This is a genomic window from Micrococcus sp. TCR-5 (assembly GCF_052220525.1).
Classification (GTDB): domain Bacteria; phylum Actinomycetota; class Actinomycetes; order Actinomycetales; family Micrococcaceae; genus Micrococcus; species Micrococcus luteus.
Window position 1 is genome coordinate 1 of record NZ_JBQPDO010000002.1, and the last position, 111451, is coordinate 111451.

115 protein-coding genes, 4 tRNA genes and 3 pseudogenes (1 of these 122 cut by a window edge) are annotated in these 111451 nt (G+C 72.5%); 94 read left to right on the forward strand and 28 right to left on the reverse strand.

Annotation, left to right across the window (positions count from 1 at the left end; genetic code table 11):
* Both ACTSKS_RS01675 and ACTSKS_RS01680 read left to right on the forward strand, forming a co-directional pair.
* A pseudogene (locus ACTSKS_RS01675) lies at nt 1-589 on the forward strand (pyridine nucleotide-disulfide oxidoreductase); the annotation flags it as partial.
* 41 nt (nt 590-630) lie between these two features.
* The gene (locus ACTSKS_RS01680) at nt 631-1926 is read left to right on the forward strand and encodes an MFS transporter (RefSeq protein ID WP_049145128.1); all 1296 of its coding nucleotides are present in this window, start codon (nt 631-633) and stop codon (nt 1924-1926) included.
* Nucleotides 1927-2113: 187 nt separating this feature from the next.
* Here the strand turns inward: ACTSKS_RS01680 and ACTSKS_RS01685 are convergent, their stop codons facing one another.
* Together ACTSKS_RS01685 and ACTSKS_RS01690 are read right to left on the reverse strand one after the other, a co-directional pair.
* A complete protein-coding gene (locus ACTSKS_RS01685; protein WP_036317679.1) occupies nt 2114-2617 on the reverse strand; it encodes a hypothetical protein in 504 nt (167 codons plus the stop codon).
* A 40-nt stretch (nt 2618-2657) separates the two neighbouring features.
* Nucleotides 2658-3146, reverse strand: a complete 489-nt coding sequence (locus tag ACTSKS_RS01690) for a YajQ family cyclic di-GMP-binding protein (protein WP_002856881.1) — start codon at nt 3144-3146, stop codon at nt 2658-2660.
* Between the two features lie 209 nt (nt 3147-3355).
* Here ACTSKS_RS01690 and ACTSKS_RS01695 point away from each other — a divergent pair.
* Nucleotides 3356-3437 (forward strand) — tRNA-Tyr (locus tag ACTSKS_RS01695).
* A 220-nt stretch (nt 3438-3657) separates the two neighbouring features.
* Nucleotides 3658-5418 carry an AMP-binding protein gene (locus tag ACTSKS_RS01700; RefSeq protein ID WP_270618405.1) on the forward strand — a complete coding sequence of 587 codons (1761 nt, stop codon included), beginning with the start codon at nt 3658-3660 and terminating at the stop codon, nt 5416-5418.
* Nucleotides 5419-5433: 15 nt separating this feature from the next.
* Here ACTSKS_RS01700 and ACTSKS_RS01705 read toward each other — a convergent pair whose 3' ends face one another.
* Nucleotides 5434-5898: a hypothetical protein gene (locus tag ACTSKS_RS01705; protein ID WP_144819821.1), complete on the reverse strand. Its 465-nt coding sequence runs from the start codon at nt 5896-5898 to the stop codon at nt 5434-5436.
* A gap of 205 nt (nt 5899-6103) precedes the next feature.
* Nucleotides 6104-7132 carry a DNA-3-methyladenine glycosylase family protein gene (locus ACTSKS_RS01710; RefSeq protein ID WP_270618404.1) on the reverse strand — a complete coding sequence of 343 codons (1029 nt, stop codon included), beginning with the start codon at nt 7130-7132 and terminating at the stop codon, nt 6104-6106.
* Between the two features lie 162 nt (nt 7133-7294).
* Here ACTSKS_RS01710 and ACTSKS_RS01715 point away from each other — a divergent pair, with 162 nt between their 5' ends.
* The 3 genes and pseudogenes from ACTSKS_RS01715 (at nt 7295) to ACTSKS_RS01725 (ending at nt 11508) form a co-directional block, all read left to right on the forward strand.
* Nucleotides 7295-8860: a pyridoxal-phosphate dependent enzyme gene (locus ACTSKS_RS01715; RefSeq protein ID WP_095694884.1), complete on the forward strand. Its 1566-nt coding sequence runs from the start codon at nt 7295-7297 to the stop codon at nt 8858-8860.
* Nucleotides 8861-8921: 61 nt separating this feature from the next.
* Entirely contained in the window at nt 8922-10178 is a 1257-nt protein-coding gene (locus ACTSKS_RS01720; protein ID WP_270618403.1) for a cystathionine gamma-synthase, read from the forward strand.
* 121 nt (nt 10179-10299) lie between these two features.
* Nucleotides 10300-11508, forward strand: a pseudogene (locus ACTSKS_RS01725) (amidohydrolase).
* Nucleotides 11509-11548: 40 nt separating this feature from the next.
* Here ACTSKS_RS01725 and ACTSKS_RS01730 read toward each other — a convergent pair.
* On the reverse strand, nt 11549-12178 hold the full coding sequence (locus ACTSKS_RS01730) for a hypothetical protein (RefSeq protein WP_270618402.1): 630 nt from the start codon (nt 12176-12178) through the stop codon (nt 11549-11551).
* 308 nt (nt 12179-12486) lie between these two features.
* Between ACTSKS_RS01730 and ACTSKS_RS01735 the strand changes: the two genes are divergently transcribed.
* The 7 genes from ACTSKS_RS01735 (at nt 12487) to ACTSKS_RS01765 (ending at nt 17451) form a co-directional block, all read left to right on the forward strand.
* Entirely contained in the window at nt 12487-14598 is a 2112-nt protein-coding gene (locus ACTSKS_RS01735) for a DEAD/DEAH box helicase (protein WP_442927230.1), read from the forward strand.
* Between the two features lie 87 nt (nt 14599-14685).
* A tRNA-Thr gene (locus ACTSKS_RS01740) sits at nt 14686-14757 on the forward strand.
* Between the two features lie 60 nt (nt 14758-14817).
* Nucleotides 14818-14891 (forward strand) — tRNA-Met (locus tag ACTSKS_RS01745).
* A gap of 89 nt (nt 14892-14980) precedes the next feature.
* A complete protein-coding gene (locus tag ACTSKS_RS01750; RefSeq protein WP_041103577.1) occupies nt 14981-15274 on the forward strand; it encodes a hypothetical protein in 294 nt (97 codons plus the stop codon).
* Nucleotides 15275-15314: 40 nt separating this feature from the next.
* The gene (locus tag ACTSKS_RS01755) at nt 15315-15764 is read left to right on the forward strand and encodes an FAS1-like dehydratase domain-containing protein (protein ID WP_357011977.1); all 450 of its coding nucleotides are present in this window, start codon (nt 15315-15317) and stop codon (nt 15762-15764) included.
* Nucleotides 15764-16255 (forward strand): MaoC/PaaZ C-terminal domain-containing protein, encoded by a 492-nt coding sequence (locus ACTSKS_RS01760; RefSeq protein WP_078025942.1) that lies wholly within the window; start codon nt 15764-15766, stop codon nt 16253-16255. The genes ACTSKS_RS01755 and ACTSKS_RS01760 overlap by 1 nt, the downstream gene beginning before the upstream one ends.
* On the forward strand, nt 16252-17451 hold the full coding sequence (locus ACTSKS_RS01765; protein WP_101965855.1) for a UDP-N-acetylmuramate dehydrogenase: 1200 nt from the start codon (nt 16252-16254) through the stop codon (nt 17449-17451). Before ACTSKS_RS01760 ends, ACTSKS_RS01765 begins: the two co-directional genes overlap by 4 nt.
* Nucleotides 17452-17628: 177 nt before the next feature.
* Here the strand turns inward: ACTSKS_RS01765 and asd are convergent, their stop codons facing one another.
* From asd to mshD, 8 genes are all read right to left on the reverse strand, one after another.
* Entirely contained in the window at nt 17629-18801 is a 1173-nt protein-coding gene (gene asd / locus ACTSKS_RS01770; RefSeq protein WP_442927231.1) for an aspartate-semialdehyde dehydrogenase, read from the reverse strand.
* Between the two features lie 10 nt (nt 18802-18811).
* Complete coding sequence (locus ACTSKS_RS01775; protein WP_041103572.1) at nt 18812-19042, reverse strand: NF038396 family protein; 231 nt, start codon at nt 19040-19042, stop codon at nt 18812-18814.
* Nucleotide 19043: 1 nt separating this feature from the next.
* Nucleotides 19044-19604: a dihydrofolate reductase gene (locus ACTSKS_RS01780; protein WP_041103571.1), complete on the reverse strand. Its 561-nt coding sequence runs from the start codon at nt 19602-19604 to the stop codon at nt 19044-19046.
* Nucleotides 19605-19626: 22 nt separating this feature from the next.
* Nucleotides 19627-20457 (reverse strand): thymidylate synthase, encoded by an 831-nt coding sequence (locus ACTSKS_RS01785; protein WP_036317717.1) that lies wholly within the window; start codon nt 20455-20457, stop codon nt 19627-19629.
* Between the two features lies 1 nt (nt 20458).
* Nucleotides 20459-20689, reverse strand: coding sequence for a hypothetical protein (locus ACTSKS_RS01790; protein ID WP_237069078.1), 231 nt, complete (start codon nt 20687-20689; stop codon nt 20459-20461).
* 69 nt (nt 20690-20758) lie between these two features.
* Nucleotides 20759-21115, reverse strand: coding sequence for a GNAT family N-acetyltransferase (locus ACTSKS_RS01795; RefSeq protein ID WP_134416831.1), 357 nt, complete (start codon nt 21113-21115; stop codon nt 20759-20761).
* Nucleotides 21116-21174: 59 nt separating this feature from the next.
* Nucleotides 21175-22185, reverse strand: coding sequence for an NUDIX hydrolase (locus ACTSKS_RS01800; protein ID WP_158184933.1), 1011 nt, complete (start codon nt 22183-22185; stop codon nt 21175-21177).
* A 137-nt stretch (nt 22186-22322) separates the two neighbouring features.
* The gene (mshD, locus tag ACTSKS_RS01805) at nt 22323-23276 is read right to left on the reverse strand and encodes a mycothiol synthase (RefSeq protein WP_442927232.1); all 954 of its coding nucleotides are present in this window, start codon (nt 23274-23276) and stop codon (nt 22323-22325) included.
* Nucleotides 23277-23377: 101 nt separating this feature from the next.
* On the opposite strand from mshD, the gene ACTSKS_RS01810 reads away from it, so the two are divergent.
* The 3 genes from ACTSKS_RS01810 to ygfZ all read left to right on the forward strand — a co-directional run bounded on the left by ACTSKS_RS01810 (nt 23378) and on the right by ygfZ (nt 26233).
* Nucleotides 23378-24184 carry a hypothetical protein gene (locus ACTSKS_RS01810; protein WP_442927274.1) on the forward strand — a complete coding sequence of 269 codons (807 nt, stop codon included), beginning with the start codon at nt 23378-23380 and terminating at the stop codon, nt 24182-24184.
* Nucleotides 24185-24371: 187 nt separating this feature from the next.
* The gene (locus ACTSKS_RS01815) at nt 24372-25040 is read left to right on the forward strand and encodes an FABP family protein (RefSeq protein WP_036337900.1); all 669 of its coding nucleotides are present in this window, start codon (nt 24372-24374) and stop codon (nt 25038-25040) included.
* Nucleotides 25037-26233, forward strand: coding sequence for a CAF17-like 4Fe-4S cluster assembly/insertion protein YgfZ (ygfZ, locus tag ACTSKS_RS01820; RefSeq protein WP_442927233.1), 1197 nt, complete (start codon nt 25037-25039; stop codon nt 26231-26233). The genes ACTSKS_RS01815 and ygfZ overlap by 4 nt, the downstream gene beginning before the upstream one ends.
* A gap of 13 nt (nt 26234-26246) precedes the next feature.
* Here the strand turns inward: ygfZ and ACTSKS_RS01825 are convergent, their stop codons facing one another.
* The 3 genes from ACTSKS_RS01825 to ACTSKS_RS01835 all read right to left on the reverse strand — a co-directional run bounded on the left by ACTSKS_RS01825 (nt 26247) and on the right by ACTSKS_RS01835 (nt 29181).
* Complete coding sequence (locus tag ACTSKS_RS01825; RefSeq protein WP_442927234.1) at nt 26247-26999, reverse strand: GNAT family N-acetyltransferase; 753 nt, start codon at nt 26997-26999, stop codon at nt 26247-26249.
* Nucleotides 26996-28027, reverse strand: a complete 1032-nt coding sequence (locus ACTSKS_RS01830) for a 6-phosphofructokinase (RefSeq protein ID WP_036317733.1) — start codon at nt 28025-28027, stop codon at nt 26996-26998. The genes ACTSKS_RS01825 and ACTSKS_RS01830 overlap by 4 nt, the downstream gene beginning before the upstream one ends.
* Nucleotides 28028-28116: 89 nt before the next feature.
* Complete coding sequence (locus ACTSKS_RS01835; protein ID WP_442927235.1) at nt 28117-29181, reverse strand: PspC domain-containing protein; 1065 nt, start codon at nt 29179-29181, stop codon at nt 28117-28119.
* A 96-nt stretch (nt 29182-29277) separates the two neighbouring features.
* Between ACTSKS_RS01835 and ACTSKS_RS01840 the strand changes: the two genes are divergently transcribed.
* On the forward strand, nt 29278-30537 hold the full coding sequence (locus tag ACTSKS_RS01840; protein ID WP_442927236.1) for an ATP-binding protein: 1260 nt from the start codon (nt 29278-29280) through the stop codon (nt 30535-30537).
* Entirely contained in the window at nt 30534-31232 is a 699-nt protein-coding gene (locus ACTSKS_RS01845; protein ID WP_145951044.1) for a LuxR C-terminal-related transcriptional regulator, read from the forward strand. The genes ACTSKS_RS01840 and ACTSKS_RS01845 overlap by 4 nt, the downstream gene beginning before the upstream one ends.
* A 47-nt stretch (nt 31233-31279) precedes the next feature.
* Here the strand turns inward: ACTSKS_RS01845 and ACTSKS_RS01850 are convergent, their stop codons facing one another.
* Nucleotides 31280-32488, reverse strand: coding sequence for a pyridoxal phosphate-dependent aminotransferase (locus ACTSKS_RS01850; protein WP_049146289.1), 1209 nt, complete (start codon nt 32486-32488; stop codon nt 31280-31282).
* A 173-nt stretch (nt 32489-32661) separates the two neighbouring features.
* Between ACTSKS_RS01850 and ACTSKS_RS01855 the strand changes: the two genes are divergently transcribed.
* The 48 genes and pseudogenes from ACTSKS_RS01855 to ACTSKS_RS02090 all read left to right on the forward strand — a co-directional run bounded on the left by ACTSKS_RS01855 (nt 32662) and on the right by ACTSKS_RS02090 (nt 70163).
* Nucleotides 32662-32734 (forward strand) — tRNA-Trp (locus ACTSKS_RS01855).
* 80 nt (nt 32735-32814) lie between these two features.
* Entirely contained in the window at nt 32815-33066 is a 252-nt protein-coding gene (gene secE / locus ACTSKS_RS01860) for a preprotein translocase subunit SecE (protein WP_002854774.1), read from the forward strand.
* Nucleotides 33067-33170: 104 nt separating this feature from the next.
* The gene (gene nusG, locus ACTSKS_RS01865) at nt 33171-34046 is read left to right on the forward strand and encodes a transcription termination/antitermination protein NusG (protein ID WP_145951043.1); all 876 of its coding nucleotides are present in this window, start codon (nt 33171-33173) and stop codon (nt 34044-34046) included.
* Between the two features lie 132 nt (nt 34047-34178).
* On the forward strand, nt 34179-34610 hold the full coding sequence (gene rplK, locus ACTSKS_RS01870) for a 50S ribosomal protein L11 (RefSeq protein ID WP_010080374.1): 432 nt from the start codon (nt 34179-34181) through the stop codon (nt 34608-34610).
* Nucleotides 34611-34687: 77 nt separating this feature from the next.
* Nucleotides 34688-35395 carry a 50S ribosomal protein L1 gene (gene rplA, locus ACTSKS_RS01875; RefSeq protein WP_036317746.1) on the forward strand — a complete coding sequence of 236 codons (708 nt, stop codon included), beginning with the start codon at nt 34688-34690 and terminating at the stop codon, nt 35393-35395.
* A gap of 343 nt (nt 35396-35738) precedes the next feature.
* Nucleotides 35739-36260 (forward strand): 50S ribosomal protein L10, encoded by a 522-nt coding sequence (gene rplJ / locus ACTSKS_RS01880; RefSeq protein WP_002854782.1) that lies wholly within the window; start codon nt 35739-35741, stop codon nt 36258-36260.
* Nucleotides 36261-36329: 69 nt separating this feature from the next.
* Nucleotides 36330-36719, forward strand: coding sequence for a 50S ribosomal protein L7/L12 (gene rplL, locus ACTSKS_RS01885; RefSeq protein ID WP_010080376.1), 390 nt, complete (start codon nt 36330-36332; stop codon nt 36717-36719).
* A 286-nt stretch (nt 36720-37005) separates the two neighbouring features.
* Nucleotides 37006-40512, forward strand: coding sequence for a DNA-directed RNA polymerase subunit beta (rpoB, locus tag ACTSKS_RS01890; RefSeq protein WP_442927237.1), 3507 nt, complete (start codon nt 37006-37008; stop codon nt 40510-40512).
* Nucleotides 40513-40595: 83 nt separating this feature from the next.
* Entirely contained in the window at nt 40596-44492 is a 3897-nt protein-coding gene (locus ACTSKS_RS01895) for a DNA-directed RNA polymerase subunit beta' (protein ID WP_036381533.1), read from the forward strand.
* Nucleotides 44493-44800: 308 nt separating this feature from the next.
* The gene (rpsL, locus tag ACTSKS_RS01900; protein WP_002854787.1) at nt 44801-45175 is read left to right on the forward strand and encodes a 30S ribosomal protein S12; all 375 of its coding nucleotides are present in this window, start codon (nt 44801-44803) and stop codon (nt 45173-45175) included.
* Nucleotides 45175-45645, forward strand: a complete 471-nt coding sequence (gene rpsG, locus ACTSKS_RS01905) for a 30S ribosomal protein S7 (protein ID WP_010080379.1) — start codon at nt 45175-45177, stop codon at nt 45643-45645. The genes rpsL and rpsG overlap by 1 nt, the downstream gene beginning before the upstream one ends.
* A gap of 117 nt (nt 45646-45762) precedes the next feature.
* Entirely contained in the window at nt 45763-47877 is a 2115-nt protein-coding gene (gene fusA, locus ACTSKS_RS01910) for an elongation factor G (RefSeq protein ID WP_036381535.1), read from the forward strand.
* A gap of 281 nt (nt 47878-48158) precedes the next feature.
* Nucleotides 48159-49349: an elongation factor Tu gene (tuf, locus tag ACTSKS_RS01915; RefSeq protein WP_036317754.1), complete on the forward strand. Its 1191-nt coding sequence runs from the start codon at nt 48159-48161 to the stop codon at nt 49347-49349.
* 140 nt (nt 49350-49489) lie between these two features.
* Nucleotides 49490-49630, forward strand: coding sequence for a hypothetical protein (locus tag ACTSKS_RS01920; RefSeq protein WP_162833779.1), 141 nt, complete (start codon nt 49490-49492; stop codon nt 49628-49630).
* Complete coding sequence (locus ACTSKS_RS01925; protein WP_041103558.1) at nt 49627-50094, forward strand: DUF3817 domain-containing protein; 468 nt, start codon at nt 49627-49629, stop codon at nt 50092-50094. The genes ACTSKS_RS01920 and ACTSKS_RS01925 overlap by 4 nt, the downstream gene beginning before the upstream one ends.
* Nucleotides 50095-50420: 326 nt before the next feature.
* Nucleotides 50421-50729 carry a 30S ribosomal protein S10 gene (gene rpsJ / locus ACTSKS_RS01930; protein WP_002857463.1) on the forward strand — a complete coding sequence of 103 codons (309 nt, stop codon included), beginning with the start codon at nt 50421-50423 and terminating at the stop codon, nt 50727-50729.
* Nucleotides 50730-50749: 20 nt separating this feature from the next.
* On the forward strand, nt 50750-51400 hold the full coding sequence (gene rplC / locus ACTSKS_RS01935) for a 50S ribosomal protein L3 (protein ID WP_036317759.1): 651 nt from the start codon (nt 50750-50752) through the stop codon (nt 51398-51400).
* A 4-nt stretch (nt 51401-51404) separates the two neighbouring features.
* Nucleotides 51405-52040, forward strand: a complete 636-nt coding sequence (gene rplD, locus ACTSKS_RS01940) for a 50S ribosomal protein L4 (protein WP_041103272.1) — start codon at nt 51405-51407, stop codon at nt 52038-52040.
* Nucleotides 52037-52342, forward strand: coding sequence for a 50S ribosomal protein L23 (gene rplW / locus ACTSKS_RS01945; protein WP_002857471.1), 306 nt, complete (start codon nt 52037-52039; stop codon nt 52340-52342). The genes rplD and rplW overlap by 4 nt, the downstream gene beginning before the upstream one ends.
* A 37-nt stretch (nt 52343-52379) precedes the next feature.
* Nucleotides 52380-53219 carry a 50S ribosomal protein L2 gene (gene rplB / locus ACTSKS_RS01950; protein ID WP_442927238.1) on the forward strand — a complete coding sequence of 280 codons (840 nt, stop codon included), beginning with the start codon at nt 52380-52382 and terminating at the stop codon, nt 53217-53219.
* A 15-nt stretch (nt 53220-53234) separates the two neighbouring features.
* Nucleotides 53235-53516: a 30S ribosomal protein S19 gene (rpsS, locus tag ACTSKS_RS01955; protein ID WP_002857475.1), complete on the forward strand. Its 282-nt coding sequence runs from the start codon at nt 53235-53237 to the stop codon at nt 53514-53516.
* Nucleotides 53517-53567: 51 nt separating this feature from the next.
* The gene (rplV, locus tag ACTSKS_RS01960) at nt 53568-53933 is read left to right on the forward strand and encodes a 50S ribosomal protein L22 (RefSeq protein ID WP_017487837.1); all 366 of its coding nucleotides are present in this window, start codon (nt 53568-53570) and stop codon (nt 53931-53933) included.
* A 2-nt stretch (nt 53934-53935) separates the two neighbouring features.
* Entirely contained in the window at nt 53936-54754 is an 819-nt protein-coding gene (gene rpsC / locus ACTSKS_RS01965) for a 30S ribosomal protein S3 (protein ID WP_002857479.1), read from the forward strand.
* Nucleotides 54754-55170 carry a 50S ribosomal protein L16 gene (gene rplP / locus ACTSKS_RS01970; protein WP_036317764.1) on the forward strand — a complete coding sequence of 139 codons (417 nt, stop codon included), beginning with the start codon at nt 54754-54756 and terminating at the stop codon, nt 55168-55170. The genes rpsC and rplP overlap by 1 nt, the downstream gene beginning before the upstream one ends.
* Nucleotides 55171-55174: 4 nt before the next feature.
* Entirely contained in the window at nt 55175-55444 is a 270-nt protein-coding gene (gene rpmC / locus ACTSKS_RS01975; RefSeq protein ID WP_036317766.1) for a 50S ribosomal protein L29, read from the forward strand.
* Nucleotides 55441-55722 (forward strand): 30S ribosomal protein S17, encoded by a 282-nt coding sequence (gene rpsQ / locus ACTSKS_RS01980; RefSeq protein WP_141842839.1) that lies wholly within the window; start codon nt 55441-55443, stop codon nt 55720-55722. The genes rpmC and rpsQ overlap by 4 nt, the downstream gene beginning before the upstream one ends.
* 342 nt (nt 55723-56064) lie before the next feature.
* Nucleotides 56065-56433: a 50S ribosomal protein L14 gene (rplN, locus tag ACTSKS_RS01985; protein WP_002857487.1), complete on the forward strand. Its 369-nt coding sequence runs from the start codon at nt 56065-56067 to the stop codon at nt 56431-56433.
* 4 nt (nt 56434-56437) lie between these two features.
* Nucleotides 56438-56779 (forward strand): 50S ribosomal protein L24, encoded by a 342-nt coding sequence (gene rplX / locus ACTSKS_RS01990; RefSeq protein ID WP_002857489.1) that lies wholly within the window; start codon nt 56438-56440, stop codon nt 56777-56779.
* Nucleotides 56779-57354 (forward strand): 50S ribosomal protein L5, encoded by a 576-nt coding sequence (gene rplE, locus ACTSKS_RS01995; protein WP_036337950.1) that lies wholly within the window; start codon nt 56779-56781, stop codon nt 57352-57354. Before rplX ends, rplE begins: the two co-directional genes overlap by 1 nt.
* 73 nt (nt 57355-57427) lie before the next feature.
* The gene (rpsH, locus tag ACTSKS_RS02000) at nt 57428-57826 is read left to right on the forward strand and encodes a 30S ribosomal protein S8 (protein WP_002857494.1); all 399 of its coding nucleotides are present in this window, start codon (nt 57428-57430) and stop codon (nt 57824-57826) included.
* A 30-nt stretch (nt 57827-57856) separates the two neighbouring features.
* Nucleotides 57857-58390 (forward strand): 50S ribosomal protein L6, encoded by a 534-nt coding sequence (gene rplF / locus ACTSKS_RS02005; protein ID WP_002857496.1) that lies wholly within the window; start codon nt 57857-57859, stop codon nt 58388-58390.
* A complete protein-coding gene (gene rplR / locus ACTSKS_RS02010; RefSeq protein WP_002857498.1) occupies nt 58390-58764 on the forward strand; it encodes a 50S ribosomal protein L18 in 375 nt (124 codons plus the stop codon). The genes rplF and rplR overlap by 1 nt, the downstream gene beginning before the upstream one ends.
* Entirely contained in the window at nt 58761-59510 is a 750-nt protein-coding gene (gene rpsE / locus ACTSKS_RS02015; protein WP_036337953.1) for a 30S ribosomal protein S5, read from the forward strand. The genes rplR and rpsE overlap by 4 nt, the downstream gene beginning before the upstream one ends.
* A 3-nt stretch (nt 59511-59513) precedes the next feature.
* Nucleotides 59514-59738, forward strand: a complete 225-nt coding sequence (rpmD, locus tag ACTSKS_RS02020) for a 50S ribosomal protein L30 (protein WP_002857502.1) — start codon at nt 59514-59516, stop codon at nt 59736-59738.
* Nucleotides 59731-60183 carry a 50S ribosomal protein L15 gene (gene rplO / locus ACTSKS_RS02025; protein WP_036317776.1) on the forward strand — a complete coding sequence of 151 codons (453 nt, stop codon included), beginning with the start codon at nt 59731-59733 and terminating at the stop codon, nt 60181-60183. The genes rpmD and rplO overlap by 8 nt, the downstream gene beginning before the upstream one ends.
* Before the next feature lie 165 nt (nt 60184-60348).
* Nucleotides 60349-61656, forward strand: coding sequence for a preprotein translocase subunit SecY (secY, locus tag ACTSKS_RS02030; RefSeq protein ID WP_036317778.1), 1308 nt, complete (start codon nt 60349-60351; stop codon nt 61654-61656).
* 51 nt (nt 61657-61707) lie between these two features.
* Entirely contained in the window at nt 61708-62325 is a 618-nt protein-coding gene (locus ACTSKS_RS02035; RefSeq protein WP_442927239.1) for an adenylate kinase, read from the forward strand.
* Between the two features lie 4 nt (nt 62326-62329).
* Nucleotides 62330-63172, forward strand: a complete 843-nt coding sequence (gene map, locus ACTSKS_RS02040) for a type I methionyl aminopeptidase (RefSeq protein ID WP_036381552.1) — start codon at nt 62330-62332, stop codon at nt 63170-63172.
* Nucleotides 63173-63376: 204 nt separating this feature from the next.
* Nucleotides 63377-63598, forward strand: a complete 222-nt coding sequence (gene infA / locus ACTSKS_RS02045; protein ID WP_010080397.1) for a translation initiation factor IF-1 — start codon at nt 63377-63379, stop codon at nt 63596-63598.
* A 35-nt stretch (nt 63599-63633) separates the two neighbouring features.
* Nucleotides 63634-63747, forward strand: coding sequence for a 50S ribosomal protein L36 (gene rpmJ / locus ACTSKS_RS02050; protein ID WP_002857509.1), 114 nt, complete (start codon nt 63634-63636; stop codon nt 63745-63747).
* A gap of 274 nt (nt 63748-64021) precedes the next feature.
* Nucleotides 64022-64390, forward strand: a complete 369-nt coding sequence (rpsM, locus tag ACTSKS_RS02055) for a 30S ribosomal protein S13 (protein ID WP_017487821.1) — start codon at nt 64022-64024, stop codon at nt 64388-64390.
* 83 nt (nt 64391-64473) lie between these two features.
* Nucleotides 64474-64878 (forward strand): 30S ribosomal protein S11, encoded by a 405-nt coding sequence (gene rpsK, locus ACTSKS_RS02060; protein WP_002857513.1) that lies wholly within the window; start codon nt 64474-64476, stop codon nt 64876-64878.
* Nucleotides 64879-65010: 132 nt separating this feature from the next.
* Nucleotides 65011-66009, forward strand: a complete 999-nt coding sequence (locus tag ACTSKS_RS02065; protein WP_159833409.1) for a DNA-directed RNA polymerase subunit alpha — start codon at nt 65011-65013, stop codon at nt 66007-66009.
* A gap of 75 nt (nt 66010-66084) precedes the next feature.
* The gene (gene rplQ / locus ACTSKS_RS02070) at nt 66085-66813 is read left to right on the forward strand and encodes a 50S ribosomal protein L17, sunset domain variant (RefSeq protein WP_206451397.1); all 729 of its coding nucleotides are present in this window, start codon (nt 66085-66087) and stop codon (nt 66811-66813) included.
* A 113-nt stretch (nt 66814-66926) separates the two neighbouring features.
* Nucleotides 66927-67820, forward strand: a complete 894-nt coding sequence (locus ACTSKS_RS02075) for a tRNA pseudouridine synthase A (RefSeq protein ID WP_237068998.1) — start codon at nt 66927-66929, stop codon at nt 67818-67820.
* Nucleotides 67821-68096: 276 nt separating this feature from the next.
* Nucleotides 68097-68540 (forward strand): 50S ribosomal protein L13, encoded by a 444-nt coding sequence (gene rplM / locus ACTSKS_RS02080; protein ID WP_002857519.1) that lies wholly within the window; start codon nt 68097-68099, stop codon nt 68538-68540.
* Between the two features lie 41 nt (nt 68541-68581).
* Entirely contained in the window at nt 68582-69070 is a 489-nt protein-coding gene (rpsI, locus tag ACTSKS_RS02085) for a 30S ribosomal protein S9 (protein WP_036381561.1), read from the forward strand.
* Between the two features lie 140 nt (nt 69071-69210).
* Nucleotides 69211-70163, forward strand: a pseudogene (locus ACTSKS_RS02090) (polyphosphate kinase 2).
* Nucleotides 70164-70234: 71 nt separating this feature from the next.
* Here ACTSKS_RS02090 and ACTSKS_RS02095 read toward each other — a convergent pair.
* Entirely contained in the window at nt 70235-71035 is an 801-nt protein-coding gene (locus ACTSKS_RS02095) for a peptidoglycan recognition protein family protein (RefSeq protein ID WP_063190069.1), read from the reverse strand.
* 160 nt (nt 71036-71195) lie between these two features.
* Here ACTSKS_RS02095 and glmM point away from each other — a divergent pair, with 160 nt between their 5' ends.
* The gene (glmM, locus tag ACTSKS_RS02100) at nt 71196-72551 is read left to right on the forward strand and encodes a phosphoglucosamine mutase (protein WP_029248315.1); all 1356 of its coding nucleotides are present in this window, start codon (nt 71196-71198) and stop codon (nt 72549-72551) included.
* A gap of 8 nt (nt 72552-72559) precedes the next feature.
* Nucleotides 72560-72787 (forward strand): hypothetical protein, encoded by a 228-nt coding sequence (locus ACTSKS_RS02105; protein WP_010080407.1) that lies wholly within the window; start codon nt 72560-72562, stop codon nt 72785-72787.
* Nucleotides 72788-72881: 94 nt separating this feature from the next.
* Here ACTSKS_RS02105 and mscL read toward each other — a convergent pair whose 3' ends face one another.
* Genes mscL through coaA form a run of 3 tightly spaced genes read right to left on the reverse strand, consistent with a single transcriptional unit; the run spans nt 72882 to nt 75121 of the window.
* The gene (mscL, locus tag ACTSKS_RS02110; protein WP_063190071.1) at nt 72882-73304 is read right to left on the reverse strand and encodes a large conductance mechanosensitive channel protein MscL; all 423 of its coding nucleotides are present in this window, start codon (nt 73302-73304) and stop codon (nt 72882-72884) included.
* A gap of 59 nt (nt 73305-73363) precedes the next feature.
* A complete protein-coding gene (locus ACTSKS_RS02115; protein ID WP_186313104.1) occupies nt 73364-74107 on the reverse strand; it encodes a M15 family metallopeptidase in 744 nt (247 codons plus the stop codon).
* Nucleotides 74108-74110: 3 nt separating this feature from the next.
* A complete protein-coding gene (coaA, locus tag ACTSKS_RS02120) occupies nt 74111-75121 on the reverse strand; it encodes a type I pantothenate kinase (RefSeq protein WP_036383009.1) in 1011 nt (336 codons plus the stop codon).
* Between the two features lie 74 nt (nt 75122-75195).
* Here coaA and galE point away from each other — a divergent pair, with 74 nt between their 5' ends.
* The 13 genes from galE to ACTSKS_RS02185 all read left to right on the forward strand — a co-directional run bounded on the left by galE (nt 75196) and on the right by ACTSKS_RS02185 (nt 89337).
* Nucleotides 75196-76251 (forward strand): UDP-glucose 4-epimerase GalE, encoded by a 1056-nt coding sequence (gene galE, locus ACTSKS_RS02125; protein WP_144825608.1) that lies wholly within the window; start codon nt 75196-75198, stop codon nt 76249-76251.
* A gap of 50 nt (nt 76252-76301) precedes the next feature.
* On the forward strand, nt 76302-78173 hold the full coding sequence (gene glmS / locus ACTSKS_RS02130) for a glutamine--fructose-6-phosphate transaminase (isomerizing) (RefSeq protein ID WP_063190073.1): 1872 nt from the start codon (nt 76302-76304) through the stop codon (nt 78171-78173).
* 170 nt (nt 78174-78343) lie between these two features.
* Nucleotides 78344-79639 carry a serine hydrolase domain-containing protein gene (locus ACTSKS_RS02135; RefSeq protein ID WP_159228152.1) on the forward strand — a complete coding sequence of 432 codons (1296 nt, stop codon included), beginning with the start codon at nt 78344-78346 and terminating at the stop codon, nt 79637-79639.
* A gap of 98 nt (nt 79640-79737) precedes the next feature.
* Nucleotides 79738-81867: a glycogen debranching protein GlgX gene (gene glgX / locus ACTSKS_RS02140; protein ID WP_159228151.1), complete on the forward strand. Its 2130-nt coding sequence runs from the start codon at nt 79738-79740 to the stop codon at nt 81865-81867.
* Entirely contained in the window at nt 81864-82595 is a 732-nt protein-coding gene (locus ACTSKS_RS02145; RefSeq protein WP_159228150.1) for a hypothetical protein, read from the forward strand. The genes glgX and ACTSKS_RS02145 overlap by 4 nt, the downstream gene beginning before the upstream one ends.
* The gene (locus ACTSKS_RS02150) at nt 82592-82972 is read left to right on the forward strand and encodes a holo-ACP synthase (RefSeq protein WP_442927240.1); all 381 of its coding nucleotides are present in this window, start codon (nt 82592-82594) and stop codon (nt 82970-82972) included. The genes ACTSKS_RS02145 and ACTSKS_RS02150 overlap by 4 nt, the downstream gene beginning before the upstream one ends.
* Nucleotides 82969-84546 (forward strand): NAD(P)H-hydrate dehydratase, encoded by a 1578-nt coding sequence (locus ACTSKS_RS02155; protein ID WP_159228149.1) that lies wholly within the window; start codon nt 82969-82971, stop codon nt 84544-84546. The genes ACTSKS_RS02150 and ACTSKS_RS02155 overlap by 4 nt, the downstream gene beginning before the upstream one ends.
* Nucleotides 84543-85748 carry an alanine racemase gene (alr, locus tag ACTSKS_RS02160; protein WP_159228148.1) on the forward strand — a complete coding sequence of 402 codons (1206 nt, stop codon included), beginning with the start codon at nt 84543-84545 and terminating at the stop codon, nt 85746-85748. The genes ACTSKS_RS02155 and alr overlap by 4 nt, the downstream gene beginning before the upstream one ends.
* A complete protein-coding gene (gene tsaE / locus ACTSKS_RS02165; protein WP_144825604.1) occupies nt 85745-86371 on the forward strand; it encodes a tRNA (adenosine(37)-N6)-threonylcarbamoyltransferase complex ATPase subunit type 1 TsaE in 627 nt (208 codons plus the stop codon). The genes alr and tsaE overlap by 4 nt, the downstream gene beginning before the upstream one ends.
* Before the next feature lie 10 nt (nt 86372-86381).
* A complete protein-coding gene (gene tsaB / locus ACTSKS_RS02170; RefSeq protein WP_144825603.1) occupies nt 86382-87053 on the forward strand; it encodes a tRNA (adenosine(37)-N6)-threonylcarbamoyltransferase complex dimerization subunit type 1 TsaB in 672 nt (223 codons plus the stop codon).
* Nucleotides 87050-87637 carry a GNAT family N-acetyltransferase gene (locus ACTSKS_RS02175; protein WP_159228147.1) on the forward strand — a complete coding sequence of 196 codons (588 nt, stop codon included), beginning with the start codon at nt 87050-87052 and terminating at the stop codon, nt 87635-87637. The genes tsaB and ACTSKS_RS02175 overlap by 4 nt, the downstream gene beginning before the upstream one ends.
* 26 nt (nt 87638-87663) lie before the next feature.
* Nucleotides 87664-88755, forward strand: a complete 1092-nt coding sequence (gene tsaD, locus ACTSKS_RS02180; RefSeq protein WP_159228146.1) for a tRNA (adenosine(37)-N6)-threonylcarbamoyltransferase complex transferase subunit TsaD — start codon at nt 87664-87666, stop codon at nt 88753-88755.
* A gap of 297 nt (nt 88756-89052) precedes the next feature.
* Nucleotides 89053-89337 (forward strand): hypothetical protein, encoded by a 285-nt coding sequence (locus ACTSKS_RS02185; protein WP_236601285.1) that lies wholly within the window; start codon nt 89053-89055, stop codon nt 89335-89337.
* Between the two features lie 8 nt (nt 89338-89345).
* Here ACTSKS_RS02185 and ACTSKS_RS02190 read toward each other — a convergent pair whose 3' ends face one another.
* The 5 genes from ACTSKS_RS02190 to ACTSKS_RS02210 form a co-directional block, all read right to left on the reverse strand.
* Nucleotides 89346-90377 carry a cation diffusion facilitator family transporter gene (locus tag ACTSKS_RS02190; protein ID WP_159228145.1) on the reverse strand — a complete coding sequence of 344 codons (1032 nt, stop codon included), beginning with the start codon at nt 90375-90377 and terminating at the stop codon, nt 89346-89348.
* On the reverse strand, nt 90374-90868 hold the full coding sequence (locus ACTSKS_RS02195; RefSeq protein WP_159228144.1) for an ABC transporter substrate-binding protein: 495 nt from the start codon (nt 90866-90868) through the stop codon (nt 90374-90376). The genes ACTSKS_RS02190 and ACTSKS_RS02195 overlap by 4 nt, the downstream gene beginning before the upstream one ends.
* Nucleotides 90869-90873: 5 nt before the next feature.
* Nucleotides 90874-91905: an NAD-dependent epimerase/dehydratase family protein gene (locus ACTSKS_RS02200; RefSeq protein ID WP_237068997.1), complete on the reverse strand. Its 1032-nt coding sequence runs from the start codon at nt 91903-91905 to the stop codon at nt 90874-90876.
* Nucleotides 91902-93077, reverse strand: coding sequence for an alcohol dehydrogenase catalytic domain-containing protein (locus tag ACTSKS_RS02205; protein ID WP_145015318.1), 1176 nt, complete (start codon nt 93075-93077; stop codon nt 91902-91904). Before ACTSKS_RS02205 ends, ACTSKS_RS02200 begins: the two co-directional genes overlap by 4 nt.
* Nucleotides 93078-93159: 82 nt before the next feature.
* Entirely contained in the window at nt 93160-94359 is a 1200-nt protein-coding gene (locus tag ACTSKS_RS02210; protein WP_136939903.1) for a glutamate--cysteine ligase, read from the reverse strand.
* A 69-nt stretch (nt 94360-94428) separates the two neighbouring features.
* On the opposite strand from ACTSKS_RS02210, the gene ACTSKS_RS02215 reads away from it, so the two are divergent.
* The 5 genes from ACTSKS_RS02215 (at nt 94429) to ACTSKS_RS02235 (ending at nt 99883) form a co-directional block, all read left to right on the forward strand.
* A complete protein-coding gene (locus ACTSKS_RS02215) occupies nt 94429-95760 on the forward strand; it encodes a THUMP-like domain-containing protein (protein ID WP_442927241.1) in 1332 nt (443 codons plus the stop codon).
* Nucleotides 95761-95930: 170 nt separating this feature from the next.
* On the forward strand, nt 95931-96995 hold the full coding sequence (locus ACTSKS_RS02220; RefSeq protein ID WP_200969271.1) for a siderophore ABC transporter substrate-binding protein: 1065 nt from the start codon (nt 95931-95933) through the stop codon (nt 96993-96995).
* The gene (locus ACTSKS_RS02225) at nt 96992-98050 is read left to right on the forward strand and encodes an ABC transporter permease (protein WP_200969270.1); all 1059 of its coding nucleotides are present in this window, start codon (nt 96992-96994) and stop codon (nt 98048-98050) included. The genes ACTSKS_RS02220 and ACTSKS_RS02225 overlap by 4 nt, the downstream gene beginning before the upstream one ends.
* Nucleotides 98043-99131 carry an iron chelate uptake ABC transporter family permease subunit gene (locus ACTSKS_RS02230; RefSeq protein WP_442927242.1) on the forward strand — a complete coding sequence of 363 codons (1089 nt, stop codon included), beginning with the start codon at nt 98043-98045 and terminating at the stop codon, nt 99129-99131. The genes ACTSKS_RS02225 and ACTSKS_RS02230 overlap by 8 nt, the downstream gene beginning before the upstream one ends.
* Nucleotides 99128-99883, forward strand: coding sequence for an iron ABC transporter ATP-binding protein (locus tag ACTSKS_RS02235; protein WP_141844211.1), 756 nt, complete (start codon nt 99128-99130; stop codon nt 99881-99883). Before ACTSKS_RS02230 ends, ACTSKS_RS02235 begins: the two co-directional genes overlap by 4 nt.
* Before the next feature lie 234 nt (nt 99884-100117).
* Here the strand turns inward: ACTSKS_RS02235 and ACTSKS_RS02240 are convergent, their stop codons facing one another.
* Nucleotides 100118-101095 (reverse strand): hypothetical protein, encoded by a 978-nt coding sequence (locus ACTSKS_RS02240; protein WP_206496471.1) that lies wholly within the window; start codon nt 101093-101095, stop codon nt 100118-100120.
* Between the two features lie 678 nt (nt 101096-101773).
* On the opposite strand from ACTSKS_RS02240, the gene groES reads away from it, so the two are divergent.
* The 3 genes from groES to ACTSKS_RS02255 all read left to right on the forward strand — a co-directional run bounded on the left by groES (nt 101774) and on the right by ACTSKS_RS02255 (nt 105863).
* Complete coding sequence (gene groES, locus ACTSKS_RS02245) at nt 101774-102070, forward strand: co-chaperone GroES (protein ID WP_002857590.1); 297 nt, start codon at nt 101774-101776, stop codon at nt 102068-102070.
* Nucleotides 102071-102178: 108 nt separating this feature from the next.
* Nucleotides 102179-103786, forward strand: coding sequence for a chaperonin GroEL (groL, locus tag ACTSKS_RS02250; RefSeq protein ID WP_041104385.1), 1608 nt, complete (start codon nt 102179-102181; stop codon nt 103784-103786).
* Between the two features lie 121 nt (nt 103787-103907).
* On the forward strand, nt 103908-105863 hold the full coding sequence (locus ACTSKS_RS02255; RefSeq protein ID WP_442927243.1) for a BCCT family transporter: 1956 nt from the start codon (nt 103908-103910) through the stop codon (nt 105861-105863).
* A 1-nt stretch (nt 105864) separates the two neighbouring features.
* Here the strand turns inward: ACTSKS_RS02255 and ACTSKS_RS02260 are convergent, their stop codons facing one another.
* A complete protein-coding gene (locus ACTSKS_RS02260; protein ID WP_061867093.1) occupies nt 105865-107298 on the reverse strand; it encodes a dicarboxylate/amino acid:cation symporter in 1434 nt (477 codons plus the stop codon).
* A gap of 185 nt (nt 107299-107483) precedes the next feature.
* Here ACTSKS_RS02260 and guaB point away from each other — a divergent pair, with 185 nt between their 5' ends.
* The 4 genes from guaB to ACTSKS_RS02280 form a co-directional block, all read left to right on the forward strand.
* Nucleotides 107484-109028 (forward strand): IMP dehydrogenase, encoded by a 1545-nt coding sequence (gene guaB, locus ACTSKS_RS02265; RefSeq protein WP_036317607.1) that lies wholly within the window; start codon nt 107484-107486, stop codon nt 109026-109028.
* 92 nt (nt 109029-109120) lie between these two features.
* Nucleotides 109121-110257 (forward strand): GuaB3 family IMP dehydrogenase-related protein, encoded by a 1137-nt coding sequence (locus ACTSKS_RS02270; protein ID WP_044659452.1) that lies wholly within the window; start codon nt 109121-109123, stop codon nt 110255-110257.
* 47 nt (nt 110258-110304) lie between these two features.
* Nucleotides 110305-111270, forward strand: a complete 966-nt coding sequence (locus tag ACTSKS_RS02275; protein WP_044659453.1) for an SURF1 family protein — start codon at nt 110305-110307, stop codon at nt 111268-111270.
* A protein-coding gene (locus ACTSKS_RS02280) for a DUF3817 domain-containing protein (RefSeq protein WP_036340922.1) crosses the window boundary here: on the forward strand, nt 111267-111451 show its 5' end (the start). Its footprint extends 364 nt past the window's final position; the window shows 185 of its 549 coding nt (coding positions 1-185); the start codon lies at nt 111267-111269; its stop codon lies off the right edge, out of view. Before ACTSKS_RS02275 ends, ACTSKS_RS02280 begins: the two co-directional genes overlap by 4 nt.

Here is a 111451-nt window from a genome sequence, read left to right on the forward strand (position 1 = left end):
CCAGGCCCCGGAGGAGTTCCTGGACGAGGACGGCGACGGCCGGGTGGACGGCCTGCGGATGCGCCGGATGGAGTTGGACGGTTCCGGTGGGGTCCGTCCGACGGGGGAGACCGTGGACTACCCGGTGCAGGCGGTGTACCGGGCGGTGGGGTATTTCGGTTCGCCCGTGGAGGGGGTGGAGTTCGATGAGGTGCGCGGTGTGATCCCGAACGCGCAGGGCCGCGTGCTCGACGCGGACGGCGCCCCCGTCCCCGGCCTGTATGCCTCCGGCTGGATCAAGCGCGGCCCCGTGGGGTTGATCGGGCACACCAAGGGTGACTCCCTGGAGACGATCAAGCATCTGATCGAGGACGAGCCGGGGCTGTGGACGGCCCAGGAGCCCTCCGAGGAGTCGGTGATCGAGCTGCTCGAGTCCCGTGAGGTGCCGTACACGACGTGGGCCGGTTGGCATGCTCTGGATGACCATGAGAAGTCCCTGGGTGCGCGGGCCACGGAGGCCGGTCCGGTGGCGCGGGAGCGGGTGAAGGTCGTGGACCGGGAGGAGATGACCCGCATCTCCCGCGACGGGGCCTCCGTCCCGACCGTCTGATCCGGGGCGGGCCCTGGCCGCCCCGGCGCTAGGCTTCCGGGGTGGCCCGCCTCCTCGTCGACATCACCCCGCTGCGGGTCTCACCCGCCTACCGGCGGCTGTGGCTCGGCAACACGCTCGCGTACGTGGGCACGCAGCTCACGCTCGTGGCGGTGTCCCTCGAGGTGTTCGCCCTGACCGGCTCCTCGTTCGCGGTGGGCCTGCTCGGCCTCGCCGCGCTCGTGCCGCTCGTGGTCGCGGGCCTGTACGGCGGCGCGATCGCGGACCGGCACGACCGCCGCCGCGTCGCACTGACCTCGTCGGCCGTCATGTGGCTGACCACGGTCGGCATCGCCGCGCAGGCCTGGGCCGGGCTCGAGTCGGTGCCGGTGCTGTACGCCCTCGTGGCCCTGCACTCCGGCGCGTCCGGCATCAACCAGCCCACCCGCGGCGCGATCATCCCCGCGCTCGTGGGCCTGCCGCTCGTGCCGGCGGCGAACGCGCTGAACATGATGACGTTCTCCGTGGCCCTGATGGTCGGCCCCGTGCTGGGCGGCGTGCTCGTGGCGGCGGTCGGCTACGCGTGGACCTACTCGATCGACGTCGTCACCTTCCTCGCCGCCCTGTACGCCGTGTGGCGGCTGCCGTCCCTGCCGCCGCAGCGGGGCGAGGCCGCGCCCGCCTCGGGGGCGCGCTGGGGCCTGGCCTCGGTGGTCGAGGGCCTGCGCTTCCTCGGCTCGCGACCGAACCTGCGGATGACCTTCCTGGCGGACATCGTGGCCATGACGACGGCGTTCCCGCGCGCCCTGCTGCCCGCCATCGGCGCCGTGGTGCTCGGCGGCGGTGAGGCCGCCGTCGGGGTGCTGCTGGCCGCGATGGCGGCGGGCGCGTTCCTCGCGGGGCTGTTCTCCGCGCCGTTCACACGCCTGCATGCGCAGGGCTGGGGCGTGTACGTCTCGATCCTCGTGTGGGGCGCGGCGGTGGCCGCGTTCGGCGGCGTGGTGTGGTGGGCGCAGTCCCTGCCCGACGGCGATCCCCGCCTCACGCTCGCGTTCGCCCTCGCCGCGCTGTGCATGGCGGTGGGCGGGGCCGCGGACTCGCTCTCCGGCGTCTTCCGCGGCTCGATCCTGCAGTCCGCGACCCCGGACCACCTGCGCGGCCGGCTGCAGGGCGTGTTCGTCGTCGTGGCGGCGGGCGGGCCGCGCCTGGGCGAGCTGCTCACCGGCGGCGCCTCCGTGGGCCTGGGGGAGGGGCCGACCCTGCTGGCCGGCGGTGTGCTGTGCATGCTCGGCGTGACCGCGCTGATGCGGTGGGAGCCCGGCTTCCTGCGCTACGACGCGCGGAACCCCACACCCTGAGCGGGCGCGGGGTTCCGTGGCGGGAGGCTGCGAGCCCGCGACCGCCGAGGAGCGCCGAGCCAGACGTTTCTGCCCGTGAGCCAGATGATTCTGCTGCAGATCGGGCCGCGAAACCGCCGAAACGTCTGGCTCGCGGCAGCCTGAGCCGCCGTCCACGGGAGCCACCACGACGACGGCGGCCGGCGGGTCAGCGGTCGCGGTCGGCCTGGAGCGTGGCCGGCACCGCGCCGCCCAGGCGCGTCCAGTGGCGGACGAGGTCCTCGTCCGGGGCCGCCTGGAGCGTCTCGCGGGCCGCCTCCTCCGCCTTCTTGATGCGGCGCTCCAGATCCTGGTCCGCGCCCTCGTAGGCGGCCGCGTGCCGGTGGGAGCGCAGCGATCCGACGTCCTCCGTGCGACGCTCCACCACCGCGAGCTGCTCGGCGATCGCGTCCTGGTTGGCGCGCTGGGCCTTCAGGTTCGCGGGGGCGAGCACCTGGGCCACGAACCCGTGGTCGAGGAGGAGGCCGCGCGGGGCGGCGATGCCGTGACGCAGCGCGAGGTCCACATGGTCCTCGAAGGTCAGGAGCATGGCGGCCTTGGTGAACTTCAGGTCGTCGACCGGGCGGCCGTCCACGCGGGCCCGGGCCCGCGCCCGGCCGATCGTGGTGTCGGCGGACCACACGGCCCCGCGAGGGTCGATCAGGTACAGCATGGGGACTCCTGGTGGGCTCGGAGGGGAGACGGCGTGCGGATCAGCGGAAGTTCACGAACTGCAGGTCCGCGTCCTCGAAGTCCTTGAGCATCGCGATGACCGACTGCAGGTCGTCGCGGGACTTGGAGGACACGCGCAGCTCGTCCCCCTGGATCTGGGCCTTGACGGACTTGGGGCCCTCGTCGCGGATCAGCTTGGTGATCTTCTTCGCGGTGGGCTGGTCGATGCCCTCCTTCATGGTCGCCTCGATGCGGTACTCCTTGCCGGAGGCGAACGGGGCGCCGGCGTCGAGGGACTTGAGGGAGATGCCGCGCTTGACGAGCTTGGACTCGAACACGTCCTTGACGGCCTTGACGCGCTCCTCGGAGGAGGCCTTCATGAGGATCTTCTCGCCGGAGAAGTCGATCTCGGCGCCGACGCCCTTGAAGTCGTAGCGCTGGGCGATCTCCTTCTGCGCCTGGTTCAGGGCGTTGGACACCTCCTGGCTGTCCACCTTGCTGACGACGTCGAACGTGGAATCGCTGGCCACGGGTGCTCTCCTTCAGGGTCTGCGGACGGGGCGCGCCCGTCGTCGACGGCCACTGCGGGGCCGCGCGGAGCGCTCTGCGGGCCAGCCTACCGGGGACGACGGACGCGGTCCCGGGCCGATTGGCGGCGTGGCGCGGAGATGCTGTACAGTGGACTCTCGCCCGACCGGTGCGGTCGTCCTCGAGACGTCCGGCAGCCGCCGGGTGGCAGGGCAGATTTCCCGAGCGGCCAAAGGGGGCTGACTGTAAATCAGCTGGCACTGCCTTCACTGGTTCGAATCCAGTATCTGCCACCGGAACGAAGACCCCGGGACCGTACGGTCCCGGGGTCTTCTGCCGTCCGGGGCCGTGGCACACCCCGCGTCCCCGCCCCGGGAGGTGGCGGCCTCCCGCCAGGCGACGTAGCCTGCCTGTGGTCCGTGTCACACCCGATGCCCTCCGCGGTCCGGCGGCGGCACGGCCGTGCATCGTGACGCCGTGCGGCGTCGCCCGACCGTCCGCGAGGAGCGCCCGATGACCGAGTCCACCGCCCCCGAGTCCTTCACCCAGGGACCGACCGACGTCGAGCTGCTCGAGCAGACCCTGGCCCAGAACCTCGACGACACCGCCCGCCGGTTCGCCGACCGCGCTGCCCTCCTGGAGTGTGGACCGGACGGGGACCCTGCCACCGGACGCACCTGGACCTACGGGCAGCTGCGGGAGGAGTCCGTGACGGTGGCCAAGGCGCTCATGGCTGCGGGCTACGAGGCGGGGGACCGGATCGGGATGTGGAGCCCCAACGTCGCCGAGTGGGTCTCGCTGCTCTACGGCGCGGCACGCGCCGGCGTCATCCTCGTGAACCTCAACCCGGCGTACCGCGCCCACGAGCTGACGTACGTGGTCGAGCAGTGCGACATGCGCGGGCTGGTGGTGGCCTGCGCGGACGCACGCATGGACCCGCCCGCCACCGCGCGGGCCGTGACCCGTGAGTCGGCGCCGCACCTGCGGCAGCTGATCATGCTGCCGGCCGGGAGCGGCGAGGACGCCTACGCCCACGTGCAGGACGGTGACGTGGCCGGCCGGCACGCCGCCGATCCCGTGGCCGAGGGCACGTGGGCCGCCTTCCTGGCCGGGGCCGCGCGGGTCTCGGACGAGGACCTGGCCGCGCGCGAGGCCGCCACCCGGCCGGCGGACCCCGTGAACCTGCAGTACACCTCGGGCACCACCGGCTTCCCCAAGGGCGTCACGCTGACGCATCGCAACGTGCTGAACAACGGCTTCCACATCGGCGAGCTGCTGGGCTACACGGAGGAGGACACCGTGGTGATCCCGGTGCCGTTCTTCCACTGCTTCGGCATGGTGATCGGCGTGATCGCCACCGTCTCCCATGGCTCGCTCGCCGTCATCCCGGCGCGCAGCTTCGAGCCGGTCTCGGCGCTGCGGGCCGTGGCCGCCACCGGCGCGACGAGCCTGTACGGCGTGCCGGCGATGTTCATCGCCATGCTCGCCCGGCCCGAGGCGGACGAGCTGGACCTGACGACGCTGCGCACCGGCGTGATGGCCGGCTCCACGTGCCCCGTCGAGGTGATGAAGAAGGTCATCGACCGGTTCCACATGTCCGAGGTCGCCATCTGCTACGGCATGACGGAGACCGCGCCCGTGTCCACCATGACCCGCCGCGACGACTCCCTGGAGGTGCGCACCCAGACCGTCGGCCGCACCATGCCCCACGTGGAGACGAAGATCGTGGACCCCGCCACCGGTGAGGTCGTCCCGCGCGGGGCCACGGGCGAGCTGTGCACCCGCGGCTACTCCGTGATGCTCGGCTACTGGGACGCCCCCGAGAAGACCGCCGAGGTGCTGGACGCCGACGGCTGGATGCACTCCGGCGACCTCGCCTCCATGGACGAGGACGGCTCCGTGCGCATCGAGGGCCGCATCAAGGACCTCGTGATCCGCGGCGGCGAGAACATCTCCCCGCGCGAGGTGGAGGAGTTCCTCTACACCCACCCGGACATCCAGGACGTCCAGGTGGTGGGCGTGCCGGACGAGAAGTACGGCGAGCAGCTCATGGCCTGCGTGATCATGAAGGACGGCGTCGAGCCGCTCACCGTGGACGCCGTCCGCGAGTTCGCCACGGGCCGGATCGCGCACTTCAAGATCCCGGCCTACGTCCGCGTGCTCGACGCCTTCCCCATGACCGTCTCCGGCAAGGTCCGCAAGGTCGAGCTGCGCGAAGAGGGCGCGAAGGTCGTCCAGGCCGAGGCCCAGGCCCAGGCCCAGAGCGTGGGCTGACGGCGGCCGTCACCCTCAGGCGGCGGGCAGCGGGAACACGTCCCAGATGGTGCAGACCGCCTCGGGGGCGGCGCCCAGGATGGCGGCACGGTACGTGGTCGACCACGCCCGCGGGTCGGCGTCGCGCAGGCGCCACGTGCCGTCCGTGAGCACCGCGTCCACGAACGCGGAGGTGTCGGCGGGGCTGCCGTCCTCGTGGACCAGGGGGCCGCGACGCAGGGCCTCACCCAGGTCGCCCGCTCGGCCGACGGCGTAGAGCGCGGTCTCGTCCGTGTCCAGCACGAGGCCGCAGTCCTCCTCGAAGGCGGTGATCCAGGCCATCGCGTGCCGCATGGCCTCGTCCGGGTCGGGGTGGCGGGTCACGATGAGCACGGAGCCGCGCTCGCCCGGACGCAGGGAGCCGGGCGTGCCGGGGCCGTGCGGGTCGGGCTCGCGCGGGGCGGCGGCGGTGTGCGGGCGGGGCTCGAAGGCGGTGGTCATGGCGGTCTCCTCCCGGGTGGGGACTCATCAGGGTCCCGGCGGCGCCGCACCGGTCGGGGCGGCATCGCCCACGCTAGGAACCCGGGGCGGGCGGCCGGTCGGGCCCGGCCGGGGCTGGGGAGGACACGCCGGGAGCAGCGGCCTGTGCAGGAGCGGAGGGGTCGCGCGCACGCGCCGGCACGGCCCCGGCCGACCCGGCGTCGCGTCAGTGGGTGCGGTGGTCGGCCGGGGCGAGCTTGGGCCCGAACGCCTGCTTGCGCTCTCCGGAGAGCCCGATCATCCGCACCACCCGCTGCCGGTGCCCGGCCCACGGCGCGAGCAGGCGGAGCATCCCGGCGTCGTCGGTTCGGCGTCCCGTGAGGACCTGCCCCACGTACTGCGCCAGGTGGTAGTCGCCCACGGAGACGAGGTCCGCCGCCCCGTGGCTGCGCTGCAGCGCCTCGGCCGTGGTCCACGGCCCGATCCCGGGCACCGATTCCAGGCGCCGGGCCAGCGCGGCCACCCCGGCCGTGTCCCCGGGGGCGACCGCGTCGCCGAGCCGGTCGATGCTCGCGGCCCGCCGGGCGACCTCCAGCATGGTCCGTGACTGGGAGGGCTGCACCCAGGCCCGCGCATGCCAGTCCCACGAGGGGATCCGCAGGACGGCGGCCGGGGTCGGCGGCGGCAGCATCCCCGGCGGCACCGGGCCGGGGGCGGGCCCGTCTCCGTCGATCCGGGCGGCCAGCCGCACGAGGGTGCGCCAGCCGTGCCGCGCCTGGTCATGGGTGACCTTCTGCTCGAGCACGGCGGTGAGCAGCTGCCGGGACAGCGCGCCCGCCGCCGGCAGCCGCAGCCCGGCCCGCGTCCGCCGCGCCTCGCGCACGTGCCGCGGCAGCGCGGGCGCGCCGGAGTCCGCCCGCAGCAGGGCATCGAAGGCGCCCCAGCCGTCGTCGTGCAGGCCGAGCAGGCGCTCCACGCCGGCGACGGCGGCGCTCGCGCCCGCGCCCCACGCGCGGGCCGTCACGGCGGTGCCACCCCCTGCGGCCTCCCGGACGCCGGAGACCAGCAACGACGTCGGCCGGCCCGGCCCGCCCGACGCCGCGTCCGGGGCGGGGGAGCGCAGAGTGAGCCAGACGCCCTGCGGTGTGGCGCGGACCGTGGGGTCGGCCGCACCGCGCTGCAGGGGGCGCAGGGTGAGCGCGACGTCCACGGGGACGGGCACGCGTACGCGGCGCTCGGCGTCCGGGGCGGTCATGCCCGCACCGTACACCCGGGCCCGGACATGACGACGTCGGCCGTGACGGCGCGCACGCCGGGCGTTGCCCCGCGTGTCCGGAGCCCTCCTTCGGCGTCCGGCCCCTGGCGTAGCGTGGGGTGCGTGACTGAACAGACCCCCGCGCCCACCCCTGCGCAGCCCATGCAGTACGCCGAGAACGTCCTCGAGCTGATCGGGCACACCCCGCTCGTGAAGCTGCACTCCGTGACGGAGGGCATCGAGGCCACCGTCCTGGTGAAGGTCGAGTACCTGAACCCCGGCGGCTCCGTGAAGGACCGCATCGCGCTGAAGATGATCGAGGAGGCCGAGCGCGAGGGCCTGCTCGGCCCGGGCGGCACCGTCGTGGAGCCCACCTCGGGCAACACGGGCGTGGGGCTGGCCCTGGTCTCGCAGCTCAAGGGCTACCGCACCGTGTTCGTCACCCCGGACAAGGTGGGTCAGGAGAAGCGGGACGTGCTCAGCGCGTACGGCGCCGAGCTCGTCGTCACGCCCACCGCCGTGGACCCGACGTCCGAGGAGTCCTACTACGGGGTCGCCGACCGCCTTGTGCGGGAGATCCCCGGGGCCTATCAGCCCAACCAGTTCTTCAACCCCGCCGCCCCGGCCTCCCACTACGAGACTACCGGCCCCGAGATCTGGGAGGACACGGCCGGCCGCGTCACCCACGTCGTGATGGGCGCCGGCACGGGCGGCACCATCACGGGCACCGGCCGCTATCTCAAGGAGGTCTCGGCGGACCGCCCGTCCGGGCCCGTCCGCGTGATCGGTGCGGACCCCAGCGGCTCGGTGTACTCCGGCGGCGCCGGCCGGCCCTACTTCGTCGAGGGTGTCGGCGAGGACATGTGGGTGGACAACTACGACCCCGCGGTCCCGGACGAGGTCATCGCCGTCGAGGACGCCGAGGCCCTGGCCATGACCCGCCGCCTCGCCGCCGAGGAGGGCCTGCTCGTGGGCGGCTCCTCCGGTCTGGCCGTCGTCGCCGGCCTGCGCGCCGCGCGCGAGCTCGGCCCGGAGGACGTCATGGTGATCGTGCTGCCCGACTCGGGCCGCGGCTACCTCGCCAAGATCTTCAACGACCCGTGGATGGACGAGCGCGGCTTCGACTACGACGTCCGCGAGACCGTGCTGCCGGCGTGGGCGCGCGGGCGCACCCGCTCGGCGGTCCCGCAGACGGACGACGACGGCGCCACGGGGGCCGCCGGCGGGGCCGGCACGCCCGTCGAGGTGCTCGAGCACGCCGACGCCGAGCCGGCGACCCGCGCGGGCGCCCCCGCCGAGACCGACCGCTGGTCCGCGACGGCGGGGGAGCTGCTGACCGAGAAGGCCGACCTGTTCCCGGGATCCGTGCCCACCCTCGTCACCGCGGCCCCGACCACCTCGGTGGCGGACGCCGTCGCGACCATGAACCGGTACGGCGTGGACGCGCTGCCCGTGATCCTCGAGCCCCGGCACGACCTGCGGATCGGCGAGGTCCGCGGCACCGTCTCCACCGCCGCGCTCGCGGACGCCCTCGCTGAGGGGCGGGCCACCGCGCAGACCCCCGTGGCCGACGTCATGGGCCCCGTGCTGCCCTGCCTGGGGGCGCGCACCCCGCTGCGCGCCGTGGCCCGGCGCCTCGCCCAGGACCCCGTGCTGCTGGTGCTCGAGGCCGGCCGCGTCCAGGGCGTCGTCACCCTGCACGACGTCCTCGCCCACGTCACCGCCTGAGGCCGGCCGCACCGGCCGCGCCCGCCCCACCCGACCCGATCTCTCCGAGGAGGCTCCCGAGATGACCGAGCAGAACGTCCACGAGGACCCGCACGCCACCAGCCCCGACACCGGCGCCGAAGACGCCGCCCACCCCCGGGGGGGAGGCTTCGGCACGCGCGCCGTGCACGCGGGCCAGCACCTGGATGAGGTGTTCGGCGCCGTCGTCCCGCCGATCCACCTCTCGAGCACGTACGCGCCCACGGCTGTCGGCGAGCTGCGGCGCGGCTACGACTACGGCCGCGGCACCAACCCCACCCGGGACGCGCTGCAGGAGCAGCTGGCCGCGCTCGAGGCCGGCGTCGACGAGTCCGGCGCCCCCCGGGCCACCGGCCTCACGTTCGCCTCCGGCCTGGCCGCGGAGACCGCGCTGATCATGGGCGCGGGCCGGCCGGGCATGACGATCGTGCTCGGCAACGACGTGTACGGCGGCTCCTACCGCCTCATCTCCCGCGTGCTCGCCCCGTGGGGTGTGGAGCACGTCGTCGTGGACATGGGGGACGCCGAGCAGGTCGCCGCCGCCGTCGAGCGCGCCGCCGCCGCGGGGCCGGTCATGGTGTGGCTGGAGACCCCGTCCAACCCGATGATGAAGATCTCCGACGTCGCCGCGGTCGCCGAGGCGGCCCACGCGCACGGCGCCCTGCTCGTGGTGGACAACACCTTCGCGACGCCGTACCTGCAGTCCCCGATCGCCCTGGGCGCGGACGTGGTGGTGCACTCCACCACGAAGTACATCGGCGGCCACTCGGACGTGATCGGCGGGGCGCTCGTGATCCCGGACGCCGCACTCGCCGAGCAGGTGAAGTTCCAGCAGTTCGCGGCGGGCGCCGTGAACGGGCCCCTGGACGCGTACCTGACCACGCGCGGCCTCAAGACGCTCGGCGTGCGCATGGACCGCCACCAGGCCAACGCCCAGGCCGTCGCCGAGTGGCTCACCGGCCGCGCCGAGGTCTCCCAGGTGCTGTACCCGGGGCTGCCGGACCACCCCGGCCACGAGCTCGCGCAGCGGCAGATGCGCGGTTTCGGCGGCATGGTCTCGCTGCGCCTGTCCGGCGGCGCCGCGGCGGCCCGCCGCGTGGCCGAGTCGACCCGCCTGTTCCAGCTCGCCGAGTCCCTGGGCGGCATCGAGTCGCTGATGAACTACCCGGCGGAGATGACCCACGCCTCCGTGGCCGGCACCGAGCTGGCCGTGCCGGACGACCTGCTGCGCCTGTCGGTGGGCATCGAGGACGCCGAGGACCTCGTGGCGGACCTGGAGCGGGCTCTGGGCAGCCTCTGACCCGCCGACGTCCGTGTCAGAGGTTTGGGGGCGGTTTCGGGTGGTATCCGACGCGGATACCGCCCGAAACCGCCCCCAAAGCGCACGGGTGGGGAGCACGGGGCGGCGTAGTGTGACGGGCATGACCCTCACCGCCTTCGTCAACGCCCATGTCGTCCCCGTCGCCGCCGAGCCGTTCGACGGCGCCCTGCTCGTCGAGGACGGCCGGATCACCGCGCTCGGCCCCGACGTCCAGGCACCCGACGGCGCCGACGTCGTGGACTGCGAGGGCCGCTAGCTGCTGCCCGGCTTCGTGGACGCCCACGTCCACCTCGGCATGCACGCCGAGGGCGAGGTCGGGGCGACCGCGGACGTCAACGAGATGACGGACCCAGTGATGGCCGGGGTGCGGGCGATCGACGCCGTCGACCCGAACGAGCCGGGCTGGAAGGACGCCCTGGCCGGCGGGGTGACCACCGTGAACGTCAACCCCGGCTCGGGCAACCCGATCGGCGGCCAGGCGGTGGCGCTGCACACCCACGGACGCACCGTGGACGAGATGGTGCTGCGCAGCCCCTCGGGCGTGAAGTCCGCCCTCGGCGAGAACCCCAAGAACGTCTACAAGGAGAAGGGCCGCACGCCGTCCACGCGGCTGGGCACCGCCCTCGTGATCCGCGAGGCGTTCCTGCGGGCGCAGGGCTACATGGCCCGCCGTGCGGAGGCCGAACGCGAGGACAAGCCCTTCACCCGCGACCCCCACCTCGACGCCCTCGCCCTCGTCCTGGAGCGCACGATCCCCTGGCGCCAGCACTGCCACCGCACCGACGACGTCGCCACCGCCCTGCGCCTGGCCGACGAGTTCGGCTACGACCTCGTCCTGGACCACGGCACCGAGGCGCACCCGCTGGCCGACCAGCTCGCGGCCCGCGGCGTGCCGGTGCTGATCGGCCCGCTGTTCACCACCAAGTCCAAGCCGGAGCTGCGGGGCCGCTCGATGCGCAATCCGGGGCGTCTGGCGCGGGCCGGCGTCGAGATCAGCATCATCACCGACCACCCGGTGGTGCCCATTGACTTCCTCGTCTACAAGGCCGCGCTGTCGGTGAAGGAGGGCCTGGACCGGGAGACCGCCCTGCGCGCCATCACCCTGCATCCCGCGCGCGTGCTCGGGCTGGACGACCGCATCGGCTCCCTCGAGGTGGGCAAGGACGCCGACCTGGTGCTCTGGTCCGGCGATCCACTCGATGTCATGCAGCGGGCCCTGCGCGTGTGGATCGGCGGCCGTCAGGTCATGGAGTACGACGTCGCCACGGCCCGGCCCGTCGTCGCCTCCGCCCGTCCCGTAGAGGACTGAGCGGCGCCGCCGCCCGGCGACGGGGGCCGGACGCGCGGGCTCAGCGCCGCACGCGCGAGCGCACGGGCGGCAGCCAGACGAGCGCGGCGCCCAGGAGCATCACGCCGGCGAGGATGATCAGCAGGCCGTTGGCCCGCAGGAACGCGGGGGCGGCCAGCAGGACGGCGATGAACGTCAGGGTCCCGATCGCCGAACGACGGCGGCGCAGCAGACCGATCCAGCCCCACAGGGACGCCGCGGCCAGGAGGGCGACGGCGGTGCCCATCGTGAACTGCCCCGTCGCGCCGCCCAGCACGCCCACCGACTCCATGCCGGTGAGCGGATCGATGACGGGCTCGCCGCTGTCCTGTGCGCGGGCCCCGTTCCAGATGAACGCGCCCGCGATGCCGACCAGCACCACGGTGACCGCGAGCCAGTAGAGGCGCGCGACCTTCAGGAGCGGGTGGACGAGGCCGGCGTCGGACTCGGCCGCGTCCCGCGCGGCCAGGTCGCGCTCGCGGTCCGCGCGGCGCCGTTCCAGGCGCTCCTCGTCCTCGGCGGTGAGGCGGGCGCGCTCGGCGCGCAGCCGTGCGTCGTCGGCCCGCTGACTCTCCCGGAAGGACTGGGCGGCGCGGCCGGCGGCCCGGCCGAGCCCGCGGGCGAGGGGGCGGTCTTCGCTGTTCTGGGGCACGTGCCGAGCCTATCGTCCCGGCCGGTGAGCGACCGGGGTGTCCGAGGGCACAGCCCACCCCGCAGCCCGGTGGCGTAGACTGATCAGACCGGATCCGGTCTTTCCCCTGTGATGAGTGAGCGTGGACGCGTGTGCCACGCCGGACTGCAGATGTCTGTGCAGATGTGTGTGCGGGCCACGAACGTCGTGGCCCTCGGGGGCTGCCGGGTGGACGGAATCATCTGACCCAGCTGGCCCCTGCGCCCCACGACGTCGACCCGCGACCGACGTCCTCCGGCGTGCGCCCGCGCATCCCCACAGGAGGACCCATGTCCGACATCCTCGATCCCCAGACCACCGCCGAGGCCGCCCCCGAGCTCGTCGAAGCCGAGCAGGAGGCCACCGGGACCGTCTCGCAGGTCGACGCCGCCGAGCCCGAGGCCCCGGCCGAGCCCGCCGGCCCCACCTTCCTGGACCTCGGCCTGGACGCCCGCGTGCTGGCCGCCGTCGAAGACCTGGGCTACACCCGCCCCTCGCCGATCCAGGAGGCGACCATCCCGCTGCTGCTGGACGGCCGCGACGTCGTGGGCCTGGCCCAGACCGGCACCGGCAAGACCGGTGCGTTCGCGCTGCCGGCCCTGTCCCGCCTCGCCGAGACCACGGACGTGACCGGGCGCGCGGACACCCCGCAGGTGCTCGCGCTCGCCCCGACCCGCGAGCTCGCCCTCCAGGTGGCCGACGCCTTCGACAGCTACGCCAAGCACCTCGACGACGTCTCCGTGCTCGCCATCTACGGCGGCTCCCCGTACGGCCCGCAGCTGGCCGGACTGCGTCGGGGTGCGCAGGTCGTCGTCGGCACGCCGGGACGCGTGATCGACCATCTCGAGCGCGGCTCGCTGGACCTCTCCGATCTGCAGACCCTCGTGCTGGACGAGGCGGACGAGATGCTGCGCATGGGCTTCGCGGAGGAGGTGGACCGCATCCTCGCCTCCACGCCGGACACGAAGCAGACCGCGCTGTTCTCCGCCACCATGCCCCCGGCCATCCGCCGCATCTCCGCCCAGTACCTGAACGCCCCGGAGGAGATGGCCGTCGCCCGTCAGTCGACGACGTCCGCCACGATCCGCCAGCGCTACCTGCAGGTGGGTCACCAGTGGAAGTTCGAGGCCCTGAGCCGGATCCTCGAGACCGAGGAGCACGACGGCGTCATCGCCTTCGTGCGCACCCGTGCCGGCACCGAGGAGCTCGCCCAGAAGCTCACGCGCGCCGGGTTCAAGGCCGTGGCCATCTCCGGCGACATCGCCCAGAAGCAGCGCGAGAAGACCGTCGAGGACCTGAAGGCCGGCCGCGTGGACATCCTCGTGGCCACCGACGTCGCCGCCCGCGGCCTGGACGTCGAGCGCATCTCGCACGTGGTCAACTACGACATCCCGCAGGACGCCGAGTCCTACGTGCACCGCATCGGCCGCACCGGCCGCGCCGGCCGACAGGGCGACGCCGTACTCTTCATGACCCCGCGTGAGCGCTTCCTGCTCAAGCAGATCGAGCGGACCACCCGCCAGCAGGTCGAGGAGATGGCCGTGCCCTCCGTCGCCGACGTCAACGCGGCCCGCAAGCGCCGCTTCGCCGACGGCATCACCCGCACCCTCGAGCGCGCCTCGGAGGAGGAGCTGGCGGTGTTCGGCGAGATCGTCGCCGCGTACGTCGACGAGCACGAGGCCGAGCCGGCGCGCGTGGCCGCCGCACTGGGCATGATGGCCCAGGGCGGCCGCCCGCTGCTGGCCCGCGAGCAGGAGATCCCGTCCGGCGGCGCCCGCGGCCGCAAGGACCGCGACGGCGGCCGCGAGGGTGGGCGCGACGGCGGCCGTGAGCGCGGCACGAGTGACGGCCGCGGCTCGCGTGGCCCGGCCCGGGAGCCCGCGGCCGGCAACGCGACGTACTGGATCGCCGTCGGCCACCAGGACCGCGTGCGGCCGGGCAACATCGTGGGCGCGCTGGCGAACGAGGTGGGCCTGCCCGCCTCGGCCATCGGCGCGATCGACCTGCGCGGCAACCACTCGCTCGTCGAGCTGCCGGCGGACCTGACCTCGGCCCAGCTCGAGGCCGCGGCCAACGCGGAGATCAACGGCCGTCGCCTCGGCCTGCGCAAGGACACCGGTCGCCCGACCCGCGCCGAGCGCGACGGCGAGGACCGCGGTGAGCGCCGCGGCGGCTTCCGCAAGGACCGCGGCGAGCGCGGCGGCTTCCGCGGGGACCGCGACGGCGGCCAGCGCGGCGGGTACCGCAAGGACCGGGACGACCGCGGCTCCCGCGAGGATCGTGGCGGCTTCCGCAAGGACCGGGACGACCGCGGCTTCCGTGGCGACCGCGGGGGACGCCCCGGCGGCCGCAAGCCCCGCTGGGGCGCCCAGGAGCGCTCGGATCGGGGCGCCCGCCGCTGATCCGGCCGGGGTGCGGACCCCGCCGGAGGCCGTGCCCGGGGCCGATTTTGCATCGGCCCCGGGGCCCTGGTAGAGTCTCACCTCGTTGCCCCGATAGCTCAGTGGTAGAGCGCCATCTTGGTAAGATGGAGGTCCCGGGATCGATTCCCGGTCGGGGCTCTGACATGAGAGCCCGCCCTCGCGGCGTGAAAACCGTGAGTGCGGGCGTTCTCGTGTCGTGGCGGCGTAGCTCAGCTGGTTAGAGCGCACGACTCATAATCGTGAGGTCGGGGGATCGAGTCCCCCCGCCGCTACGGAATCGGACGGACCCGGTCACCTCCTCGGAGGGGCCGGGTCCTTTCGCGTTCCGGGCCCCGTCCGTCGCCCCGGTAGCCTGGCGGGCATGTCCACGCGTCGCCCCGCCCACCAGCCCACCCGCGGCACCGCCGCGCCCCGCGGCTTCGTCTCCCCGTGGGAGCACGGCTCCCGGCTGTACCGGACCCTCGTGCTGACCGGCTCCGCGCTGTTCCTCGTGGGCATCGTGCTGGCGGTCGTCGGCGGCACCACCGGACGCCTCGCCGTCTCCGGGACCGCCCTGGGCGTGCTCGGCGCGGGCGTCGCCGTGCACCTGTCCGCCCAGCTCGTGCGCTTCCGCCAGGCCGCCCGCCGGCAGGGGGAGCGGCGCCCCGGCCGTTAGGCTGGACGGCAGTCGAGAACCGTCCCGCAGGAGGCCCGAGTTGAGCGTGAACCCCGACGTCGCCGGGCGGAGCTATCCGCCCGCGCCCCCCTTCCAGGTCGGCCGGGAGGCGGTCCGCGCCTTCGCCGAGGCCGTGCAGGCCCAGCATCCCGCGCACCACGACGTCGCGGCCGCCCGGGCCCTGGGGTACGCCGACCTGGTCGCCCCGCCGACCTTCGCCGTCGTCATCGCGCAGCGCGCCGAGGCCGCCGTCGTCGCCGATCCTGAGCTGGGGATCGACTTCTCGCGTGTGGTCCACGCGGACGAGCGCTTCGTCCACCACCGCCCGCTGGTGGCCGGGGACGAGGTCGTGGCGACCGTGCGGGTCGAGGCCGTGAAGTCCCTCGGCGGCAACCGCATGGTCACCACCGTCACCGAGATCGCAGATCTGGACGGCGCGGCCGTCTCCACCGTCACGTCCACCCTGCTGGTCCGGGGAGAGGAGTCCTGATGAGCACCGCCCCCCGCCTGTCCGACCTCGCCCGGGGCGAGGTGGTCGGCACGCGCACCGTCACGTTCACCCGCGCCGACCTCGTCGCCTACGCGGGTGCCTCCGGCGACCGCAACCCGATCCACTGGTCCCCGTCGTTCGCCGAGCACGTCGGCCTGCCCGGCGTCATCGCCCACGGGATGCTCACCATGGGCGCGGCCGTGCAGCTCGTCTCGGACTGGGCGGGCGACCCGGGCGCCGTCGTCGACTACCAGACCCGCTTCACTGGCATGGTGCCCGTCGCGGACACCACGGGGCGCACGGACGACGACGGCGCGCCCGTCCCCGGCGCCACGCTCGAGGTCGTCGGCACGGTCGGCGCCGTGGACGAGGCCGCCGGGACCGTGCGGATCGACCTGAACGTCACCAACCCGGACGCGGCGAAGCCGCGCGTGCTGACCAAGGCGCAGGCCGTGGTCCGTCTGGCCGACCCCGCGGGGGAGAGCGCGTGAGCGAGCGGCTGGCGGACCACACCACCACCCGCGTCGGCGGGCCTGCGCGCGCGTGGGTCACCGCGCGCACCGAGGCCGAGGCGATCGAGGCCGTGCGCGCCGCCGACGCGGCGGGCGAGCCCCTGTTCGTCCTCGGCGGCGGTTCCAACACCCTCATGGCGGACGCCGGCTTCCCCGGCACCGTCGTGCGGCTGGCCTTCGAGGGCATCCACGTGCTGGACGGGCCGCTGCCCGGCGAGGGCGAGACGCCGCCCGCCGGCGACGGGGCCCGGTCCGCGGACCACGAGGGGGAGGCCGTCGTCGTGCGGATCGCGGCGGGCCACCCGTGGGACGACGCCGTCGCATGGACCGTGGCGCACGGGCTCGGCGGGATCGAGGCGCTCTCGGGCATCCCGGGCTCGGCCGGCGCGACGCCCGTGCAGAACGTCGGCGCGTACGGCGCGGACGTCTCGCAGGTGCTCGTCGCCCTGCGCGCGTGGGACCGGGAGGCGGGCGACGTCGTCGAGCTGACGCCCGCGGACCTGCGCTTCGGCTACCGCGACTCCGTGATCAAGCGCTCCATGCTGGAGACCGGCGCGCCGAGTCCCCGGTGGATCGTGCTCTCGATCGACCTGCGGCTGCGTCGCGCCTCCTCCGACGCCGAGCCGACGGTGCCGGTCCGCTACGGGCAGCTGGCGGCCGCGCTCGACGTCGAGGAGGGCGCCCATGCCCCGCTCGCGGTGGTCCGCCGCGAGGTGCTGGCCCTGCGCGCCGCCAAGGGGATGGTGTCCGATCCGGCGGACCCGGACACGTGGTCCACGGGCAGCTACTTCACAAACCCGATCGTGCCCGCGTCCGTGCGGGCCTCCCTGCCCGACGGCGCCCCGGCGTTCGCCGCCGGCCAGGCCGAGGACGGGACGCCGCTCGTGAAGCTCTCGGCGGCCTGGCTGATCGATCGCGCGGGCTTCGCGAAGGGCTTCGGGCTGCCCGAGGTCGCCCCCCGCGAGGGCGGGCCGGACGGCCGCGGAGCCGACGGCACCGGCCTGGCCGGGGGCCGCGCGTCGGTGTCCACGAAGCACACCCTCGCCATGACCAACCGCGGCGACGCGACCACCGAGGACGTCCTGACGGTCGCGCGCACCGTGCGCGACGGCGTGCGCGAACGCTTCGGCGTCGAGCTGCACCCCGAGCCGATGATCATCGGCACCAGCCTCTGACCCCTCACTTTCGTTCGGGAAACGGCTCCCCCAGGAGCGTTTTCGTTCGGGAAACGGCGCCCCGAGGCGGCGCGGGCGCCGTTTCCCGAACGACAACGCCCGAGCACCCGCCGTTTCCCGAACGAAAACGGGGGCCGGAGCGGGGCCGGGTGCGCGCCGCCGCGCCGGCGCCGCGACTCAGAGGTTGCCGGTGGCGATCATCAGCATGCGACGCACGGGCTCGGCCGCACCCCACAGCAGCTGGTCGCCGACGGTGAAGGCCGAGAGGTACTCGGGACCCATGTTGAGCTTGCGCAGCCGGCCGACGGGGATCTGCAGGGTGCCGGTCGCGGCGATCGGGGTCAGGTCGGTGACCGTGGCCTCCTTGGTGTTCGGCACCACCTGCACCCACTCGTTGTCCGCGGCGATGATCTGCTCGACCTCGTCCAGCGGCACGTCCTGGGTGAGCTTGAGGGTGAGGGCCTGCGAGTGGGAGCGCATGGCGCCGATCCGCACGCACAGCGAGTCGAACGGGATCCGGTCCGCCCCGGTCAGCCCGAGCACCTTGTTGGTCTCGTCGTAGGCCTTGCGCTCCTCGCGGGAGACGCCGTCGCCCAGGTCGGAGTCGATCCAGGGGATCAGCGAGCCGCCCAGCGGCACGCCGAACTGCGTCGAGTCCAGGCCGCCGCGCTGCAGCTCGATCACCTTGCGGTCGATCTCGAGGATCGCCGACGCCGGATCGGCCAGCTCGGCCCGCACCGCGCCGCCCAGCTCGGCGTACTGGGTGAGCAGCTCGCGCATGTGCCGGGCGCCGCCGCCGGAGGCCGCCTGGTAGGTCATGGCGGTGCCCCACTCGACCAGGCCCGCCTTGAACAGGCCCCCCAGGCCCATGAGCATGCAGGAGACGGTGCAGTTGCCGCCGATGAAGTCCTTCGTCCCGTTCGCCAGGGCGGCGTCGATGACGCCGCGGTTCACGGGGTCCAGCGCGATCACGGAGGTGTCCGCCATGCGCAGGGTGGAGGCGGCGTCGATCCAGATGCCGTCCCAGCCGGCGGCGCGCAGCTTCGGGTACACGGCCTGCGTGTAGTCCCCGCCCTGCGCGGTGAGGATCACGGGCAGGGCCGTGAGCGCGTCCACGTCGTACGCGTCCTGGAGCACGCCCGGGTCACCGGCCATGCCCTCGAGCACGGGCGCGGGACCGCCGGCGTTGGACGTGGAGAAGAAGACGGGATGGATACGGGCGAAGTCGCCCTCCTCGGCCATGCGCTGCAGGAGGACGGACCCCACCATGCCGCGCCAGCCGACCAGGCCCACGGTGGGCACGGCGGCCGCGTCGGGGGCGTTCACAGATGCGGGGGCAGCGGAAGTCATGCCCTCCAGGCTAGCGGCCCTGCTGCGCGCGCTTCCGCTTGTTCCACGCGATGAGACCGCCCACGGCGAACACCTGGGTCAGCACGAGCAGGAACACCAGCCCGGCGAGGGTCTTGCCCTGCAGCACGAGGATCAGCCCGAACACGGCGCACACGAACGCCAGCACGGGCAGGGCGACGAGCGCGAGGAACGAGACCGCCTGCGGGGAGAGCAGACGCTGGTCGGAGTCGGTCGAGGCCATGTCAGTCGCGTTCCCATCGTTCGAAGCGGTGGCGCGGGCCGGAGGCGGAGTCCAGCCACGCGTCGGGGGCGGGGTCGACGGCGGTGCGCCGCCAGCGGGCGTCGAGCGGCGGGGCGTGCGTGTCGCCGTCGACGTCGGCGTCGATCACGGTCACCTCGGCGCGCGAGGCCACGTCGAGGGCCTGCTCGTAGAGGGTCGCCCCGCCGATCACCCACACGGTGTCACAGCCGTCGGCCTCGGCCGCGGCGGCCAGGGCCGCCCCGAAGCCCGGCACGACGACGGCGCCCGCGGCCCGCAGCTCCGCGCCGGCCTCCTCGGTGGCCGTCAGGGTGCGGGAGACCACGATGTTCGTGCGCCCGGGCAGCGGGCGGAAGCGCGCCGGGAACGACTCCCACGTGCGCCGGCCCATGATCACGGGGTGGCCGTGCGTGTGGGCCCGGAAGTGGGCGAGGTCCTCGGGGACGTGCCACGGCATGGTGCCGTCGCGGCCGATGACGCGCTCGGGGGTCTGGGCCCAGATCATGGCGATCACGGGCTCGGTGGGACGGGTGGCCCGGCTCATGGGGTCGCTGCGCATCCTCGGCTCAGACGGCGATCGGCGCCGTGATGGTGGGGTGGTGACGGTAGTCGAGGACCTCGAAGTCGTCGTAGTCGTAGTCGAAGATCGACGCGGGGGTGCGCCGCAGCCGCAGCCGCGGGTACGGGTACGGCTCGCGGGAGAGCTGCTCGCGCACCTGCTCCTCGTGGTTCGCGTAGATGTGCACGTCCCCGCCGGTCCACACGAACTCGCCGGGCGTCAACCCGGTCTGCTGCGCGACCATCACCGTGAGCAGCGCGTACGAGGCGATGTTGAACGGCACGCCGAGGAACAGGTCCGCCGAGCGCTGGTAGAGCTGGCACGAGAGCCGCCCGGGGGCGCCGTCCTGACCGGGGGAGACGTAGAACTGGAACAGCGCGTGGCACGGCGGCAGCGCCATCTCGTCCACCTCGGCGGGGTTCCACGCGGTGACGATGTGCCGGCGCGAGTCGGGGTTCGTCCGGATCTGCTCCACGACCTTGGCGATCTGGTCGATGTGGCCCCCGTCCGGGGTGGGCCACGAGCGCCACTGCACGCCGTAGACGGGGCCGAGCTCGCCGTCCTCGTCCGCCCACTCGTTCCAGATCCGCACGCCGCGCTCCTGGAGCCACCGCACGTTCGAGTCCCCGCGCAGGAACCACAGCAGCTCGAGCGCGACCGACTTGAAGTGCACGCGCTTGGTGGTGATCAGCGGGAAGGACTCGGCCAGGTCGAAGCGCAGCTGGCGGCCGAACACGCTGCGCGTGCCCGTGCCGGTCCGGTCCGTCTTGACGGCCCCGTGGGCCATCACGTCGGCGAGGAGGTCCTCGTAGGGGGTCGGGATGCTCACCCGGTCCACTCTAGCGATCCGAGCGGACGCGCTGAGCGTCGTCGACGGCCCGGCGGAGGCGGGCTTCATCCCAGCCCGCGGCCCGGGCCAGGGCCACGGCGCGCTCGACGGCGGCGCCCACCGCGGCGTCGTCCGGGGCGGGTGGGGTGTCCGCCACGACGGTGCCCCTGCCGCGCGCCGTGCGCACGACGCCGGCCGCCTCAAGCTCGCGGTAGGCGCGCACCACGGTGTTGGGGGCGATGCCGAGGTCGCCTGCGAGGGCCCGGACGGAGGGGAGGCGGGTGCCGGCAGGGCAGGGCCCCGCCCCCGGTCAGCCGTTGAGCACCATGTCCTGGTACTCGGGGTAGCGGCGCAGGTAGTCCTCCACGTAGGAGCACTCGGGCACGATCCGGTCACCCTCCGCGCGCAGCCGGTCCAGGACCATGGTCACGAGGGCGCGGGCAAAGCCGCGGCGGCCGAACTGCTCGTCGACGATGGTGTGCTGCAGGCGCAGGACCACGGTGTCCTCGCCGTCCGCGCCGCGCACGGTCTCCTGGTCGTAGCCGAGGAACCCGATGAAGGTCCCGTCCTGGCGCAGCTCGAAGCGCTGACGGTCCGGGTCCCGGGTCACCGTGAGGCGCTCGTGGACGATCTTCTCGGGCTGGCTCTGGGCGGCGGTGTTCTCCATGACCCGAGCCTAGGGCCGGGGGCGGGCCCGCTCAACGGTGGCCCGGTCGCGCGGGCGGCTCAGTCGTCCCAGGGGTCGTAGACCTCGACGGCCACCACGTCGCCGTCGAGGTCGAGCGCGCGGTGCGCCACGAGCACAGCGCCGGGCCGCAGCCACGGGTCCTCGGTCGGCAGGGCCCGCAGCACGCGGTCCGCCTGGCCGGCGGCCGCGTCCTCGACCACCTCGAACAGCGTCGGCAGCACCGGCCGGTGCGTGCACACGACCAGGGGCCGGGAGCGGCCCATGAGCTCGGCCATCACCTTGCGGGTCTTCTTGGGCTTCTCCCGGGCCGTGGTCTCCGTGAACGCGCCCTTGGTCTTCAGCGGCAGCCGGCTGGACTTCACGAGCGGGGCCAGCGTCTCCACGCAGCGGCGCCACGGGGAGGAGACCAGCCGCTCCGGTCGCCAGGCCGCCACGAGGCCCTCGACGGCGAGCGCCTGCCGCCGGCCCGTCGCCGCCAGCGGGCGCTCCTGCTCGGCGCGGGACCACGAGGAGCGGGGCTTGGCCTTGGCGTGGCGCAGCACCAGCAGCGGCACGGTCCGCAGGCGCCCCCGGGAGGCGGCACGCAGCAGCAGGTCGAGCGGTTCGCGATCCGAGTCGTTCGTCAGCAGCCGCCGGGCCTCGTCCGGCCCGACCCAGCGGACCTCGTCCACCTCGTCGCCGTCGGGGAGGGCACGCTGGCCGTCGACCTCGGCGGCCCAGTACCAGACCTCCTTGCTCTGACGGGCGCCCCGCTTGCCGGGCACCTCGTACGCGGTCACGCACAGCGGGATGCCCGGCCGCAGCTCGAGGCCGACCTCCTCGCGCAGCTCGCGCACCGCGCACTCCGGCAGCGTCTCACCCGGATCGAGCTTGCCCTTGGGCCACGACCAGTCGTCGTAGCGCGGCCGGTGGATCACCAACACCTCGAGGCCGCCGGGCACGCGGCGCCACGGCAGCATGCCGGCGGCCAGCACCTCGGCGCGGGGGCCTTCCGAGACACGGTCCTCCGTGGACCAGCGGGCGACGCGGTCGGCGTGGGACGAGGGCATGGGGCGGGTTCCTCTCGGGTGCGGCGGCCGCGACGACTGCTGGGGCAGGGCACGGGGCGTGGCCGACCCCGCGGGGGCCGGCCCCACCAGGATACGAGGCCCCCGGGATGTGCCCGGCCGGCCCCCGCCCGAGGGTCTCAGGGGCGGCGGTACTGGGCGTCGGCGGCGAACAGCTCGAAGCCGAGGGACGCGTAGAGCGCGACGGCGGCCGTGTTGTCCGCGTCCACGTACAGGTCCACGACGTCGACCCCCTGCTCCGCCATCCGGTGCAGCCCCGCCAGGGTGAGGGCCCGACCGAGGCCGAGGCCCTGGGCGTCGGGGGAGACGCCCACGGCGTACACCTCCCCGACGCGCGGGCCGTCGGCTCCGGCATCCGGCTCCACCTTCGTCCAGTGGAAGCCGAGCAGCCGCCCGTCCGCCTCGCGGGCGGCGAGCAGGAGGCCGTCGGCGTCGAACCAGTCCTCCGCCATGCGGTCGTCGAGGTCGGCGCGGGTCAGGCTGCCCTGTTCGGGGTGGTCCGCGAAGGCGGCGGCGTTCACGTCCAGCCACGCCTGCTCGTCCTGGCCGGGGACGAAGCCGCGCAGGGTGACCCCGTCGGCGAGCCGCACCTCCGGCAGGGCGGCGAGCGCCGCGTGCGACAGGCGCATCCGGCGCAGCTCGCGGACGGGCTCGAGGCCGTGCCGCCGGGCGAGCCGGACCGCCCCCGGGAGCATGCCGTGGGCCCAGACGCTCGTGGTGTCCTCCCGCGCCAGGTCTCGGACCGCGGCGGCCGCGGCGTCGGCCAGGGCCGTCCCCCGGCCGATGCGGCGTGCCGCCGGGTCGACGACGAGCTCGAGCACGGCCGCCGTGCCCTCGGGCACGAGCACGGCCGCCCCGTCGATCGCCCCGTCCGTGCCCCGGGTGGCCCCCCACCAGAGCTGCCCGCCGCGGGCGAGCAGCACGCGCGTCTGGTCCGAGAGCGGGGGATGACCGTCCGCCGCCCCGGCGCGGTCGGCCAGGTCCAGGACGGCGCTCGCCTCCTCCGGGCGCGGGGTGACGACGCGCGGCGTTTCGTCGGCGTCGGAGGTCGTGGGGGTGGGGTGTTCGGCCATGCTGGCCACCCTACGGAAGGAGGGCGGTGGCCCGCGAGGTGCGCCCCGCCGTCGCCCGCCCAGGGCCCAGCCGGTGCGCACCTGGCAGGATGGGGCAGGTGATGCGCTTGTCCATGGCCCTGAGTGCGGCCGTCGCCGCCCTCGTCCTGGGCGGTGCCGCGTTGCTGGGCCCGGTCCCCGCCGCCCTCGCCGCCGCCGTCGTGATCCTGGTCATCGCCTGGGGCTGGCCGCGGCAGATGGGCGCGCCCGCGCGCCTCTCGCTCAGCCTCACCCTGGCCGTCGCCGGGGGCGCCGCGGTGCTGCTCATGCTGCTGTGGCCGCCGCTCGAGGACGGCCACAGCGGGGCCTGGACGCTCTTCGAGCCGCTCGCCGTCGTCGTCGCCTGGAGCACCATGGCCTCGTTCGTCGTCCAGCTGGTGCGCGGGACCGGCCGGCCGCTGCGCCTCGAGTCCACCGTCGCCACGATGGGCGGGGCGTTCATGGCCGTCGTGACGGCGTGCTGGGTGGCCGTCTCACGCTGGGCCGACACCCCTGCGGTCGCCGGGCTGGTCATCACGCTGGCGGTCACGGTGGCCGCGGTCTCCCTCGTCGGCCTCACCCCGTGGATGCAGGGCCGGCCGGGAGTCCTGGCGCTCGTCGTCATCCCCCTCGGCACGGTGCTCGCCTGGCCCGTCTCGGCGCTGGCCGGCGTGGGCGCCCGGGACCGGCCGGCCGTCACGGCCGCGGCGCTCGCGGTGGCCGTGCTGGTGTCCCTGACCGCCGCCACGGCGCCGTCGTCGCGGCCGCGACCCGAGGACCGGCCGGTGGGCACCACCCTGCGCCCGCGCCGGGCGGGTTACGCCCTCGCGTTGGCGCCCGTGGGCGCGGCCGGCGTGGTGGCGCACGTCATGGTGGGCTTCCTGGCCTGACAGGTCGGGCCCGCTCGGTAGGATGTCCCGCATGGATACCCTTCTTGCGCTCGAGATCTTCTACCTGGCCCTCGTGGTCCTGGCCGGCCTGGGGATGGCCGCCGTCGCCGCGGTCGTCATCAGCGGCCTCTTCAAGGGCCAGCGCTGAGGACGCGCGGCCCGCTGTCGGGCCGCGCCGTGATCTGCCATGGCGACTGAACTCCCGTACGACCTCACCCCCGAGCTCGCGCCCCTGTCCTGGCTCATCGGCAGCTGGGAGGGCCAGGGCCGCCTCGGCGACGGCTCCGCCGGCACCGAGATCTTCTACCAGCGAGTGGACTTCACCGAGCACGGTCTGCCGTTCGTTGAGTACCGCGCGGAGTCGTGGCTGTGCGAGGCGGACGGCACGCTGCTGCGTCCGCTGACCGTGGAGTCCGGCTTCTGGCAGGTGGACCGGGCGCGGCGCGACGGCGACGTCGGCCCCGGCATGCGCCCGGCGGACATCGTCCCCGCGTTCCGCTCCGCCGAGGACGTCGAGCGGCTGCGCGCCGGCGACGAGGGCTTCGGCCTGACCGCCACCATCACGCATCCGGGCTCGCTGTCCGAGCTGTACTACGGCCGCATCAAGGGCCCGCAGCTTCAGCTGGCCACGGACGCGGTCCTGCGCGGCTCCGCCGCCGGCCCGTACCACCGGGCCACCCGCATGGCCGGTCTCGTGAACGGGCAGCTGTTCTGGCGCTGGGACGTCGCGGACGCCGCGGGCGCCGAGCTCGAGGCGCACGCCTCCGCCATCCTGGACCGCATGCCGAGCGCGGCCGAGGGTCGGCTCGCCCCGGGGGCCGAGCGTCCTCGCGGGGCTCGCGGGGAGCAGTCGTGACGGCCTCCCGCAGCCCGCTGCTGGACCTGGCCGTGGCCGAGCCGCAGGGGCCGGCCGGCGGCGCCGTCGAGGGCCGCGGCCCGGACGCCGGCGTCGCCGCGCACTACGGTCGCCCCCTGCCCGAGCAGCGCGCCCTCGCCCGGGGCCGCGCCCTGGTCGACCTCTCCCACCGGGCCGTGCTCTCCGTGTCCGGCCCGGACCGGCTGAGCTGGCTGCACACGCTCGGCACGCAGCACGTCGAGACGCTGCCCCCCGGCACGAGCACCGAGATCCTCTTCCTCGACGTGCAGGGGCGGATCGAGCACGCCGCCCACCTGCTCGAGGACGGCGCCGCGGCCTGGCTCGTCACGGACCGCGAGGACGGCCCGGGCCTGGCCGCGTGGCTCACCTCAATGCGCTTCTCCCACGACGTCACGCTGCGGGACCACACCGGGGCGGTCGCCGTCGTGGGCGCCACCGCGCCCGTGCCCGGCTGGGAGGACCGCACCGTGTGGCTGGACCCGTGGCCGCGCGTCGGGGCGGGCGGCTGGGCCTACACGGCCGATCCGGATCCGGCGACCCACCCGGGTGCGGACTGGTCCTGGCGCGAGTACCTCGTCACCCGGGCCGACCTCGAGGCCACCGTCCGCGCGCTCGGCACGGGCGTGCTCGCGGGCTGGTCCCTGGCGGGCACGACGGCGGCCGAGGCGCTGCGCATCGAGGCCGGCCGCCCCCGCCGGGCCCTCGACGTGGACGACCGCGCGATCCCGCACGAGCTGGACCTGCTGCGCACCGCCGTGCACCTCGAGAAGGGCTGCTACCGCGGTCAGGAGACCGTGGCGCGCGTGCACAACCTGGGCCGCCCGCCCCGCCGCCTCACCCGCCTGCTCCTGGACGGCTCCGTCCACGCGCTCCCCGAGCACGGTGCCCCCGTGATCCTCCGGCCGGCCGAGGACACGCCCGAGGCCCGCGCCGCCGCCCGTCCGGTGGGGACGGTCACCGCCGCGGCCCAGCACCATGAGGCGGGCGCCGTCGCCCTGGCGCTGCTCAAGCGCACCGTGCCCGTGGACGCCGAGCTGCTGGTCCGCGAGGACGCTCCCGGCGAGGACGGTGTTGCCGAGGGCGGCTGGATCGCCGCGAGCCAGGAGCCGCTCGTGTCCCCGGACGCCGGGCAGGTCGTCGGCCGACCGCGTGGCGTGGGCCGCCTGCGCTGACCGACCCGCCCGCTCACTCCAGCGCGAGCACGGTCCGCGTGCCCGCCGCCTCCAGCCCGACGGCGATCGCCACGTGGTGCGCGGCCGTGTGGCCCGCCGGCACCTCGGCGAACGGCAGCAGCCCCTCCAGCGCCGCCCGGTCCATCGCCACGGCCACCGCGTAGCGGCCGAGCCCACGACCGCGCAGTGACGGTGGGGTGAGGGTGCCCAGCGAGGCCAGCACGCCGCCCGTCACGCGATACCCCGCGGCCGCCACCGGGGCCTCGATCGCCCGTCCCGCGCCGTCGTCGGGAACGAGCGCGGCCAAGGACTCCCAGGAGAGGACACCCGCCTCGGCCACGTCGTCCGCGGGGGCCCGCGCGGCCACGGCGTGGACGTGGGCGGGGTCGTGGGACACGGCGACGGTGCGCGAGGGGTCGACCGGCGGCGGTTCCTCGGCCGCGTAGAGCGTGAACTCGCCGCGCGAGCGCACCGCCTCCCCGGCGGCGGCCCGCACCGCCGTCCGCAGCAGGGCCGACTCCACGCCCAGCGCCTCGGCGGGCACGCCGCGGCAGGCACGCGTGAACCACGCCGGCCCCGCCACGACGGTGGCCCAGGGCAGGGCCAGCACCTCCGCCTCGGCCCCATCCGGCCGGACCACCTCGATGCGGCGCGGCTCGGCGCCCGCCGCCGGGGCGTCGCCGGGCAGCAGCGCGGTGTCGGGCAGGCCGAGCCGACGCGCCAGCCCGAGGGCCAGCACGCCGACGGCGGGGTGGTCGGGTCTCACCGGCCGAACAGGATCTTCGCCTCGTCGTAGCGCGAGACCGGCACCTTCTTGAGGCCCTTGAGGGCGGCGCTCATGGGGATGGAGATGATCTCCGTGCCGTTGGCCGCCACCATCTGTCCCCAGCGGCGCTGCGCGACGAGGTCGACGGCGCCCATGCCGAAGCGCGTGGAGAGCACGCGGTCCGTGGCGGTGGGGGCGCCGCCGCGCTGGATGTGGCCCAGGATGGTGCTGCGCGTCTCGATGCCCGTCATCTCCTCGATCTCGCGGGTCACCCACTCGCCGATGCCGCCCAGACGCGGCCGGCCGGACGCCTCGACGCCGGCCTCGGCCAGCGGATCGTCGTGGCCCTCGGGGACGAAGCCCTCCGCCACCACGACCAGCGGGGAGCGACCGCGGTCGTGGACCTGCTGCACCCACTCGGCGACCTGGGACATCGGGGTGCGGACCTCGGGGATGAGGATCGCGTGGGCGCCGGCGGCCATGCCCGAGTGCAGGGCGATCCAGCCGACGTGGCGGCCCATGACCTCGGCGACCATGCAGCGGTGGTGGGACTCGCCCGTGGTGCGCAGCCGGTCCATGGCGTCCGTGGCGATCTGCACGGCCGTGTCGAAGCCGAACGTGTAGTCGGTGCCCTGCAGGTCGTTGTCGATCGTCTTGGGCACGCCCACGATCGGCAGCCCGTCCGCGGCCAGGCGGTTCGCGCCGGCCAGGGTGCCCTCGCCGCCGATGGCGATGACGGCGTCGATGTCCAGCTCGCGCAGGTTGCGGAGCATGTTCTCCGGGCCGCCGCCCTCCGCGTTGTAGGGGTGCGTGCGGGAGGTGCCGAGGATGGTGCCGCCGGTGCGGGCCAGGCCGCGCACGCGGGAGCGGGGCAGGTCCTCGACGTCCTTCTCGATCAGGCCGGACCACCCGTTGCGGATGCCCACCATCTCCATGTCGTACGACTTGATGCCGTGCAGGACGGCGGAGCGGATGACGGCGTTGAGGCCGGGGCAGTCGCCTCCGGAGGTGAGCATTCCGACGCGCATGGGGGTCCTCTCGGGCGTTCTCGTGGGGGTCGGCACCACCCTAGGCGTGCCCGCCGCGTCGCGTCAGGGGACGGGCGACGGGCGGCGGGTCAGCCGAGGGCCACGAGGACGGCGACCTGGAGGGCCGTCGCACCCACGAGGATGCCGCTCGCCGGGCCGAGGGTGCCGGGACGACGGCCGCTGAGCAGAGCGCCCAGCAGGACGGGGGCGATCACCGCGAGCGCGGCGACGAGCATGGGCACCGCCAGCAGCGTGGGGGTCGGACCGACGCCGAGCAGCAGGCTGATCCCGAGGGCGGCGAGCGCGGCGAGGACGGCCCCGGCGTAGGTGGCGGCCTGCGCGATCGGCCCGAGGCGCGGCTTCGCGGCCGTGGCTGCGGACCCCGAGCCGGTCGGGGCGGTGGCCGCCCGGGGGGCCTCCTCGGCCAGGCGCGCCGCGGCTCGCCGCTCGCGGGAGTGGACGTGGTCGCGCCAGGTGCCGGTCGCGGGGTCGATCCATTCGGGGCGGAAGCCGTGCGGGTCGGTGACCTCGGCCGCCCGCTCGCGCGGACCTCCGCCGACGTACCAGGCCGGGCGCGGCACGGCGTGGGCGGGCTGGTCGGCGTCGGGGACCCGGCCCGGGGCCACGCGGGCCTGCGCCCGGCCGTCCCAGCGGGTCACGAGCCACCAGACGAGCACGGCCAGCGCGCCCAGGCCCACGAGGGAGCCGGGGCCGCCCACGGCCGGGGCGATGAGGGTGAACCCGGCGCCGAGCAGCAGGTTGAGGGCGCCGATCGCCCCGATCACGCCGATGGCCATGGTGGCGTCCTGCCACTCCCCGCGGCGCAGGCGGCCGAACTGCACGCGTCCGTCGGCGTCGGGGAGCACGGCCCAGGCGGCCGCGTAGGCCAGCAGGCCCAGACCCGCGGAGATCATGCACACGGCGACGAACACGCCGCGGGCGAGCAGCGGGTCGATGCGGTAGCGCTCGGCCACCCCGCCGAGCACCCCGCCGACCCACGAGGCCGGCGAGCGGCGCACGCCCCAGCTCAGGACGGCGCGGCGCAGCCAGCCCGGCAGAGCGTCCAGTCCGTCGGGGCCGGTCTCGCCCGCGGCGGCTCCGTCGGGGGCGACGTGGGGGCCGGGGCCGGTGAACGGGTCGTGTGTGCTCGTCATGTCTCCATCCTCGTCCGCCTGCGGCCCCCGCCCATCCGGGAACTCCCGGAATCCTCCCCGGATGTGCCGCCCCGTCCGACGCGGCAGGATGGGGGCATGCCCACCCCGTCCGTGCCCGCGCCGGCCCCGCGTCCGCCGTTGATGCGGCACGGGGCCGACCGCCCGGTGTCCGGCGTCGCCGCGGGGCTCGCCCGGCACCTCGGGATGCCCGCCGGCCGCGTCCGCGCGGCCCTGGCGCTGCTGAGCCTGCTGGGCGGCGCGGGCCTGGCCCTGTACGTGTGGCTCTGGCTGCTCATGCCGGAGGAGGGTCCGGACGGCGCCCCCGCCGCCGACGCCCCCACCCTGCGTGGTCGCGCCCCCGAGGTGCTCGAGCGGGTGCGCGAGGGCGGCTGGCCGGTGCTGCTGGCCGCCGTGGTGCTCGGCGTGGGCATGCTGACCGTCGCGGACGGCCTCGGCCTCGCCGTCGACTGGGCGCTCGTGGGCCCGGTGGCCGTCCTCGTGATCGGCCTCGGCCTGGCCTGGATGCAGCTCGACCTGGCGGGCGGGCCCCGGGCCGGGCGGAGCGGACGACTGGTCCGCCTCGTGCTCGGCACGGCCCTCGTGCTGCTGGCGGTGCTGGCCATCGTCCTGGGCGCCGTGCGCTCGGGCGAGCTGTGGCGGGCGCTGCTGGCCGCCGTCGCGATGCTCGCCGGCGCGGCGCTGGTGGCCATGCCCTACGTCCTGGCCTGGCTGCGCCGACGCGACGCGGAGCGGACCGCGTTCGCGGTGCAGGCCCAGCGCGCCGAGATCGCGGCGCACCTGCACGACTCGGTGCTGCAGTCCCTCGCCCTCATCCAGCGGCGCGCCCAGGACGCGGACGCGGTGGCCCGGGTGGCCCGCGCCCAGGAGCGTGAGCTGCGTCAGTTCCTCGCCCTGGACTCCCGTGGCGGCCCGCACTCCCTGGCGGAGGCCCTCGAAGAGCACGCCGCCGCCGTCGAGGACGCGCACGGGTCCCGGGTGGAGGTCGTGGCCGTGGGGCGGGCCGCGGGGGCGTGGCTCGAGCCGCTCGCGGCCGCGGCGCGCGAGGCCATGCAGAACGCGGCCCGGCACGCCGGCGACGCGCAGGTCTTCGCGGAGGCCGGTGAGGACGACCGCGGCCGCACCGTCGCGGAGGTGTTCGTCCGGGACCGCGGCCCCGGCTTCGACCTGCCCACGGCCCCGGCCGACCGGCTCGGCGTGCGGGAGTCGATCCTCGGCCGCATGAAGCGTGCCGGCGGGACCGCCCGCATCCGGTCCGGCCCGGGCGGCACCGAGGTCCACCTGACCCTGACCGAGCCCGAGGGTGCGCGAGCGCGCACCGGACAGGAGCATCCATGACCGACCCCGCCCTGCGCACGGCCGTCATCGTGGACGACCACGCGATCTTCCGCTCCGGCCTGCGCGCCGACCTGGACCCGGACCGACTGGCCATCGTCGGCGAGGCTGGGGACGTGGACGAGGCCGTCCGCACCGTGCTGGACCTGGCGCCGGATGTGGTGCTGCTGGACGTGCACCTGCCCGGCGGGGCCGGCGGCGGGGGAGCGGAGGTGGCCGAGCGTGTCCTCGCGCGCCGACCCGCGCAGCGGTTCCTGGCCCTGTCCGTCTCGGACGCGGCCGAGGACGTCGTCGCCGTGATCCGTGCGGGGGCCTGCGGCTACATCACCAAGACGGCCTCCGGCGCCGAGGTGGCGGACGCGGCGGTCCGCGTGGCCGACGGCGACGCGGTGTTCTCGCCCCGGCTGGCCGGGTTCGTCCTCGACGCCTTCCGCGGCACGGCGCCCGCGTCCCCGCCCGTCCCAGCCGCGGCGACGAGCGGTGCTGCGGCCCCCGACGAGGATCTCGACCGGCTCTCGGCACGGGAGCGGGAGGTCATGCGGCTGATCGCCCGCGGATACACCTACCGCGAGGCCGGGGCGGAGCTGTTCATCTCGGACCGCACGGTCGAGACCCACGTGTCCTCCGTGCTGCGCAAGCTCCAGCTCTCCAACCGCCACGAGCTGACCCGCTGGGCCGCGCGCCGCGGATACGCCTGAGCCCCGTGGCGCGCGGCGTCGCGGGGCTCAGGGACGGGGTGGGCGGCTCAGGCGCTGAGCAGGGCACGGATGCGCTCGACGCCCTCCGCGAGGTCCGCATCGCCCAACGCGTAGGACAGTCGCAGGTAGCCGGACGGGCCGAACGCCTCGCCCGGGACTACGGCGACCTCCGCCTCGTCGAGGATGAAGGCGGCCAGCTCGGCCGACGTCGTGGGGGTGACGCCCCCGCGGTAGGTCTTCCCGAGCGCCTCCCGCACGTCCACGTACGCGTAGAACGCGCCCTGCGGGGTGGGGCAGTGGAAGCCCGGCACGGCGTCCATGGCCTCGACCATGGCCCGGCGCCGGCGGTCGAACGCCGTCTTCATCTCCGCCACGGCGTCCAACGGGCCGGCGACGGCGGCCAGCGCGGCCCGCTGCGACACGTTGGCCACGTTCGAGGTGGCGTGGGACTGCAGGTTCGTGGCGGCCTTGACCACGTCCAGCGGACCGGCCATCCAGCCGACGCGCCAGCCCGTCATGGCGTAGGTCTTGGCGACGCCGTTGAGGATCACGGACTGCTCCGCCAGCTCGGGCACGGCGCGGACGATCGAGGTGAACGGCATGCCGTCGTAGGTCAGGTGCTCGTAGATCTCGTCGGTGACCACCCACAGCCCCCGCTCCCGTGCCCACCGGCCGATCGCCGCCGTCTCCTCGGGGGAGTACACGGCGCCGGTGGGGTTGGAGGGGGAGACGAACAGGAGCACCTTGGTGCGGTCCGTGACGGCCTCGTCGAGCTGGTCCACGGTGACCTTGTAGCCCTGCTCGGGGCCGGCGAACACCTCCACCGGCACGCCGCCGGCCAGGCGGATCGCCTCCGGGTAGGTGGTCCAGTAGGGGGCGGGGACGAGCACCTCGTCCTGCGGGTCCAGCAGGGCGGCGAAGGCGTTGTACACGGCCTGCTTCCCGCCGTTGGTCACGAGCACCTGGGCGGCCTCGAGGGACACGCCGGAGTCGCGCAGCGTCTTGGCCGCGATCGCCTCGCGCAGCTCGGGCAGGCCGGCGGCGGGGGAGTAGCGGTGGTTCTTCGGGTCCCGGGCCGCGGCGACGGCGGCCTCCACGATGTAGTCCGGGGTGGGGAAGTCGGGCTCGCCGGCGCCGAAGCCGATCACCGGGCGCCCGGCGGCCTTGAGCTCCTTGGCGCGGGCGTCGACGGCGAGGGTGGCGGAGGGCGCGATGGCGGACAGACGGGCGGAGACGCGGCGGGCGGGCGCGGCCATGGGGACCTTCTTCGAGCTCGACGGGGAGGGCGGGGCGGAGCGGGGCTCCGTCCTGCCAGGGTACTGACTGCCCGGGGCCCGTTCGACTCCCGCCGCCCGATGGCGTATCCTGGATCTCCGGTACCGCGTTCACGGTCGATCCCGCGAGGGTTCGGCCGGCTCCGTCGGTCCGAAGGGTAGTGGCGCAATTGGTAGCGCAGCGGTCTCCAAAACCGCAGGTTGCAGGTTCGAGTCCTGTCTGCCCTGCTCGATGCCGGGCCTCGTGCTCGGCATCGGACGTGTAGAAAGCGATTCGGCGATCCGACGAGTGAGGCCACGTGACTGAGATGGCGGCGAACGGCGGGGGGCCCACCCCCACGCCGAGCAGGCAGCGTCGCGGGCTGTTCGCGCGGATCGCGCTGTTCCTGCGCCAGGTGGTGGACGAGCTCCGCAAGGTCGTCACCCCCACGAGCGAGGAGCTGCTGCGCACGACCGGAGTGGTGCTCGCCTTCGTGGCGTTCATGATCCTGCTGGTCATGGGGCTGGACTGGGTGTTCGGCACCGTGGCGGGTCTCCTGTTCGGCGCCGGCGGCCTCTGAGCCCGGCGCGGACGGTCCCGACGTCGCAGGACGCGTCCCCCGCACGCCCGTGAGGGCCCTCCCCGACGGCAGGGCCCGCCGTCCGTCAGCAGAAAGCAGGAACCGTGTCCGAGCAGGAACTGGATCGTCAGCCCGCCGAGGAGTCCGTCCCGATGTCGGAGGACGCTGTGGCCGCCGAGACCGCGCAGGACGCCGGGACGCCCGTCGAGGCCGCCCTGGACGAGCCCGTCGGCAGCGGTGACGAGACCGCCGAGGCCACCGTGCAGGAGGCAGACCTGGCCGTCGCCGAGGGCGAGGACGCGCCGACCCCCGTCGAGGAGCAGGCCGACGACGAGCCCGCCGTGGACCCCGCCGAGGAGCTGCGCACCCGCCTGCGCCGCCAGCCCGGCGACTGGTACGTCGTCCACACCTACGCCGGCTACGAGAAGCGCGTGAAGACCAACCTCGAGGCCCGCATCCTGACCCAGGACATGGAGGACTCGATCTACGAGATCGAGGTCCCCATGGAGGAGGTCGTGGAGATCAAGAACACCACGCGCAAGATCGTCTCGCGCGTGCGCATCCCGGGCTACGTGCTCGTCCGCATGGACCTCGACGACGCCTCGTGGGGCGTCGTACGGCACACCCCGGGCGTCACGGGCTTCGTGGGCAACGACGCCCACCACCCGCAGCCGCTCAGCCTGGACGAGGTGTACGACATGCTCGCCCCGTCCGTGATCCAGGAGGCCGCCCGCGCCGCCGAAAAGGCCGGCCTGGCCGTCCCCGCCGCGGCCGAGTCCGGCGCGCCCGCCGCCCCCGCGATCCACGTGGACTTCGAGGTCGGCGAGTCGGTCACCGTCAACGACGGCCCGTTCGAGACCCTCCCGGCCACGATCTCCGAGATCAAGCCGGAGGCCCAGCAGCTCGTGGTGCTCGTCTCGATCTTCGAGCGCGAGACCCCCGTGACGCTGTCCTTCAACCAGGTGACCAAGGCCATCTGAGGACACCCGACGCTTCCGCACCGGGCCGGCCGCCTGCCGGCCCGGACGCGGCACCGGCCGCCGCGCCACGGCGGCCACCGCCCCCGGTGCGCTCCTGCGCCGAGGTTCCCCCAGTGAGAGAAGGATCCACTCATGGCTCCCAAGAAGAAGGTTACCGGTCTGATCAAGCTTCAGATCCAGGCCGGCGCCGCCAACCCGGCCCCGCCCATCGGCCCCGCCCTGGGCCAGCACGGCGTGAACATCATGGAGTTCTGCAAGGCGTACAACGCCGCCACCGAGTCGCAGCGCGGCAACGTGGTCCCGGTCGAGATCACCGTGTACGAGGACCGCTCGTTCACCTTCGTGACCAAGACCCCGCCGGCCGCCGAGCTCATCAAGAAGGCCGCCGGCGTCGCCAAGGGCTCCGCCACCCCGCACACGGCCAAGGTCGGCACGCTGACCCAGGCCCAGTGCGAGGAGATCGCCCAGACCAAGATGGAGGACCTGAACGCCAACGACGTCCAGGCCGCCGCCAAGATCATCGCGGGCACCGCCCGCTCGATGGGCATCACCGTCGAGGGCTGACGCCCACCCCCACCCCCTTCCAGTGGCAGGGCCGAGCGCGGCCCGCAGACCACGACTGCACAAGGAGAAGAACGCAGATGGCACAGCGCAGCAAGGCATACAAGGCGGCCAAGGCCGCGATCGGCGAGGACCTGTACTCGCCGGTGGAGGCGATCCGCCTCGCCAAGGAGACCAACCCCTCCAAGACCGACGCCACCGTGGAGGTGGCCCTCCGCCTCTCGGTCGACCCCCGCAAGGCCGACCAGATGGTCCGCGGCTCCGTGAGCCTGCCCCACGGCACCGGCAAGACCGCCCGCGTCGTCGTGTTCGCCACCGGTGACCGCGCCGAGGCCGCCCGCGCCGCCGGCGCGGACGTCGTGGGCGACGACGACCTGATCGCCCGGATCTCCGAGGGCTGGGTGGACTTCGACGCCGCCGTGGCCTCCCCGGAGCTCATGGGCAAGGTCGGCCGCCTGGGCAAGGTGCTCGGCCCCCGCAACCTGATGCCGAACCCCAAGACCGGCACCGTGACCCCGGACGTGGCCAAGGCCGTGGCCGACATCAAGGGCGGCAAGATCGACTTCCGCGTCGACAAGCACTCCAACCTGCACTTCATCATCGGCAAGACCTCCTTCGAGGCCAAGGCCCTGGTGGAGAACTACGCCGCAGCCCTCGAGGAGGTCCTGCGTCTGAAGCCGTCCTCCTCCAAGGGCCGCTACATCTCCAAGGCCACCGTGGCCACCACCTTCGGCCCGGGCGTGCCCATGGACCCGAACGTGACCTCGGTGGACTCCTCGGAGCTCTGAGCCACGCGGCCCCGGTGATCGGGGCCCACGACGCCGGCCGGTCGTCCCCGCAGCGGGGCGACCGGCCGTCGCCGTCGCGGGTCGATTTTGCGGACCCGTCCCGGACGTGTACGCTGGTGCCTACCGAAGACCGCCGGTCGTGGTGCCCTGCCTCCGGGCAGAGCCCACCGAAGGATCTCCCTGACGGAGACGGCCCGCGCAGGTGAACGTGAGCCACGCTCGCATCCGCACGTCGACCCTCCGGGTCCGGCCGCGTCGATGCTCCTGCTGCGCCCCGTGCATCTGCACGGGGCGTTTTCTCGTCTCGGGGTGGCGGTTCCCACGCATCATCGAGAGGAGTGCCATGGCGACGTCCGCGAAGGAGTCGGCGGTGGCTGAGCTCACGGACCTGTTCCGTGAGTCCAGCGCCGCTGTTCTGACGGAATACCGTGGCCTGACGGTGACGGAGCTCAAGCAGCTGCGTGACTCCATCCGTCAGGACGCGACCTACGCCGTGGCGAAGAACACGCTGGCCGAGATCGCGGCCAAGGACGCCGGTCTGGAGGGCCTCGAGGCTCACCTGTCCGGTCCCACCGCGATCGCGTTCGTGACCGGGGACCCGGTCAACGTCGCCAAGGCCCTGCGTGACTTTGCCAAGGATCACGAGAAGCTCGTGCTCAAGGGCGGCTACATGGATGGCCAGCCCCTGGACGAGGCCGGCATCAAGAAGCTCGCGGACCTCGAGTCCCGCGAGGTGCTGCTGGCCAAGTTCGCCGGCGCGATGAAGGGCAGCATGTCCAAGGCTGCCGCCCTGTTCCAGGCGCCGCTGTCCAAGACCGTCCGCACGGTCGAGGCGCTGCGCGCCGCGCAGGGCGAGGCTGCCTGAGCAGTCCGCCCCGGGCTGCACGGCCCACCACTTCACACGTAGTCAAGACGTACCCGTAAAGGAGCCATCATGGCCAAGCTGACCACCGAAGAGCTGCTCGCCGCGTTCGAGGAGCTGACCCTCATCGAGCTGTCCGAGTTCATCAAGGCGTTCGAGGAGAAGTTCGACGTCACCGCCGCCGCCCCCGTGGCCGTGGCCGCCGCCGGCGGTGCCGCCGGTGGTGCCGAGGCCGCCGCCGCCGAGGAGAAGGACGAGTTCGACGTCATCCTCGAGGCCGCCGGCGACAAGAAGATCGGCGTCATCAAGGAGGTGCGCGCCCTCACCTCCCTCGGCCTGAAGGAGGCCAAGGACCTGGTGGACGGCGCTCCCAAGCCCATCCTCGAGGGCGTCAACAAGGAGACCGCCGAGAAGGCCAAGGAGCAGCTCGAGGGCGCCGGCGCCACCGTCACCCTCAAGTGATGATCGCGGCTTGAGCCGCATCACGCCTCCTCACGAGGCCCCCGGACCCGCACTGCGGACCGGGGGCCTCGTGGCGTCCCAGGTCACGCACCCGCGGCTGGACAGGGGCGACGGGCGCGGATAGGATGGATATTTGCATCTCCCCTGTTCCGTGCCGCCCGCAGGACCTCGCGTCCCGCCGTGGCCCGCACGGTTCCGCACGGCCTTCATATAGCGGTGGGCCGGCGCCGCCGTCTCGCGGCAGGGGAGCGAACGGAACCCCAGAAGGCCTGTGGAAGGATCCTACGTGGTCGCCTCGAGCACCTCCAACGAAACCGCTACCGTCTCCCCGCGATCCGGCGCCTCCGCCGGACGCGTCTCCTTCGCCAAGATCTCCGAGCCGCTGGACGTGCCGGACCTGCTGGCGCTGCAGACCGAGTCGTTCGACCGCCTGATCGGCAATGAGCGGTGGACCGCGCGCGTGGACGCCGCCCTGGCCGCCGACGACCACTCCGTGCCCGTCACCTCGGGACTGACGGACATCTTCGAGGAGATCTCCCCGATCGAGGACTTCCAGGGCACCATGTCCCTGTCCTTCGCCGAGCCCGAGTTCGCCGACGCGAAGATGACGGAGGAGGAGTGCAAGGATCGCGACGCGACCTTCTCCGCCCCGCTGTACGTCAAGGCCGAGTTCATGAACAACACGACCGGCGAGATCAAGCAGCAGACCGTCTTCATGGGCGACTTCCCGCTGATGACCCGCAACGGCACGTTCATCATCAACGGCACCGAGCGCGTCGTCGTCTCCCAGCTGGTCCGCTCCCCGGGCGCCTACTTCGAGCGCACCCCGGACAAGACCTCGGACAAGGAGATCTTCTCCGCGAAGATCATCCCCTCGCGCGGCGCCTGGTTCGAGCTCGAGGTGGACAAGCGTGACCAGGTCGGCGTCCGCCTCGACCGCAAGCGCAAGCAGCCCGTGACGGTGCTGCTCAAGGCCATGGGCTGGACCGAGTCCCGCATCCTGGAGGAGTTCGGCCACTACGACTCCATCCGCGCCACCCTCGAGAAGGACGGCACCGCGGACCAGGACGAGGCCCTGCTCGACATCTACCGCAAGCTGCGCCCGGGCGAGCCGGCCGCCGTCGACGCCGCGCAGACGCTGCTGAACAACCTGTACTTCACCCCGAAGCGCTACGACCTCGCCAAGGTGGGCCGCTACAAGCTCAACCGCAAGCTCGGCGTGGACGTGCACCTCGGCGACCCCAACGCGTCTGTGCTCACCGAGGACGACATCGTCCAGATGGTGCACTTCATCGCCGCGCTGCACGCCGGCGAGACCGTCATCAAGGGCACGCGCGACGGCGAGCCGGTGGATGTGCGCGTGGAGATCGACGACATCGACCACTTCGGCAACCGTCGCATCCGTGCGGTGGGCGAGCTGATCGAGAACCAGATCCGCACCGGCCTGTCCCGCATGGAGCGCGTCGTGCGCGAGCGCATGACCACCCAGGACGTCGAGGCGATCACCCCGCAGACCCTGATCAACATCCGCCCCGTGGTGGCGGCGATCAAGGAGTTCTTCGGCACCTCGCAGCTGTCCCAGTTCATGGACCAGAACAACCCGCTGGCCGGCCTGACGCACAAGCGTCGCCTGTCCGCGCTCGGCCCGGGCGGCCTGTCCCGCGACCGTGCCGGCATGGAGGTCCGTGACGTCCACCCGTCGCACTACGGCCGCATGTGCCCCATCGAGACCCCGGAAGGCCCGAACATCGGCCTCATCGGCTCGCTGGCGACCTTCGGCCGGATCAACTCCTTCGGCTTCATCGAGACCCCGTACCGCCGCGTGGTCGACGGCCGGGTCACGGACACCGTGGACTACCTGACCGCCGACGACGAGCTGGCCTTCCAGATCGCCCAGGCGAACGCCCCGGTGGATGAGGACGGCCGGTTCGAGGAGGAGCTCGTGCTCTGCCGCCAGCGCGGCGGCGACGGCGAGCCCGTGCTCTCGACCGTGGACGAGATCGACTACATGGACGTGTCCCCGCGCCAGATGGTGTCGGCGGCCACCGCCCTGATCCCGTTCCTCGAGCATGACGACGCCAACCGCGCGCTCATGGGCGCGAACATGCAGCGTCAGGCCGTGCCGCTGCTCCGCTCCGAGGCCCCCTACGTGGGCACCGGCATGGAGAAGTACGTGGCCGTGGACGCGGGTGACTCCGTGACGGCCACCCAGGGCGGCGTCGTGACCGAGGTGGCCGCGGACCTGGTGACCGTCATGAACGACGACGGCACCACCACGCACTACCCGATCATGAAGTTCGCGCGCTCGAACCAGGGCAACGCCTACAACCAGCGCGTGCGCGTGTCCGAGGGCGAGCGGGTGGAGCCGCTGAGCATCATCGCCGACGGTCCCGCCACGGACAACGGCGAGCTCGCGCTCGGCAAGAACCTCCTCGTCGCGTTCATGCCCTGGGAGGGCCTGAACTACGAGGACGCGATCATCCTGTCCCAGCGCATGGTCTCGGAGGACGTCCTCACCTCGATCCACATCGAGGAGCACGAGGTCGACGCCCGAGACACCAAGCTGGGCGCCGAGGAGATCACCCGCGACATCCCCAACGTGTCCGAGGAGGTGCTGTCGCAGCTCGACGAGCGCGGCATCATCCACATCGGCGCGGAGGTGGAGGCCGGCGACATCCTGGTCGGCCGCGTGACCCCGAAGGGCGAGACCGAGCTGACCCCGGAGGAGCGCCTGCTGCGCGCGATCTTCGGCGAGAAGTCCCGCGAGGTCCGCGACACCTCCCTGAAGGTGCCGCACGGCGAGTCCGGCACCGTCATCGGCGTGCGCATCTTCGACCGCGACGAGGACGACGACCTGCCCCCGGGCGTGAACCAGCTGGTGCGCGTCTACGTGGCGCAGAAGCGCAAGATCACCGACGGCGACAAGATGGCCGGCCGCCACGGCAACAAGGGCGTCATCTCGAAGATCCTGCCGCTCGAGGACATGCCGTTCCTGGCGGACGGCACCCCGGTGGACATCGTGCTGAACCCGCTCGGCGTCCCCGGCCGCATGAACCTCGGCCAGGTCATGGAGCTGCACCTGGGCTGGGCCGCCTCGCGCGGCTGGGACATCCAGGGCGAGCCGGAGTGGATCAAGGACCTGCCGAACTTCCCGCGGCAGTCCGGTCCGGTCAACGTGGCCACCCCGGTGTTCGACGGCGCCGAGGCGTACGAGATCACGGGCCTGCTCGGCCACGTGAACGTGACCCGCGACGGCGACCGTCTCATGAGCGACAGCGGCAAGGCGCAGCTGTTCGACGGCCGCACCGGCGAGCCGTTCCCGGACCCGGTGTCCGTGGGCTACATGTACATGCTCAAGCTGCACCACCTGGTGGACGACAAGATCCACGCCCGTTCCACGGGCCCGTACTCGATGATCACGCAGCAGCCGCTGGGCGGTAAGGCCCAGTTCGGCGGCCAGCGCTTCGGCGAGATGGAGGTGTGGGCGCTCGAGGCGTACGGCGCGGCGTTCACCCTCCAGGAGCTGCTGACCATCAAGTCCGACGACATCCACGGCCGCGTGAAGGTCTACGAGGCCATCGTCAAGGGCGAGAACATCCCGGAGCCGGGTGTTCCCGAGTCCTTCAAGGTGCTCATCAAGGAGATGCAGTCCCTCTGCCTGAACGTGGAGGTCCTCTCCGCCGACGGCCAGGCCATCGAGATGCGCGACGCGGAGGACGAGGTCTACCGCGCCGCCGAGGAGCTGGGCATCGACCTCTCCCACGCCGAGCCGAGCTCGGTGGAGGAAGTCTGAGCCGGGCCCGATCCCGCATCCACAAGACGTCACCTGAGAACCACTGAACCAAGGGAGTTCACCGGAGCATGAGCGTGAACAGCATGTCCACTGACAACTCTTTCGGCCTGATGCGCATCGGCCTGGCCACGGCGGAGGACATCCGCCGCTGGTCCTACGGCGAGGTCAAGAAGCCGGAGACCATCAACTACCGCACCCTGAAGCCGGAGAAGGACGGACTCTTCTGCGAGAAGATCTTCGGCCCCACCCGTGACTGGGAGTGCGCGTGCGGCAAGTACAAGCGCGTGCGCTTCAAGGGCATCATCTGCGAGCGCTGCGGCGTCGAGGTGACCCGCTCGAAGGTGCGCCGCGACCGCATGGGCCACATCGAGCTGGCTGCGCCGGTCACCCACATCTGGTACTTCAAGGGCGTGCCCTCGCGCCTGGGCTACCTGCTGGACCTGGCGCCGAAGGACCTCGAGAAGGTCATCTACTTCGCGGCGTACATGATCACCTCGGTGGACGAGGAGGCCCGGCACCGCGACCTGGCCAACCTCCAGGCCGAGTACGACCAGGAGACCCGTGTCCTGGCCGACCAGCGTGACTCCGACATCGCCGCGGTGGCCGCCGACCTCGAGAAGGACCTGGCCAAGCTGGAGTCCGAGGGCGCCAAGGCCGCCGAGAAGAAGAAGGCCCGCGACGCCGCGGACAAGACCATGGCGCAGATCCGCAAGCGCGCGGACGCGGAGCTGGACCGCAAGGAGCAGGTCTGGGACCGCTTCAAGAACCTCAAGGTCGCCGACCTCGAGGGTGACGAGGGCCTGTACCGGGCCATGCGGGACAAGTACGGCCAGTACTTCGAGGGCTCGATGGGCGCGGAGGCGATCCAGCGTCGCCTGCAGACCTTCGACCTCGAGGCCGAGTCCGAGATGCTGCGTGAGACCATCAAGACGGGCAAGGGCCAGCGCAAGACCCGTGCCCTGAAGCGCCTGAAGGTCGTCAACGCGTTCATGACCACGGACAACTCGCCCGAGGGCATGGTCCTGGACGCCGTCCCGGTGATCCCGCCGGAGCTGCGTCCGATGGTGCAGCTGGACGGCGGCCGCTTCGCGACCTCCGACCTCAACGACCTGTACCGTCGCGTGATCAACCGTAACAACCGCCTGAAGCGGCTGCTCGACCTCGGCGCGCCCGAGATCATCGTCAACAACGAGAAGCGCATGCTGCAGGAGGCCGTGGACTCGCTGTTCGACAACGGCCGCCGCGGCCGGCCGGTGACCGGCCCGGGCAACCGCCCGCTCAAGTCGCTCTCCGACATGCTCAAGGGCAAGCAGGGCCGGTTCCGTCAGAACCTGCTCGGCAAGCGCGTGGACTACTCGGGCCGCTCGGTCATCGTGGTGGGTCCCCAGCTCAAGCTGCACCAGTGCGGCCTGCCGAAGCAGATGGCGCTGGAGCTGTTCAAGCCGTTCGTGATGAAGCGTCTCGTGGACCTGAACCACGCGCAGAACATCAAGTCCGCCAAGCGCATGGTGGAGCGCTTCCGTCCGCAGGTCTGGGACGTGCTCGAGGAGGTCATCACCGAGCACCCGGTCCTGCTGAACCGCGCCCCCACCCTGCACCGTCTGGGCATCCAGGCCTTCGAGCCGCAGCTCGTGGAAGGCAAGGCCCTGCAGCTGCACCCGCTGGTCTGCTCCGCGTTCAACGCGGACTTCGACGGCGACCAGATGGCGGTCCACCTGCCCCTGTCGCCGGAGGCCCAGGCCGAGGCGCGCCTGCTCATGCTCTCGAGCCACAACATCCTGAAGCCCTCGGACGGCCGCGCGGTCGCCGTGCCGGCCCAGGACATGATCATCGGACTGAACCACCTCACCACGGTGCGTCCGGACGAGGTCGGCGCGGGCAACCTGTACGCGACCGTCGGCGAGGCCATCATGGCGTTCGACGGCGGCGACCTGCATCTGAACGCGCCCGCACGGATCGGCGTCGAGGGCTTCGTGCCGTCGGCGGACGTGCCGGCCCCCGAGGGCTGGTCCGAGGGCGAGATCGCCCTCATCGAGACCACCCTGGGCAAGGTGCTGTTCAACGAGCTGCTGCCGGACGACTACCCGTGGCTGGACAAGCAGGCGACCAAGGGCACCCTCGGTCAGCTGGTCAACGACCTGGCCGAGCGCTACCCGATGGTCGTCACCGCGCAGACGCTGGACAACCTCAAGGACGCCGGCTTCCACTGGGGCACCTGGTCGGGTGTGACCGTGGCGATCTCGGACATCACCTCCGACTTCGACAAGGCCGCCATCATGGAGGGCTACGAGGAGCAGGCCCAGCGCGTGCAGCAGCAGTACGACAAGGGCCTGATCGCGGACGACGAGCGTCGCTCCGAGCTGATCGACATCTGGAACAAGGCCACCGACGAGGTCGCCGCGGCCATGAAGGACGGCCTGCCGGAGCTCAACACCATCAACCGCATGGTGTCCTCCGGTGCGCGAGGCAACTGGCTCCAGGTGCGCCAGATCGCGGGCATCCGCGGCCTCGTGGCCAACCCGAAGGGTGAGATCATCCCGCGTCCGATCAAGTCCTCGTACCGCGAGGGCCTGTCCGTGCTCGAGTACTTCTCCGCCACCCACGGCGCCCGCAAGGGCCTCGCGGACACCGCGCTGAAGACCGCGAACTCGGGCTACCTGACCCGTCGTCTCGTCGATGTGTCCCAGGACGTCATCGTCCGCGAGGACGACTGCGGCACCGAGCGCGGCCTGTCCGTCACGATCGCCGCCCCGAACGCCGACGGCGAGCTGGTGGCCCACGAGCAGGTCGAGAACTCGGCCTTCGCCCGCACGCTGGCCCAGGACGTCACGGGCGAGGACGGCACGGTGCTGGCCTCGGCCGGTGCGGACGTGGGCGACGTGCTGATCGGCGAGCTGGTGGCCGCCGGCGTCACGGAGATCAAGGTCCGCTCGGTCCTGACCTGCGAGTCCGCCGTGGGCACCTGCGCGAAGTGCTACGGCCGCTCCATGGCCACCGGCCAGCTGGTGGACATCGGCGAGGCCGTCGGCATCATCGCGGCCCAGTCGATCGGTGAGCCGGGCACCCAGCTCACCATGCGCACGTTCCACACCGGCGGTGTGGCCTCGGCCGACGACATCACGCAGGGTCTGCCCCGCATCCAGGAGCTCTTCGAGGCCCGCACCCCGAAGGGCGTGGCCCCGATCTCCGAGGTCGCCGGCCGCGTGACCATCGAGGACACCGAGACGTCCGTGCGCCTGCTGCTCACGCCGGACGACGGCTCCGAGGAGATCGCCTACCCGGTGCTGCGCCGTGCGCGCATCCTCGTGGCCGACGGCGAGCACGTGCCGGTGGGCACGCAGCTCGTGGCCGGCGCCGTGGACCCGAAGCAGGTCCTGCGCGTGCTCGGCCCGCGGGCCGCGCAGCGGTTCCTCGTGGACGAGGTGCAGAACGTGTACCAGTCCCAGGGCGTGGGCATCCACGACAAGCACGTGGAGGTCATCGTCCGGCAGATGCTGCGTCGCATCACCGTCATCGAGTCCGGTGACACCGACCTGCTGCCGGGTGAGCTCACGGACCGGTCGCGCTTCGTGGCCGCCAACCGCGCCGCCGTCGCCGAGGGCCGCCAGCCGGCCTCCGGCCGCGACGAGCTGATGGGCATCACGAAGGCCTCGCTGGCCACGGACTCGTGGCTGTCGGCCGCGTCCTTCCAGGAGACGACCCGCGTCCTGACGCAGGCGGCCATGGAGGGCAAGTCCGACCCGCTGCTGGGCCTGAAGGAGAACGTGATCATCGGCAAGCTGATCCCGGCCGGCACGGGCCTGGACCGCTACACGAAGACCGTCGTGGAGCCGACGGAGGAGGCGAAGGCCAACCTGTTCGCCTCGCCGGCCGGCTTCGCGGACTTCGACTACCCGGGCCTGGACCAGTCGCTCGGCGAGAACGACTTCCACGCCGTCTCGCTGGACGACTACGACCGCGGGGGCGACTTCCGCGCCTGATCCGCGTCCCCAGGGGCCCGCCGTTCCGCCGCTCACGCGGGGGAGCGGCGGGCCCTTTGGCGTGCGGGGCCGGCTCGTCGACGGCGCCGGGGCGTGCTATGCTGTCAAGGATTGTTTTTCGTGTGGCAAATTGGACGCTGTCCGGGTCGCGGGGTCATTGCGCGGCAGATGCCACACTTTTGCACGCCTGCGGACGTCTGCTCGTTGCGAGCCCCCACAGGGAGAGGCAGAGCAGAGGAACGAGCAGCCGGCGCCCCGGGCGCCGGTCGATCACGTCAGCGATCACCGAAACACAGGAAGGCTGAAGAGTGCCTACGATTCAGCAGCTGGTCCGCAAGGGCCGCTCACCCAAGGTCGTCAATACGAAGGCCCCTGCCCTGCAGGGGAACCCCATGCGTCGTGGCGTGTGCACCCGTGTGTACACCACCACGCCCAAGAAGCCGAACTCGGCGCTGCGCAAGGTCGCCCGTGTGCGCCTGAACGGCGGCATCGAGGTCACGGCCTACATCCCCGGCGAGGGCCACAACCTGCAGGAGCATTCGATCGTGCTCGTCCGCGGCGGTCGTGTGAAGGACCTGCCCGGCGTGCGCTACAAGATCGTGCGCGGCGCCCTCGACACCCAGGGCGTGAAGAACCGCGGCCAGGCCCGCTCCCGCTACGGCGCCAAGAAGGAGAAGAAGTAATGCCTCGTAAGGGTCCTGCGCCGAAGCGCCCCCTCGTCGTCGATCCCGTCTACGGCTCCCCGCTGGTCACGCAGCTGATCAACAAGGTGCTCGTCGACGGCAAGAAGTCCACCGCCGAGCGCATCGTGTACGGCGCGCTCGAGGGCGCCCGTGCCAAGAACGGCGCCGATCCCGTGGCCACCCTCAAGAAGGCCATGGACAACATCAAGCCGGCCCTCGAGGTGCGCTCCCGCCGCGTCGGCGGCGCCACCTACCAGGTGCCCGTCGAGGTCAAGCCGGGCCGCTCCACGGCCCTGGCCCTGCGCTGGCTGGTCGGCTTCTCCAAGGCCCGCCGTGAGAAGACCATGACCGAGCGTCTGATGAACGAGATCCTGGACGCCTCGAACGGCCTGGGCGGCGCCGTGAAGCGTCGCGAGGACACCCACAAGATGGCCGAGGCCAACAAGGCCTTCGCCCACTACCGCTGGTGATCCGTGTGGCCCGGGGCGCGCGATCCGCGCCTCGGGCCGCAGGTGCGTCCTCTCGGACGGGCCACCCACCGCATCCACCTCACGAGCCCCCCATTCCACCCGACCAAGGGAGACACCGTGGCACAGGACGTGCTGACCGACCTGCACAAGGTCCGCAACATCGGCATCATGGCCCACATCGATGCCGGCAAGACCACCACCACCGAGCGCATCCTGTTCTACACGGGTGTCAACCACAAGCTGGGCGAGACCCACGACGGCGGCGCGACGACGGACTGGATGGAGCAGGAGAAGGAGCGCGGCATCACCATCACCTCCGCCGCGGTGACCTGCTTCTGGAACGACCACCAGATCAACATCATCGACACCCCCGGCCACGTGGACTTCACGGTCGAGGTGGAGCGCTCGCTGCGCGTGCTCGACGGCGCCGTCGCCGTGTTCGACGGCAAGGAGGGCGTGGAGCCCCAGTCGGAGACCGTGTGGCGCCAGGCGGACAAGTACAATGTCCCGCGCATCTGCTTCGTCAACAAGATGGACAAGCTGGGCGCGGACTTCTACTTCACCGTTGACACCATCGTGAAGCGTCTCGGCGCGCGTCCGCTCGTGATGCAGCTGCCGATCGGCGCCGAGAACGACTTCGTGGGCGTCGTCGACCTGCTCTCCATGAAGGCCTTCGTGTGGCCGGGCGACGCCAAGGGCGACGTCACCATGGGCGCCTCCTATGAGACCCGCGAGATCCCCGCCGAGCTCCAGGAGAAGGCCGAGGAGTACCGCAACGAGCTCGTCGAGGCCGTCGCCGAGACCTCCGAGGAGCTCATGGAGAAGTACCTCGAGGGCGAGGAGCTCACCGTCGAGGAGATCCAGGCCGGCGTGCGCCAGCTGACCGTGAACGCCGAGGCCTACCCGGTGTTCTGCGGCTCCGCGTTCAAGAACCGTGGCGTGCAGCCGATGCTGGACGCCGTGGTCGCCTACCTGCCGAACCCGCTGGACGCCGGCTCCGTCAAGGGCCACGCCGTGAACGACGAGGAGGAGGTGCTGGAGCGCGAGGCGTCGAAGGAGGCCCCGTTCTCGGCGCTCGCCTTCAAGATCGCCACGCACCCCTTCTTCGGCACGCTGACCTTCATCCGCGTGTACTCCGGCCGCCTGGAGTCCGGTGCGCAGATCCTCAACGCCACCAAGGGCAAGAAGGAGCGCATCGGCAAGCTGTTCCAGATGCACGCCAACAAGGAGAACCCGGTGGACGAGGTGGTCGCCGGCCACATCTACGCCGTGATCGGCCTCAAGGACACCACCACGGGCGACACCCTGTGCGATCCCGCGAACCCGATCATCCTCGAGTCGATGACCTTCCCGGAGCCCGTGATCTCCGTGGCCATCGAGCCGAAGACCAAGGGTGACCAGGAGAAGCTCTCCACCGCCATCCAGAAGCTCGTCGCCGAGGACCCCACGTTCCGCGTGAACCTCAACGAGGAGACCGGCCAGACCGAGATCGGCGGCATGGGCGAGCTCCACCTGGACGTGTTCGTGGACCGTATGAAGCGCGAGTTCAAGGTCGAGGCCAACGTGGGCAAGCCCCAGGTCGCGTACCGCGAGACCATCAAGCGCAAGGTCGACAAGGTCGACTACACGCACAAGAAGCAGACCGGCGGCTCCGGCCAGTTCGCCAAGGTGCAGCTGTCCTTCGAGCCCCTGGACACCGCCGAGGGCGAGGTCTACGAGTTCGAGAACGCCGTCACCGGCGGTCGCGTGCCCCGCGAGTACATCCCCTCGGTGGACGCGGGCATCCAGGACGCCATGCAGTTCGGCGTGCTGGCCGGCTACCCGATGGTCGGCGTGAAGGCCACCCTGCTCGACGGCGCGTACCACGACGTCGACTCCTCGGAGATGGCGTTCAAGATCGCCGGCTCCCAGGCCTTCAAGGAGGGTGTCCGCAAGGCCAACCCGATCATCCTCGAGCCGCTGATGGCCGTGGAGGTCCGCACCCCCGAGGAGTTCATGGGCGACGTCATCGGCGACCTGAACTCCCGCCGCGGCCAGATCCAGTCCATGGAGGACGCCACCGGCGTGAAGGTGGTCAACGCCCTCGTGCCGCTGTCGGAGATGTTCGGCTACATCGGCGACCTGCGCTCCAAGACGCAGGGCCGCGCGGTGTACTCGATGACCTTCCACTCCTACGCCGAGGTCCCCAAGGCCGTGGCGGACGAGATCATCCAGAAGTCCCAGGGCGAGTGACCGCAGGTCACCTGCTCTGAACGACCTGCCCCGGGTCGGCCGCCGCAGCCGCGGCCGGCCCGGGGCGACCGGACCGCCCTCCCCGGCGCGGCGGTCCGCGATCAGGACGGGTCAGGTCCGGTCCGCTTCCGGCGGTCCCGACGGCCTGGAACCGGACTGGCCCTCGTGAGGCCGGGATTTCCCCAACCCCGCACCATCCGAGTAGACTCAGTCAAGTTGTCAGCACGTCGCAGGCGGCTGAGCAGTCTTCTTGACGATGAACCAGTTCTTAGGAGGAACTAGTGGCAAAGGCAAAGTTCGAGCGGACGAAGCCGCACGTCAACATCGGCACCATCGGCCACGTTGACCACGGCAAGACCACGCTGACCGCCGCCATCTCGAAGGTCCTGTACGACAAGTACCCGGACCTGAACGAGGCCCGTGACTTCGCGACGATCGACTCCGCCCCCGAGGAGCGTCAGCGCGGCATCACCATCAACATCTCCCACGTGGAGTACCAGACCGAGAAGCGTCACTACGCCCACGTGGACGCCCCCGGTCACGCCGACTACATCAAGAACATGATCACCGGCGCCGCTCAGATGGACGGCGCGATCCTCGTGGTCGCCGCCACCGACGGCCCGATGGCCCAGACCCGTGAGCACGTGCTCCTGGCCCGCCAGGTCGGCGTGCCGGCCCTGCTCGTGGCCCTGAACAAGTCGGACATGGTCGAGGACGAGGAGCTCCTCGAGCTCGTCGAGATGGAGGTCCGCGAGCTGCTGTCCTCCCAGGACTTCGACGGCGACGAGGCCCCGGTCATCCGCACCTCCGGTCTGAAGGCCCTCGAGGGCGACCCCCAGTGGGTCAAGTCCGTCGAGGACCTCATGGAGGCCGTGGACGAGTTCATCCCGGACCCGGTCCGCGACAAGGACAAGCCGTTCCTGATGCCGATCGAGGACGTCTTCACCATCACCGGTCGTGGCACCGTGGTGACCGGTCGCGCCGAGCGCGGCACCCTGAAGATCAACTCCGAGGTCGAGATCGTCGGCATCCGCGACGTGCAGAAGACCACCGTCACCGGCATCGAGATGTTCCACAAGCAGCTCGACGAGGCCTGGGCCGGCGAGAACTGCGGTCTGCTGCTGCGCGGCCTGAAGCGCGACGACGTGGAGCGCGGCCAGGTCGTGGTGGAGCCGGGCTCCATCACCCCGCACACCAACTTCGAGGCGAACGTCTACATCCTGTCCAAGGACGAGGGTGGCCGTCACAACCCGTTCTACTCGAACTACCGCCCGCAGTTCTACTTCCGCACCACCGACGTCACCGGCGTCATCACGCTGCCCGAGGGCACCGAGATGGTCATGCCCGGCGACACCACCGAGATGTCGGTCGAGCTCATCCAGCCGATCGCCATGGAGGAGGGCCTCGGCTTCGCCATCCGCGAGGGTGGCCGCACCGTGGGCTCCGGCCGCGTCACCAAGATCACCAAGTGATCTGACGCATCCCGTCTCGTGGCTCCGTTGAGCCGCTGACGCGCGACGCCCCCGTCTCCGGGTCCCCCGTCTCCGGGTCCCCCGGAGGCGGGGGCGTCGCCGTGTCCGACGACGGCGCGGCGGCGGCTAGGCTGGGGAGCATGCCTGAACTGCTCATCCTCATCGTGGTGCTCGCCGTGGCCGTCGTGGCCGTGCGCTGGGCGCTGCGGACCTTCCGTCCCGAGATCGACCGTGCCCGGCGCATCCGGCGCGCGAACCGCGGCGGGGAGCTGGAGCGATGAGCCTGCCCGGCCCGCGCCGCCTCTTCGCCGTCACGGCGATGGCCGAGATGTTCACCTGGGCCGGTCTGCTGATCGCCATGGGCCTCAAGTACGGCGGAGTCACGGAGCGGATGGTGCCGATCGCCGGCGGCGTCCACGGCTTCGTGTTCCTCTGCTACCTCGTGGTGACGGTCGCCGTGTGGATCGATGGGCGGTGGCCCGTGGCCCGCGGACTCCTCGGCCTCGGTTCGACGATCGTCCCGTTCATGACGGTCCCGTTCGAGCGGGCCCAGCGGCGGCGCGGCGAGCCGGCGTCGCGGTGGCAGGTCGTGGACCGCGCGCCGGGGGAGCGGGGGCCCCTCGAACGGCTTCTCGTCGTGGTGCTGCGCCATCCGGTGGTCAGCGCGCTCCTGGCGGTCGCCGTGGTCGCCGTCGTCTTCACCCTGCTGCTCAACGCCGGCCCGCCCACCGAGTGGGGCCGCTGAGCCCGGGGGGCCGTCGGGCCCGGCCCGCCGATTGGCGGACCGGGCCCGGTTCTGTCTATACTGATTCGGTTGCTCAAGCGCCATTGCGCTGTCGTCGTGTGTCTCGCGGCGGCAGCTCGGCCCAGATGTGACGTCACCACTCCGACCCACCGCAGGCGTGTGCCCTCCCAGGAATGCGACACGCCCGACCGCGTGGACCGGAGTCCGGCGGCGGCGAGGAACCCGGTCCGACCGGATTCGCCCCGCGCGGGTGGAGGACAAGAAGGCGGACCCGATCCGCCGCACAGGGACAGGAACAGCACACCCGACGAGAGAGGCGTGACGCCATGGCGGGACAGAAGATCCGCATCCGGCTGAAGTCGTACGACCACGAGGTCATCGACGTCTCGGCCCGCAAGATCGTTGACACGGTCACGCGCGCAGGCGCGACGGTGGTGGGCCCCGTGCCGCTGCCGACGGAGAAGAACGTGTACTGCGTTATCCGTTCTCCCCACAAGTACAAGGACAGCCGCGAGCATTTCGAGATGCGCACCCACAAGCGGCTCATCGACATCATCGACCCGACCCCGAAGGCCGTCGACTCGCTCATGCGACTGGACCTGCCCGCGGACGTCAACATCGAGATCAAGCTCTGAGAGGGAGGTGCTGAGAGACTATGACCAACACCCAGAACATCAAGGGCCTGCTGGGCACGAAGCTCGGCATGACCCAGGTCTGGGATGAGGACAACAAGCTCATCCCCGTGACCGTGGTCAAGGCAGACCCGAACGTCGTCACCCAACTGCGCTCCGAGGAGACCGACGGCTACACCGCCGTGCAGATCGCCTACGGCCAGATCGATCCCCGCCGCGTGACCAAGCCCCTGGCCGGTCACTTCGAGAAGGCCGGCGTGACCCCGCGTCGCCACCTCGTCGAGCTGCGCACCGCCGACGCCGCCGAGTACTCGCTCGGCCAGGACGTGACCGTGGAGGTCTTCGAGGCCGGCCAGAAGGTCGACGTCGTGGGCACCACCAAGGGCAAGGGCTTCGCCGGCGCCATGAAGCGCCACGGCTTCGCCGGTGTGGGCGCCTCGCACGGCCAGCACAAGAACCACCGCAAGCCCGGCTCCGTGGGCGGCGCGTCCACCCCCGGCCGCGTGTTCAAGGGCCAGCGCATGCCCGGTCGCATGGGCGCCGTGCGCCAGACCACCATGAACCTGACCCTCCACGGCATCGACGTGGAGAACAACCTCCTGCTGATCAAGGGCGCGGTGCCCGGCTCCAAGGGCCAGGTCGTGCTCGTCCGCAGCGCCGTGAAGGGAGCCTGAGACCATGGCTGAGAACTCCGTGAAGACCGTCCAGGTCGATCTGCCCGCCGAGCTCTTCGACGTGCAGTCCAACGTGCCGCTCATGCACCAGGTCGTCGTCGCCCAGCTCGCCGCCGCCCGTCAGGGCACGCACAAGACGAAGCGCCGCGGCGAGGTGTCCGGTGCCGGTCGCAAGCCGTTCAAGCAGAAGGGCACCGGCCGCGCACGTCAGGGCTCCATCCGCGCCCCGCACATGACCGGTGGTGGCGTCGTCCACGGCCCGACCCCGCGTGACTACTCGCAGCGCACCCCCAAGAAGATGAAGGCCGCCGCCCTGCGCGGTGCCCTGTCGGACCGCGCCCGCAACGGCCGCGTCCACGTCATCGAGGCCCTCGTGTCCGGGACCACCCCGTCCACCAAGGCCGCCAAGGCGGGCCTCGCGTCCCTGAACACCGGCCGCAAGAACGTGCTGCTGGTGATCGACCGGGCCGACGACGTCGCCGCCCTGTCCGCCCGCAACCTGCCCGCGGTCCACACCCTGTACGCCGACCAGCTGAACACCTACGACGTGCTCGTCTCCGACGACGTCGTGTTCACCCAGGCGGCCTACGAGGCGTACGTGGCCCAGGCTTCCGGCGCCAAGAAGGAGGATGCCCAGTGAGCGGCTCCATCAACAAGGATCCCCGCGACGTGATCATCGCTCCCGTCGTGTCGGAGAAGAGCTACGGTCTGATCGACGAGGGCAAGTACACCTTCCTGGTCGACCCGCGCTCCAACAAGTCCGAGATCAAGCAGGCGGTGGAGCGCATCTTCAACGTCGACGTGGCCTCGGTCAACACCCTGAACCGTTCCGGCAAGCGCCGTCGCACCCGCTTCGGGTGGGGCCAGCGCAAGTCCACCAAGCGTGCCATCGTCACGCTCAAGGACGGGACCATCGACATCTTCGGAGGTCCGCTCGCCTGATCGGCGTGCGGAGACCACTTAATCGAGGAACTGACACATGGCTATCCGTAAGTACAAGCCGACCACCCCGGGCCTGCGTGGCTCGTCCGTGGCCGACTTCGCAGAGATCACCCGGTCCACGCCGGAGAAGTCCCTTCTCCGTCCGCTGCACAAGACCGGCGGCCGCAACAACACCGGTCGCATCACCACCCGTCACAAGGGCGGCGGCCACAAGCGCCAGTACCGCCTGGTCGACTTCCGTCGCCACGACAAGGACGGCGTGCCCGCCACCGTCGCGCACATCGAGTACGACCCGAACCGCACCGCCCGCATCGCGCTGCTGCACTACGCGGACGGCGCGAAGCGCTACATCCTGGCCCCGGCCAAGCTGAAGCAGGGCGACGTGATCGAGGCCGGCCCGAATGCCGACATCAAGCCCGGCAACAACCTGCCGATGCGCAACATCCCCGTGGGCACCACCATCCACGCGGTGGAGCTGCGCCCCGGCGGCGGCGCCAAGATGGCCCGCTCCGCCGGCGCGTCCGTGCAGCTGGTCGCCCGCGAGGGCAAGTACGCCCAGCTGCGCCTGCCCTCCGGCGAGATCCGCAACGTCGACGTGCGCTGCCGCGCCACGATCGGCGAGGTCGGCAACGCCGAGCAGTCGAACATCAACTGGGGCAAGGCCGGCCGCATGCGCTGGAAGGGCGTCCGCCCGACCGTCCGCGGCGTCGTCATGAACCCGGTCGACCACCCGCACGGCGGTGGCGAGGGCAAGACCTCCGGCGGTCGTCACCCCGTCAACCGGAACGGCAAGCCCGAGGGCCGCACGCGTCGTCCGAACAAGGAAAGCGACAAGCTCATCGTGCGTCGCCGTCGTACCGGCAAGAACAAGCGATAAGGGAGCAGGGAAGACATGCCTCGCAGCCTGAAGAAGGGCCCCTTCGTCGATCAGCACCTCTACCTGAAGGTTCTGGCCGAGAACGAGAAGGGCAGCAAGAACGTCATCAAGACCTGGTCCCGCCGGTCGATGATCATCCCGGACATGCTGGGTCACACCATCGCGGTCCACGACGGACGCAAGCACGTCCCGGTGTTCGTCACCGAGTCCATGGTGGGTCACAAGCTGGGCGAGTTCGCCCCGACCCGGACCTACCGCGGCCACGTGAAGGACGACAAGAAGGGCAAGCGCCGCTGAGCCTGAGGGCACAGCACGCTTGACCTTCTCGAGAATCGAAAGAGAGAAGCAATGGAAGCCAAGGCAATTGCGCGCCACCTGCGCGTGACGCCGATGAAGGCCCGGCGCGTCGTCGACCTGGTCCGTGGCAAGCAGGCCACCGAAGCACTGGCCATCCTGAAGTTCGCCCAGCAGGGCGCTTCGGAGCCGGTGTACAAGCTGGTGGCCTCCGCGGTGGCGAACGCCCGCGTCAAGGCGGACCGCGAGGGCCAGGCCTTCGACGAGGACGCCCTCTACATCACCGAGGCCTTCGTGGACGAGGGCCCGACCATGAAGCGGTTCCAGCCCCGTGCTCAGGGCCGCGCGTACCGCATCAACAAGCGCACGAGCCACGTGACCGTGGTCGTCGCGTCCAAGGACGAGAAGGGTGGGAACTGACAATGGGCCAGAAGATCAACCCCAACGGGTTCCGCCTCGGCATCACCACCGACCACGTCTCGCACTGGTTCGCGGACTCCCACAAGGAGGGCCAGCGCTACGCTGACTTCCTCAAGGAGGACGTCAAGATCCGCGAGCTGATGACCACCGGCATGGAGCGCGCCGGCATCTCCAAGGTGGAGATCGAGCGCACCCGTGACCGCGTGCGCGTGGACATCCACACCGCGCGTCCGGGCATCGTGATCGGCCGCCGCGGCGCCGAGGCCGACCGCATCCGCGGTGAGCTCGAGAAGCTCACCGGCAAGCAGATCCAGCTGAACATCCTCGAGGTCAAGAACCCCGAGACCGATGCCCAGCTGGTGGCGCAGGGTGTGGCCGAGCAGCTCGCCTCGCGCGTGGCGTTCCGCCGCGCGATGAAGAAGGCGATCCAGTCCGCCATGCGCGCCGGCGCGCAGGGCATCCGCATCCAGTGCTCCGGCCGCCTCGGCGGCGCCGAGATGAGCCGCTCGGAGTTCTACCGCGAGGGTCGCGTGCCGCTGCACACCCTCCGCGCGAACATCGACTTCGGCAAGTTCGAGGCCAAGACCACCTTCGGCCGCATCGGCGTGAAGGTCTGGATCTACAAGGGCGACCTGACCGCCAAGGAGCTCGCGGCCAAGGAGGCCGCGCAGCCCTCCGGCCGTGGCCGTGGCGGCGAGCGCCGCGGCGGCGGTGAGCGTCGTCGTCGCAACGATCGCGCCGAGCGTGCTCCCCGCCAGGAGAACGCCGGCGCCGGCGCCGAGACCCCGGCCGCCGCTCCCGCTGAAGGAGGCAACGCCTGATGCTGATCCCCCGTCGCGTCAAGCACCGCAAGCAGCACCACCCCAAGCGTTCCGGCGCCGCCAAGGGCGGCACCACCGTGACGTTCGGCGAGTGGGGCATCCAGGCGCTCACGCCGGCCTATGTGACCAACCGTCAGATCGAGGCCGCCCGTATCGCCATGACCCGCTACATCAAGCGTGGCGGCAAGGTCTGGATCAACATCTACCCGGACCGTCCGCTCACCAAGAAGCCCGCCGAGACCCGCATGGGCTCCGGCAAGGGCTCGCCGGAGTGGTGGGTCGCCAACGTCAAGCCCGGACGCGTGCTCTTCGAGCTGTCGGGTGTCACGGAGGACGTCGCCCGCGAGGCGCTCCGCCTGGCCATCCACAAGCTGCCGCTGAAGGCCCGTATCATCCGTCGAGAGGGTGGTGAGTGATCCCATGGCGATCGGCACCAAGGATCTGAACGTCGAGTCCCTGGACGGGATGGACAACGCCCGCCTGCTGGAGGCCCTGAAGTCCTCCAAGGAGGAGCTGTTCAACCTGCGCTTCCAGGCCGCCACCGGTCAGCTGGACAACGCCAGCCGGCTGAAGGCCGTCAAGCGTGACATCGCGCGCATCTACACGATCCTGCGCGAGCGCGAGCTGGGCATCCGCGGCGATGTCGCCGCCGAGGCGCAGGCCGAGAAGAACGAGGAGGCTGCCAAGTGACCGAGCAGACCCCGGCCGTCTCCGAGGAGCGCGGCTACCGCAAGGCCCTCCGTGGCATCGTCGTCTCCGACAAGATGGACAAGACCATCGTCGTCGAGGTCGAGGACCGCAAGAAGCACTCGCTCTACGGCAAGGTGCTGAAGACCTCGAAGCGCGTGAAGGCGCACGACGAGGACAACACCGCCGGCGTGGGCGACCGCGTCCGCATCGCCGAGACCCGCCCGCTGTCCGCCTCCAAGCGGTGGCGCCTGGTGGAGATCGTCGAGCGCGCCAAGTGATCGACCCGGCCCCCTGAGGGCCGGCGACGCAGAAGGCCGCCCCGTGCACTGGCACGGGGCGGCCTTGTGCGTTAGACTCTGATATTCGTGCGCCCTCTCGTTGGCAGGACCATCCATCCTGTGTGCCGAGGGCCGCGCACGCCGATCCCGGATCCGCCTCGGCCCTGCCCTGCGCGCCCCTCCGCTCTCGACCTCCCCGACGCTGTCTGAACACGCGTCGTCGGGGGACGACGGCGGGCGGCCCGCCTCGGGGGAGGGGTAAGCGTCCCGGGATGCCCGTTCAACCGTTCCGCAAGGCTCGCCCATCGTGGGGGAGAACCGGCGCGACGCTAGGAGAGACAAGTGATCCAGCAGGAGTCGCGGCTCAAGGTCGCCGACAACACCGGTGCGAAGGAAATCCTGACCATCCGTGTTCTCGGCGGTTCCGGACGCCGCTACGCAGGCATCGGCGACACCATCGTCGCCACCGTGAAGGACGCCATCCCCGGCGGCAACGTCAAGAAGGGCGACGTCGTCAAGGCCGTGGTGGTCCGCACCCGCAAGCAGTCCCGCCGTCCCGACGGCTCGTACATCAAGTTCGACGAGAACGCGGCGGTCATCCTGAAGACCGACGGCGAGCCCCGTGGCACGCGCATCTTCGGCCCCGTGGGTCGCGAGCTGCGTGACAAGAAGTTCATGAAGATCGTGTCGCTCGCCCCGGAGGTGATCTGATCTCATGGCCAAGATCAAGAAGGACGACCTCGTCCAGGTCATCAGTGGCAAGGACAAGGGCAAGCAGGGCAAGGTCCTGCGCGTGTTCCCGACGGATGAGCGCGTGCTCGTCGAGGGCGTGAACCGCGTGACCAAGCACCTGCGCGCCGGTCAGGACAACAACGGTTCCACCGAGGGCGGCCTGCAGGTCGTCGAGGCCCCGATCCACATCTCGAACGTGGCCGTGGTGGACCCGGAGACCAAGAAGCCGACCCGTGTGGGCTACCGCTTCGAGACCGTCGAGAAGGACGGCGTGAGCAAGACCGTGAAGGTCCGCTTCGCCAAGGCCTCGGGGAAGGAGCTGTGATGACCGAGGTGCAGCAGACCGAGAAGGTCACCCCGCGTCTGAAGACCAAGTACCGCGAGGAGATCCGCGACGCCCTGCAGGAGCAGTTCCAGTACGGGAACGTCATGCAGGTGCCGGGCCTTGTGAAGGTCGTCGTCAACATGGGCGTCGGCGAGGCCGCCAAGGACTCCAAGATCATCGACGGCGCGGTCACCGACCTCACCGCCATCACCGGCCAGAAGCCGATGATCACCAAGGCCCGCAAGTCCATCGCGCAGTTCAAGCTGCGTGAGGGCATGCCCATCGGCACCCACGCCACCCTCCGTGGCGATCGCATGTGGGAGTTCCTGGACCGCCTGGTCACGCTCGCGCTGCCGCGCATCCGTGACTTCCGCGGCCTGTCCGACCGCCAGTTCGACGGCAACGGCAACTACACCTTCGGCCTGTCCGAGCAGACCGTGTTCCACGAGATCGATCAGGACAAGATCGACCGCGTGCGCGGCATGGACATCACCGTGGTGACGACCGCCAAGAACGACGACGAGGGCCGCGCGCTGCTGAAGGCGCTGGGCTTCCCGTTCAAGACCGACCAGTAAGACCTCCACGCCACAGGTCCTCCACCGGTGAACCGGTGGCGGAAACCACGGCGAGAAAGGGCGTGAAGCCCACATGACCATGACCGATCCCGTCGCAGACATGCTGACCCGTCTGCGCAACGCAAACTCGGCCTACCACGACACCGTGTCCATGCCGTCCTCGAAGCTGAAGACTCGCGTCGCCGAGATCCTCAAGGCCGAGGGCTACATCCAGGACTGGCGCGAGGAGGAGGCCGAGGTCGGCAAGAAGCTGACCATCGACCTGAAGTTCGGCCCGCAGCGTGAGCGTGCGATCGCCGGCCTGCGCCGCATCTCCAAGCCGGGCCTGCGCGTGTACGCGAAGTCCACGAACCTGCCCCACGTGCTGGGCGGCCTCGGCATCGCCATCCTGTCCACCTCCTCTGGTCTCCTCACGAACCAGCAGGCCGCCAAGAAGGGCGTGGGCGGAGAAGTCCTCGCCTACGTCTGGTGACGGGCAAGACGGAAGAAAGGCTGAACTGACATGTCTCGAATCGGACGTCTCCCGATCACCATCCCCGCCGGCGTCGATGTGACCATCGACGGCGACCGCGTCTCCGTGAAGGGCCCCAAGGGCCAGCTCGAGCACTCGCTGCCCACGCCCATCACGGCCACCCTCGAGGAGGGGCAGGTCACCGTGGCCCGCCCCGACGACGAGCGTGAGTCCCGCTCCCTGCACGGTCTGACCCGCACCCTCATCAGCAACATGGTCGAGGGCGTGACCAACGGCTTCTCCAAGCAGCTCGAGGTCGTCGGCACCGGCTACCGCGTGCAGGCCAAGGGCCAGGACCTCGAGTTCGCCCTGGGCTACTCCCACCCTGTCCCGGTGAAGGCGCCCCAGGGCATCACCTTCACGGTGGAGGGCAACCGGGTCACCGTCGCCGGTATCGACAAGCAGCAGGTCGGCGAGACCGCCGCCAACATCCGCAAGCTGCGCCGCCCCGACCCGTACAAGGGCAAGGGCGTGCGCTACGCGGGCGAGCAGATCCGCCGCAAGGCCGGAAAGGCAGGTAAGTGATGTCTACTCTGAAGGTGAAGGGCAAGGGCAAGTTCAACGCCCGCACCCGCCGCCACCTCCGGGTGCGCAAGCGGATCTCCGGCACCACCGTCCGTCCCCGCCTCGTCGTCAACCGCTCTGCACGGCACATGTTCGTGCAGGTCGTGGACGACACGCAGAGCCGCACGCTCGCGTACGCCTCCACCATGGAGGCCGACGTGCGTGCGCTCGAGGGTGACAAGACGGCCAAGGCCAAGCGCGTGGGCGAGCTCGTCGCCGAGCGTGCCAAGGCGGCCGGCATCGAGGCCGTGGTCTTCGACCGCGGCGGCAACAAGTACCACGGGCGCGTCGCGGCCGTGGCCGACGGTGCGCGAGAGGGTGGGCTGCAGCTGTGACCGAGAACATCAACCAGAAGGACACTCAGGTGACCGAGAGCACCGAGACCACCGTCTCCGAGACCGGGTCGGGCTCGGCGAGCCAGACCACCGAGCGCGCCGCCGGTGGCCGCGGCGGTCGCGACGGCGGCCGCGGTGGCCGTGACGGCGATCGTCGTGGCGGCCGTCGCGACGACCGCAACCGTCGTGGCGCCCAGGACGACGAGAAGGACCAGTTCCTCGAGCGAGTCGTGGGCATCAACCGCGTCTCCAAGGTCGTCAAGGGCGGCCGCCGATTCTCCTTCACCGCCCTCGTGGTGGTGGGTGACGGCGACGGCACCGTCGGCGTCGGCTACGGCAAGGCGAAGGAGGTCCCCGCTGCGATCCAGAAGGCCGTGGAGGAGGCCAAGAAGTCCTTCTTCCGCGTCCCCCGCGTCGGCTCCACCATCCCGCACCTGGTGCAGGGTGAGGACGCCGCCGGCGTCGTGCTGCTCCGCCCGGCCTCCCCGGGTACCGGCGTGATCGCCGGCGGTCCGGTGCGCGCCGTGCTCGAGTGCGCCGGCATCCACGACGTGCTGTCCAAGTCCATGGGCTCCGTGAACGCGATCAACATCGTGCGCGGCACCGTGGACGCCCTCAAGAAGCTGGAAGAGCCCCAGGCCGTCGCCGCCCGCCGCGGCAAGGCCCTGGACGAGATCGCCCCCCATGCGATGCTGCGCACCATGGAGAACGATCGCGCCCAGAAGAGCGCGAAGGCAGGTGCGTGAGCCGTGTTTGAGCCCACCCGCAAGAACATCCAGCCCTCGGACGCCACCCTGGTCATCACCCAGACCCGCGGCGTCACGGGCTCCAAGCAGAACCATCGGGACACCCTGCGCTCGCTGGGCCTGAAGCGGATCGGCCACCAGGTCACCCGCAAGGCCGACGCGGTGACGGTCGGCATGGTCAACACCGTGCCGCACCTGGTGTCCGTGGAGGAGGTCAACAATGGCTGACAACGACGCCATCAAGGTCCACGACCTGCGTCCGGCCCCCGGTGCCAAGACCGCCAAGACCCGTGTGGGTCGCGGTGAGGCGTCGAAGGGCAAGACCGCCGGTCGCGGCACCAAGGGCACCAAGGCCCGTTACCAGGTCCGTGCGGGCTTCGAGGGCGGCCAGCTGCCCCTGCAGATGCGTCTGCCGAAGCTCCGCGGCTTCAAGAACCCGTTCCGCACGGAGTACCAGGTCGTGAACCTGGACAAGCTCTCCGCGCACTTCCCCGAGGGCGGTGAGGTCACCGTGGACGCGCTCGTGTCCAAGGGCCTCGTCCGTCGCGGTCAGCCCGTGAAGGTGCTGGGCACGGGGGAGATCACCTCGGCCGTGCAGGTGAAGGCGAACGCCTTCTCCTCGTCCGCCGTGGAGAAGATCCAGGCCGCCGGCGGGTCCACCGAGACCCTCTGACACGCCGACCCATCCACCGAGGGCCCTGGCCCGGAGAAGCCGCTCCGGACCAGGGCCCTCGGTCCGTCCGTGTAGACTCGCACAGCGGCCGCCCCGGTGTGGCCGCCGTCTCGTGCCCCGCCCCGCGGCCGGCGCGCGCCCCACAGGACCACCGCAGGAGGACTCGTGCTCAAGGCCATCGCCCGGATCGTCCGGACGCCTGACCTGTTGCGGAAGATCGCCTTCACGCTCGCGCTCATCGCCGTCTACCGGATGGGCGCCTTCGTACCGGCCCCCGGGGTGGACTACCCGGCGGTGCAGCAGTGTCTCGCGGCGGGCAACGCCCAGGGCGGCCTGTACTCCTTCGTGAACATGTTCTCGGGCGGGGCGCTCCTGCAGGTGTCCGTCTTCGCGCTCGGCATCATGCCCTACATCACGGCGTCGATCATCGTGCAGCTGCTGCGCGTGGTGATCCCGCGCTTCGAGCAGCTCCACCAGGAGGGCCCGCAGGGCCAGGCGACGCTGACGCAGTACACCCGCTACCTGACCCTCGCCCTCGCCCTGCTGCAGGCGACCACGATGGCCTCGCTGGCCCGCACCGGGGCCCTGCTCGGATGCAGCCTGCCGCTGCTGCGCGACGGCTCCATCCTCACGGTGCTGCTCGTGGTCATCGCCCTGACCACCGGCTGTCTCATCGTCATGTGGTTCGGCGAGCGGATCACCGAGAACGGCGTGGGCAACGGCATGTCCCTGCTGATCTTCACCTCCATCGCGGCGGGCTTCCCGGCCGGCCTCGGCCAGGTGGTCCAGACGCAGGGCTGGCGCGTGTTCGCGATCGTCATGGGGATCGGCCTGCTCACCATGCTGGCCATCGTCTTCGTGGAGGAGTCGCAGCGCCGGATCCCGGTCCAGTACGCCAAGCGGCAGATCGGCTCGCGGACCGTGGGCGGGTCGAGCACCTACATCCCGGTCAAGGTGAACATGGCCAACGTCATCCCGGTCATCTTCGCCTCCTCCGTGCTGATGCTCCCGAGCATCCTCATCCAGTTCAACACGCCGCAGGACGGCAGTGCGCCGGCCCCGTGGATCACGTGGCTGAGCCGGTACTTCGGCCCCGGCGACCACCCGGTGTACATGGCCCTGTACTTCCTGCTCATCATCGGCTTCACGTACTTCTACGTGTCCATCACGTTCAACCCGGTGGAGATCTCGGACAACATGAAGCGCTACGGCGGCTTCATCCCCGGCGTCCGCGCCGGCCGGCCCACCGAGCGTTACCTGCAGTACGTCATCAGCCGCATCACGCTCGTGGGCGCCCTCTACCTCGGTATCGTGGCCATGATCCCGCTGATCGCCTTCGCGGTGATCGGCACCAGCCAGAACTTCCCGCTCGGCGGCACGTCCATCCTCATCATGGTGGGCGTCGGCCTCCAGACCGTGAAGCAGGTCAGCGCACAGATGGAGCAGCGCCACTACGAGGGCCTGCTGCGCTGAGCCCCGACCCGATCCCGCAACGCCGTCCGTATCGACAGTGAGGAACACACGATGACCCGCATGCTGCTCATGGGCCCTCCCGGTTCCGGCAAGGGCACCCAGGCCACCCGGATCGCCGACAAGATGGGGATCGTCCCGATCTCCACCGGTGACATCTTCCGCCACAACGTGAAGTCGATGACGCCGCTCGGCGTCGAGGCCAAGAAGTACATCGACAACGGCGACTTCGTCCCCGATGAGGTCACGAACCGCATGGTCGCGGACCGCATCGCCCAGGCCGACGCGGAGCACGGCTTCCTGCTGGACGGCTACCCGCGCACGAAGGGCCAGGTCGAGGCGCTGGACGCCATGCTCGCCGAGTCCGGCCAGTCGCTGTCCGCCGTCGTCGAGCTGGAGGTGCCCGACGAGGAGCTCGTGGAGCGTCTGCTCAAGCGTGCCGAGATCGAGGGCCGCGCGGACGACACCCAGGAGGTCATCGAGCACCGCCTGGACCTGTACCACCGCGAGACCGAGTCCGTCATCCAGGAGTACGTGGAGCGCGGCATCGTCGCCCGCGTGGACGGCACCGGGCAGATCGACGACGTCACCGAGCGCCTGCTGCAGGCCGTGTACTCCGTGCGCTCCGCCACGGGCTCCCTGCCCGTGGTCCAGTCGGGCACGGAGTCCTGACCCCGTGATCGGTCGCCGCTCGCTCGAGCTCAAGACCGCCCCCCAGCTGCAGGCCATGCAGCGCGCGGGGGTGGTCCTGTCCGAGGCCCTGGACGCCACGCTGGCCGCGGCCGCGCCGGGCGTCACCACCGCGGAGCTGGACGCCGTGTTCGCGGGTGTGCTGGCCGAACGCGGTGCGACCTCCAACTTCCTGGGCTACTACGACTTCCCGGCCTCGATCTGCACCTCGGTCAACGACGAGGTCGTGCACGGCATCCCCGGGGACCGGGTCCTGCAGACCGGCGACGTGCTGAAGGTCGACGGGGGCGCGATCGTGGACGGCTGGCACGCCGACTCGGCCCGCACGGTGATCCTGGGCTCCTCCGCGGCCGGCACCGCGGACCCGGCTGACGAGCGCCTCTCGGCGATCACGCGGGAGGCACTCTGGGTCGGCATCGCGGCCTTCGCCTCCGCCACCCACGTCGGGGACATCGGGGACGCCATCGACGACTTCGTCTCCGCGCAGCCGGGCGAGGAGCTCGGCATCCTCGAGGAGTACGTGGGGCACGGCATCGGCTCGGCCATGCACCTGCCGCCGGACGTGTTCAACTACCGCACCGGCCACCGGGGGCCCAAGATCCGCCCCGGTCTGGCGCTGGCCATCGAGCCGATGCTGGTGCGCGGCTCCATCGACACGAAGGTGCTCGCGGACGACTGGACCGTGGTGACCCTCGACGGCGCCCGTGCCAGCCAGTGGGAGCACTCGGTCTGCCGGCACGACGGCGGCGTGTGGGTGCTCACCGCGCCCGACGGCGGCGCCTCCGAGCTCGCCCGGTTCGGCGTGGTCCCGGTCCCGCCGGGGGAGTGAGGGGCCCGAGCTGTCGGCCGTCCGTCCCTCCCGTCCGGCGGGCCGGGCGGCCGTCGTCGTCCGTGCTGGTTCTCAGACCGAGAATGCGGTATCATCGAACGTTGTTCGTGTGCGCGCACTCGTGTGCGCCCGCGAGCAGACCCGTTCCCGCCCCGTCATCCGGCCCTTCGCGGCCGTGCCCGGGGCATGACGATTGTGGAGGACATGGCTAAGAAGGAAGGTGTCATCGAGGTCGAGGGCACGGTGTCGGAGGCATTGCCGAACGCGATGTTCCGGGTCCGTCTGCAGAACGAGCACGTCGTGCTCGCCACGATCTCCGGAAAGATGCGTCAGCACTACATCCGCATCCTCCCCGAGGATCGCGTCGTGGTGGAGCTTAGCCCGTACGACCTCAACCGGGGTCGGATCGTGTACCGATACAAGTAAGAACCCCCGTCCAAGCGAGCGCAGGAGGAAGAGCCGTGAAGGTTCAGCCGAGCGTGAAGCGGATTTGTGACAAGTGCCAGGTCGTGCGCCGTAAGGGCCGCGTGCTGGTGATCTGCTCGAACCCGCGCCACAAGCAGCGCCAGGGCTGATCGCCTCCCCGGGAGCCCGGGGAGCGACGCCGTCGCGTTGACCACACCACCCACCGGCCATCGGGCCGAACAGCAGGGACAGCGGTCCACCCCGTGAGGGGAGGGCCCCCACCTCCGGCCGCAGGGGCCGGAGACCGACGACGGCGGACGCCCGCCGCGGAGCACGCCGGATCTTCCCCGGCGCCGCGACGACGGGTCCGCGAGGCCCAGTGCCGCGTCGTACGGGACGTCCCTGGTGCAGACCCCTGCTGCAGAAGAACAGGAGGACGGCCACATGGCTCGTCTTGCAGGCGTTGACATTCCGCGCGAGAAGCGCGTGATCATCGCACTCACGTACATCTACGGTGTGGGCAAGACCCGCGCTGAGGAGACCCTCGCCGCCACGGGCATCGACCCGAACATCCGCGTGAAGGACCTCTCCGACGAGCAGCTGGTGCAGCTGCGCGACCACATCGAGGGCAGCTACAAGGTGGAGGGCGACCTCCGCCGCGAGGTGGCCGCCGACATCCGTCGCAAGGTGGAGATCGGCTCCTACGAGGGCCTGCGCCACCGCCGCGGCCTGCCGGTGCGCGGCCAGCGCACGAAGACCAACGCCCGTACCCGCAAGGGCCCCAAGAAGACGGTCGCCGGCAAGAAGAAGTGATCCTGCACCGGCGGTGACCGCGTCCACGTCCGGACGCCCCGCCCGCAGCATCAGCACCAGCAGCTTTCCCGGAGGAGAATCACATGCCCCCCAAGACTCGCGCATCGGCTGCCCGCAAGCCGCGTCGCAAGGCCAACAAGAACATCACCGTGGGCCAGGCCCACATCAAGAGCACGTTCAACAACACCATCGTGTCCATCACGGACACCACGGGTGCCGTCATCTCCTGGGCCTCGTCCGGCGAGGTCGGCTTCAAGGGGTCGCGCAAGTCGACCCCGTACGCCGCGCAGATGGCCGCCGAGCAGGCCGCCAAGCGTGCGCAGGAGCACGGCATGAAGAAGGTGGACGTCTTCGTGAAGGGTCCGGGCTCGGGCCGCGAGACCGCCATCCGCTCCCTGCAGGCCGCCGGCCTCGAGGTGGGGTCCATCCAGGACGTCACCCCCATGGCCCACAACGGCGCTCGCCCGGCGAAGCGCCGCCGCGTCTGACCTGAGCGCTGTGTCCGCGTCCGTCCCCGCCCGGGGCGGGCGCGGACAGGTCTGCGGACCTGCCCCCACCCCGTCCTCGTTTCCACCCACCGCGTGCGTCATATGGCGGACGCTCGCCGAAAGGAAATGTCCGTGCTCATTGCACAGCGCCCCACGCTGACCGAAGAGGTCGTCTCCGACCATCGTTCCCGGTTCGTCATCGAGCCCCTGGAGCCCGGCTTCGGCTACACCCTCGGCAACTCCCTGCGCCGCACTCTGCTCTCGTCGATCCCCGGTGCTGCCGTGACCAGCATCCGCGTGGACGGCGTGTTGCACGAGTTCAGCACCGTCAACGGAGTCAAGGAGGATGTCACCGAGATCATCCTCAACATCAAGAAGCTCTCCGTCTCCTCGGAGAACGACGAGCCCGTGGTGGCCTACCTGCGCAAGCAGGGGGCCGGCGTCGTCACCGCCGCGGACATCACCGCGCCGGCCGGCGTCGAGATCCACAACCCGGACCTGCACATCGCGACCCTGAACGCGAAGGGCAAGTTCGACATGGAGCTGACCATCGAACGCGGTCGCGGCTACGTGACCGCCGCCCAGAACAAGTCCGCGGATGCGGAGATCGGCCGCATCCCGGTCGACTCCATCTACTCCCCGGTCCTCAAGGTGACCTTCAAGGTCGAGGCCACCCGTGTGGAGCAGCGCACCGACTTCGACCGTCTGATCCTGGACGTGGAGACCAAGGAGAACATGCTGCCGCGTGACGCGGTGGCCTCTGCCGGCTCCACCCTGGTCGAGCTGTTCGGCCTGGCCCGCTCGCTCAACGTCGAGGCCGAGGGCATCGACCTGGGCGACGAGCCCGAGGTCGTCGAGGGCTCCGCCGACCTGGCCCAGCCGATCGAGGACCTCGAGCTCACCGTGCGCTCGTACAACTGCCTCAAGCGCGAGGGTATCCACACCGTGGGCGAGCTCGTGGGCCGGTCCGAGGCCGACCTGATGGACATCCGCAACTTCGGCGCGAAGTCCATCGACGAGGTCAAGGAGAAGCTCCAGGAGCTGGGCCTGTCCCTCAAGGACTCGCCGGCCGGCTACGACCCGCAGGCGCACGCGCGCCAGATGGACGACGACCCGTTCTCGGACTACTGAGCCGATTCCGCACCACCTGACATCTTCGACCCGACGCCGCAGCCGGCTGAAGGGTCCCACCCGAGGAGAAACACCATGCCTACCCCCACCAAGGGTCCGCGTCTGGGCGGCAGCCCGGCCCACGAGCGCATCATGCTGGCGAACATGTCCGCCCAGCTGTTCGAGCACAAGTCGATCACCACGACGCTCACCCGCGCCAAGCGCCTGCGCCCGTACGCCGAGCGCCTGATCACCTTCGCCAAGAAGGGTGATCTGCCGGCCCGCCGCAAGGTGCAGGGTCTCATCGCCGCCAAGAACCGCACCAACAAGGCGGTCGTGCACGAGCTGTTCACCGTGATCGGCCCCGCGATGGCCGAGCGCAACGGCGGCTACACCCGCATCACCAAGATCGGCAACCGCCAGGGCGACAACGCGCCCATGGCCGTGATCGAGCTGATCATGGACCCGATCTCCGGCAAGCAGGCCGTGGTGCGTGAGGCCGAGCAGGCCGCTGCGTCCGCGCCGGCCGCCCCGGCCGAGTCCACCCCGGTGGAGGCCGTCGACCCGGCCGCCACCGAGGAGGTCACCGTGGCCGAGTCGCAGGAGGCCGCCGCCGAGATCGACGGCGCCGTGCCCACCACCGAGGACGGCTCGGCTCCGGCCGAGGCCACCATCAAGGGCAACGCCAGCTCGAAGAAGTACCACGTCCCCGGCTCGCGCTGGTATGACCAGACCACCGCCGAGGTCTGGTTCTCCACCGTCGAGGAGGCCAAGGCCGCGGGCTTCGAGCCCGCCGGTGGCGAGGCCGCCCAGAAGATGGCCTGACGCCATCGCCTGAGTCCGCGTCCGTCCCCGTGACGACGCATCGGCGAAGGGCCGCCCACCACTCGGTGGGCGGCCCTCTGCCGTCCCGGTCCCGCCCCGCTGAGAGGAGCAGCATGAGCGAGCAGCACCGCCCGGACGCCCCGCCGGCGCCCGGGGATCCCGCGTCCGTGCGCGTCCGCCTGGACCTGGCCTACGACGGCGGCGCCTTCCACGGCTGGGCCCGCCAGCCCGGTCTCGACTCGGTCCAGGGTGCGCTGGAGGACGGGCTCGATCGGATCCTGCGCCGGCCCGTGCGCACGGTGGTCGCCGGACGCACCGACGCGGGGGTGCACGCGCGCGGCCAGGTCGTCCACCTCGACCTGACCGAGGCGGAGTGGGCGGGCCTGACCCGCGGCCGGCCCGGCCTGGAGCCGGCCACCTCCCTCACCCGACGCCTCGGCGGGGTGCTCTCCGGGTGGGGCGGGGCCGTCGTCGTGCACGGGGCGCGGCGGGCCCCCGGGGGCTTCGACGCGCGGTTCAGCGCGCTGTGGCGCGAGTACGAGTACCGGATCGACGACGCACCCGCCGCGCGTGATCCGCGCACGCGGGGCTTCACCCACTGGCACGGCGCCGCCCTGGACGATCGCCTCATGGCGCTGGAGGCCGACGCCGTCCTCGGACTGCACGACTTCCTGTCCTTCTGCCGGCCCCGCGCGGGTGCCACGACCATCCGCGAGGTCCAGCACCTGGAGGTGCGACGCGATGAGGACGGCGTCGTGCGCGTCCGGATCCGGGCCGACGCGTTCTGCCACAACATGGTCCGGGCGATCGTCGGGGCGCTGCTCCAGGTGGGGGAGGGGGCACGCGAGCCCGGTTGGCTCGCGCACCGGGTGGCGAGGCCGGCCCGCGACTCCGAGGTGCGCCTCGCCCCGCCCGGGGGGCTGACGCTGCACGCCGTCGGCTATCCCGACGAGGAGAAGGAGCTGCGCCGGCGCGCCGAGGACACCCGGGCGAAGCGGACCCTGTGAGCCGGGTGGCCCGCGGTGGCGGCTTTTGGCTCCGGGGCCCGCGTTCGGTAGGATGGGTGGACGTTGCGCATGCCCGCACCCGGATGCGTCGTGCCGCGAGTGGCTCAGTTGCATGGCCTTCAGCTCGCGCCGCACCCCCGGGGCATCGGGCCCGGACGCCTTCCAGCCCTCACCTGGGGGACCGGCGCGCACGGAGAACTGACAGCGCGAGCGCGCCGGAATCACGACCCGGCGGGCAGGTGCTGTGGACCACCACCGACCCTGAAGGCAGACAACGTGCGTACGTACTCTCCCAAGCCTGGCGACGCCGACCGTCAGTGGCACATCATCGATGCCACCGACGTCGTCCTCGGCCGCCTGGCCTCCCACACCGCCACCCTCCTGCGCGGCAAGCACAAGCCGACGTTCGCCCCCCACATGGACATGGGCGACTACGTCATCATCGTGAACGCCGAGAAGGTCGCCCTCACCGGCGCCAAGCTCGAGAAGAAGCGCGCCTACCGCCACTCGGGCTACCCGGGCGGCCTGAAGTCGCAGTCCTACGCCGAGCTGCTCGAGACCAACCCGGTCCGCGCCGTGGAGAAGGCCGTCAAGGGCATGCTCCCGAAGAACTCGCTGGCCGCCCAGCAGCTCTCCAAGCTGAAGGTGTACAAGGGCGCCGAGCACCCGCACACCGCCCAGCAGCCCCAGACCTTCGAGATCGGCCAGGTCGCCCAGTGACCCCGGCGGGCCACTGACGCAGACCTTCCCTGAGGAGAACCATGAGCATCAACGAGAACGACGACGTGGAGCTGACGAGCTACACCTCTGAGTCCACCGCCACCGCCGAGGCCCCCGCCGCCTCCGAGCGCCCGGCCCTGACCGTGCCCGGCTCCGCCGTCGGCCGCCGCAAGGAGGCCGTGGCCCGCGTGCGCCTCGTCCCCGGCTCCGGCCAGTGGACCATCAACGGCCGCGCCCTGGAGAACTACTTCCCGAACAAGCTGCACCAGCAGGAGGTCTCCGACCCCTTCACGCTGCTGGAGCTGACCGGCGCCTACGACGTGATCGCCCGCATCCACGGCGGCGGCCCCTCCGGCCAGGCCGGTGCGCTGCGCCTGGGCATCTCCCGCGCCCTCAACGAGATCGACCGCGAGCACAACCGCCCGGCGCTCAAGAAGGCCGGCTTCCTGACCCGCGACGCGCGCGTCATCGAGCGCAAGAAGGCCGGCCTCAAGAAGGCCCGCAAGGCCTCGCAGTTCTCGAAGCGCTGATCCTGCGCCGCACGGTGTCCCCACCGTGCCCCCGCCGACGCCCCGTCCCGCTCCTCACGAGCGGGGCGGGGCGTCCGCGGTCTCCGTGGGCCGGCGGCACCTGACCCAGAGGTAATATGAAGACGCATGGCGACGACGCCATGACGGGCCGCTCGCCCGTCCGGTGCGCGGTCCGGTCGAAGACACCCTCAGGAGCCGCCGTGGCCGAGAACACGAGTCCTACGCCCGACCCCCGCACCCGTGGCGAGCACGGCACGGAGCACACCGCGCAGGCCCCCTTCGCCGTGACCCGTGACGACGCCGCCGAGGTGGACGAGATCCGGGAGCTCGGCCGCAAGCTCGGCGGGGAGAAGAAGACCCCACCCCGGACCCGCAGGCCTGGCGTGAGGGCTACCCGTACAAGCCCAAGCTCAGCCTCAAGAGCGACGAGCGACACAAGCGTGAGCTGCAGATCGAGCTGCTGAAGATGCAGCTCTGGGTCAAGCAGACCGGCCAGAAGGTCCTGATCATCGTCGAGGGCCGCGACGCCGCCGGCAAGGGCGGCGCCATCAAGCGCTTCAACGAGCACCTCAACCCCCGCGGCGCCCGGACCGTGACCCTGGAGAAGCCCACGGAGGAGGAGGCCCCGCAGTGGTACTTCCAGCGCTACATCCAGCACCTCGAGTTCATGCGCGAGACCCCTGAGCTGGAGCGCATGCTCGTCAACTCCGGCGTGCACATCATCAAGTTCTGGTTCTCCGTGTCCCAGCGTGAGCAGCTCAACCGCTTCGCCGCGCGGGAGACCGACCCCGTGCGTCGCTGGAAGCTCTCGCCCACCGACCTGGCCTCCCTGGACAAGTGGGACGACTCCACGAACGCGAAGGAGGCCATGTTCTTCTACACGCACACGGCCGACGCCCCGTGGACCGTCGTGAAGTCGAAAGACAAGAAGCGCGCCCGCCTCGAGGCCATCCGCCATGTGCGGCACACGCTGCCCTACCCGGACAAGGACGAGCGCATCGTCCACCGCCCCGCCCCGCAGGTCTGCGGCCCGGCCAACGAGCTGGCCGAGTACGGGGAGGTCTTCGGCGGATCGTTCCCGCGCGTGCGCTGACCGGGCCGCACACGACGGCGCCCCTCATCTTCCGGTGAGGGGCGCCGTCGTGTGCGGGGGCGGGTGCGGGTTCAGCCGCGCTCCTCCTCCAGGTACTCCGGGGTGACGTGTGCGTCGTCGAAGAGGTTGTCCGCCCCGAAGTCCTCCGAGACGTGGTACTCGCCCGAGGCCAGGGAGAGGCGGACGTCCTCGCGCAGGATCGGCAGCTTGGCGTAGAACGCGTCGCCGCAGCAGCTGGTGGCGGTGACGTCGCGGTGGCCGATGATGCGGGACGGCGGCAGCTCGTACTGCTGGCAGATGTAGGCGGCGAGCGGCACCAGGCCGGCGTAGAGGCTCTGCGGCGGCGGGTTGAGCATGTACAGCCCCTCGCACTCGATGCCGAGCGCATACGCGTTGAAACCGAGCGCGTGGACGCCGAGCATGAACGTCTGTCCGCCCTCGAGCGCGTGCCGGGAGCCGTGGCGGCCCTCCATCGCGAAGCCGCCGCGGGAGACGGTGAAGTGCTGCCCGGTGTCGCCCCAGTCGTTCGCGGAGCCCATGTGCGCGTTCTGGATCACCTGCGCGATGCTCTCCGCCGCCTCCCGGGAGCCGTCCGTGACGTTCGGAGTGGTGGTGTGGTGGATCACCAGGTAGGAGGGGCGCTCGTTCAGGGTCTGCAGGTAGTAGTTGGGCTGCATGGCGCCCCACTGCGCGGTGGTGATGATGTCCGGGGCGGGCAGGCGGGTGGCCTGCTCGTCGCCCTCCGAGCTCTGCTCGGCCTGCTCATCACGCCCGCAGCCGGCCACGCCGGCGGCGATCGCCAGGCCCGTGCCGCCCAGCACGCTGCGGCGCGTCCAGGAACGGGAGGGCGGGGGCGGGGTCACGTCGGGCATGGATCGAGGTCCTTCGGGTTCGGGGCGGGGCCTCCCGGGCGGATGTGAGCGGACGGGCGCGGCCGCGGGGGCTCGACCGGTCCGATGCTACCGCCCCCCGGCCCGTTTCGTGACCCTCCCGTGATGCAGGCCGCAGGGGCGGCCCCTACACTGACTGATCATGTCGAGATTGTTCGGAACCGATGGCGTCCGTGGCCTGGCCAACGAGACCCTCACCGTGGAGTTGTCCGTCCAGCTGGCCCAGGCCGCCTCGCCCGTCCTCGGCGCGGAGGCCTTCGACGCCGGCCGACGCCCGGTCGCCGTCGTGGCCCGGGACCCGCGCATCAGCGGTGAGTTCATCGCGGCCGCCGTGCAGGCGGGCCTGGCGTCCTCGGGCGTGGACGTGTGGGATGCGGGCGTGCTGCCGACCCCCGCCGCCGCCTATCTCGTGGGGGACCTGGACGCCGACTTCGGCGTGATGATCTCCGCCTCCCACAACCCGGCCCCGGACAACGGCATCAAGTTCCTCGCGCGCGGCGGCGAGAAGCTGACCGACGCGCAGGAGGACGAGATCATCCGTCACCTCGAGGGCGTGACGCCGCGGCGGCCCCAGGGCGCGGACGTGGGCCGCGTGCGCGTCTTCGCGGACGCCGAGGACCGCTACGTCCTCCACCTCCTGCAGACCCTCCCGCACCGGCTGGACGGGCTCAAGGTCGTCTTGGACTGCGCACACGGTGCGGCCGCCGGCTGCTCGCCCGAGGCGTTCCGCGCCGCCGGCGCGGAGGTCGTCGTGATCGGCGCGTCCCCGGACGGGCTCAACATCAACGACGGCTACGGCTCCACCCACCTCGAGAAGCTCCAGGCGGCCGTGCGCGAGCACGGCGCGGACCTCGGCATCGCGCACGACGGCGACGCCGACCGGTGCCTCGCCGTGGACGAGCGCGGCGAGGTCGTCGACGGCGACCAGATCATGGGCGTCATGGCCGTGGCCCTCAAGGACCGCGGCGTCCTGCGGGACGACACCCTGGTCGTGACCGTCATGTCCAACCTGGGCCTGAAGCTGGCCATGGGCCGGGAGGGCGTCCAGCTCGTCGAGACCCAGGTGGGCGACCGCTACGTCCTGGCCGGCATGAAGCTCGGCGACTACTCGCTCGGCGGCGAGCAGTCCGGCCACGTGATCTTCTCGGACCACGCCACCACCGGTGACGGTGTCCTCACCGGCCTGCAGCTCGCCTCGCGCGTCGCCGAGACCGGCACCCCGCTCTCCGAGCTGGCCGCGGTGATGGACCGGCTGCCCCAGGTCCTCGTGAACGTGCGCGGCGTGGACAAGTCCCGCGCCGCCGAGGACGAGGCCGTCCAGGCGGCGGTCGCCGAGGCGGAGGCCCGCCTCGGCGAGACCGGCCGCGTGCTGCTGCGCCCGTCGGGCACGGAACCGGTCGTGCGCGTCATGGTCGAGGCCCCGGACGAGGAGACCGCCGGCCGGGAGGCCCAGGTGCTGGCCGACGTCGTGCAGCGCGAGCTGCGCCTGCACGACTGACCGGACCGATGACGTCGGACGCGGCCCCCCGGCCCCGCCGCTGGACCCTGTTCGCGGGGCTGCTCGCGGGGCTGGCGGTCCTGTGGTCGGCCGCGTTCCTCGCCGTGGACGCGCCCGTGTGTGCGCGGCAGAGCGCCCCCGTGGAGTGGTTGCCGTGCCTGGATCCGGACCGGCAGGACTCGGAGGTCGCCCCGGACGCCGGGTCCAGCGCGGACCGGACGACGTCGCGGCCCTGAGGGCACGGCCCCGGTGCCGCCGAGGGCATGAAGGAAGGGCCCGGGGCGACTCGCGTGAGTCGTCCCGGGCCCTTCGGCGTCGGACAGGGGGAGATCAGAGGGCGGTGGTCCCGGAGGTGGGGCCGCCGCGGCGCTCGGCGAGCAGGTCGCGGATCTCGGTGAGCACGGCGACGTCGGCGGGCACCTCCTCCTCGGCGGGGTCGATGCCGAGGCGGCGGTTGCGGGCCTCGACCATCTTGTTCATCGGCATCACGATGGCGAAGTACACGGCCGCGGCGATGAGCAGGAAGTTGACGATGGCGGTGAGCAGCACACCGAACTTCACGTCGTTGCCGTTGACCGTCAGCACGGCGAACGAGTCGAAGTTCGGCGAGCCCACGGCGGCGGCGATGAGCGGCATGAGGACCGCCTCGACGAGCGCGTTCACGATCTTGCCGAAGGCGGCGCCGATGATGACGGCGACGGCGAGGTCGAGGACGTTGCCCTTCATGATGAAGTCTTTGAATCCCTGGAGCATGGCGAGAATCCTACGTGTGACGAAGGCGGCGCGGTACAGCGTCGAGCGAGCCGTGCGTCTCAGTCCGCGTAGTCCGGCGCCGGAGGCAGGCCCCATGCGGTCTCGAGGACGCCGCCGACCGCCTCGACCCGGGCCGCCTCCGCGGACCCGACATAGCGCAGGTGCCAGGGCTCGTGGGCGAAGCCCGTCACGTCCTCGGCCCCGCCGGGGTAGCGGATGACGAACCCGTGCTCGGCGGCGTGCGCGGCCACCCAGCGGCCCGCGGCGGTGTCGCCGAAGCACGCTTCCAGGTCACACGCGGGGGTCGCGGCGTCGCCCACGTCCCAGGCCAGGCCGGTCTGGTGCTCGGAGTACCCCGGACGCGCCGAGACGCGGTCGGCCTCGGCGCGGCCCAGCTCGTCGACCCAGTGGCCGTACGTCCGGACCTGGTAGTCGTACGAGCGGTAGGCGCTCAGGGTGGTGAGGCGGTGGCCCGCCGCCGCGGCGGCATCCAGCAGGTCACCGGCCGCCGTCGCGGCCTCCGCCCGCAGGGACAGCTCGCTGCCGGGCACGGCCACCAGATCCGAGGGCGCCCAGTCGGGCGGAGCCACGGGGCGGGTCTTGTTCACGACGACGTCGAGGGCGGCCGGGTCGGCGTGCGTGCTCGACGACGGCGCCGTGCTCGAGGCGGCGCGGGACGACGCGGCCGCGCTCGCGGAGCCGGAAGCCGGCGTCGCCGAGGACGGGCCCGCGGCGGGCGTGCCGCAACCGGCCACGAGCAGCGCGAGCGCGGCCAGCGCGGCGAGAGGGAGGGTGCGACGCATGGATCAGACCTTCCTCAGCAGCACGCGGGTCACCTCGTGTTGCGCGTTCTTCGTGAGCACCAGCCGGGCGCGCCCGCGGGTCGGGCGCACGTTCTGCTCGAGGTTCGGGCCGTTGATGGAGTCCCAGATGGACTCGGCCGTCGCCTGAGCCTCGGCGTCCGACAGGGAGGAGTACCGGTGGAAGTAGCTGCGCGGGTCGGCGAAGGCCCCCGAGCGCAGACCCATGAACCGGTCGATGTACCAGGACCGGATCCAGGACGCGCGCGCGTCCACGTACACCGAGAAGTCGAAGAAGTCGGAGACGGAGAGCCCGGCGGTGCCGTCGGCCCGGGTGCGCGGCGGGGCCAGCACGTTGAGTCCCTCCACGATCAGCACGTCGGGACGGTGCACCACCTGTTCCTCGCCCGGCACGATGTCGTAGGTGATGTGCGAGTACACGGGCGCGCGCACCTCCTGCGCCCCGGACTTGACGTCCGCCATGAAGCGCAGCAGCGCGCGGCGGTCGTAGGACTCGGGGAAGCCCTTGCGGGACAGGATGCCGCGCTCGTGCAGCACCGCGTTGGGGTGCAGGAAGCCGTCCGTGGTGACCAGCTCGACGCGCGGCGTCGTCGGCCAGCGGCGCAGCATCTCCTGGAGCACACGCGCCGTCGTCGACTTGCCGACGGCGACCGACCCGGCCACCCCGATCACGTACGGGGTGCGCCCCGTCCGCTCGCCGAGGAACGCGTTGGTCGCGCTGCGCAGGGCCGCGGAGGCCTCCACGTTGATGCTCAGCAGGCGCGAGAGCGGAAGGTAGACCTCGGCAACCTCGCGCAGGGACAGATGCTCGCCGAGGCCGCGCAGACGCTCCACGTCCGCCTGGTCGAAGGGCTGCGCCATCTCCGAGGCGAGACGGGCCCAGGTCTGGCGGTCCAGCTCCACGAAGGGGGAGCGCTGGTGGCCGTCGGGCACGGCGTCCGCGGGCTCCTCGGGGCCCACGAGGGGCAGCTCGGAGGTCGGGGGGGTGTAGGTCACCCGATCCATTATGGCCGCGGCCCGCCCGGAGCGGGCCCCCGCGTGACGTCACAGGGCCCGGATAGGATCGGCCCATGCGCGTTCTCGTGACCGGCGGTGCCGGATACCTCGGATCCCACACCGTGCTCACGCTGCTCGAGGCGGGCCACGACGTCCTCGTCCTGGACAGCCTGGTCACGGCGACGACGACGGCGCTCGAGCGCGTCGCCGAGCTCGCCGGGACGCGTCTGGGCGGGTCGCGGCTGCGCCTGCACGTGGCCGACATCCGCCGCCCCGAGGACTACCGCGGGGCGCTCGCGGACTTCGGCCCGGCCGCACTCGTGCACTTCGCCGGGCTGAAGTCGCCCACCGAGTCGATGACCCGCCCCGCCGCCTACTACGACGTGAACGTGGGCGGCACGGCCGCCGTCGCCGAGGCCGCGCTCGCGGCCGGCGCCCGCACGGTCCTGTTCTCCTCCTCCGCGACCGTGTACGGCGACCGCGCGCCGGTGCCGGTCGCCGAGGACGCCGCCACAGACCCGGTCTCGCCCTACGGGCACTCCAAGCTCATGGCGGAGCAGGTGCTGCGCGACGTCTGCGCCATGATCGACGGCGGCGGGCTGGCGATGCTGCGCTACTTCAACCCGGTCGGCGCGCATCCCTCCGGGCGGCTGGGCGAGGACCCGAGCGGGGTGCCGGCGAACCTCATGCCCTTCGTGGCGCGGGTGGCCTCCGGCGCGTACCCCGAGCTGCGGGTGTTCGGCGCGGACTTCGACACGCGCGACGGCAGCGCCGTGCGCGACTTCATCCACGTGATGGACCTCGCGGAGGCGCACGTGGCCGGGCTCGAATGGCTCGCGGCCCGGGTGGCGACCGGGGGCGGTACGACGACCCGGGTCTGGAACATCGGCCGGGGTGAGGGCGTCACCGTGTTCGAGATGGTGCGCGCCTTCGAGGCGGTCACGGGCGGCCGCATCCCCTACCGCGTGGTCGAGCGCCGGCCCGGGGACATCGCCGAGTCGTGCGCCGCCGTGGACGCGATCGGCGCCGAGGTGGGCTGGCACGCCCGACGCGATGTGACCGCGATGGTGCGGGACCTCTGGGCCTGGCAGGAGGCCAACCCCGCGGGGTTCTCGTCCCGGACGGAGTGACCCGGCCCGCCGTGCGCCGAAGTCGGGTCCGGCCCGGTATTCTCGTGCGCATGTGCGGAATCGTCGGATACATCGGCCAGCCCCAGTCGGATCGTGAGCACGGCGCTCTCGACGTCCTGATGGAGGGCCTGCGTCGTCTTGAATACCGCGGATACGACTCCGCCGGTGTGGCCGTGGTGGACGGCGGTCAGCTGTACCACCGGAAGAAGGCGGGCAAGCTCGCCAACCTCGCCGAGGAGCTCGCCGAGCACCCCATCCCCACCGGCCTCGTCGGGATCGGCCACACCCGGTGGGCCACCCACGGCGGCCCCACCGACCGCAACGCCCACCCGCATGTGGCGGACGAGGGCCGGCTGGCGCTCATCCACAACGGCATCATCGAGAACTACGCCGAGCTGCGCGAGGAGCTGCTCGCCAAGGGCGTCGAGTTCCTCTCCGAGACGGACACCGAGGTGGCCGCCCACCTCCTCGCCGACGTCTACCGGCACGCGGCCGGCCAGGACCTGACCCGCGCCATGCAGCTGGCCTCCCAGCGCCTCGAGGGTGCCTTCACCCTGCTGGCCGTGCACGTGGACCACCCCGACCGCGTGGTGGCCTCGCGCCGCAACTCGCCGCTCGTCGTCGGCCTGGGCGAGGGGGAGAACTTCCTGGGCTCGGACGTCTCCGGCTTCATCGACTTCACCCGCGAGGCCATCGAGCTCGAGCAGGACCAGGTCGTGACGATCACGGCCGACGCCGTCGAGATCTCGGACTTCCGGGGCGGCCCCGCCGAGGGCAAGCGCTTCACCGTGGACTGGGACGCCTCGGCCGCGGAGAAGGGCGGCTTCGAGACCTTCATGGAGAAGGAGATCCACGACCAGCCCCAGGCCGTGCAGGACACCCTGCTGGGCCGCACGGACGCCGCCGGCGCCCTGATGTTGGACGAGCTGCGGATCGACCCCGAGGAGCTCAAGGCCGTCGACAAGATCATCGTCCTGGCGTGCGGCACGTCCGCCTACGCGGGCACGGTGGCCAAGTACGCCATCGAGCACTGGTGCCGGATCCCCGTGGAGGTGGAGCTCTCCCACGAGTTCCGCTACCGCGACCCGATCATCGACCCGCACACCCTCGTGGTGTCCATCTCCCAGTCCGGCGAGACCATGGACACCCTCATGGCGGTCCGCTACGCCAAGGAGCAGGGCGCCCGCACCGTGTCCATCTGCAACACCAACGGCTCCACGATCCCGCGCGAGTCGGACGCCGTGCTCTACACGCACGCCGGCCCCGAGATCGCCGTCGCCTCCACCAAGGCGTTCCTGGCGCAGATCACCGCCGCCTATCTGCTGGGCCTGTACCTGGCCCAGCTGAACAAGAAGCTGTTCAGCGGCCAGATCAAGGACATCCTGGCGGACCTCGGGGCGATCCCCGACAAGATCGAGGAGATCCTCGCCGCCAAGGACCAGGTCAAGGAGCTCGCCCGCTCGATGGCCGACGCCACCTCCGTCCTGTTCCTCGGCCGCAACGTCGGCTACCCGGTGGCCATGGAGGGCGCGCTCAAGCTCAAGGAGCTCGCGTACATCCACGCCGAGGGCTTCGCCGCGGGCGAGCTCAAGCACGGCCCGATCGCCCTGATCGACGACGGCCAGCCGGTCTTCGTGGTCATGCCCTCGCCCCTGGACCGTCACTCGCTGCACGCCAAGGTGGTCTCGAACATCCAGGAGGTCCGCGCCCGCGGCGCCCGCACCTTCGCCGTCGCCGAGCGCGGCGACGCGGCCGTGCGCGGCCAGGCCGAGGTCGTCTTCGAGGTCCCCGAGACCCAGCCGATGCTCATGCCGCTGCTGACCACGGTCCCGCTGCAGATCTTCGCCCTCGAGCTCGCCACGGCGAAGGGCTACGACGTGGACCAGCCGCGCAACCTCGCCAAGTCCGTCACCGTCGAGTGACGCGCTCCGACTGAGCGACGACGGCGCCCGCCCCCTCTCCGGGGACGGGCGCCGTCCGCCTTCCGGGCTCCTGCGGCCCGCGCTCGTCCCCGTCGCAGCGGCGTCGCGGGCTAGAGTGTGACCACACCCGACTGGGTGACCTACGTCACACTTCCTGAAAGGACGCCTCGATGCGCCCCACCCGCCGCCAGTTCGCCCAGGGCATGGCCGCCGGCCTCGCCGGCCTCGCGCTGCCCTCCGCAGTCGCCTCCTCCGCCGTCGCCGCCCCGCAGGGTCCGAACCCTCGCTCCGGCCGTGGCCTGGACGAGCGGGCGATCCAGGCCGCCCTCGACGCCGTCGTGCAGTGGCCCGCCGTCGGCGCCGTCTGTTCCGTGGTGGGCCCGGACGGCCGCTTCGACACCGCCTCCGGCACCCGCGGCCTGCACGCGAACGCCCCGGCGCGGGCGAACTCGGTGGCCCGGATCGCCTCGGTCACCAAGGGCATGGTCGCCACCGTCGCCCTGCAGGAGGTCGAGCGCGGCACCCTGTCCCTGGACTCCACGATCGGCGACGTCCTCCCGGGCCTGTGGCCCGACGTCGAGGGCCGCGTCACCCTCTCGATGCTCCTGAACCACACCTCCGGCATGCCGGACGCCATCTGGGTGATCATGCGGGGCCAGTCCCTCTTCGAGCTGGACTTCGACGAGCTCGCGGACGTCGTCTCCCGCTCCTACGGCCAGCGTGAGCTCGTCGACCTGGCGAAGCAGGCCGACTGGTGGTTCGAGCCCGGCACCGACTACGGCTACTCCAACACGGGCTACGTGGTGGTGGAGATGATGGTCGAGGCCGTCACCGGCCGCCGGATGCCCGAGCTCATCCGGGACCGCGTCTTCCGCCCCGCCGGCATGCACCGCACCCGCCTCGAGCACGGCACCCTCGTCCGCGGCGCGGAGATGCAGGACGCGGCCGTGCGTCCGCACGAGGCCAAGGCCCTCGAGACCATCGATCAGTCGATCTTCGCCTCCGCCGCCGCGGTGAACACCACCGCCGCGGACGTCACCCGCTTCTATCAGGCCCTCATGCGGGGCGAGCTGGTCTCGCAGCAGACCGTGGACCTCATGGTCACCCCCGTCGGCCCGGCCGCCCAGGCCGGCTACGGCTACGGCCTGTTCCTGGTCGCGGACCCCGCGCCGGAGCACGCCGGCGAGGTGCTGGTCGGCCACGACGGCGCCGGCTTCGGCTCCGTCTCCCTGGCCCTGTGCTCCCGTGACGGCGAGCGTGCGTTCGCGTTCACCTACATCGGCCGGCCGTACTGGCAGGAGGGCTGGGACGAGGTGTTCGCGAAGGAGCTGGCGCTGATGCGCACCGCGTTCGTGGCCAATGCCGCAGACGCCCCGGCCTCCCGCGACCGCCTGGTCCGCGGCGGTGCCGCCGCCTCGCGCCGTGCCGTGGCGGACATGGCCGCCCGGGGCGCCCGACTCGTCTGAGCGGATCGACGTCCCGGGACGGTGTCCGCCCGCGCCAGTAGACTCCCCGAGGAGGCCCGCCGCACCCGGCGGGCCGCACGACGAGACCCCGGAGAGTCATGCACACAGTGGAGATCGGCCAGCCGTACCCCCTCGGGGCCACCGTGGACGAGACCGGCACCAACTTCGCCCTCGCGGTCTCCCGCGAGGTGGAGGCGGTCGAGCTGTGCCTCGTCGCCGACGACGGCACGGAGACGCGCATCCCCCTCGAGGAGCGGCACGGCACCACATGGCACGCCCACGTGGCGGGCATCGGGCACGGGCAGCGCTACGGCTACCGCGTGCACGGCCCCTGGGACCCCGCCCGCGGCCTGTGGCACAACCGGGCCAAGATCCTCGTGGACCCGTACGCGCGGGCGTTCACCGGCGACTACGAGTGGGGCCAGCAGCACCACTCGTACGACTTCGACGAGCCGGACCGCATCGACACCTCGGACAACCTGGGCACGAGCATGCTCGGCGTCGTCGTCGCCGAGGACTTCGACTGGGGCGATGACGCCCCACCCGCCGTCGAGCTCACGGACACGGTGATCTACGAGACCCACGTCAAGGGCATGACCAAGCTGCACCCCGCCGTCCCGGAGGAGCTGCGCGGCACCTACGCGGGCATGGCCCACCCGGAGGTGGTCCGCCACCTGACCGAGCTCGGGGTGACCGCCGTCGAGCTGATGCCCGTGCACCAGTTCGTCAACGACGCCACCCTGCAGGAGAAGGGGCTGAGCAACTACTGGGGCTACAACACGCTCGGCTTCTTCGCCCCGCACGCCGCCTACGCCTCCTCCTCGGAGGTGGGCGGCCAGGTCCGCGAGTTCAAGCAGATGGTGAAGGACCTGCATGCCGCCGGTCTCGAGGTGATCCTCGACGTGGTCTACAACCACACGGCCGAGGGCAACGACAAGGGCCCCATGCTCAGCCTGCGCGGGCTGGACAACGCCGGCTACTACCACCTCGTCGAGGGTGACGAGCGGCACTACATGGACTACACCGGCACGGGGAACTCGGTGGACCTCTCCAGCCCCAAGGCCCTCCAGCTGGTCATGGACTCCCTGCGCTACTGGGTCACCGAGATGCACGTGGACGGCTTCCGGTTCGACCTGGCCACCACCCTCACCCGGGTGGAGGGGGAGCAGGGCCCCGACATGTTCTCCGGGTTCTTCGACGTGGTCCGCCAGGACCCGGTGCTGCGCACCGTCAAGCTCATCGCCGAGCCGTGGGACGTGGGCTGGGGCGGCTACCAGGTGGGCAACTTCCCCGGCCTCTGGTCCGAGTGGAACGGCATGTACCGGGACACGGTGCGCGACTTCTGGCGAGGCGAGCCCGGCACGCTCGGCGAGTTCGCCACGCGCCTGACCGGCTCGGCGGACCTCTACGAGGGGGACGGGCGCAGCCCCGGCGCGTCCGTGAACTTCGTCACGGCCCACGACGGCTTCACGCTGCGTGACCTCGTCTCCTACAACGAGAAGCACAACGAGGCCAACGGCGAGGACAACAACGACGGCGACGCGCACAACCGCTCGTGGAACTGCGGCGTCGAGGGGGAGACCGACGACCCCGAGGTCGTGACGCTGCGCGCCCGCCAGCGCCGCAACTTCCTGGCCACCCTGCTGATCAGCCAGGGCGTGCCCATGATCAGCCACGGCGACGAGCTGGGCCGCACCCAGGGCGGCAACAACAACGTCTACTGCCAGGACAACGAGATCTCGTGGATCGACTGGTCCGCCATGGACGACTCGCTCGTGGCGTTCACCCGCGACCTGATCGCGCTGCGCCGTGACCACGCGGTGTTCCGCCGTCGCCACCACTTCGACGGTCGCCCCGCGGCCCGTGACATCGAGGCGCCCCTGCCGGACATCGTGTGGCTCGAGCCGGACGCGACCGCCAAGACGGAGGACGACTGGGGCGCCGAGGCCCGGTCGCTCGGCTTCTACCTCAACGGGCACACGCTCCCCCGCGGGGACGAGGACGGGGAGGGGCCCTACCGGGACTTCTACGTCCTCATGAACGCGTGGTGGGAGCCCGTGCCGTACACCCTGCCCGGGCCCACGTTCCCAGCCGAGTGGGAGGTCGTCGTGGACACCTCGTCCCACGTCGCCCCGAGCGGCTCGCACCCCCGCGTGCGTGCCGGGGACGTGCTCGAGGTCCAGGCCCGTTCCACCGTCGTGCTGCGGCAGGTCCCCGAGGGCGCATGAGCGCGCAGGCCGACCGGGGGCGCGTCCGCCGTGGGCTGCCGCGGTGGGCGCGGGCCCTCTGCGCCACCGTGGCGACCCTGGCGGCGCTGGGACTGGCCTTCGGCGCGGGATGGGCCACGCACGCCGTGACGGACCCGCACCCGGACGACGCACCGCGCGTGGACGCCCTCCTCGTCCTCTACAGCCAGCCCCGCGTCTACGACGCCGCGATCGAGCTCGCCGCGTCCGGTGTCACCGACCGGCTCTTCGTCTCCGCGTACCTGGGGCCGGACGGGCACGAGAAGCTGTGCGGCGGCCCGGAGGAGCGCGACCCGCGGCTGGAAGGCGTCAGCGTCGAGTGCTTCGCGCCCGATCCGGTGACCACCCAGGGCGAGGTCATCCACGCGGCCGACCGCATGCGCGAACTCGGCCTGCACCACCTGGGCGTGCTCACCTTCCACCAGCACGTGGAGCGTGCGCGGCTGCTGGCGGAGCGGTGCTTCACCCCCGAGGAGGGCCGTGTGTCCCTGTACGCGTTCGACGCCGGCTTCGACCGGCTCGGCCGCCTGCAGCACGGCGTCTACGGCGTGCTGGCCTACGGGAAGGCGATGCTCACGCCGGGCTGCGACCAGCAGCTGCCCGGCGTGCTGCAGTGGCCGCTCGACCTGGCCAAGCGACTGCGCGGGCAGCCCGTCGGGGACGAGGCCGGCGCCGTCGTCGTGGGCGCCCGGCGGGCGGGGGCGGTGTGATCGTCGGCGTGGGGGTGGACGTGGTGGACGTCCCGCGGTTCCGGGCGCAGCTCGAGCGCACGCCGGCGCTGCGCGCACGCCTGTTCACCGAGGACGAGCGGGACCTGCCGCTGCGCTCGCTGGCCGCGCGCTTCGCCGCCAAGGAGGCGGTCGCCAAGGCCATGGGCGCCCCGCCCGGGATGATGTGGCACCACTGCTGGATCCCGCGCCCGGGCCACGGCGACGGCCGCCCCACCGTGCACCTGACCGGCACCGTCCAGGCCCAGGCCGAGGCCCTGGGCATCACCCACTGGCACCTCTCCCTCAGTCATGACGGGGACGTCGCCACCGCCTACGTGGTCGCCGAACGCCGCGCGGCCGAGGAGGAGTCCGCATGACCGCCGATGACCTGACCCGCATCGCCGTGACCGGCTCGGCCGTGCGCACGGCCGAGGAGCCCCTGCTCGCGGCCGGGCGCGGCCCGGAGCTGATGCGCGCGGCCGCCTGGGCCCTGGCCGAGCACGCCGCCGCCCTGCTGCGTGAGCGCGGCCCCGTGGCCGGGGCGACCGTGGCCGCCCTCGTCGGCCCCGGCAACAACGGCGGGGACGCGCTGTTCGCCCTCGCCTTCCTGCGCCGCCGGGGCGTGGCCGCGGTCGCCGTGCCCGTCCGCCGGGACGACGACGGCGCCCCGCGCTGGCACGCCGAGGGCTGGGCTGCGCTGCAGGCGGCCGGGGGACGCCGCGCGGACGCGGTGCCGCCCGAGGCCGCGCTCGTGGTGGACGGCGTGCTCGGCACGGGCTTCACCGGCGAGTATGAGCTGCCCGCCGCGGCGCGCGCGCTGCCGGCGGAGGCGCTCGTGCTGGCGTGCGACGTGCCCTCCGGCGTGGACGCGGACACCGGCGAGGTGCGGGGGGAGGCCCTCCGCGCGGACGCGACCGTGACGTTCGGCGCCCTCAAGTCCGGTCTCGTCCTCGGGGAGGGGGCGGCGCGCGCGGGCACCGTGCACGTGGTGGACATCGGGCTGGGACCGCACCTGCCGACGTCGCCGGCCGCGCGGCTGGGCGTGATGGACGAGGCCGCCGCACGGACCGCCCACCCGGCCCCCGCAGCCAAGGCCCACAAGTACACGCGCGGCGTGGTGGCCGTCGTCGCCGGATCGGAGCGCTACCCGGGGGCCGCCGTGCTCGCGAGCGCGGGCACGCTGCAGACGGGCGCGGGCATGGTGCACCACGCCGGCCCGCAGACCACCCGGGACCTGGTGCTCGCCGCCCACCCCGAGGCGCTGGTCTCGGCGGAGGGGCCCGAGCCGTCGCGCGCGGACGCCTGGGTGGCCGGCCCCGGCCTGGACACCGAGCACGACGCGCGGCGGCGCTGGGCCGGCGTCCTCGCCGCGCTCGAGGAACGGCCGGAGGCGGCCCTGGTCGCCGACGCCTCGGCCCTGGACCTGGTCACCGCCGCCGAGCTGCGGTCGCTGCGCGCGGCCGGCACGCCCGTGGTCCTGACGCCGCACGCCGGGGAGTGGTCCCGGCTGCGCGAGCGCGTCCCCGCGGACGGCGACGACGCCGCCGACCCGCTCGCGGCGCTGCGGGCGTGGACCGCTGCGCACGGGGCCACCGTCCTGCTCAAGGGCCCGCGCACCCTCGTGGTCGCCCCGGACGGCGAGGCGTGGGTCGTGACCGGCGGCGGGCCCGACCTCGCGATGGGCGGCACCGGCGACGTGCTCTCCGGGGCGATCGGTGCCGTCCTGGCCGCGGACGTGGCGCGGCGCTCGCGGGCGCGCCGGGCCGGGGAGGATCCCGGCCCGGCGCCCACGGCCCGGCTCGCGGCCGCCGCCGCCTGGCTGCACGCCCAGGCCGGGGCCGACCAGGCCCGCGCCGGGCGGATCACCACGGCCACGCTGCCGACCGCGCTGGGCGCGCGCGTCGCGCGCCTGTGGTGGCCGGACGACGCCGAGCCGGAGGCCGTCCGATGAGCCTCGCCGACGTCAACCCGGCGGACACGGAGCGCGCCGTACGCATCGACCTGGCGGCCGTCCGGCACAACGTGGGCGTGCTGCGGGAGCGGATCCGGCGCCCCGACGGCAGCCGGCCGCTGCTGACCGCCGTCGTCAAGGCCGACGCCTACGGCCACGGCGCGGTGGCCGTCGCCCGCGCCGCCGCGGCCGCCGGCGCGGACCGGCTCGGCGTGGCCCACGTGCGCGAGGCCCTGGCCCTGCGCGCGGCGGGGGTGCCCCTGCCCGTGCTCGCGTGGCTGCACACCGGGGCCACGGACTTCGCCGCCGCGGTGGAGGCGGAGGTGACCCTCGGCGTCTCGGGCTGGGACCTCGACGCCGCCGCCGCCGCCGTCCGCGGGCTGCGGGCCCGCGGCGGGGCCGGACCCGAGGCCCGCGCGGTCCTGCACCTGAAGGCGGACACCGGCCTGGGCCGCCACGGCTGCACGCCCGAGCGGTGGCCCGCCTTCGTCGCGCGTGCCGCCGAGCTCGAGGCCGCGGGCCTCGTGCGGGTGGAGGGCGTGTTCTCCCACCTCGGCGTGGCGGACGAGCCGGACCGGGCCGCCGAGACCACGGCGCAGCTGCTGCGGTTCGAACGGATGGCCGCCGAGGCCGCCGAGACGCTCGGCCACCCGCTGCTGCGCCACCTGGCCAACACGCCCGCCGCCCTCGCCCGGCCGGACACGCACCTGGACATGGTGCGCGTCGGCCTGGGCCTGTACGGGCTCTCCCCGTTCGCGGACGTCACCGCCGCCGAGCTCGGGCTGCGCCCGGCCATGTCCCTCGTCACCGTCCTCGCCAACGTCAAGGCCGTCCCCGCCGGGCAGGGCGTGTCCTACGGATTCCGCCACGTCACGACGGAGCCCACCACCCTCGGGCTCGTGCCCGTCGGCTACGCCGACGGCGTCCCGCGCGTCGTCGAGGGCACGCGCGTCCAGGTCGGCGGCCGGACCGTCCCCGTGGTGGGCCGCATCGCGATGGACCAGTTCGTGGTGGACCTCGGCCCGGACGCCGCGGACGCGCCCGGCGACGCCGTCGAGCTGTTCGGACCGGCCTCCGGCATTCCGGTGGAGGAGTGGGCCGCGGCCGCCGGGACGATCAACTACGAGCTGGTGACCCGCATCGGAGGCCGCGTGGACCGTCAGCACGTGGACCCCACGTCGACCCAGGAGGCCCGCCCATGAGCGACCACGAGTTCCCCGCCCCCGGCCCGACCCTGCCCGAGCCCGTGCTGACGGCGACGGTCCCGCTCGAGGGCGCCGACGGCACCCGGGCGTTCGGCCGCGCCCTCGCCGGGGTGCTCCGCGCCGGCGACGTGCTGATCCTCACGGGCGACCTCGGCGCGGGCAAGACGACCTTCACCCAGGGGCTGGCCAGCGGATTCGGCGTGGCCTCCGGCGTGGTCTCGCCGACGTTCGTCCTCTCCCGCGTCCACCCCGCCCCGGCCGACGCCCCGGCGGGCACCCCGGACCTCGTGCACGTGGACGCGTACCGGCTGCGCTCGGCGGGGGAGCTCACGGACCTCGACCTGGACGCGAGCGTGGACCGCTCCGTGACCGTCGTCGAGTGGGGCCGGGGCATGGCCGAGTCCCTCGCCGGGTTCCCCGAGGACCCGGACGCCTCATGGCTGGACATCGAGATCGTCCGGGCCCGCGGGGGTGAGGACGCTCCCGCGGCCCCGGCGGGGGAGGGCGACGACGGCATCGTCACCGACTTCTCCGACGAGGACGGAGGCCAGGCCGAGGAGCTGCGCTCGGCCGTCGTGACCGGCCGCGGCCCGCGCTGGGCCGGCGTCGTGCTTCCGTAGACTGGCCGCCATGGCCCTGCTCCTCGCGATCGACTCCTCCGCCGCCGCCTCCGTCGCCGTCCTGCGGGACGGTGAGGAGCTCGCGCGCTGGGCCACGGACGACACCCACGCCCACGCCGAGGTGCTCGCCCCCGCGGTGCAGACCGTGCTCGGCGAGGCCGGCGTCACCGGCACCGCGCTGGACGCGCTCGCGGTCGGCGTCGGCCCCGGACCCTTCACGGGGCTGCGCGCGGGTCTGGCGACCGCGGCCGCCCTCGGCCTGGCGTGGGACGTGCCCGTGCACGGGGTCCGCAGCCTCGACGCGCTCGCCCACGCGGCCGGCGTCGACGCCTTCCGCCACGGGATCGAGGAGTTCGTGGTCGCCACGGACGCCCGCCGCCGCGAGGTCTACTGGGCCCACTACGCGCAGGTCGGCGGGCAGCCGACCCTGCTGCACGGCCCCTTCGTCTCGCCGGCGGACGAGGTCACCCCGCTGCCCGTCTTCGGCGCGGGGGCCGGGCTCTACCCCGAGGCGCTGCGCGCGGTGCCGGGCTGGGAGACGGCCACGCCGTCCGCCGTCGGGGTGGGGCAGGTGGCCGAGCTCGCCCTGCGGCGCGGCCGCGGCCTCGTGCCCGCCGAGCCGCTCTACCTGCGCGAGTCCGACGCCAAGGTCCCCGGCCCCCGCAAGCGGGCGGGCGCGTGAGCCCGGCCGAGCCGGCCCCGACCGGCGACGGGCGCCCCGCCGAGGACGAGCACGGGCTGCCGCCCGGGTACCTGCTGCGCCCCATGACCGTGTGGGACATCCCCGAGGTGCTCGCCCACGAGGCCACGCTCTTCCCGCTCGACGCCTGGCCCGCGCACTTCTACGAGGAGGAGCTCGCCCAGACCGGCCCCGCCGGCGGACGGGACGCGCACGGCCGCCCGCCCACCCGGGACTACCGCGTGGTCGTCCGCGATGTGGCCGCGCCCGGCTCCGCGGACGACGACGGCCCCGCCCCCGGCGAGATCGTCGGCTACGGCGGGATCGTGGTGGTCGGCGACGTCGCCGACGTGCAGACCGTGGGCACGGTCGCGGCGGCGCAGGGGCGGGGGATCGGAGCAGCCCAGCTGCGCTGGATGGCCGCGGAGGCCGCGGCGCGCGGCGCGGGCGCCCTCATGCTCGAGGTCCGGGCCTCCAACGCCGCCGCCCGGCGGCTCTACGCGCGCCACGGATTCGAGGAGCTGCACGTGCGCCGCCGCTACTACCCGGGCGGCGAGGACGCCGTGATCATGCGCAAGGCCCTGTGACCGGGCCGCTCACTAGACTGGAGCCCATGCCCACCGCCACCGCAGCCCCCCTCGTGCTCGGCATCGAGTCCTCCTGCGACGAGACCGGCGTCGGCGTCGTCCGCGGCACCGCCCTGCTGGCCCACGAGGTCGCCTCCTCCGTCGAGGAGCACGTGCGCTTCGGCGGCGTGATCCCGGAGATCGCCGCCCGCGCCCACCTCGAGGCCCTCGTGCCCACGATCCGCCGCGCCCTCGACGCCGCCGACGTCACCCTCGCGGACCTCGACGCGATCGCCGTCACCTCCGGCCCGGGTCTGGCGGGCGCGCTCATGGTGGGGGTCGCGGGGGCGAAGGCGCTGGCCACGGCCCTCGGCACGCCCCTCTACGGCATCAACCACCTCGTGGCGCACGTGGGCGTCGGCATGCTGGACGGCGTGCGGCCCACGCAGTGGGACGACCTGCCCGCGGACCTGGGCGCGCTGCTCGTCTCCGGAGGGCACACCGAGATCCTGCGCGTGGGCCGGATCAGCTCCGAGGTCGAGCTGCTGGGCTCGACCATCGACGACGCGGCCGGCGAGGCGTACGACAAGGTCGCCCGCCTCATCGGGGCGGGCTACCCCGGGGGCCCCGTGATCGACCGGCTCGCCGCCCAGGGCGACCCGGCGGCCTTCCGCTTCCCGCGCGGGCTCACCGCGGGCAAGTTCGTCGGCAGCGCCGAGGAGCCCGGCCCGCATCGGCATGACTGGTCTTTCTCCGGGCTGAAGACCGCCGTCTCCCGGGCCGTGGAGCAGTTCGAGGCCCGCGGCCTCGAGGTGCCGCGCGCGGACATCGCCGCCTCCTTCCAGGAGGCCGTCGCGGACGTGATCACCGCCAAGGCCGTCCGCGCCTGCCGCGAGCACGGGCTCACCCACCTGATGCTGGGCGGCGGCGTCGCGGCGAACTCGCGCCTGCGCGCCCTGCTCGCCGACCGGTGCCGCTCCGCGGGCATCGAGCTGACCGTCCCGCCCGTGAACCTGTGCACCGACAACGGGGCGATGGTCGCCGCGCTCGGCGCACGCCTGGTGCGCGACGGCGTCGCCCCCTCCGACGCGTGGTTCGGCGCGGACCCGGGACAGCCGGTCGAGGTCGTCAGCGTCTGACCGCGCCCGGCCCCTTGCCGCCACGCCCACGCGTTCCGTAGACAGGGCCCATGACCGGCCATGAACACCCCCGCCCCGAGTCCACCTCCGCCGCCGTGGACGAGCAGATGCTGGAGGACTTCCTCAATCAGCACCTGCTCGGCTCCCGCTCCGGTGTGAAGGCGTTCCGCGCCGCCGAGCAGACCTGGGCCGGCACCCCGCAGGAGGCCGCGCTGCGCCGCCTCGGCGACGCCGTCCAGGACGACCAGGACCGCCTCGAGGCGCTCATCGGCGAACTGGGCCTCCGCACCCCCCCTGGTGGACCGGGCCGCCGGCGCGGCGGCCGAGGTCGATGGACGCCTCAACCCCGTGAACGCGCTGCGCACGCGCGGCTCCGGCTGGACGCAGATCGAACTGGACCTGCTGCAGGGCATGCTCCAGGCCAAGTCCGCGATGTGGCACGTCCTCGAACAGCTCGCGCCGCACCTGCCGGCGGTCGACGCCGCCGAGATGCACGCCCTGCGCCAGAGGAGCGGCGACCAGCAGCGCGAGGTCCAGCGCATCACCTCCGCCACCCTCGAGGGCCGGTTCCTCAACGGCTGAGGCCCGGGCTACTCCTCGCCCGTCTGATGCTCCCCGGACCGACCGCCGTGCACCTCGGCGGGCAGCTCGTCCACCGGGGCGACGACGACGTCCTGCAGCTTCCAGTCCAGGGCGGCGATCGCGTCCCGCAGCGCGCAGCAGCGGCCCACCGTCACGTCCGCCCCCTCGTGCGGCACCACGAACATCTCGACGTGGAACACGTGGCCCTCGTCCCGGACGCGGGCGCCCGCGTGGCGCACCCACGGCTCCGCCCAGGCGACCCGCTCGGCACGGTCGATGAGCGGGTGCGGCCGGGCGCCGTCGATCGTGGCGGCGCGGCGATCCGCCAGGTTCGTGACGGCCTCCTTCAGGTTCTTCCAGCCGTCCAGCACGATGCTCACGCCCACGAAGATCGCCGCAGCGGAGTCCGCCCACCACCAGCCCAGGCCGATGCCGGCCACGCCGACGATGGTCGCCACGCCCGTCTGCCAGTCCGCCTTGTTCATGTCCGCGTCCGCGTACAGCACGCGGTCGTGGAGCTGCTCGGCCAGCTTGAGCTTCTTGTGGCCGAGGATCATGGGCCCGGGCACGGACAGGGCCATCACGGCCATCATGAACCAGCCCTGCCACACGGTGTGCCCGAACAGGTCGAACGTGCCGATGGGCGGGTGCTCCGCCGTCACCAGGCCCAGCACGGAGTCGCCGACGAGGACCACGCCCATCACGGACAGGGCGACGGCGGCCACGAGGTGCCCCACCCCGACGGACCGGTGAGAGCCGTAGGGCCGGGCCCGCGTCGGGGCCATGCGGGCCACGCGCAGGGCGACGAGGAACGCGATCGGCGGGATCAGGGACAGCAAGTCCTCGATCCACGCGGCACGCATGGCCTGCGAGGAGCCCATCACGACCGCCACGAGGACGATCGTGACCACCAGCACCCCCAGCGTCGCCCATTCGAGCCGCTTGGCCTGCTGGACCACGCGCTCGATCTCCGGGGGCAGCTCCGTGGCGCCGAACCGGCGCCCGCTCGGCCCCCTCTCGCGGGTGTCCTGCCGCGTCATCGGGCAGCCTCCGCTGCGCGCTGGTCGAAGTACGCCTCGAGGGCCGTGAGCATCTGATTCTCACCCAGGGGCACGGCCATCACGAGCTTCACCGGCTCGCCGTCCGGACCCTGCGCCTCGGCGTAGTCGCGGGTGATGCTCGCGTGCGACGTCCACGGGGACGCCGAGGTCAGGCCGCCGGCCACCAGGTCCACGTCGCCCTTCTCCAGTGCGGTCATGAGCGCCTCCTCCCCGGCCACGGTCCACTCGACGCGTGCGTCGTGCGCCGCGGCGAAGCCGCGGATCAGGTCGGGCTCGGGGCCGACGGGCTCGGCGCCCGAGGCGTCCACGTGGGGCGGGTGGTGCACGACGCCGGCGCGCAGCACCCCGCCCGTGACGCGGTCCAGGGTGCCGTCCGGGTCGGCGGGATAGCCGGAGGAGGTGCAGGCGGTGAACCCGAGGGCGGCGCCCCCGAGCAGGCCCGTCAGGGCGGCCCGGCGGGTGATGGTCATCGTCCTCATTCCGTGGGCGAGTGCGAGCGGTGCCCGGCGTTGCCGAGGCCTTCGGCGCCGTCGAGATGGTCGAGCACGAGGCGGACCGCCTCCCGGGCGTCGGTGGTCTCGGACCAGCCGGTCGCGGCGCGCAGGGCCGTGGTGTCCATGATGGGCACCGCCGCCGCCATGTCCACCCACCCCGGGTCGGTGGGCTGCAGCCGTGCCCGGTAGGTCAGCGCCGCGGCCGCTCGGAACAGGCCCACGGGCAGCTCCAGGATGCGGCGCGCCCCGAGGACGGTGCCCAGGGTGTGCGCGTCCAGCACGGGGTCGGCGGCCACATTGAAGGCCCCGCCCGCCCGATGGGCGATCACGCGCCAGTACGCGTCCGCCACGTCCTGGGCCGTGAGCGCCTGGAATCGCAGGCCCCGCGGGAACGGCAGCACCGGAGTGCGCAGGCGCGCGACCAGCCGGGCGGGGACGAGGTCGCCCAGGAAGTAGTCCTTGATCTCGGGCCCGGCGGCGGACTGGAAGATCAGCCCGGGGCGCAGCCGGGTCACGAGCAGCTCGGGGTGCTCGGCCTGCACGCCGTCGAGGATCGACTCGACCTCGGCCTTCTGCGCGGCGTAGTGCGAGGTGGGGACCCCGGTGGTGGGGTGGGACTCGGCCACGGCGCGGCCCTTCGGCCCGGGCCCGTACGCGCCCACCGAGGACGCGTAGACCAGGTGGGGCACGCCCGCCTCGGCCACGGCCCGGAACACCCGCTCGTTGCCGGCCACGTTGACGGCGCGCAGGTGGTCGCGGTCGCGGTTGGGGCGGATCACCCACACCAGGTCGACGACGGCGTCCGCGCCGGCGACGATGTCCTGCAGCCGCCCCGCCGCCGTGGGCTCCGCGACGTCCAGGCGGTGCCACTCGACGCCGTCGTAGGGCGCTCCGGCCCGATCCGGGCCGCGACGGCTCACGCCCACGATCGAGCTCACCTCGTCCGCGGCCTGGAGGCGGTGCAGGACAGCGGTGCCGACGTTGCCCGTCGCGCCCAGGACGACGATCCTCACGGCTTCAGGACCACCTTGACGCAGCCGTCCTCCTTCTTCTGGAACGTCTCGTAGAGGGCGGGCGCGTCCTCGAGCGGGGCGGTGTGCGTGGTCAGGTCGAGCACGCCGAGGGGGTCGGACGGGTCGTCGAGCAGGGGCAGCAGGTCGTCCACCCAGCGGCGGACGTTGCACTGGCCCATCGTCAGGGTGACCTGCTTGTCGAACAGGGTGAGCATCGGCATCGGGTCCTTCATGCCGCCGTAGACCCCGGAGAGCGACACCGTGCCGCCGCGCCGGACCGCGTCGATCGCGGTGTGGAGGGCGCTCAGGCGGTCGACGCCGGCGGTCTTCATGGCCGCCCGGCCGAGCGCGTCGGGCAGCAGGCCCACGGCGGTGTGGGCCGCGTGCCCCGCCGGGGAGGCGTGCGCCTCCATGCCGACCGCGTCCACGACCCCGTCGGGGCCGCGGCCGCCGGTGCGCTCGCGGAGCACCTCGGCCTCGCCGCCGTCGGCGTCCAGGACCTCGATGCCGTGCCGGGCCGCCATCGCGCGGCGCTCGGGGACCGGGTCGACACCGATCACCCGGTACCCCAGGTGCACGCCGATGCGCGCCGCCAGCTGGCCGATGGGGCCGAGGCCGAGCACCGCGAGCGTGCCGCCGTCGGGGACGTTCGCGTACTGGACCCCCTGCCAGGCGGTGGGGACGACGTCCGAGAGGAACAGCCACTGCTCATCCGGGCCGGTGTGCGGCACCTTCACGGGGCCGTAGTCCGCGTGGGGCACGCGCAGCAGCTCGGCCTGCCCGCCGGGGACGGAGCCGTAGAGCCGGGAGTAGCCGAAGAGTGCGGCGCCGGAGCCCTGCTCCCGCACCTGGGTGGTCTCGCACTGGGACTGCAGCCCGCGCTGACACATCCAGCACCGGCCGCAGGAGATGGTGAAGGGCACGACCACCCGGTCACCGGGCCGGATGTGGGTGACCTCGGACCCGACCTCGCGGACGATGCCCATCGGCTCGTGGCCGATCACGTCCCCCGCGTCCATGAACGGCCCCAGGACCTCGTACAGATGCAGGTCCGACCCGCAGATGCCGGTCGAAGTGACCTCGATGATCGCGTCCGTCGGCTCCTGGATCCGCGGATCCGGGACGTCCTCGACGGCGACGTTGCGCTTTCCCTGCCATGTGAGTGCTCGCATGGTGCGACCGTAGCCGCGCCGGGCGGGGCGGCGGAAGCCTGCAGGGGCGGCGGGGCCGCCACCTCGCCGGGGGAACGGCCGCTCAGCCGGTGCGGCCGTCCAGCGACGCGCGGGTGCGGGCGGCGGCGTCCAGCACGACCGCGCGCAGCGGGGCCACCGAGTCTCCTGCGTCCTGGCCCTCGGCCGGCGGCGCGGCGGCCGCCTCCTTCTCAATCCGGCGCTGCCGGGCCGCGGCGCCGCCGTCGTCGATCATCGCCTGGACGCCGGCGAGCTCCGCCGCGCAGCCCAGCCGCTCGGCGACCGGGGTCAGTCGCTCGATCTCCGCCGGCAGGTGCTCCGCCAGCGGGACCTGGGTGCCCCGGGCGTCCACGATCACGGTGGCGTCCATGCCGTACCGGGCGGCGCGCCACTTGTTCTCCTGCACGTGCCACGGCGGCAGGACCTCGACCGTCTCACCGCGCTCCAGGCTCGCGGACAGGTCATCCACGAGGCACTGCGTGTAGGCGGTCACGGCGGCGATCTCCTCGAGCGTGGCCAGGCCGTCGCACACGCGCATCTCCACCGTGCCCAGGCGGGGCACGGCCCGCACGTCCCAGCGGCACTCGGTGACGTCCGCGATCATGCCCACCTGCTCCATCTGGGCCACGCAGCGTTCGAAGTCCTCCCACTCCTGGAACTGGAACGGCAGGCCGGCCGTGGGCAGCTGCTGGAACAGGAGGGTGCGCTGGGACTGGTAGCCCGTGTCCGTGCCCGCCCAGAAGGGGGAGGAGGCCGAGAGTGCGAGCAGGTGCGGCACGCGGTTGACCAGGCCGTTCACCACCGGCATGGCCTTGGAGACGTCGTCCAGGCCCACGTGCACGTGCACGCCGAAGATCAGCAGCTGCCGACCCCAGTACTGGGTGAGATCCAGCATGCGGTCGTAGCGCTCACTGGGTGTCGAGGGCTGCGCGATCGCGTCCGCGAACGGGTGCGTGCCCTGGCAGAACAGGGAGATGCCCCGCGCCGCCGCGGCGTCGGCCACGCGCGCGGCGATCCGGCCGAGGTCCGCCGTCGCGGCGTCGACGCGCTCGTGCACGCCCGTGACGAGCTCCACCGTGTTCTGCAGGAGCTCGCTGGTCATGTGCGGGTTCACGTCGTCGTCGGCCAGGCCCTCGGCCACATGCAGGGCGCGCAGCAGGTCCGGGGCCTCGGAGCGCAGCTCGCCGGACACGGCGTCCACGAGCGCGAGCTCCCACTCGATTCCGAGAGTGGACTGCGCGGAGTCGGCGAAGGGCAGAGTCATGCCGCCCATCCTAGAAGCCCGTGATGGGCCTGCGCCTGGTGTCCACGCTTCGGACCTAGGGTGGGGCGCATGGCCCGTCCCCGCCCCGCCTCCCGCCCGCCGCGCCCCACGGCCGCCGCCTCGGAGGCGGACGCCACCGCCCTGGCCCCCGTCCTCGAGCCGGAGGGCCGCGCGCTCCTCGACTCCCTCGCCGGGTACCGCGAGGCCGACGCGCTCGCGGTCTCCTCCCGCCTGCGTGCGGCCGGGCATCCTCCGGAGCGCGTGGCCGCCGCGCTGACCCAGGCCGCGCTGCGGTCCCGGGCGGAGGCCCGCCTCGGGCGGCAGGCACGCCGGATGCTGTTCACCCGCGACGGCCTGGAGCAGGCCACCCGCCCGCTGGTCGCGGGCCTGCACGCGGACCGGCTGGCGGCCGCGGGGGCCCGGTGCGTCGCCGACCTCGGCTGCGGTCTCGGCCTGGACGCGCGCGCCTTCGCCGACCGGGGCCTGGACGTCGTGGCGGTGGAGCGGGACGCCGTCGTCGCCGCGGCCGCCGAGGTGAACCTCGCCGGCCACCGCGGCGCGCGTGTGGTGCACGGCGACGCCGTGGCCTGGGCCCGCGCCCACGTGCCCGCCGAGGCGGACGCGGTGTGGCTGGACCCCGCCCGCCGTCAGGTCGGCGGGGGCGGGTCCGCGCGCGTGTTCGACCCCGAGGCGTTCTCCCCGCCCCTGAGCGTCGTGACGGACATCGCCGCGACGGGCGTGCCGGTCGGGGTCAAGCTCGGCCCGGGGCTCCCGCACGAGGCCGTGCCGGCGGGCGCCGAGGCCGAGTGGGTGAGCGTCGACGGCGACGTCGTGGAGGCCGCCCTGTGGTTCAACGCGGCGGCCCGCCCCGGGGTGCGGCGGGCGGCGCGCGTCATGACCGTCCGGGGCGGGGAGACGACGACGGCGCAGCTCGTCTCCGGCGCGGACTTCGGCGACTCGCCCGAGCTCGAGGCCGTGGGGGAGGAGGGCATGGCGGGGCTCGTCGGCGCGGTCCTGCACGAGCCGGACGGCGCCGTCATCCGGGCCGGACTCGTGACGGACCTGGCCGCGTCCTGGCCCGTGCCGACGCGGCAGCTGGACCCCCACCTGGCCTACCTCGTCGCGCCCGAACCCGTGCGGGACGGCCTGGCCCGCGCCCATCGGATCGAGGCGGTGCACGGCTTCCACCTGGCCTCCCTGCGGCGCTGGGCGAAGGAGACCGGGGTGGGTCGGCTGGACGTGAAGAAGCGGGGCATCCGCGAGACGCCCGAGGAGGTGCGGCGCGCCGTCCTCGGCGGGGCGAAGCCGGGCCGGCGTGGCGGGGCCGGACGGCACGCCACCCTCGTGCTGGCGCGCGTGGGTCGGTCGCGGTTCGCCCTCGAGGTGACGCCGTTGGACTGACAGGGCTCCAGGCCGCGGGCTCCGGGCGGCGGGAGCCGTCGAACCCCCGTTGGGGGATTACGGCACCCTCGTGTACGGTATTCGACTGAGGCAAGGCTCACCTCCACGGGAGCGCGCCCACCACCCCGACTGCTCATCCCGGGGCAGCCCCGCCGCCCAGAAGGAGAACCATGCCGCGTTCCGCCCGTGCCCCCCGCCTCGCCCGTCTCGCCCTGACCTCGGTGGCGGCCCTCGCCCTCGTCGGCTGCTCCGCCGGCGGCGCGGCCACGGGCTCGTCCTCCGCGAGCGCCTCCGGCGAGTCCTCGTCCTCCGCGAGCGCCGCCGACGGCTCCTCGGCCGCCTCGGGCGGCGTCGCGGCCGGGGTCACCGTCACCGACATGTCCGGCACCGAGGTCACCCTCCCGGAGGAGGTCGACTCCGTCATCGCCACGGACAACCGCATCTTCCGCACCCTGGACGACTGGGGCGTCGAGCTGTCGGCCGCGCCGAAGCAGATCATGTACAAGGGCGAGGGCGGGCCCTCCTACCTCCAGGACGACTCGGTCGCCGACATCGGCAACCACCGGGAGCCCGACATGGAGCTGTTCGTCACCGCCGAGCCGGACGTCGTCTTCAACGGCCAGCGGTTCAACGAGCGCAAGGCCGAGATCGACGAGCTGACCGGCGACGCCGCCGTCGTGGACACGGACTTCGACGTCACGCAGACCCCCATGGACGAGGGCCTGAAGAAGCTGACCACCCTGCTGGGCGAGGCCACCGGCCACGAGGCCGATGCCGAGAAGCTCATCGCCGACTTCGACGCCGCCACCCAGCGCGCCAAGGACGCCTACGACCCCGAGCAGACCGTCATGGGCCTCATCGCCTCGGGCGGCGAGCTGTCGTACGTCGCGCCCAGCACCGGTCGCGCCATCGGCCCGTTCTTCGACATGCTGGAGCTGACCCCGGCCCTCGCGCAGTCGGGCACCGACAACCACCAGGGCGACGACATCTCCGTCGAGGCCATCGCGAAGTCGAACCCGGACTGGCTGATCGTCATGGACCGCGACGCCGCCATCGGCGAGGAGAACGCCACCGCCGCCGAGCTGATCGAGCGCTCCGAGGCCCTCCAGGACGTGACCGCGGTGAAGGAGGGCAACATCGTGTACCTGCCCGCCGACTTCTACGTCGCCGAGGACATCCAGAACCACACCACCGTCATGGAGGACCTCGCGAAGGCCTTCGAAGGCGCGCAGTGATCGTCGACGTGCGTCACCACGTCGCCGACGCCCCGCCCCGGCTCGAGGAGCCGGGGCGGGGCGACCGCGTGTGCTGGGTCCCGCCCGCCGTCCTGCGGCCCGAGCGCACCCGCTGGCAGCGCACCTGGCCGCTGCTGGTCGGCGTCGTGGTGACCGCGGCCCTCATCGTGGTCTCGCTGTTCGTGGGCGTGTACGACGTCGGCGCGGAGGGCGGACGCGAGATGTTCGCCATCACGCGCGTGCCGCGCACGGTCGCCCTCGTGCTGGCCGGCGCCTCGATGGCGATGTGCGGGCTGGTCATGCAGCTCATGACGCAGAACCGCTTCGTGGAGCCCAGCACCACGGGCACCACCGAGTGGGCCGGCCTCGGCCTGCTGGTGACCATGGTGCTCGTGCCGGGGGCGGGCCTGGTGACCCGGATGGTCGGGGCCATCCTCTTCGCCTTCGTCGGCACCCTCGTCTTCTTCCTCTTCCTGCGGCGGGTGCGCCTGCAGTCCTCCCTCATCGTGCCGATCGTGGGCATCATGCTCGGCGCCGTCGTGGGCGCCGCCTCGACGTTCCTCGCCCTCCAGACGGACATGCTGCAGCAGGTGGGCGCGTGGTTCGCCGGCTCGTTCACCTCCGTGGTCCGCGGCCGGTATGAGCTGCTCTTCCTCGTGCTGATCGTGTGCGTGGCGGTCTTCGTCATCGCGGACCGCTTCACCGTGGCCGGCCTCGGCAAGGACGTCGCCACGAACGTCGGCCTCAACTACGACGCCGTGATCCTCACCGGCGTGGCCATGGTGGCCGTGGCCACCGGCGTGGTCACCGTGGTGATCGGGGCCCTCCCGTTCCTGGGGCTCGTGGTCCCCAACCTCGTGTCCATGGTCCGCGGCGACAACCTGCGGACGAACCTGCCCTGGGTGGTCATGGTCGGCGTGTGGATCGTGATCGTCTGCGACCTGATCGGGCGCACCGTGATCGCCCCGTTCGAGGTGCCCATCTCGCTGATCCTGGGCCTCGTGGGTGCGATCGTGTTCCTCGCCCTGCTGCTGAGGCAGGCCAAGCATGGCTGAGCCGCTCGCGACCGCCCCGGGTCGCATCCCCGCCCCGCCCGGCGGCGCCACCGCGGCTGGGCCCGTCGAGGCCGACGCCCCGCGCCGGTCCGGCGCGTTCGTCACCGCCGCCGACCGCCGGAGGTATGCGGTCGTCGTCGCGGTGCTGGCCGCCGTCGCCGTGCTCTCCACCGCCGGGGTCCTGCTGTGGGGCAACGAGGCCGAACCCGGTTCGCGCGCGTTCTGGATGATCGCGCGGATGCGCGTGGAGTCCCTGGGCGTGATCGGCATCGTGGCGCTGTGCCACTCCTTCGCGACCGTCAGCTTCCACACGGTGACGGGCAACCGCATCATCACGCCCTCGATCATGGGGTTCGAGGCGCTCTACACCGCCGTGTCGACCGCCGCCGTGTACGTGCTGGGAGCCGCCGGCGTCGCGGTGCTGACCGGGGTGGGGCCGTTCCTCGCCCAGGCCGCACTCATGGTGGTGCTCGCGACGGCCCTGTACTCGTGGCTGCTCTCCCGGCCCTACGGCAGCGTCCATCTGATGCTGCTCGTGGGCGTGGTGCTGGGCGGCGGGCTGGCCGCGCTGAGCACGTTCATGCAGCGACTGCTGGACCCGAACTCGTTCGACCTGCTGAGCGCGCGGCTCTTCGGCAACATCTCCAACGCCCGGACCGAGTACGTGGCGATCGCCGCGCCCATCGCCGTCGTCGTGTGCGCGCTGCTGTGGCTGCGCTCCCGCCGCCTGAACACGGTGGCGCTCGGCGCCGACGCCGCGACCAACCTGGGCCTGCATCACCGGCGCGAGCTCATGGTGACGCTGCTGCTGGTCTCCGTGCTGATGGCCATGACCACCGCGCTCGTGGGCCCGATGACGTTCCTCGGCTTCCTCGTGGCGACGCTGGCGTACAGCCTCGTCGACACCCACGACCACCGGTTCATCCTCCCGGTGGCGGCGCTGGCCGGGTACGCGGTGCTCACGAGCGCCTATTTCGTGCTGCGGCACGTCTTCTACGCGGGGGGTGCGGTCACGGTGGTCATCGAGCTGATCGGCGGCATCACCTTCCTGGTCGTCGTGATGAGAAAGGGACGTCTGTGATCGAGCTGCGCGGCGTGGTGAAGCGCCACAGCGACGAGGTGTGCATCGGACCCGTGGACCTGGACATCCAGGCCGGGGGAGTGACCGCGCTCGTGGGGCCCAACGGGGCGGGCAAGTCCACGCTGCTGACGATGATCGGCCGGCTGCAGGACGCCGACGCCGGGACGATCGCCGTGGGCGGGCACGACATCACCACGACGCCGTCCCGGAAGATCGCGCAGACCCTGTCCATCCTGCGGCAGGAGAACCACTTCGTGACGCGGCTGACCGTGCGACAGCTCGTGGGGTTCGGGCGCTACCCGTACACGCGCGGGCGGCTGACCCTGGAGGATGAGCGGCACGTGTCCGACGCGATCGACTTCCTCAACCTCGGCCCGTTCGAGAACCGGTACCTCGACCAGCTCTCGGGCGGCCAGCGGCAGCGCGCGTACGTGGCGATGGTGCTGGCGCAGAACACCGAGTACGTGCTGCTGGACGAGCCGCTGAACAACCTGGACATGCAGCACTCGGTGCAGATGATGCAGCAGCTGCGTCGGGCCGCCGACGAGCTGGGCCGGACCGTGGTGATCGTGCTGCACGACATCAACTTCGCCGCCCACTACGCCGACCGGATCGTGGCCATGGGCGACGGCCAGGTGGTGGAGACGGGCACCCCGGCCGAGATCCTGCGCCCCGAGGTGCTGGAGCGGATCTTCCGCACCCCGTGCAACGTGGTGGACGGCCCGCACGGGCCCCTGGCCGTGTACTACTGAGCGGGGCGACGGTGAGGCCGGCCCGGGTCGGTCCGGGCGGGGGTCGGGTGCCCGGCCGACGCGAGCGTTCCGTGGGCAGAACCCGCCGGGTCTCGCCTTCCGGGGGCAGGACCCGCGTGTTTCCAGGTTCCGTGGGCAGAACCCGCGTGTTTCCAGGTTCCGTGGGCAGAAGCACCCTCGCTTCTGCCCACGGAACCCTGCGCATGGACGGCAGGGCCATACGCGACGACGACGTCATGCATCCCAGCCGTTCGAGACCTGTGCCCGTCGTCTGAGGACGGCCTCGATCACCCGCGCGTATCCCTCGCCGACGTCCCGGCCCGTGACGTGCAGGGTCATCTGCCCACGCTCCGCGTAGTACTGGTCTCGCCGGGCGTCCCGGGCGTGTTGCTCGGCACTCCGGTGCACCTCGCCGTCGTACTGGAGGACGAGCCGGCAGTCCTCGAACCACAGATCGGCCTCGGGGGCGTCCCGCCGCCCGGGGTCGAACACGTGCTGCAGAGCCGGCTCGCCCAGCCCCGCCTCGACGAGCGCCAGCCTCAGCCGGGTCTCCTGCGGCGAGTCGGCACCCACCCGTACGCGCTCGAGCGCCGCCGTCGCCCGCGGTCTTCCGACGAACCGCCCGAGCGGCCGCATCGCCTCGTGCAGCGCGGTGACCGTGGTGATGGGAGGCCGCCGGCCGCGCGGGGACCAGGGGTGACGGACCAGGTGGTCACCCGCCGACACGAGGGATGCCTCGTCCCAGGGGTGGCCGATCGAGCACAGATCGAGCCAGGTCCGTTCCGGCGTCGTCACCCGTAGCCCGAGCACGGAGGTGACGTGGCCGGCGGGCAGGGGTCTGCGGTGCTCCATGACGCCGGGGATCCGCGCCCGTGCGGTGCCGAGGTGCAACGTGATCTCGACGGCGGCGCGTCGCGTGGCCCCGCCCGGGGGAAGCGGGAGGCCGTGGAGGTGCGCCGCCGTCTCGTGGGAGAGGACGGCGTCGGGACGGGACCGCAGGAGGGCGGTCAGCAGGTCGAGGCCGACCCCGTGGTGCGGCGGCGGGAGCCCAGCCGACTCCCAGGTGCGCAGCGGCATGTCACGGCGACGGTGGATGCCGCGGGCGAGGCGGAGGACGTCGGACCGCCGCACCCGGCTGGGCGGTAGACCGCGTTCGAGCACGTCGCGGGTGGTGAAGACGGGGACGAGGGGGAGGTCGGGAGCGAAGGGCATGGGTCGACCCTGACGCGGTCGGTCCGACGGCGGCCGGGCGGGCCGCGTGTCTGTGGACAACGGCGCGGGGTGGGCCGGCTGTGCAGGACTCGGCGACGGCCGGTTGTCCCGTCGGGACGACGTCGTCATGGCTCGGTGGGCAGAACTGCGAGGAGTTCCGCCCACGCAACATCCGTGGGCAGAAGAGAGGGCGCTTCTGCCCACGGAGATCGAAAACCTGCGGATGCTGCCCACGCGGTGGGCGGGGGTGCGGTTTCTGCCCACGGAGGGTGGCGGGGGTGCGGTTTCTGCCCACGGAGGGGGGAGGGGGGAGGGCGGGGAGTGGGGGAGGGACAGGATCCCGGCCGCAGCCGTGACCACTCCGTGTGCTCCTGGGCCCGGAACCCGCCCCGCCCGCCGCCGCCCCACGCCGCCCCACGGTGCCCCACTGCACCGCGCCCCACGCCTCCGCCCGCGGCGGACGGCGGGGACACGGCTGGCACTCATGTTGAAGGAGTGCCAGAACCCGGAGTAGAGTCGGCACTGGCACTCGGGGGTACCGGGTGCCAATGCCCGAGGTGGACCGTCCGGCACCGCGACGACGGAGGGTCTGACGCCCGTGGCGCACCCGCAGACCACAGCATCAGCGGACCGGCGAGCCCGCCGGAGCCGCACGTCGACGAAGAAGGAGTGTGCAGCATGTCTGTCTCCATCAAGCCCCTCGAGGATCGCATCGTTGTCCGCCCCCTGGAGGCCGAGCAGACCACCGCGTCGGGCCTCGTGATCCCGGACACCGCCAAGGAGAAGCCGCAGGAGGGCCAGGTCGTGGCCGTGGGCCCGGGCCGGGTCGCCGAGAACGGCAACCGCGTGCCGGTCGACGTCGCCGAGGGTGACGTGGTGCTGTACTCCAAGTACGGCGGCACCGAGGTCAAGGTCGGCGGCGAGGAGTACCTGGTGCTCTCCGCCCGCGACGTGCTGGCCGTCGTCACCAAGTGACCCCGCCGCGACGGGCCCGGTGAGCGGCGCGCACCGCACCGGTGCGCGCGCCCCGGGCCCCTCGCGTCCCCGCACCCCCTGACTCCCTGAACGAAAGGAGCGTCCGTCATGGCCAAGCAGCTGGCTTTCAACGACGACGCACGCCGCGCCCTCCAGGCCGGCATCGACAAGCTCGCCGACACCGTCAAGGTCACCCTCGGCCCCAAGGGCCGCAACGTGGTGCTCGACAAGGCGTGGGGCGCCCCCACCATCACCAACGACGGCGTCACGATCGCCCGTGAGGTGGAGCTGGAGGACCCGTACGAGAACATGGGCGCCCAGCTCGCCAAGGAGGTCGCCACCAAGACCAACGACATCGCGGGCGACGGCACCACCACCGCCACCGTGCTGGCCCAGGCGCTCGTGAACGAGGGCATGCGCCAGGTCGCCGCCGGTGCCGCGCCGGGCGAGGTCAAGAAGGGCATCGAGGTGGCCGTGGCCGCCGTCGAGCAGCGCCTGCAGGAGAACGCCCGCCCGGTCGAGGGCCAGGAGGTGGCCCACGTGGCCGCCATCTCGGCCCAGAACGACGAGGTCGGCGAGCTGCTGGCCCGCGCGTTCGACACGGTCGGCACCGACGGCGTCATCACCATCGAGGAGTCCTCCACGACCTCCACCGAGCTGGACGTCACCGAGGGCATGCAGTTCGACAAGGGCTTCCTGTCCCCGTACATGGTCACCGACGCCGAGCGTCAGGAGGCCGTGCTCGAGGACGCCTACGTCCTGATCAACTCGGGCAAGATCTCCAACGTGCAGGAGCTGCTGCCCCTGCTGGAGAAGGTCCTGCAGGCCAACAAGCCGCTGTTCGTGATCGCCGAGGACATCGAGGGCGAGGCCCTGTCCACCCTCGTGGTGAACAAGATCCGCGGCACCCTGAACGTCGTGGCCGTCAAGGCCCCGGGCTTCGGCGACCGCCGCAAGGCCATGATGCAGGACATCGCGATCCTCACCGGCGCCCAGGTCGTCTCCCCGGACCTCGGCATGAAGCTCGAGCAGGCCGACCTGGACGTGCTCGGCTCCGCTCGCCGCATCACCGTCACCAAGGACGAGACCACCATCGTCGACGGCGGCGGTGCGGCCGAGGACGTCGAGGCCCGGGTCGCCCAGATCAAGGCCGAGTCCGCCGCGACCGACTCCGACTGGGACCGCGAGAAGCTCCAGGAGCGCCTCGCCAAGCTCTCCGGCGGCATCGGCGTGATCCGCGTGGGCGCCGCCACCGAGGTGGAGCTCAAGGAGCGCAAGCACCGCATCGAGGACGCCGTGTCCTCGACCCGCGCCGCCCTCGAGGAGGGCATCGTGGCCGGCGGCGGCACCGCGCTCATCAACGCGCTGACCGCGCTCGACACCGACGCCGACGTCCAGGCCCTGACCGGCGACGCCGCCGTGGGCGTGGACATCGTCCGCAAGGCCCTGAAGCAGCCGCTGCGCTGGATCGCCCAGAACGCGGGCGAGGACGGCTACGTGGTGGTCTCCAAGGTCGCCGAGCTGGAGCCGAACCACGGCTTCAACGCGAAGACCGGCGTCTACGGCGACCTGATCGCCGACGGCGTGATCGACCCGGTCAAGGTGACCCGCTCCGCGCTGGCCAACGCCGCCTCCATCGCGGCCCTCGTGCTGACCACCGAGACCCTCGTGGCGGACAAGCCCGCCGAGGAGGACGAGGCCGGCCACCAGCACTGACGCCTCCGTCGGCCCTGACGCGGCCGGACGACGACGACGGCCCCTCGCCCGCTCGGGTGAGGGGCCGTCGTCGTGCGGGCGGGAGACGACCGCCGTCCGGGGCGCCCCTTATGGTGTGCCCATGGACACACCCACGCCGCCCCGTCCCACCGGGTCCCACACGACCCGGACCCCGGCCCGGCCACGGCTGCGCCGCTTCGTCCGGGAGTTCTCCTATCCGCACGGCATCCACCCGGCCCTCGTGCCGGGCGTGTCCGTGGAGGACCGCCGGGTGCGCTACGGCGTGGACCGGGTGATCCTCGCCGTCGTCGGCCTGCTGGTGGTCGGCTTCGTGGTGTGGGGCGTGCTGCAGCCGGACGCCGTGCTGGCCGTCTCGAGCGCGGCCCTCGACTGGGTGATGGTCCACGCCGGCTGGCTGTTCGCCCTGCTGGCCATCGGGATGGTGGTGTTCCTGCTCGTCCTGGCGTTCTCCCGGTACGGCGAGATCCCGCTGGGCCTGGACGGGGAGAAGCCGGAGTACTCCACGGCGAGCTGGTCGGCCATGCTCTTCGCGGCCGGCATCGGCATCGGCATCATCTTCTTCGGCCCGTACGAGCCGCTGACCTACTACCTGGCCCCGCGCCCGGGGGCGTACGAGGCGGCGAGCGAGGAGGCGGTGACGGGCGCGCTGGCCCAGGCCGCGCTGCACTGGGGCGTGAACGCGTGGGCGATCTACGCGGTCGTCGGCCTGTCGGTCGGCTACGTGTCCTACCGCCGGGGCCGGGTGCCGCTGATGAGCTCGATCATCGCGCCGCTGTTCGGCGACTCCCAGCGCAGCGACTCCGTCGGGGCGCGCCTGATCGACGGGCTGGCGATCATCGCCACACTGTTCGGCACGGCGGCCTCGCTGGGCATCGGCGCCCTGCAGATCGGCCGCGGCGTGGAGATCGTCTCGGGCTGGTCGGCGCCGGGGAACACGGTGGCGCTGGGGATCATCGTGGTGCTCACGATCGGCACCATCTTCTCGGCGGTGTCCGGTGTGGCCCGCGGCATCCGGTGGCTGTCCAACATCAACATGCTGCTCGCCCTCGGCCTGGCGCTGTTCTTCTTCGTCGTCGGCCCGACGGCGTTCCTGCTGAACATCGTGCCCGGCGTCCTGATGGACTACGTCTCCTCCGCCCCGGACGCCCTCGGCGCCTCGATGGCCCAGGGGGAGGACATGCAGGAGTTCCTCTCCAGCTGGACGATCTTCTACTGGGCGTGGTGGGTCAGCTGGGCCCCGTTCGTGGGCGTGTTCATGGCGAAGATCTCGAAGGGTCGGACCATCCGCCAGTACGTCCTCGGGGCCCTGTTCATCCCGGCCGCGGTGATCGTCGGCGCGTTCACGATCATCGGCGGCACCACCATCTGGCTGCAGCGGACGCAGGGCTCCGTGGCGCCGGACGGCACGGCCGCGTCGCTGCCCGCGCCGGCGGAGATCTTCTGGGTGGTCCTGGACCAGCTGCCCGGCGGCGGGCTGGTGGCCCCGGTCGTGATCGTCATGCTGGCGGTCTTCTTCATCACGACGGCGGACTCCGCCTCGATCGTGAACTCGCAGCTCTCACAGCGCGGCGCCCCGGCCCCGCGCCGCACGATCACGGTGTTCTGGGCGCTGTGCATGGCGGGCATCGCCGTCGTGATGCTGCTGACCGGCGGCGACACCGCGCTCACCGGCCTGCAGAACCTCATCACCATCACGGCGCTGCCGTTCACCGTGGTGCTCGTCCTCATGGCGGTCGCGCTCCAGCGCGAACTGGCCAACGACCCCTTCGCGATCCGTGACCGGTACCAGCGGGCCGCCGTCGAGAAGGCGACGGTGCGGGGCCTGGTGGAGTACGGGGACGACTTCGCGTTCACGGTGGAGCGCACCCCGCCGGGCAGCTGGTACGCGGCCGGCGAGGGGTTCGACTCCACCGCCGCGGAGATCACCGACTGGTACCGCCGCACGGACGAGGACGGGAACCCCGTGGACTACGACTACGTGCTGGGCGAGTATCTGGACGAGGGGGACGGGGACGGCGCGGACGGACCCGCCGGAGCGGGCCCGTCCGGCCGCTGACTCAGGCGCGCGGCTCCGGGGTGCCGACGAGCTGGGCGCGGGAGTCGGCGGTCGCGTGGGCGCGGGCCTCGACGATCTCCTCCTCGTCCTCGCCGAAGATGTCGCCGCGCGGGGCGTCGTAGCGGTCCCGGTCGAGGATGCCCTCCTGGGAGGCCACGAGGGCGGGGATGAGGGCCTGGCCGGACACGTTGAGGGCGGTGCGACCCATGTCCACGATCGGGTCGACGGCCAGGAGCAGGGCCATGCCCTCGAGGGGCAGCCCGGCGGTGGACAGCGTGAGCGTGAGCATCACGGTGGCGCCGGTGGTGCCGGCGGTCGCGGCCGAGCCCAGCACGGACACGAGTGCCACGAGGGCGTACTGGCTCAGGCTCATGTCGATCCCGTAGAACTGGGCGATGAACACGGCGGCCACGGCCGGGTAGATCGCGGCGCAGCCGTCCATCTTGGTGGTGGCGCCCAGCGGGACGGCGAAGGAGGCGTAGCCGGTGGGCACGCCGAAGTTGCGCTCGGCCACCCGCTGGGTGACGGGCAGCGTGCCGAGGGAGGAGCGGGAGACGAAGCCGAGCTGGAACGCCGGCCACACGCCGGTGAAGAACTGCTTGACGGAGAGCCCGTGCAGGCGCGCCAGCACCGGGTACACCACGAGCATCACGAGGGCCAGGCCCACGTAGATCGCCACCACGAACTTGGCCAGCGTGCCCATCGTGGACCAGCCGTACGAGGCCACGGCGTTGCCCAGCAGGCCGATGGTGCCGATCGGGGCCAGGCGGATGATCCACCACAGCAGCTTCTGGATGATCGCGAGCACCGAGCGGGAGAACGTGAGGAACGGGGCGGCCTTCTCGCCGACCTTGAGCGCGGCCACGCCCACGACGATCGCGATCACGAGGATCTGCAGCACGTTGAACGTGGGGGAGGAGGCGAGCGCGCCGTCCTCGCCGGCCGTGGTCTTGACGGTCAGGCCGAGGAAGTTCGCCGGCACCAGGGAGGTCAGGAAGTCGAGCCAGCCGACGTCCTTGGCCTGGTACGACGCCGGCGCGGTCTGGCCGGTGCCCACGCCCGGCTGCAGCACGACGCCGACGGCGAGGCCGATGAGCACCGCGATCAGGCTCGTGATGGCGAACCACAGCAGGGTCTTGGCGGCCAGGCGGGCCGCGTTGGTCACCTGGGCCAGGTTGGCGATGGAGGCGACGACGGCGAAGAAGACCAGCGGGACGACCGTGGCCTTCAACAGGCTGATGTAGATGCTGCCGACGGTGGCCAGCGTCTCGCCGAGCCAGGTCGGGTGCTCGGAGGTGTGCCCCGTCGCGCGGGCGATCAGGCCCAGGACGAGGCCGAGGACGAGGGCGGCGGCGATCTGCCAGCCGAAGTTCGACGTCCAGGCGGGAAGCCGGCGTCGGGGCGCCGGTGCGGGGGAGGACTGTGCGGTGCTCATCCGGGGAGGTTAGGCGCTCCAATACCACGACGTCGAAACGGATTGCGCCATGTGACGTCGTGGTGACGCCCGTCTCGCCCTCGCGTGGCCCAGCGCGAGGGCCCTGTGACGTGGCCCGCACCCGGGTCGCCGGTTTGACCCCCGGGCATAGAATCGCGGAAACACCCGTCCCGAAAGGCGCCTTCGTGACCAACACCAGCACCGGTCCCAGCCCCGAGCCCGTCCACTCCTCCTCGGATCCCTTCGGCTTCTTCGGCCTCACCTATGACGACGTCCTGCTGCTGCCCAACGCCACCGACGTGATCCCCGCGGACGCGGACACGGGCACCCGGCTGACCCGCAACATCCGCTTGAACATCCCCATCGTCTCCGCGGCGATGGACACCGTGACGGAGGCCCCGCTGGCCATCGCCATGGCCCGCCAGGGCGGCATGGGCATCATCCACCGCAACCTGTCCATCGAGGACCAGGCCCGCCACGTGGACACCGTGAAGCGCTCCGAGTCGGGGATGATCAAGGACCCCGTGACCATCGGCCCCGACGCCACGCTCGCGGACCTGGACGAGCTGTGCGCCCAGTACCGCGTCTCGGGCCTGCCGGTGGTGGCCGAGGACATGACGCTGCTGGGCATCATCACCAACCGCGACACCCGCTTCATCCCGCGCGAGGAGTGGGCCACCCGCACGGTGGACACCGCCATGACCCGCATGCCGCTGGTCACCGCGCAGGAGGGCATCTCGCGCGCCGAGACCATCCGCCTGTTCTCCCAGAACCGCGTGGAGAAGCTGCCGCTCGTGGACGATGCGGGCCGCCTGACCGGCCTGATCACCATCAAGGACTTCGACAAGGCGGAGCAGTACCCGGACGCCGCGAAGGACGACGAGGGCCGGCTGCTCGTCGGCGGCGCCGTCGGCTTCTTCGGCGACGGCTGGGAGCGCGCCATGGCGCTCGTCGAGGCGGGTGTGGACGCCCTCGTGGTGGACACCGCGAACGGCCACACGCACGGCGTGCTGGACATGATCGCGCGCCTGAAGAAGGAGAAGGCGGCCGCGCACGTCGATGTCATCGGCGGTCAGGCCGCGACCTACGCGGGCGCCAAGGCGATCGTCGACGCCGGCGCGGACGCCGTGAAGGTGGGCGTGGGCCCGGGCTCGATCTGCACGACCCGTGTGGTGGCCGGCGTCGGCGTCCCGCAGATCACCGCCATCTACGAGGCGGCCAAGGCCACGCGCCCCGCGGGCGTCCCGCTGATCGCCGACGGCGGCCTGCAGCACTCCGGTGACATCGGCAAGGCCCTCGTGGCCGGCGCCGACTCGGTGATGCTCGGCTCCCTGCTGGCCGGCACGGCCGAGTCCCCGGGCGACCTCGTGTTCTACCAGGGCAAGCAGTTCAAGACCTACCGCGGCATGGGGTCCCTGGGCGCCATGCAGACCCGCAACGGCACGCGCTCCTTCTCCAAGGACCGCTACTTCCAGGCGGACGTGCCGGACGAGGACAAGCTGATCCCCGAGGGCATCGAGGGCCAGGTGCCCTTCCGGGGCCCGATCGCCTCGGTGGTCCACCAGCTCGTGGGCGGCCTGCGCCAGACGATGTTCTACACGGGCGCGTCCACGGTGGCCGATCTCAAGGAGAACGGTCGCTTCGTGCGCATCACCGCGGCGGGCCTGAAGGAGTCCCACCCGCACGACATCATGATGACCGTCGAGGCCCCGAACTACCGTTCGCGCTGACCCGCACGTCGGGTCCGGGGGAGCCCCCGGACGGGGCGGCGCCGACGACACGGTCGGAGCCGCCCCCGTGGCGCCTGGGCTAGGCTGGCCCGGTGACGAACCAGATTGAGATCGGCCGCGGCAAGCGCGGCCGCCGGGCCTTCTCCCTCGACGACGTGTCCGTGGTGCCCGCGCGGCGCACCCGGGATCCCCAGGACGTCAGCCTTACGTGGCGCATCGACGCCTACACGTTCGACATGCCCGTGATCGGTGCGCCCATGGACTCCGTGATGAGTCCGGAGACCGCCATCGCGATGGGGCGGCTGGGCGGTCTCGGCGTCCTCAACCTCGAGGGCCTGTGGACCCGCCACGAGGACCCGCGCCCGCTGCTCGAGGAGATCGCCGCCCTCGAGGCCGGCCCGGCCGGGACCGAGGCCACCCGCATGCTGCAGGAGGCCTACGCGGCCCCCATCCGCCCCGATCTGATCACCGAGCGCCTCGCACAGATCCGCGAGGCCGGCGTCGTCGTCGCGGGCTCGCTGACCCCGCAGAACACGCAGGAGTTCTACCGCACCGTCGTGGCGGCGGGCGTGGACCTGTTCGTCATCCGCGGCACCACCGTCTCGGCCGAGCACGTCTCCTCCACCCAGGAGCCGCTGGACCTCAAGCAGTTCATCTACGAGCTGGACGTGCCCGTGATCGTGGGCGGGGCGGCCGGCTACACGCCGGCCCTGCACCTGATGCGCACCGGCGCGGCCGGCGTGCTCGTCGGCTTCGGCGGCGGCGCGTCCACCACCACGCGCCGCGCCATGGGCATCCGCGTGCCGATGGCCACGGCCATCTCGGACATCGCCGAGGCGCGCCGCGACTACATGGACGAGTCCGGCGGCCGCTACGTGCACGTGATCGCCGACGGCGGCGTCTCCACCTCGGGGGAGATCGTCAAGGCGATCGCCATGGGTGCGGACGCCGTCGTCCTGGGCGCCGCCCTGGCCCGCGCCACCGACGCCCCCGGCGGCGGCTGGCACTGGGGCCTCGAGGCCGCCCACCCGGAGCTGCCGCGCGGGCACCGCACCCACGTGGGCCAGGTGGCTCCGCTCGAGGAGGTCCTGTGGGGGCCCGGCCGCCACGCGGACGGCACGTCCAACCTGATGGGCGGCCTGAAGCGCGCCATGGCCACCTGCGGCTACACCGAGCTCAAGGACTTCCAGAAGGTGGAGGTCCTCGTGACCCCCACCCAGACCGTCTGATCCCCGCCGCCCCGAGGCGGCACCCCGACCGAAAGAGTTGATACGGCGTGCTGCGCACCGCCCTCAAGCCCGTCTGGCTGGCCACCCTGGTGCTGGCCCTCGTGGCGGCCGCGGTCTTCGTGGCGCTGTCCAAGTGGCAGTTCGAGTCCGCGGAGACGAATGCGCCGCCGCCGCGCACCCAGACCGAGAACGCCGTGCCGTTCCTGGAGCACGTGCGCCCCTACGAGGCCCTGCTGGGCTCGCAGGCCGACCAGGTGGTCACGGTCGAGGGGGAGTTCGTGCCCGGCACGGACGTCCTGGTCGGCCCGCGCCTGCTGAACGGCCGCGACGGCTACTGGACGGTCACGGCCCTGCGGGTGGCCGGCGCCCCGGACGGCGAGGTCGTCCCGGTGGTCCGCGGTTGGTCGGCCGACGCCGACGTCGTGGACCCCGCGCCCGCCGGGCAGGTCACCGTCACCGGGCGCCTGCTGCCCCCGGACGGGCCCCTGCCGCGTGAGGCAGCGGCCGAGGACACCGCCGACCGGCTCCTGTACCGCAGCCTGGCCCCGGCCCAGCTGGTGAACGTGTGGGACGAGCCGTCCTACGCGGCGTACGTCGCGGCGTTCGAGATGGTCGACGCCGCGGGCGCCGAGACGGGCGCGGCCGGCCCCGGCGGGCTCGAGCCGGTGTGGGTGGCCCCGCAGCCGGAGGAGACCCAGATCATCTGGCTCAACGTCTTCTACGCCGTGGAGTGGATGCTCTTCGCCGGCTTCGCCCTGTTCCTGTGGTGGCGGTTCGTCCGCGACGACCACGTCCGGGACGAGCACGAGCGCCGGCTCGACGAGGAGTGGGCCGCGCAGTGGCGCGCCGAGGAGCTCGAGCGGCGCCGGGCGGCCGCGCGCGAGGCCAAGGAGCGGGCCGTCGCGGCGCAGGCCGCGGCGCACCCACGCCAGGACCACGACGACGACGGGGCCGCGCGCCCCGACCCCCGCGACCCGGGCCCCCGTGGGCCCCGAGAGGAGCAGAGCCGATGAGCACCCAGCACCCCGGCCCCCAGCCGGTGGACCCGGCGAGCCTGCCGGATCCCGAGGACATCACGGAGGCCGACCTGCCCGAGCCGCCCCCGCGGCCGGGCCGGGAGCATCGCCGTTTCGCCGGCACCCAGCAGCAGATCCGCTCCGCCACCCGCCTCTACGTGGTGTGCGCGTGGATCAC

Coding starts and splice junctions, on each gene's coding strand:
- ACTSKS_RS01685 (WP_036317679.1), bottom strand. CDS start 2,617: ATGCTGTACCTGATCGACCCTCGCGGGGCCGTGTGGTCCGCCGACACC.
- ACTSKS_RS01700 (WP_270618405.1), top strand. CDS start 3,658: ATGACCGAGTCCACCGCCCCCGAGTCCTTCACCCAGGGACCGACCGAC.
- ACTSKS_RS01705 (WP_144819821.1), bottom strand. CDS start 5,898: ATGACCACCGCCTTCGAGCCCCGCCCGCACACCGCCGCCGCCCCGCGC.
- ACTSKS_RS01710 (WP_270618404.1), bottom strand. CDS start 7,132: ATGACCGCCCCGGACGCCGAGCGCCGCGTACGCGTGCCCGTCCCCGTG.
- ACTSKS_RS01715 (WP_095694884.1), top strand. CDS start 7,295: ATGCAGTACGCCGAGAACGTCCTCGAGCTGATCGGGCACACCCCGCTC.
- ACTSKS_RS01720 (WP_270618403.1), top strand. CDS start 8,922: ATGACCGAGCAGAACGTCCACGAGGACCCGCACGCCACCAGCCCCGAC.
- ACTSKS_RS01735 (WP_442927230.1), top strand. CDS start 12,487: ATGTCCGACATCCTCGATCCCCAGACCACCGCCGAGGCCGCCCCCGAG.
- ACTSKS_RS01750 (WP_041103577.1), top strand. CDS start 14,981: ATGTCCACGCGTCGCCCCGCCCACCAGCCCACCCGCGGCACCGCCGCG.
- ACTSKS_RS01760 (WP_078025942.1), top strand. CDS start 15,764: ATGAGCACCGCCCCCCGCCTGTCCGACCTCGCCCGGGGCGAGGTGGTC.
- asd (WP_442927231.1), bottom strand. CDS start 18,801: ATGACTTCCGCTGCCCCCGCATCTGTGAACGCCCCCGACGCGGCCGCC.
- ACTSKS_RS01775 (WP_041103572.1), bottom strand. CDS start 19,042: ATGGCCTCGACCGACTCCGACCAGCGTCTGCTCTCCCCGCAGGCGGTC.
- ACTSKS_RS01780 (WP_041103571.1), bottom strand. CDS start 19,604: ATGAGCCGGGCCACCCGTCCCACCGAGCCCGTGATCGCCATGATCTGG.
- ACTSKS_RS01795 (WP_134416831.1), bottom strand. CDS start 21,115: ATGGAGAACACCGCCGCCCAGAGCCAGCCCGAGAAGATCGTCCACGAG.
- ACTSKS_RS01800 (WP_158184933.1), bottom strand. CDS start 22,185: ATGCCCTCGTCCCACGCCGACCGCGTCGCCCGCTGGTCCACGGAGGAC.
- mshD (WP_442927232.1), bottom strand. CDS start 23,276: ATGGCCGAACACCCCACCCCCACGACCTCCGACGCCGACGAAACGCCG.
- ACTSKS_RS01810 (WP_442927274.1), top strand. CDS start 23,378: ATGCGCTTGTCCATGGCCCTGAGTGCGGCCGTCGCCGCCCTCGTCCTG.
- ACTSKS_RS01815 (WP_036337900.1), top strand. CDS start 24,372: ATGGCGACTGAACTCCCGTACGACCTCACCCCCGAGCTCGCGCCCCTG.
- ACTSKS_RS01830 (WP_036317733.1), bottom strand. CDS start 28,027: ATGCGCGTCGGAATGCTCACCTCCGGAGGCGACTGCCCCGGCCTCAAC.
- ACTSKS_RS01835 (WP_442927235.1), bottom strand. CDS start 29,181: ATGACGAGCACACACGACCCGTTCACCGGCCCCGGCCCCCACGTCGCC.
- ACTSKS_RS01840 (WP_442927236.1), top strand. CDS start 29,278: ATGCCCACCCCGTCCGTGCCCGCGCCGGCCCCGCGTCCGCCGTTGATG.
- ACTSKS_RS01845 (WP_145951044.1), top strand. CDS start 30,534: ATGACCGACCCCGCCCTGCGCACGGCCGTCATCGTGGACGACCACGCG.
- ACTSKS_RS01850 (WP_049146289.1), bottom strand. CDS start 32,488: ATGGCCGCGCCCGCCCGCCGCGTCTCCGCCCGTCTGTCCGCCATCGCG.
- secE (WP_002854774.1), top strand. CDS start 32,815: ATGGCGGCGAACGGCGGGGGGCCCACCCCCACGCCGAGCAGGCAGCGT.
- rplK (WP_010080374.1), top strand. CDS start 34,179: ATGGCTCCCAAGAAGAAGGTTACCGGTCTGATCAAGCTTCAGATCCAG.
- rplA (WP_036317746.1), top strand. CDS start 34,688: ATGGCACAGCGCAGCAAGGCATACAAGGCGGCCAAGGCCGCGATCGGC.
- rplJ (WP_002854782.1), top strand. CDS start 35,739: ATGGCGACGTCCGCGAAGGAGTCGGCGGTGGCTGAGCTCACGGACCTG.
- rplL (WP_010080376.1), top strand. CDS start 36,330: ATGGCCAAGCTGACCACCGAAGAGCTGCTCGCCGCGTTCGAGGAGCTG.
- ACTSKS_RS01895 (WP_036381533.1), top strand. CDS start 40,596: ATGTCCACTGACAACTCTTTCGGCCTGATGCGCATCGGCCTGGCCACG.
- rpsG (WP_010080379.1), top strand. CDS start 45,175: ATGCCTCGTAAGGGTCCTGCGCCGAAGCGCCCCCTCGTCGTCGATCCC.
- ACTSKS_RS01920 (WP_162833779.1), top strand. CDS start 49,490: ATGCCTGAACTGCTCATCCTCATCGTGGTGCTCGCCGTGGCCGTCGTG.
- ACTSKS_RS01925 (WP_041103558.1), top strand. CDS start 49,627: ATGAGCCTGCCCGGCCCGCGCCGCCTCTTCGCCGTCACGGCGATGGCC.
- rpsJ (WP_002857463.1), top strand. CDS start 50,421: ATGGCGGGACAGAAGATCCGCATCCGGCTGAAGTCGTACGACCACGAG.
- rplC (WP_036317759.1), top strand. CDS start 50,750: ATGACCAACACCCAGAACATCAAGGGCCTGCTGGGCACGAAGCTCGGC.
- rplD (WP_041103272.1), top strand. CDS start 51,405: ATGGCTGAGAACTCCGTGAAGACCGTCCAGGTCGATCTGCCCGCCGAG.
- rplB (WP_442927238.1), top strand. CDS start 52,380: ATGGCTATCCGTAAGTACAAGCCGACCACCCCGGGCCTGCGTGGCTCG.
- rpsS (WP_002857475.1), top strand. CDS start 53,235: ATGCCTCGCAGCCTGAAGAAGGGCCCCTTCGTCGATCAGCACCTCTAC.
- rplV (WP_017487837.1), top strand. CDS start 53,568: ATGGAAGCCAAGGCAATTGCGCGCCACCTGCGCGTGACGCCGATGAAG.
- rpsC (WP_002857479.1), top strand. CDS start 53,936: ATGGGCCAGAAGATCAACCCCAACGGGTTCCGCCTCGGCATCACCACC.
- rplP (WP_036317764.1), top strand. CDS start 54,754: ATGCTGATCCCCCGTCGCGTCAAGCACCGCAAGCAGCACCACCCCAAG.
- rpmC (WP_036317766.1), top strand. CDS start 55,175: ATGGCGATCGGCACCAAGGATCTGAACGTCGAGTCCCTGGACGGGATG.
- rplX (WP_002857489.1), top strand. CDS start 56,438: ATGGCCAAGATCAAGAAGGACGACCTCGTCCAGGTCATCAGTGGCAAG.
- rplE (WP_036337950.1), top strand. CDS start 56,779: ATGACCGAGGTGCAGCAGACCGAGAAGGTCACCCCGCGTCTGAAGACC.
- rpsH (WP_002857494.1), top strand. CDS start 57,428: ATGACCATGACCGATCCCGTCGCAGACATGCTGACCCGTCTGCGCAAC.
- rplF (WP_002857496.1), top strand. CDS start 57,857: ATGTCTCGAATCGGACGTCTCCCGATCACCATCCCCGCCGGCGTCGAT.
- rplR (WP_002857498.1), top strand. CDS start 58,390: ATGTCTACTCTGAAGGTGAAGGGCAAGGGCAAGTTCAACGCCCGCACC.
- rplO (WP_036317776.1), top strand. CDS start 59,731: ATGGCTGACAACGACGCCATCAAGGTCCACGACCTGCGTCCGGCCCCC.
- ACTSKS_RS02035 (WP_442927239.1), top strand. CDS start 61,708: ATGACCCGCATGCTGCTCATGGGCCCTCCCGGTTCCGGCAAGGGCACC.
- infA (WP_010080397.1), top strand. CDS start 63,377: ATGGCTAAGAAGGAAGGTGTCATCGAGGTCGAGGGCACGGTGTCGGAG.
- rpsM (WP_017487821.1), top strand. CDS start 64,022: ATGGCTCGTCTTGCAGGCGTTGACATTCCGCGCGAGAAGCGCGTGATC.
- rpsK (WP_002857513.1), top strand. CDS start 64,474: ATGCCCCCCAAGACTCGCGCATCGGCTGCCCGCAAGCCGCGTCGCAAG.
- rplQ (WP_206451397.1), top strand. CDS start 66,085: ATGCCTACCCCCACCAAGGGTCCGCGTCTGGGCGGCAGCCCGGCCCAC.
- ACTSKS_RS02075 (WP_237068998.1), top strand. CDS start 66,927: ATGAGCGAGCAGCACCGCCCGGACGCCCCGCCGGCGCCCGGGGATCCC.
- rpsI (WP_036381561.1), top strand. CDS start 68,582: ATGAGCATCAACGAGAACGACGACGTGGAGCTGACGAGCTACACCTCT.
- ACTSKS_RS02095 (WP_063190069.1), bottom strand. CDS start 71,035: ATGCCCGACGTGACCCCGCCCCCGCCCTCCCGTTCCTGGACGCGCCGC.
- glmM (WP_029248315.1), top strand. CDS start 71,196: ATGTCGAGATTGTTCGGAACCGATGGCGTCCGTGGCCTGGCCAACGAG.
- ACTSKS_RS02105 (WP_010080407.1), top strand. CDS start 72,560: ATGACGTCGGACGCGGCCCCCCGGCCCCGCCGCTGGACCCTGTTCGCG.
- mscL (WP_063190071.1), bottom strand. CDS start 73,304: ATGCTCCAGGGATTCAAAGACTTCATCATGAAGGGCAACGTCCTCGAC.
- ACTSKS_RS02115 (WP_186313104.1), bottom strand. CDS start 74,107: ATGCGTCGCACCCTCCCTCTCGCCGCGCTGGCCGCGCTCGCGCTGCTC.
- galE (WP_144825608.1), top strand. CDS start 75,196: ATGCGCGTTCTCGTGACCGGCGGTGCCGGATACCTCGGATCCCACACC.
- glmS (WP_063190073.1), top strand. CDS start 76,302: ATGTGCGGAATCGTCGGATACATCGGCCAGCCCCAGTCGGATCGTGAG.
- ACTSKS_RS02135 (WP_159228152.1), top strand. CDS start 78,344: ATGCGCCCCACCCGCCGCCAGTTCGCCCAGGGCATGGCCGCCGGCCTC.
- glgX (WP_159228151.1), top strand. CDS start 79,738: ATGCACACAGTGGAGATCGGCCAGCCGTACCCCCTCGGGGCCACCGTG.
- ACTSKS_RS02145 (WP_159228150.1), top strand. CDS start 81,864: ATGAGCGCGCAGGCCGACCGGGGGCGCGTCCGCCGTGGGCTGCCGCGG.
- ACTSKS_RS02155 (WP_159228149.1), top strand. CDS start 82,969: ATGACCGCCGATGACCTGACCCGCATCGCCGTGACCGGCTCGGCCGTG.
- alr (WP_159228148.1), top strand. CDS start 84,543: ATGAGCCTCGCCGACGTCAACCCGGCGGACACGGAGCGCGCCGTACGC.
- tsaE (WP_144825604.1), top strand. CDS start 85,745: ATGAGCGACCACGAGTTCCCCGCCCCCGGCCCGACCCTGCCCGAGCCC.
- tsaB (WP_144825603.1), top strand. CDS start 86,382: ATGGCCCTGCTCCTCGCGATCGACTCCTCCGCCGCCGCCTCCGTCGCC.
- tsaD (WP_159228146.1), top strand. CDS start 87,664: ATGCCCACCGCCACCGCAGCCCCCCTCGTGCTCGGCATCGAGTCCTCC.
- ACTSKS_RS02190 (WP_159228145.1), bottom strand. CDS start 90,377: ATGACGCGGCAGGACACCCGCGAGAGGGGGCCGAGCGGGCGCCGGTTC.
- ACTSKS_RS02195 (WP_159228144.1), bottom strand. CDS start 90,868: ATGACCATCACCCGCCGGGCCGCCCTGACGGGCCTGCTCGGGGGCGCC.
- ACTSKS_RS02205 (WP_145015318.1), bottom strand. CDS start 93,077: ATGCGAGCACTCACATGGCAGGGAAAGCGCAACGTCGCCGTCGAGGAC.
- ACTSKS_RS02210 (WP_136939903.1), bottom strand. CDS start 94,359: ATGACTCTGCCCTTCGCCGACTCCGCGCAGTCCACTCTCGGAATCGAG.
- ACTSKS_RS02215 (WP_442927241.1), top strand. CDS start 94,429: ATGGCCCGTCCCCGCCCCGCCTCCCGCCCGCCGCGCCCCACGGCCGCC.
- ACTSKS_RS02220 (WP_200969271.1), top strand. CDS start 95,931: ATGCCGCGTTCCGCCCGTGCCCCCCGCCTCGCCCGTCTCGCCCTGACC.
- ACTSKS_RS02230 (WP_442927242.1), top strand. CDS start 98,043: ATGGCTGAGCCGCTCGCGACCGCCCCGGGTCGCATCCCCGCCCCGCCC.
- ACTSKS_RS02240 (WP_206496471.1), bottom strand. CDS start 101,095: ATGCCCTTCGCTCCCGACCTCCCCCTCGTCCCCGTCTTCACCACCCGC.
- groES (WP_002857590.1), top strand. CDS start 101,774: ATGTCTGTCTCCATCAAGCCCCTCGAGGATCGCATCGTTGTCCGCCCC.
- groL (WP_041104385.1), top strand. CDS start 102,179: ATGGCCAAGCAGCTGGCTTTCAACGACGACGCACGCCGCGCCCTCCAG.
- ACTSKS_RS02255 (WP_442927243.1), top strand. CDS start 103,908: ATGGACACACCCACGCCGCCCCGTCCCACCGGGTCCCACACGACCCGG.
- ACTSKS_RS02260 (WP_061867093.1), bottom strand. CDS start 107,298: ATGAGCACCGCACAGTCCTCCCCCGCACCGGCGCCCCGACGCCGGCTT.